This window comes from Streptomyces sp. NBC_01551 (assembly GCF_026339935.1).
Taxonomy (GTDB): domain Bacteria; phylum Actinomycetota; class Actinomycetes; order Streptomycetales; family Streptomycetaceae; genus Streptomyces.
In genome coordinates, this window is sequence record NZ_JAPEPX010000001.1 from 5,045,172 (window position 1) to 5,160,514 (window position 115,343).

Consider the following 115,343-nt stretch of genomic DNA (forward strand, 5'->3'; position numbering starts at 1 on the left):
GCGGGCGTGGCGGCCGCTGCCGAAGCCGGGGACCCGGTCGCGCTGGCCGCCTTCGACCGCGCGGGCCGCGCGCTGGCCGCCGCCATCGCGGCCACCGCGACCCTGGTCGAGACGGACATCGCCGTCATCGGCGGAGGGGTCGCGGCCTCGGGGGAGACCCTGTTCGGTCCGATCCGGGCGCACCTGGGCTCGTACGCCACGCTGTCGTTCGTGCGGGACGTCCGGGTGGTACCGGCCTCGCTCGGCACCCACGCGGGGCTGATCGGGGCGGCGGCCGCGGCCCTGAGCCTGTTGCCGGGATAGTTGGCGGGATAGAGGCCCGGCCTGGCCTCAGCCCTACGGCTTGACGGAGCGGTAGTACCGCCCGGCGCCCTCGTGCAGGTCCAGCGGGTCCGTGTAGATCGCCGTCCGGAGGTCCACCAGCTGCGCCGCGTGCACCTCGTGCCCGATGCGGTCCCGGCTCAGGATCACCGTGCGGGTGAACTGCTCCGTCAGCTTCGGGTCGGTCGCGGCCGTCGTGACCAGCAGGTTCGGCACGGCCACCGTCGCCACCGCCGAGGTGTTGCGGGCCCGGCCGTAAGCGTCCTGCGGCATCACCGCCGCCCGGTAGTACCGGGCCGGGCTGCCGCCCGCCTGAAGCCGCTCCACCAGGTCGCCCAGCTGCACGAGGCGGATGTCGAACCGCTCCGACAGCTCCCGCACGGCGTTCGTGGGAAGCCCGCCGGACCAGAAGAACGCGTCGATCCGGCCCGCCTCCAGCTCCGCGGGCATGGTGTCGATGCCGATGGACACCGGCTTGATGTCCCGCGCCGGGTTCAGCTTGGCCGCCGTGAGCAGCCGGTCCGCGATGAGCCGCACCCCGGAGCCGCTCTGGCCGACCGCGACCCGCTTGCCCTTGAGGTCCGCCGTCGACTGCACCGGCGACCCGGCGGGCACCACAAGCTGCACGTAGTCGTCGTAGAGCCGCGCGCAGCCGCGCAGCGCCTCCGCGCCCGGCTTCCCGTCGGCCCGGTACTTGGCGACCGCGTCCGCCGTCGCCACCGTGAAGTCCGCCTGCCCGGCGGCGACCCGCTGGAGGTTCTGCTGCGAGCCCTCGCTCGGCTCCAGCCGTACGTTCACCCCGGGCATGTCCGTCGCGAGTGCCTGCTGGAGCAGTTCGCCGTAGAGGTGGTAAACGCCGGTACGGACGCCCGTGCTGAGGGTGAGATCGCCCTTCAGCTCCGGCTCACCGAAGGGTTTCAGCCACCACAGCAGCGCTGCGAGGACGGCCAGCACGACGACCAGACCCCGCAGGACGCGGCGCCTGCTGATCCGGGGCAGTACGAGGTGCATGGCCGCGATCCTGCCAGCCCCCCGCCGTCCTGTCACGGCCAGCCCCACCCGGCCCCCGCCCCCAGCGCCCTGGCACGGGCTGTGGGGCCCCGCCCCGAGCGCTCCGGTCGGGGCTGCGGGGGCGCGGAGCTCGTTGGGCTTGCTGTCCCGGCGGAGATGCCCGTTTCGGTCGGCTGGCAGGGGCCTCTGGTGCCCGGGCGCGGGGGGCCGGGTCAGGGGTGCCGGCCCGCCGCATCCGCCCGGTCCGGCCCGGGGGCGGCGCCCGCGCTCCGTGTGCGGAGTCGGGTGAGCAGGGTTCGGGCGGCCGGGCCCGACGGGCCGTCCGTGCGCCAGGCCAGTGCGACCCGGGCGCTCAGGGCGGGCTCGGTGATCCGTAGCGCTCGTAGGTCCGCGCCCGCCGCGGACTCGGCGCCAGCGGGGACGACCGCGACCCCGAGCCCCCGCGCGGCCAGCCGCACCAGCACCGCGGGCGCGGCCGCCTCGAAGTCCACCCGGGGGCCGAATCCGGCCTCCGCGCACGCGCGCTCCAGGACCCCGCGCAGCCCGGTCCCGCGCGGCAGGCAGATCAGCGGGCGCCCGCTCAGCGCCGTCAGCGCAATCTCCCCGTCCAGGGACGCCCGTACGAGCGGATCGTCCGGCCGCACCGCCGCGACCAAGGGCTCGGCGAGCACGACCTGCACGGAGATCCCGGCCGGCGGCTCCCCGTCCAGCCCGATCACCGCCAGATCCAGTTCGCCCCGCCGCAGCCCGGCCAGCATCCGCTCCGAGGTGTCCTCGGCCAGCGCGATCTCCACCTCGGGGTGCGCGTCATGGAAGTCGCCGAGCACCCCGATCACGTCCAGGCCGTCCACCACCGCCCCGGCCGCCCCCGGGATCAGCCCGACGGACACCCGCCCCCGCAACAGGCCGGACACCTCCTCGGCCGTCCGCCGGATCCCCTCCACCGCCGCCAGCGCGGCCCGCGCGTACGACAGCACCGCCTCGCCCGCCTCCGTCGGCGTCACCCGCCGCCCGGACCGGTCCAGCAGCCGCAGCCCCAGCTCCCGCTCCAGCCGCCGCACCTGGGCGCTCACCCCCGGCTGCGACACGTGCAACCGGGCCCCGGCCCTGGTGAAGCCGCCCTCCTCGACCACCGTCACGAAATACCGCAGCTGGGCCAGTTCCATAATCAGAAATTCTAGATCGGAGAAGAACCCGCTCTTGGACTTATGCCCCTCGCCCCGCACACCCTGGGCCCATGACCGACATCGCCGCCGCCACCGCCGCCGAGCGCCGCGAACTGGCCGACGTACTCGACGCCCTCACCCCCGAGCAGTGGGACGCCCCGTCGCTCTGCGCGGGCTGGCGGGTGCGCGAGGTCGCCGCGCACCAGTCGATGGGCTTCCGCTGCTCCCTGCCCCGCCTCGCCGCCGAACTCGTCAGGGCCCGCGGCAGCCTGCACCGCATGACCGACCGCACCGCCCGCCGCGACGCGGCCGCCCTCACCCCGCGCGAGCTGGCCGCCCTGTTGCGGGACAACGCCGGCCACCCGTGGAAGCCCCCGGCCGGCGGCCCCACCGCGGGCCTCGCCCACGACGTCGTCCACGGCCTCGACGTCACCGTCGCCCTCGGCCACCCGCGCCGCGTCCCCGAGGACCGGCTCAGCCCCCTCCTCGCCGCCGTGAACCCGCGTGGCCTGCGGTTCTTCGGCGTGGACCTGACCGGCATCCGGCTGTGCGCCGACGACCTCGACTGGTCGTACGGCAGCGGCGTGACGGCCGGCGACCCGACGGCCGTCACCGTCCACGGACAGGCCCAGGACCTGCTGCTCGTCCTGTTCGGCCGCCGCCTCCCCGCGGGCCGGCTGCACGGGGGACCGGAGGGCTCCCGGGTACCACCTACCCTTGTTGCATGACCAGCAGCAGTGACCGGAGCCCGGCAGTGGACGTGGACGACGCGGACGTCGACGTCAAGGGAACATACGAGGTACGCACCTACGGGTGCCAGATGAACGTGCACGACTCCGAGCGACTCTCCGGTCTGCTGGAGGGCGCGGGCTACGTGCGCGCCCCCGAGGGCTCCGACGGCGACGCCGACGTCGTGGTGTTCAACACCTGCGCCGTCCGCGAGAACGCCGACAACAAGCTGTACGGGAACCTCGGCCGTCTCGCCCCGATGAAGACCAAGCGCCCCGGCATGCAGATCGCCGTCGGCGGCTGCCTCGCGCAGAAGGACCGCGACACGATCGTGAAGCGGGCCCCCTGGGTCGACGTCGTCTTCGGCACGCACAACATCGGCAAGCTGCCGGTCCTGCTGGAGCGCGCCCGTGTCCAGGAAGAGGCGCAGGTCGAGATCGCAGAGTCGCTGGAGGCGTTCCCCTCCACGCTCCCGACCCGCCGCGAGTCCGCGTACGCCGCGTGGGTGTCGATCTCCGTCGGCTGCAACAACACCTGCACCTTCTGCATCGTCCCGGCGCTGCGCGGCAAGGAGGAGGACCGCCGTCCCGGCGACATCCTCGCCGAGGTGGAGGCCCTGGTCGCCGAGGGCGTCTCCGAGATCACCCTGCTGGGCCAGAACGTGAACGCGTACGGCTCCGACCTGGGTGACCGCGAGGCGTTCTCGAAGCTGCTGCGCGCGTGCGGGCAGATCGAGGGTCTGGAGCGGGTCCGCTTCACCTCCCCGCACCCGCGCGACTTCACGGACGACGTGATCGCGGCGATGGCCGAGACCCCGAACGTGATGCCGCAGCTGCACATGCCGCTGCAGTCCGGCTCGGACCCCATCCTGCGCGCGATGCGCCGCTCGTACCGGCAGGAGCGCTTCCTCGGCATCATCGAGAAGGTCCGCGCCGCCATTCCGCACGCGGCGATCTCCACCGACATCATCGTGGGCTTCCCCGGTGAGACGGAGGAGGACTTCCAGCAGACGATGCACACGGTGCGCGAGGCGCGCTTCGCGAACGCGTTCACCTTCCAGTACTCCAAGCGTCCCGGCACGCCGGCGGCGGACATGGAGGGGCAGATCCCGAAGGAGGTCGTCCAGGACCGCTACATGCGGCTGGTCGCGCTCCAGGAGGAGATCTCCTGGGAGGAGAACAAGAAGCAGGTCGGCCGCACGCTGGAGGTCATGGTCGCGGAGGGCGAGGGCCGCAAGGACGGCGCCACCGACCGCCTCTCGGGGCGCGCCCCGGACAACCGCCTGGTCCACTTCACGAAGCCGGAGCAGGACGTCCGCCCGGGCGACGTCGTCACCGTGGACATCACCTACGCGGCTCCGCACCACCTGCTGGCGGAGGGCCCGACGCTGTCCGTGCGGCGGACGCGGGCGGGGGACGCGTGGGAGAAGCGCAACGCCGCTCCGGCGCAGCCGGCGGGCGTCATGCTGGGCATCCCCACCCTGGGCGTCCCGGCCCCCCTCCCTCCGACCACCTCGGGCTGCGCCATCCCGTCCTGACCACGCCGCTCGCCACGGGCGGAGAGCCGGGGCTGCGGGGTTGGGTCGGGTGGTGTGGGAGGCGGGCTCGGGATTTGGGTGGTGGCGGATAGGCTGCGGATCATGCTCGTAGCCGCCGCCGTCTGCCCCGCCCCGCCGCTCCTCGTACCGGAGGTCGCCGCCGGCGCCGCCCCCGAACTCGCGGACGCCCGCACCGCCTGCTCCGACGCCCTCGCCGTCCTGGCCGCCTCCCGCCCCGACCTCCTGGTCGTCGTCGGCGCCGCCGACCAGGACCACCGCGGCCCCTACCCCCAGGGCTCCCGCGGCAGCTTCCACGGCTTCGGGGTCGAGGCCGACGTACAGCTCGGGGAGGGCGAGGAGGGGCCGCGCCTGCTGCCCCCGTCCCTGGCCGTCGGCGCCTGGCTGCTCCGGCATGCCCGCTGGGGCGCCGCCCCGGTCGAGGGGCTCGGTGTCGGGGAGCCCCTCGAAGCCGAGCAGTGCATGCTGACCGGCCGCGGCCTCGCCGCCCGCGAGGAGCGCGTGGCCCTGCTCGTCATGGGCGACGGCAGCGCCTGCCGCACCGTGAAGGCCCCCGGGTACCTCGACGAGCGCGCCGCCGCGTTCGACGCCGCCGCGGCCCGCGCGCTCGCCACGGCCGACACCACCGCGCTGGCCGGCCTCGACGCCGGGCTCGCGCACGAGCTCAAGGCCGCCGGACGCGCCCCCTGGCAGGTGCTCGCGGGCGCCGCCGAGGGCGCGGGGCTCGACGGCCGCCTGCTCTACGAGGACGCCCCGTACGGCGTCGGCTACTTCGTCGCCACCTGGTCCTGAAACCCCTGGTCCTGAACCCCTGGTCCTGAAGCCCCGCGGTCCCCGGACATGCCGAAGGGGCGCGAGGGCACCCGGCCCCCGCGCCCCTTCCGGGACCGCCTAGGACGCCGCCGGCGGCGTCGGTCCGCCGGGGCTGTCCTTGTGCGCGATCTTGCCCAGGGCGTCCTTCGCCTTGCTCGTGCCGGTCTCGATGTGGCCGTGGTACTTGCCCTTGGTCTTCGAGTCCACGGCCTGGGCCACCTTGTCCAGATTTTGGCCGATCTTGCCCTCGTGCTGCTGCGCGAGGTCGCCGACCTTCTCCTTCGCCGGAGCGAGCTTGGCCTTCAGAGTGTCCAGCAGGCCCATGGGTCACCTTCCAGTGGCGGTAGCTACGTGCGGGCGCCCTCGCCGGTCTCGCTGTCCGCCGCGACCTCCGCCGACTGCTGCTTCGGGATCTCGACGGCTTCCGCCGCCGGAGCCTCCGCCGCAGCCGTCCCGGCCTCCGTCTCCTCGGACGCGGCCGTCAGGTCCTCGGCCGCGACCTCCTCGGTCGAAACCTGCTCCTTGCGGCCAAAAAACCGGCCAAAAACGCCCATGTCTACTCCCGTAACGTTACTCGTGTGAGTGAAGTTCCGCCCGGTTCGAACCTGCTTGCGCCGGTCCGCTCCGAGCCCGCTCCAGGCCCGCCCTCCGGGCGTGCGCCCGGCCGGAACCACGCAAGGGCAACGACGCCGTACCGACCCCGTCACGTAACTCGATCGGGTACATGGCGAGGCGTTTGCGAGGGGTTTGCGAGACTGGGGCGGTGAGGAATGCAGCCCCCGCCCCGCGGGTCATCGCCGTCGTCGGTCCCACCGCGGCCGGAAAGTCCGACCTGGGCGTAGCCCTGGCCCGCCATTTCGACGGCGAGGTCGTCAACGCCGACTCGATGCAGCTGTACCGGGGGATGGACATCGGCACCGCCAAGCTGACGACCGAGGAGCGCGGCGGAGTCCCGCACCACCTCCTCGACGTCTGGGACGTGACCGAGACGGCCAACGTCGCCGAGTACCAGCGGCTGGCCCGCATCGAGATCGACAAACTCCTCGCCGAGGGCCGCACGCCGGTGCTCGTCGGCGGCTCCGGGCTGTACGTCCGCGGCGCCCTCGACGCCATGGAGTTCCCCGGCACCGACCCCGAGGTCCGGGCCCGGCTGGAGGAGGAGCTCACCCTGCGCGGCTCCGGAGCCCTGCACGCCCGGCTCGCCGCCGCCGACCCCGCCGCCGGCGCGGCCATCCTGCCCAGCAACGGCCGCCGGATCGTCCGGGCCCTCGAAGTGATCGAGATCACGGGCCGCCCCTTCACCGCGAACCTGCCCGGCCACGAGTCGGTCTACAACACCGTCCAGATCGGCGTCGACGTCGGCCGGCCCGAGCTCGACGAGCGGATCGCCCGGCGCGTCGACCGGATGTGGGAGGACGGGCTGGTCGACGAGGTCCGCGCCCTGGAGGCCCGTGGCCTGCGCGACGGAATCACCGCCTCCCGCGCCCTCGGCTACCAGCAGGTGCTGTCCGCTCTCGCGGGTGAATGCACCGAGGACGAGGCCAGGGCCGAGACCGTGCGCGCCACCAAGCGCTTCGCGCGGCGCCAGGACTCCTGGTTCCGCCGCGACCCGCGCGTGCACTGGCTCAGCGGGGCCGTCGCGGACCGCGGGGAACTCCCGGGGCTCGCGCAGTCGTTGGTCGAACGAGCGGTTACAGCCTGATCACGTGATGGCATCGGGACGCCCCGTGCGCCAGTCGGCACCCCCGGAGCGTGCCATCATCAAACTTCTGAACAGCGGCGTACGAAGTCCGAGTGGGGAGGGCGCGTGGCTATGGAGGCCGGCCCTCGAGACACTGGGCGGGACGACACCCGGCGAGAAGCCGACCCGACGCGTCTCGATGGGTCCGACGAAACCGCCCAGGCGGCCGGGCAAGCCGATGTGCTCGGGCTGCCCGCCGGTCCCGTGCGGCTGAGCCCGGACGGCCCGGACGCGCCGGACTCCGCCGAGGCGGAGGCCGCGTCCGGTCCCGAGTTCGAGGTGGAGCTGCGCCCGCAGCGCCGCCTGCGCATCTGGCAGATCGCCCCCATCGTGATGCTGGCCCTGGCCGGCTCGCTGATGTTCGCGTTCCCGCTCGCGTTCGAATTCGGTGACGGCGGCGCCGTGGTCGCCATGCTGGGCTTCCTCATCAGCTCCTGCGCGGCCGGCTGGGGCATGATGGCCGCCCGCCGCGTGGGATACACCTGGCCCGGGCTGCCACCCCGGGGATCGGGACGCCGTCCCGACTGGCGCATGGCCGCGCTGTACGCGCTGGCCGCGCTGGCCGTCGTAGCACTCGCGGTGTACCGGGTGGCCCGGCTGCGGTAGGGCGGGGCCGCGCCCCGTCCGGCCCTCGGACCGCTCCGGGCTCCTGAGCTGCGGCTCGGTACCATGGGCCCGTGACGCAGACCAGCCTCTCCTTCCTCAAGGGCCACGGCACCGAGAACGACTTCGTGATCGTCCCGGACCCGGACAACGCCATCGAGCTGCCCGCGACCGCCGTCGCGAAGCTGTGCGACCGGCGGGCCGGCATCGGCGCCGACGGTGTGCTGCACGTCGTGCGGTCCGCCGCGCACCCCGAGGCACGGGCCATGGCCGGTGAGGCCGAGTGGTTCATGGACTACCGCAACAGCGACGGCTCCATCGCCGAGATGTGCGGCAACGGCGTCCGCGTCTTCGCCCGCTACCTCCAGTACGCCGGGCACGTCGAGCCCGGTGACCTCGCCATCGCCACCCGGGGCGGCGTCAAGCGCGTCCACCTCGACAAGAGCGGCGACGTGACGGTCTCCATGGGACGCGCCGAGTTCCCCGAGGGTGAGGTGACCGTCTCCGTGGGCGACCGGTCCTGGCCCGCGCGCAACGTCAACATGGGGAACCCGCACGCGGTGGCGTTCGTTGACAGCCTCGACGACGCCGGGAACCTGTTCACCGCCCCGCCGTTCAGCCCGGCGTCCGCCTACCCGGCGGGTGTCAACGTCGAATTCGTCGTCGACCGCGGCCCCCGGCACGTCGCCATGCGCGTCCACGAGCGCGGCTCCGGCGAGACCCGCTCCTGCGGCACCGGCGCCTGCGCCGTCGCCGTGGCCGCCATCCGCCGCGACGGCGCCGACCCCGCCGAGACCGGCGAACAGGTCACGTACACCGTCGACCTCCCCGGCGGCACCCTCGTCATCACCGAGCACCCCGACGGCCGGATCGACATGACCGGATCCGCCGTCATCGTCGGCTCGGGCGAGTTCGACGCGACCTGGCTCACCGAAACTGCCTTCGCCTGAAGCTTCCCTCTAATGGGTGATCCGTTTCACGCTGAGCGAGAGGTGGACTGCGCCACGTGGTGGGGTCGGTAGCATCAGGCACCGGCCCTGAGGGCTCACCCCATGCCCGCCACCGCCGGTCGAAGCCGCCGGAGGTGCCCATGAGTGCAGAGGCCACGAACCCCGAAGCACGTCCCGAAGCGCGCCCCGAGCTCCGCAGACGTGGCCGGACCAGGCTTGATCTGCGACGACTCGGACGCGCGGCCCTGCTCGGGCCGACATCCCGCGACCGGCTGCCCGACGCCATCGGGCACGTCGCGGAGGCGCATCGCGCCCATCATCCGGACGCCGATCTGTCCATCCTGCGGCGCGCTTACCTGCTCGCGGAGACCTCCCACCGCGGTCAGATGCGAAAAAGTGGTGAGCCGTACATCACACATCCGCTCGCCGTGACCCTGATCCTGGCCGAACTCGGCGCCGAGACAACGACCTTGACGGCCTCCCTCCTCCACGACACCGTCGAGGACACCGAGGTGACCCTCGAACAGGTCCGTGAGGAGTTCGGCGACGAGGTCTGCTTCATCGTCGACGGCGTCACCAAGGTCGAGAAGATCGACTACGGTGCCGCCGCCGAGCCCGAGACCTTCCGCAAGATGCTCGTCGCCACCGGCAACGACGTCCGCGTGATGTCCATCAAACTCGCCGACCGCCTCCACAACATGCGCACCCTCGGCGTGATGCGCCCCGACAAACAGGCGCGCATCGCCAAGGTCACCCGCGACGTCCTCATCCCGCTCGCCGAACGCCTCGGCGTCCAGGCCCTCAAGACCGAGCTGGAAGACCTCGTCTTCGCGATCCTGCACCCCGAGGAGTACGAGCACACCCGCGCGCTGATCGCCGCCCACGCCGGGGAGCGCGACCCGCTGCCCGCCATCGCGGAGTCCGTGCGCGTCGTCCTGCGCGAGGCCGGCATCGCCGCCGAAGTGGCCGTACGGCCCCGGCACTTCGTCTCCGTGCACCGCATCTCCCGCAAGCGCGGGGAGCTGCGCGGCTCCGACTTCGGCCGGCTGCTCATCCTGGTCGGCGAGAACGCCGACTGCTACGCCGTGCTGGGGGAGCTGCACACCTGCTTCACGCCGGTGGTCTCGGAGTTCAAGGACTTCATCGCCGTCCCGAAGTTCAACCTCTACCAGTCGCTGCACACCGCCGTCGCCACCCCCGACGGGCACGTGGCCGAGGTCATCGTCCGGACCCGGCAGATGCACCGGGTCGCGGAGGCCGGCGTCGTCGCGCTCGGCAACCCGTACGCCACCGCCGCCCCCACGCCCGCCGCGGGCTCCGCCGAAGCCTGCGCGGACCCGTACGAGGAGCGGGTCGACCCGACGCGGCCCGGCTGGCTGTCACGGCTGCTGGACTGGCAGCAGTCCGCGCCCGACCCCGACACCTTCTGGAGCGTGCTGCGCGCCGAGCTGGCCCAGGACCGGGAGATCACCGTCTTCCGCGCGGACGGCGGAACCCTGGGGTTGCCGGGTGGAGCCTGCTGTATCGACGCCGCCTACGCGCAGTACGGCGAGGCGGCCCACGGCTGTATCGGCGCCCGGGTCAACGGGCGCCTCACCTCCCTGGCCTCCCGGCTCTCCGACGGGGACACCGTGCAGCTGCTGCTCGCGCACGACGCCGCGTCCGGGCCGTCCCCCGACTGGCTGGAGCACGCGCGGACCCCGGCCGCCCGGATCGCCATCAGCAGCTGGCTCAAGGCCCACCCGGACGGCGCCGCCGCCACCACCACGGCCGCGCGGGCGCCGCTGTCGGTGGTCGGGGCCCGCGGCGGCGGCGGCAACGCGGTCGCCGACCTGCCGGACGCCACCGTGCGGCTCGCGGGCTGCTGCACCCCCGTGCCGCCGGACGCGGTCGCGGGATTCGTCGTACGGGGCGGGGCCGTCACCGTGCACCGGGTCGAGTGCGCCGCCGTCGCGCAGATGCGCTCGCTGGGCCGTACCTCCGTCGCCGTGCACTGGCGGGCCACCGCCGACTGCCGGGTCACGCTGCTTGCCGAATCGTTCGGCCGCCCGCACCTGCTGGCCGACCTGACCGAGGCGATCGCCCGCCAGGGCGTCGAGGTCGTGTCCGCGACCGTGGAACCGCCCGTCGAGCAGCGGGTCCGGCACAGCTACACGCTCCAGCTGCCCGACGCGACCGGCCTTCCGGCGCTGATGCGGGCCATGCGGGACGTGCCGGGGGTCTACGACGTGAGCCGCGCGTAAGGCGGCCCGACGGGGGGTGACGGGACCGTCGCGCGGTGGGGAGCCGCGGCGCCGGGTAAGGCCCTTCCCAGGGGCATGTCGGGCCCGCGGCCCTGCCGGAGGATCCCGTTCGGGTGGACTCGTCGCGCGTCGTGTGCGGCCGGGTGGCGGGCGCTGGTAACCCGTGGTGGATGCAGCTCACCTCCCCGCGCCTGCGCGCCGCCCTGCTCGCCGCGGCCTCCCTCACCCTCGTTGCCGCCGTGCTGCCCCCGCCACCCAAGGCCCTCGGTATCGGAGACCCGCTGTTCCCGGAGCTCGGGAACCCCGGGTACGACGTGCTCTCGTACGACCTCTCCTTCGCGTACAAGGACAACCTGAGCCCGCTCGACGCCGTCACCGTCATCGAGGCCCGCGCCGAGGAGCCGCTGGAGCGGATCAACCTGGACTTCACGAACGGGACGGTCGCGTCGGCCGAGGTCAACGGGGAGCCGGCCCGGTTCGAGAGCGTCGCGGAGGACCTCGTGCTGACGCCCGCGCGGCCGGTGGCGGCCCACGTGCCGCTGCGCATCGAGATCCACCACACCAGCGACCCGCGGGGCCGTAGCGACGGCGGCTGGGTGCCCACCGACGACGGCCTGGCCATGGCCAACCAGGCGGACGCCGCGCACCGGGTCTTCCCCTGCAACGACCACCCCGCCGACAAGGCGTACTTCACCTTCCGCATCACCGCCCCCGAGGGGCTCACGGCCGTCGCCAACGGGGTGCCGGGCGCGCTCCCGGCCCGCCGGGCGGCCGGCGCGACGACCTGGACGTACCGGACCCTGCACCCGATGGCCACCGAGCTGGCGCAGGTCTCGGTCGGCGACTCGGCGGTGGTGCACGGCACCGGCCCCCACGGGCTGCCGCTGCGCGACGTCGTGCCGTCCGCAGACCGGCAGAAGCTGGAGCGCTGGCTGAAGAAGACGCCGGGCCACATCGAGTGGATGGAGAAGCGGGTCGGCCCGTACCCCTTCGAGAACTACGGGGTGCTCATCGCCCGGGCGAAGACGGGCTTCGAGCTGGAGACGCAGACCCTCTCGCTCTTCGAGCACGGCCTGTTCTCGGACGACGGCTATCCGGAGTGGTACGTCGAGGCCGTCATGGTCCACGAGCTCGCCCACCAGTGGTTCGGCGACAGCGTCACGCCGCGGGCCTGGTCCGACCTGTGGCTGAACGAGGGGCACGCCACCTGGTACGAGGCCCTGTACGCGGACGGGCTCGGCAAGTACTCCCTGGAGCGGCGCATGCGCGAGGCGTACCAGCGCTCGGACCAGTGGCGCGCGGCCGGCGGCGCCCCGGCCGCGCCGAAGCCGGCCGGCCCGGGGGAGAAGATCGGGCTGTTCCGGCCGGCGGTCTACGACGGGGCCGCGCTGATCCTGTACGCCCTGCGGCAGGAGATCGGCGCCGAGGCCTTCGACCGGGTGGAGCGGCGCTGGGTGCGCGAGCACCGGGACGCGGTGGCGGGCACGGAGGACTTCGTACGGCTGGCCTCCCAGGAGGCGGGACGCGACCTCGGGGAGTTCCTGAAGCCGTGGCTGTACGGGAAGACGACCCCGCCGATGCCGGGGCACCCGGATTGGAGCGGGAAAAGGGTGTGACCCGCGGGGAACGGGCATGTCACCATCGACGGGCCGCACGGCATCGACGGGCCGCTCTGTACCGGCGGGCCGCACGGCCGGGGAATCTCCCGGCGATGTGACACGTTGGACGTGACAGTGTTAGGTCACTGTCACACGTGAGCGCCATGCGTGGCCGCGGCCTCATCCGATATCGACGTAAGGATCCAATGACCTCCTCTTCTTCCCCTTCCCAGGACGCGCGGGACGCACAGGACGTGCCGGACTCGCAGAGCTTCACCGAGAGCCTTCGGGCCGACGCCCTGATGGAAGAGGACGTCGCCTGGAGCCACGCGATCGACGGAGACCGGGACGGCGACCAGTTCGAGCGCTCCGAGCGCGCGGCCCTGCGCCGCGTGGCCGGCCTCTCCACCGAACTCGAAGACGTCACCGAGGTCGAGTACCGCCAGCTGCGCCTTGAGCGCGTGGTGCTCGTCGGCGTCTGGACCTCCGGCACGGTCAACGACGCGGAGAACTCCCTCGCGGAGCTCGCCGCCCTCGCCGAGACCGCCGGCGCCCTCGTCCTCGACGGTGTCATCCAGCGCCGTGACAAGCCCGACCCGGCCACCTTCATCGGCTCCGGCAAGGCGCGCGAGCTGCGCGACATCGTGCTGGAGAGCGGCGCCGACACGGTGGTCTGCGACGGTGAGCTCAGCCCCGGCCAGCTCATCGCCCTCGAAGACGTCGTCAAGGTCAAGGTGGTCGACCGGACCGCCCTGATCCTCGACATCTTCGCCCAGCACGCCAAGTCCCGAGAGGGCAAGGCGCAGGTCGCGCTCGCGCAGATGCAGTACATGCTGCCGCGACTGCGAGGCTGGGGTCAGTCGCTGTCGCGTCAGATGGGTGGCGGCGGCGGTGGCGGCATGGCCACCCGAGGCCCCGGTGAGACCAAGATCGAGACCGACCGGCGCCGGATCCGCGAGAAGATGGCGAAGATGCGCCGGGAGATCGCGGAGATGAAGACCGGCCGCGAGATCAAGCGGCAGGAACGGCGCCGCAACAAGGTGCCCTCGGTCGCCATCGCCGGCTACACCAACGCCGGGAAGTCCTCCCTCCTCAACCGCCTCACGGGCGCGGGCGTGCTGGTGGAGAACGCGCTGTTCGCCACCCTCGACCCGACCGTGCGCCGGGCCGAGACGCCGAGCGGCCGGATCTACACCCTGGCCGACACCGTCGGCTTCGTCCGGCACCTGCCCCACCACCTGGTCGAGGCGTTCCGCTCCACGATGGAGGAGGTCGGCGACTCCGACCTCATCCTGCACATCGTGGACGGCTCGCACCCGGCCCCGGAGGAGCAGCTGGCGGCGGTCCGCGAGGTCATCCGCGAGGTCGGCGCGGTCAACGTGCCCGAGATCGTGGTGATCAACAAGGCGGACGCCGCGGACCCGCTGGTCCTGCAGCGGCTGCTGCGCATCGAGCGGCACTCCATCGCCGTCTCGGCCCGCACCGGCATGGGCATCACCGAGCTGCTCGCGCTCATCGACACCGAGCTGCCGCGGCCCGAGGTCGAGGTGGAGGCCCTGGTGCCGTACACCCGCGGCTCGCTGATCGCCCGGGCGCACGCCGAGGGCGAGGTCATCTCCGAGGAGCACATCCCGGAGGGCACCCTGCTCAAGGCGCGGGTCCACCAGGAACTGGCGGCGGACCTGGCTCCGTACGTACCGGCGAAGCGGTAGCGGTAATGGTTGCCGTGGCGGTTCGGGTGCCGATCCTCCGGTAGGCAGCACGTGACATGACTGAGGGCCCTCGCGATCGCGAGGGCCCTCAGTCATCTCATGGCCGCGGGTTGACGCCCGCCCGGCCCGCTCCTACTTACTGCTTGCGGAACTTGCCGCTGACGCCCTCGAAGAGCTTCTTGGCCTCCGGGCCCAGCTTGGGGCCGGCCAGCCAGCCCGCCTTGGCGGGGCCGATCGAGGTGTTCGACACGAGCGCCGGCTTGCCGTCGCTGCCCGCCGCGATCCAGCCGCCGCCGGAGGAACCGCCGGTCATGGTGCAGCCGATGCGGTACATCACCGGGTCCGCCGCGACCAGCGAAAGCCGGCCCGGCTTGTCCGTGCACTGGTACGCCTTCTGGCCGTCGAACGGGCGCGCCGCCGGGTAGCCCGTGGCCGTCATGTTCGCGATCTTCGGCACCGCCGGAGCGTTGAACTCCACCGGGAGCGCCGAACCGACCGTCTCCTCCAGGGACTTGCCCGTGCCCTTCTCCGGGGTCACGTGCAGCATCGCGAAGTCGTACGGGGCGCCCGCGCCGCCGGTGGGACCGCCGCTCGCGATCCACTGGTCCGAGGTCTGGGCCCAGTCGCTCCACCAGACGCCGAACGGAGCCACCTGCTCGCGGGGCGCGCCCTTGAGCGAGGCCGCCGGCTTGCCGGCGTTGTTGTACGACGGGACGAAGGCGATGTTCCGGTACCAGCCGCCGGCCTTGCCCGCGTGCACGCAGTGGCCCGCCGTCCAGACCATGTTGGACTTGCCCGGGTGGGCGGGGTCCTTGACCACGGTCGCCGAGCAGACCATCGAGCCCTCGGGGCCGTCGAAGAAGACCTTGCCGGCCTCCGGGACGTTCGCGTGGTACGGGGCGGCGGCGGGCTTGGCCGACACCGGAGCCGGGGTCGGGTCCGTCACGCCCTGGTCCTTGCCGGCGTCCGGGTCGACGGACGGGGCCTTCGGCTCCTCGGCGTCGCGCATCCGGTCCGGGTCCCACAGGTCCTCGATGATCGGGTTGACGTAGTCACCCGCCTCGCGGAGCCAGTCATCCTTGTTCCAGTTCTTCCACGCACCGCCCTTCCACTTCTCCAGGTCGATGCCGTGCTCCTTGAGCTTGTCCTTGAGCTGGTCCGGGATCTTGATCCCGTCGGCCCCGGACGGAAGGCTCGCCGCCACGGTCGGCTTGGCGTCGCCGCCGGCCTCCCCGTCGCCCGGGCCGCAGGCCGCGGCGGTCAGCGCGAGCGCGGCCGCGCACAGGACCGCGGTGAACGGTCGGTTCGGTCGCATGTCGTAAGTCCCCCTGGTGGGTCGAGGCGTTGGTTGCAGTGGAGCGCAGCCCCCCACTATGCCGCTGCCGTTGGGGACGGCACAGGCCGGGGCGTGGTTCCTGACGGGCGGTGCCCGCCTGCGCCGGGAGGCACAGGGTAGGGCAAGGATCTTGGGTCCACCCGTGATCCGTGACCGTTCCCGTCGTTGGTACGTACGGGGGAAAGGGCGGGAGCGTTCATGTTCGAGACGCAATCCGGAAGAGAAACCGGCAGCGCATTCCGTGCGGGAGGTCCGACACTCGTGGCTTTGACCGAACAGGCCGCGGCCGCGGCGACCGTACCGACGCAGGGGATCAGGGGATCCGCGGCCGGCGCGGAGGGGATCCTGCGCAGGCAGGCCCAACGGGAGTCGGCCGCCCGGACGTACGCGCGCTCCCTCCCGATCGTTCCGGTACGGGCCCGGGGAATGACGATCGAGGGCGCGGACGGACGCCGCTACCTGGACTGCCTCTCGGGTGCCGGCACCCTCGCCCTCGGGCACAACCACCCGGTGGTGCTCGAAGCGATCCGGGGCGTGCTCGACTCGGGTGCCCCGCTGCACGTCCTGGACCTGGCGACCCCGGTCAAGGACGCCTTCACCAGCGAGCTGTTCGCGAACCTCCCGCCGGCGCTGGCGGCCGACGCCCGCATCCAGTTCTGCGGGCCGGCCGGGACCGACGCCGTCGAGGCCGCACTGAAGCTGGTGCGCACCGCCACCGGGCGCTCGGGGCTGCTGGCCTTCACCGGGGCGTACCACGGCATGACCGCCGGGGCGCTCGCCGCTTCCGGGGGCGCGTCCGAGGTACGGGTGACCCGGCTGCCGTATCCGCGGGACTACCGCTGCCCGTTCGGTGTCGGCGGGGCCGAGGGTGCGCGGCTCGCCGCCACCTGGACGGAGAGTCTGCTGGACGACCCCAAGGGCGGAGTGCCCTCGCCCGCCGCGATGATCGTCGAACCGGTGCAGGGTGAGGGCGGGGTCATTCCCTCGCCCGACGCGTGGCTCCGCCGGATGCGGGAGATCACCGCGGATCGGGGCATCCCGCTGATCGCGGACGAGGTGCAGAGCGGGGTCGGGCGCACCGGCGCCTTCTGGGGCGTCGACCACGCCGGGGTGGTGCCGGACGTGATGGTCCTGTCCAAGGCGATCGGTGGCAGCCTGCCGCTGGCGGTGATCGTGTACCGGGCCGAACTGGACGTGTGGGCCCCCGGCGCCCACGCCGGCACCTTCCGCGGCAACCAGCTGGCGATGGCGGCCGGCACCGCGACCCTGGCCCACGTCCGCCAGAACGGCCTCGCCGAGCGCGCGGCGACGCTGGGCGACCGGATGCTCGCGGCCCTGCGCGGGCTGATCCCGGCCCACCCGTGCGTCGGGGACGTGCGGGGCCGGGGCCTGATGATCGGCGTCGAACTCATCGACCCCGACACCGGCTCCGCCGCCCCGGCCCTCGCGGCGGCCGTCCGCCAGGAGTGCCTGGACCGCGGCCTGATCGTGGAACTCGGCGGCCGCCACTCCAGCGTCGTCCGCCTGCTGCCCCCGCTGACCGTGACGGACGACCAGGCCACCGCCGTCCTCGACCGCCTGGCCGACGCCATCCCCGCCGCCGCCGGCCGGCCCCACTGACCCCGAAGGACCCACGATGCCCGACCCCTCCCTCCACCCGAACACGCCGGAGCCTCCCCCGGCACCCACCGGCCGCCCGCCCCTCCCATCGAGCCCGTCATCCCCCCACCGCGCCCCCGCCCCAACTCCACCGCAGACCATGCCGGACTCCCACCGCGCCCCCGCCTCAACGCCGCCGCAGGCCACACCGGACTCCCACCCGGCCCCACCCCGCTGGCCGGCGCCCACCCCGACACCCCCGGTGTCGGTCGAGCCCGCCAGGCGGGACCTTCACCAGCCCCCGCCCCGCTGGCCGGCCCCCGCCGAGCCGCCGCTGCCAACCACTCCGGAGCCCCAGGCAGCGCCGTCCCGCTGGCCGGCCCCTGCCCCGACGGCTCCGCAGGCCGCCGAGCCGGGCACGCGGGAGCCTCACCAGGCGCCGTCCCGCATCGCTGACGGCCCTGCCCCGGCAGCCTTGACGGCCCCCGAGCCGGGCACGCTGGAGACCCACGCGGCGCCGGCCACCCACCCGGCGCCCTCCGAGCCCCCGCTGGCCACGCCGCCGGGGCCCCACGCAGGGCCGTCTCGCTGGCCGGCCCTCGCCCCGACCGCTCCGCAGGGCGCCGAGCCGGGCACGCGGGAGCCCCGCCAGGCGCCGCCCCGCATCGCTGACGACCCTGCCCCGGCAGCCCCGACGACCCCCGAGCCGGGCCTGCTGGAGACCCACGCGGCGCCGGCCACCCAGCCGGCTCCCGCCGCACCGCCAGAGCCCCACGCGGCGCTGACCCGCTGGCCGGCTCCCGCCGTGCGCCCGCCGGGATCAGTGGCTGCGCCGGCCCCCCTGTCCCTCCCGGGCGCGGAGACTTCGGAAGCGCGCCCCGGCCAGACGCCCCTTCCTGCGTCAGGCATGCCGGTCGCGCACGGCGCATCCACCCCGCAGCCTGGCCCGACCCTCCCGACGGCCCTCCCGACGGCCGGCACGCCGTGGTACGCAGCGGAGCGGGCTCCCGCGCCGCACGCGGACCAGGAGCCCCTCCCGGCGTCGGGAACACCGACCGCGCAAGCGGGCGAAGGGGCTACCACCCCGCAGCCTGACCGCACGCCCCTGACAACGCGCGGGACTGCCGATTCGGAGCCCGGGCCGTCGTCTCCGTCGGCATCGGGAACGCCTGAGGAGGAGCAGGGGGTTCCCATGCCGCAGCCCGGCAACCCGGTCGCCTACCCGGCGTTGGGCATGCCGGGCGGGCCGGCGGATGCCCCGCAGCCCTCGGCCCGGGGCGAGGATGCCGCTCCCGGCTCCGGGGCCGGGGATCCGCAGACGGGCACACCCGGAGCCCGGCCGGCAGCGGCCGCCCCAGCGGCGCCGTGGGGGGCTTCCGGTGCCCTGGCCGGAGGTAAGCCGGGGGCTCCGGGCGGGCGCTCCGAAGGCGGCGTCGGGTCCGTCCCGGACGTGGCGGGCGAGGTGCCCGGGCAGGAGGGCTCCGCAGGGGCTGGCCCCGTACCCGCGCCGGCTCCGTACGGCGAACCGGTGCAGTATCCGGCGGCCAGCGTGCCCCGGCAGAAGGACGGCATGGCCAGACCCCGGGTCGGCGGGTCCGGACCCGTCGGGCCCGAACCGGCCGCGCTGCCCGACCTCCTGGACCACCCCGACCCGGCCGTCGCCGCAGAGGCCGCCGCGGTGGAGAACCTGCTGCGGTGCTGGGTCCGCGAGAACGGCATCGGCCGGCCCGACGGCCCGGTCGGCACCCTGCTGCGCATCCCCCTCCCCGCATCCGGCGCGGCCCTGCTCGTCCCCGTCCGGTACTGGTCCCCGGCCGGCTGGCACCGCTTCTCCCCGCCCCGGTTCGAAGGCGCGCCCTCCCACGCCCCCGCCCTGGACGCCGTCACCCTCGCCGCCCTGATCGCCCGCGAGGGCAACCCCGCCGGCCGCGGCGGCGCCGACCTCGTCGGCCGGGTCGCCGACTCGGTGCAGCGCACCGCCGAGTTCATCGCCGACCGGCGCGAACACCCTGCCCCACCCGCGCCCGTAGCCGGGGACCTCTTCCTCACCTCCGAACAGTCGCTTCTCCTCGGACACCCGCTGCACCCCACCCCGAAGAGCCGCGAAGGCCTCTCCGAAGCGGAAGTGCGCCCCTACTCACCCGAACTCCACGGCTCCTTCCCCCTCCACTGGCTGGCGGTCGCCCCCGCCGCCCTCGCCACCGACTCCGCCTGGACCGAACGCGGACGCCTCGTCTCCGCCGCGCAACTCCTCGGCCGGCTCGCCCCCGGACTCCGGATGCCCGACGGCGCCACCCCCCTTCCCCTGCACCCCTGGCAGGCCCGCGACCTGCTGCGGCGCCCCGCCGTCACCGCCCTCCGCGACGCGGGACTCCTGACCGACCTCGGCCCGCACGGCGAGCCCTGGCACCCCACCTCCTCCGTCCGCACCGTCCACCGCCCCGGCGCACCCGCGATGCTCAAGCTCTCCCTGGGCCTGCGCATCACCAACTCCCGCCGCGAGAACCTCCGCAAGGAACTCCACCGCGGTGTCGAGGTGCACCGACTGCTCCGCACCGGCCTGGCGGAGCAGTGGCAGTCGGCCCACCCCGGCTTCGACATCGTCCGCGACCCCGCCTGGGTCGCCGTCGACGCCCCGGACGGCACCCCCGTCCAAGGACTCGACGTCCTGCTGCGCCACAACCCCTTCCGCTCCGCCGACGACGCCCTCTGCATCGCCGCGCTCACCGCACCCCGCCCCCTGCCCGGCGCTCGGACCGCCATGCGCTCCCGTCTCGCCGAGATCGTGTCCCGTCTCGCCGTCGCCACCGGGCGCTCCACCTCCGCCGTCGCCGCCGAGTGGTTCCTGCGCTACCTGGACCACGTCGTCCTGCCGGTGCTCGCGTTCGACGCGCTCGCCGGGATCGCCCTCGAAGCGCACCAGCAGAACACCCTGGTCGTCCTCGACGCTGTCGGCTGGCCCATCGGCGGCCGCTACCGCGACAACCAGGGCTACTACTTCCGCGCCTCCCGCCGCGCGGAACTGGAGCGCCGGCTCCCCGGCATCGGCAGCGTCAGCGACACCTTCGTCTCCGACGCCGTCACCGACGAACGCTTCGCGTACTACCTCGGCATCAACAACGTGCTCGGCCTCATCGGGGCCTTCGGATCCCAACGGCTCGCCGATGAGCGCGTGCTCCTCGCCGCCTTCCGCCGCTTCCTCGGCAAGGCCGCCGGCCTCGGCCCGCTCCCGGCACGGCTGCTCGACTCACCCACCCTGCGCTGCAAGGCGAATCTGCTCACCCGCCTGGGCGGCCTCGACGAACTCGTCGGTCCCGTCGACACCCAATCCGTCTACGTCACCATCGCCAACCCCCTTCACGATTGACGCGCCACCACCGATGCGGAGAAGAGCACCGATGCCCTCCACCGACGACACCGTCGAACTGCGCCTCACCGCCGAGCTGTTGCCCCGGCTCGCCGAGGCCGACCTGTTGGACTCCCCGGCCGCGTGGGGGGCCGCCACCACTCCGGTAGGAGCCTTCCGCCTCGAACCCGTACGGCTCGACCGCGACCTGGAACTCCTCACCCGCTGGATGAACGACCCCGAGGTGGCCGCCTACTGGGAACTCGCCGGGCCCGCCACCGCCACAGCCGCCCACCTGCGGGCGCAGCTCGACGGCGACGGCCGCAGCATCCCCTGCCTCGGCCTCCTCGACGGCACGCCGATGAGCTACTGGGAGATCTACCGGGCCGACCTCGACCCGCTGTCCCGCCATTACCCGGCGCGCCCCCACGACACGGGTATCCACCTGCTCATCGGAGACGGCACGAACCGCGGCCGCGGCCTGGGCACCGCACTGCTGCGCGCCGTCGCCGACCTGGTCTTCGACAACCGGCCTCGCTGCACACGCGTCATCGCCGAACCGGACATCCGCAACACCCCCTCCGTAACTGCCTTCCTGAACTCCGGTTTCCGCTCTCCCGCGGAAATCGAGCTCCCCGACAAGCGCGCCGCGCTGATGATCCGGGAACGGGCGCTGCGCAATCTCCTCTGACTGCCGCCCTGATCCCCGACCCCCTTCGCGCGTCCCGCTTCAGGCTCTCCCTTCGAAAACTCTGCGTCGCGCAGCAAAGTTCCCGATCTCCGAGGAGTCCCGTGCCGAATTTCCCCGCAGCCCCCGACTCCACAGAGCCGCCCCTGCCGCCGTCGCCGCAACACCCCTGCACCCCGCCCGAACTCAACCCCGTGACCTGGGACTCCGCCGGCCGCGCGCTCCTCGCCAAGATGCTCGGCGAATTCGCGTACGAGGAGATCGTCAGCCCCGTCCCCGCCCCGGCCGCCGCCGGTGACGCCTGGACCCTGACCCTCGACGACGGCAGCAGCCTCGGCTTCCGGGCCCGCCGCCGCTCGTACGGGAGCTGGCAGGTGGCCCCCGACACCATCACCCTCACCCCGGCGCCGCCCTCCACCGCGCACCCGACCGCCTTCGGCGACCCGTACGCCTTCCTCGTCCGCGCCCGCACCCTCCTCGGCCTCGACGGCGCGACCCTCGGCCACCTCATCCGCGAGCTCAGCGCCACCCTCACCGCCGACGCCCGCATCGCCCACACCGCGCTCACGGCCGACGTCCTCGCCGACCTCGACTACGCCGACCTCGAAGGCCACCAGACCGGGCACCCCTGGCTCGTCCTCAACAAGGGCCGCATCGGACTCTCCGCCGCCGACACCGCCGCCTGGGCTCCCGAGGCCCGCACCCGCCAGCGGCTGCCCTGGCTCGCCGCCCACACCTCACTCGCCGAGTACCGCGGCACGGCCGGCCTCGAAGACCCCGCACGCCTCTACTCCGCCGAACTCGACCCCGTCACCCGCGCCGCCTTCGACCAGGCCCTGCGCAGCCGAGGCCTCGACCCCCGCGGCTACCTCTACCTCCCCGTCCACCCCTGGCAGTGGGACGAGGTCGTGCTGCCCCTCTTCGCCCCGGCCCTCGCCTCCAGTGCGCTGGTCCCGCTGCCCGCCGATCCCGACGTACGCCTGCCCCAGCAGTCCATCCGTACCTTCCTCAACCTCACCCGCCCCGACCGGCACAGCGTCAAGCTGCCACTCTCCGTCTTCAACACGATGGTCTGGCGCGGCCTGCCCTCCGACCTCGCCCTCGCCGCCCCCGCCGTCACCGCCTGGATCCACTCCCTCCGCGACGCCGACCCCTTCCTGCGCGAGGAATGCGGGGTCGTCCTCCTCGGCGAGGTCGCCTCCGTCACCGTCCGCCACCCGGTCTACGAGCAGCTCCCCGAGGTCCCGTACCAGTACAAGGAGCTCCTCGGAGCGATCTGGCGCGAGCCCCTGGCCGGCCACCTCGCCCCCGGCGAGCGCGCCCGCACCCTCGCCTCGCTCCTCCACACCGACCCGCGCGGCCGCTCCTTCACCGCCGAACTCGTCGCCCGGTCCGGACTCACCCCCACCGTCTGGCTCCAACGGCTCTTCGCCGCCCTGCTGCCCCCGCTGCTCCGCTTCCTCTACCGCTACGGCACCGTCTTCTCCCCGCACGGCGAGAACGCGATCGTGATCTTCGACGAGCAGGACGTCCCCGTCCGCCTCGCCGTCAAGGACTTCGTGGACGACGTCAACATCAGCCGCGAGCCGCTGCCCGAGCACGCCTCCATGCCCGACGAGGTCCGAGCCGCCCTGCTCACCGAGCCGCCCGCCTACCTCACCCAGTTCATCCACTCCGGGCTCTTCATCGGCGTCTTCCGCTACCTCGCCGCCCTCTGCGAAGACCGGCTCGGCGTCCCGGAGACCGAGTTCTGGTCCCTCGTACGGGCCGAGATCATCCGCCACCAGGCGCGCTTCCCGGAGCTGAAGGACCGCTACGAGCTCTTCGACCTGCTCACCGAGCGGCTCGACCGGCTCTGCCCGAACCGGAACCGGCTCCACAAGGACGGATACCGCGACCGCCCCGACCGCCCGCACGTCGTCACCCACGGCACCGTGGCCAACCCCCTGTACCGCCCGTGATCGCTCTCCGATGCGGTCGCTGTCAGTGCGGCCCCGTAGGGTTGGCGGTGCTATGACGAAGCCCTCCCTCCCCGACCTGCTGCACGCCGCCGTCTCCGCCGTCGGCGGCACGGAGCGGCCCGGCCAGGTAGCCATGGCCGAAGCCGTCGGCGAAGCGATCGACGACAACTCCCACCGGCTGATCCAGGCCGGCACCGGCACCGGAAAGTCCCTCGGCTACCTGGTGCCGGCCCTCGCGCACGGCGAACGCGTGGTCGTGGCGACCGCGACGCTGGCCCTGCAGCGGCAGCTCGTCGAGCGCGACCTGCCGCGCACGGTGGAGGCGCTGCACCCGCAGCTGCGCCGCCGCCCGCAGTTCGCCATGCTCAAGGGCCGCTCCAACTACCTGTGCCTGCACCGGCTGCACGAGGGAGCCCCGCAGGACGAGGAGGAGGGCCTCTTCGACCAGTTCGAGGCGGCCACCCCCACCAGCAAGCTCGGCAAGGACCTGCTGCGCCTGCGCGACTGGGCGGACGAGACCGAGACCGGTGACCGGGACGACCTGACCCCGGGCGTCTCCGACAAGGCCTGGAGTCAGATCTCGGTCTCCTCCCGGGAGTGCCTGGGCGCCACGAAGTGCGCGTACGGAGCCGAGTGCTTCGCGGAGGCGGCCCGCGAGCGGGCCAAGCTCGCCGACGTCGTCGTCACCAACCACGCCCTCCTCGCCATCGACGCCATCGAGGGCGCCCCCGTGCTCCCGCAGCACGAGGTGCTGATCGTGGACGAGGCGCACGAGCTGGTCTCCCGGGTGACCGGCGTCGCCACCGGCGAGCTCACCCCCGGCCAGGTCAACCGCGCCGTGAAGCGGGCGGCCAAGCTGGTCGACGAGAAGACCGCGGACTCCCTGCAGACCGCCTCCGAGTCCTTCGAGCGGGTCATGGAGCTGGCGCTCCCGGGCCGGCTGGAGGAGGTCCCGGAGGACCTCGGCTACGCGCTGATGGCCCTGCGGGATGCCGCGCGCAACGTGATCTCGGCGATCGGGTCAACCCGCGACAAGTCCGTCCACGACGAGGACGCAGTCCGCAAGCAGGCCCTCGCCGCGGTGGAGAGCATCCACTCCGTGGCCGAGCGGATCACCAACGGCTCCGAGTACGACGTCGTCTGGTACGAGCGCCACGACCGCTTCGGCGCCACCCTCCGGGTCGCCCCGCTCTCGGTGTCCGGGCTGCTCCGGGAGAAGCTGTTCGAGGACCGCTCGGTGGTCCTCACCTCCGCCACCCTCAAGCTCGGCGGTGACTTCAACGGGGTCGCGGCCTCGCTGGGCCTGTCCCCGGAAGGGGTCGAGGGGGACGACGCACCCGTCTGGAAGGGCTTGGACGTCGGCTCCCCGTTCGACTACCCGAAGCAGGGGATCCTGTACGTCGCCAAGCACCTGGCCACGCCGGGCCGCGAGGGCACCCGCGGCGACATGATGGACGAGCTCGCCGAGCTGATCGAGGCGGCCGGCGGCCGCACCCTCGGGCTGTTCTCCTCGATGCGCGGCGCCAAGGCGGCGGCCGAGGAGCTGCGCGGCCGGCTCGACAACCCGATCCTGCTCCAAGGCGAGGAGACGCTGGGCGAGCTGATCAAGGCCTTCGCCTCGGATCCGAAGACCTGTCTGTTCGGCACGCTCTCGCTCTGGCAGGGCGTGGACGTGCCCGGCCCCAGCTGCCAGCTCGTCGTCATGGACCGGATCCCGTTCCCGCGCCCCGACGACCCGCTGATGAGCGCCCGGCAGAAGTCGGTCGAGGAGCACGGAGGCAACGGCTTCATGGCCGTCGCGGCGACCCACGCGGCGCTGCTGATGGCGCAGGGCGCGGGCCGGCTGGTACGGGCCTCCGGTGACCGGGGCGTCGTCGCGGTCCTGGACCCCCGGCTGGCCACGGCCCGGTACGGGAGCTTCCTGCGGGCCACGCTGCCGGACTTCTGGTACACCACGGACCGCAACCAGGCCCGCCGCTCGCTGGCCGCCATCGACGCCGCCGCGCAGGCGGAGGGCAAGTAGGGGGCGAGTGGCTCAGCCGTCTGTCCGGGGCATCTGTCCGGGGCAGGGGCGGGCGGAGGTACAAGACAGCTCCGGGACCGGCGCAGTAGGTCCCGGAGCTGGATGGGGGCGCGGGCTCAGACCCGGCGCAGTACCGCGACGACCTTGCCGAGGATGGTCGCCTCGTCGCCGGGGATCGGCTGGTACGCGGCGTTGTGCGGGAGAAGCCAGACGTGGCCGTCCTCGCGCTTGAATCGCTTGACCGTTGCCTCGCCGTCCAGCATCGCGGCGACGATGTCGCCGTTCTCGGCGACGGGCTGGCGACGGACCGTGACCCAGTCGCCGTCACAGATGGCGGCCTCGATCATCGAGTCGCCGACGACCTTGAGGACGAAGAGCTCGCCGTCACCGACCAGCTGGCGGGGGAGCGGGAACACGTCCTCCACCGACTCCTCGGCGAGGATCGGTCCGCCGGCCGCGATCCGGCCGACCAGGGGAACGTACGAGGCGGCGGGCTTGCCGGTGGTGTCCGTGGGCTGCGAGCTCGGCTGGTCGGAGCCGCGCACCTCGTAGGCGCGGGGGCGGTGCGGGTCGCGACGCAGGAAGCCCTTGCGCTCCAGGGCCATCAGCTGGTGCGCGACCGAGGACGTGCTCGACAGGCCGACCGCCTGACCGATCTCCCGCATCGACGGCGGGTAGCCCCGTCGCTGCACCGAGTCACGGATGACCTCGATGACCCTCCGCTGCCGGTCCGTGAGCCCCGAGCTGTCGGCGCGGATGCCTGGAGGGCGACCTGGCAGCGAGCGTGCGGGGCGTACGGGCTCCGCCTCCGGGTTCAGGCTTGCGTCATTCATGGCATGCACCGGCTCGAGTCGGCTCTGGGAGCGGTTCTGGGCAGTGATGGTGGCACTGTCTGCGGTGGTGGTCACGTCGGCCCCTCTCGAAATGTTCTCCCTAGCTGGACAACGGTAGTTGCTTTCGAAAGGTTGCGCCAAACACACGTTCGAGTGAAAAATCGCGGATCGCCCATCGTGGATATGGCGAGAGGTGTAAGGGCGATCGGTCCGCCGAACGCGGGTTCGGCCCGGGCTCCGCTGCTTACGGTACCCTTCCGGGTCGGGTCGCCACCGTGCGGGCCAGTGCCCAGTGTGGCACCGGAAGGCCGCGGATCCGGCCATCGGGCGCCGCGACACGCGGTGTGCCAGAAATCCACCACAACCCAAGATCTAGTGGTTGGATGAGCGCTGCCACCCAGAAGTTGTGGTCCTCGGTCGATCGGGGGCTACGACATCGCATATGCTTGTGGCTGCTTCACGAGTCCCCGGCAGAGCCTCGCTCCGCCGTTCAGGGACTCCGTGGGGTGATTCAGTCGTGCCAAGAGGGAGGGTGAGGGAACCATGCACTGCCCCTTCTGCAGGCACCCCGACAGCCGCGTCGTCGACAGCCGCACCACGGACGACGGCACGTCGATTCGTCGGCGCCGTCAGTGCCCCGACTGCTCCCGTCGTTTCACGACGGTGGAGACGGCCTCGCTGATGGTGATCAAGCGCAGTGGGGTCACCGAACCCTTCAGCCGTACCAAGGTCATCTCTGGCGTCCGCAAGGCGTGCCAGGGGCGGCCGGTCACCGAGGACGCCCTCGCCAAACTCGGCCAGCGGGTCGAGGAAGCGGTGCGCGCCACCGGGAGTGCCGAGCTGACCACCCACGACGTGGGTCTGGCCATACTCGGCCCGTTGCAGGAGCTCGACCTCGTCGCGTACCTGCGCTTCGCATCCGTGTACAAAGCGTTCGACACCCTTGAAGACTTCGAGACCGCCATCGCGGAACTCCGCGTGCCGCGGGCTCACCCCGAAGAGTGCGAGCAGGGGGGGACCGGTCAGGTCCCCGTGCCCGCCTCCGCCGCCGACTGACCGGACGGCCGCAGCGCAGCGCGGCCCGTCTGCTCCGCCAGGCGAAGAGACGTAGATACAGACACAGCACCGTGCCGCGGAATAACGCTGGCACTTTAGGGCGTTTTTGCCCGCATATGGGAGGCGGCATGACAGAGACGGCGAGCGGCTCGGCACGAGGTTCCCGCGCCAAGGGGACCAAGGCTGCCAAGGGCGGCCTTCGGATCGAGCGCATCCACACCACCCCGGGCGTGCACCCTTACGACGAGGTGAGCTGGGAGCGCCGTGACGTCGTCATGACCAACTGGCGCGACGGCTCGGTCAACTTCGAGCAGCGTGGCGTCGAGTTCCCCGACTTCTGGTCGGTGAACGCGGTCAACATCGTCACCAGCAAGTACTTCCGCGGCGCGGTCGGCACCCCGCAGCGCGAGACCGGTCTCAAGCAGCTGATCGACCGGATCGTGAAGACGTACACGAAGGCCGGCGAGGACTTCGACTACTTCTCCTCGCCCGCCGACGTGGAGATCTTCGAGCACGAGCTGACGTACGCCCTCCTGCACCAGATCTTCAGCTTCAACTCGCCGGTGTGGTTCAACGTCGGCACGCCCCAGCCGCAGCAGGTCTCCGCCTGCTTCATCCTGGCCGTCGACGACTCCATGGAGTCGATCCTCGACTGGTACAAGGAAGAGGGCATGATCTTCAAGGGCGGCTCCGGCGCCGGCCTGAACCTCTCCCGCATCCGCTCCTCCAAGGAGCTCCTCTCCTCCGGCGGCAACGCCTCCGGTCCGGTCTCCTTCATGCGCGGCGCCGACGCGTCCGCCGGAACGATCAAGTCGGGCGGCGCCACCCGCCGCGCGGCCAAGATGGTCGTCCTGGACGTGGACCACCCGGACGTCGAGGCCTTCATCGAGACCAAGGTGAAGGAAGAGGAGAAGATCCGCGCCCTGCGCGACGCGGGCTTCGACATGGACCTGGGCGGGGACGACATCACGTCCGTCCAGTACCAGAACGCCAACAACTCCGTCCGCGTGAACGACGAGTTCATGACGGCCGTCGAGAATGGCACCAAGTTCGGCCTGCGCGCCCGCATGACCGGCGAGGTCATCGAAGAGGTCGACGCCAAGGCGCTCTTCCGCAAGCTCGCCGAGGCCGCGTGGGCCTGCGCCGACCCGGGCATCCAGTACGACGGTGTGATCAACAACTGGCACACCTGCCCCGAGTCCGGCCGCATCACCGCGTCCAACCCGTGCAGCGAGTACATGCACCTGGACAACACGTCCTGCAACCTCGCCTCGCTGAACCTGATGAAGTTCCTCGACGACGACGGCAAGGGCAACCAGTCCTTCGACGCCGAGCGCTTCGCCAAGGTCGTCGAGCTCGTCATCACCGCGATGGACATCTCCATCTGCTTCGCGGACTTCCCGACGCAGAAGATCGGCGAGAACACCCGCGCCTTCCGCCAGCTGGGCATCGGCTACGCCAACCTCGGCGCCCTGCTGATGGCGACCGGCCACGCGTACGACTCGGACGGCGGCCGCACCCTCGCCGCGTCGATCACCTCGCTGATGACCGGTACGGCGTACAAGCGCTCCGCCGAGCTGGCCGCGATCGTCGGCCCGTACGACGGCTACGCCCGCAACGCCGAGTCGCACAAGCGCGTCATGAGGCAGCACGCCGACGCCAACGCCGTCGCGCCGCGCACCGAGGACCTGGACAACTCGATCTGGGCCGCGGCCACCGAGGCCTGGCAGGACGTTCTGCGCCTCGGCGAGAAGAACGGCTTCCGCAACTCCCAGGCCTCCGTCCTGGCCCCGACCGGCACCATCGGTCTCGCGATGTCCTGCGACACCACCGGTGTCGAGCCGGACCTGGCCCTGGTCAAGTTCAAGAAGCTCGTCGGCGGCGGCTCGATGCAGATCGTCAACGGCACCGTCCCGCAGGCCCTGCGCCGCCTGGGTTACCAGGAGGAGCAGATCGAGGCGATCGTCGCCCACATCGCCGAGCACGGCGTGGTCGTCGACGCCCCGGGCCTGAAGGCCGAGCACTACTCGGTGTTCGACTGCGCCATGGGCGAGCGCTCCATCTCCGCGATGGGCCACGTCCGCATGATGGCCGCGATCCAGCCCTGGATCTCCGGCGCGATCTCGAAGACGGTCAACATGCCGGAGACGGCGACCGTCGAGGAGATCGAGGAGATCTACTTCGAGGCGTGGAAGATGGGCGTGAAGGCGCTCGCGATCTACCGCGACAACTGCAAGGTCGGCCAGCCCCTCTCCGCGAAGAAGAAGGAAGAGGAGAAGGAGGAGGTCACCGCCAAGGCGGAGGACACCATCCGTGCGGCCGTCGAGAAGGTCATCGAGTACCGCCCGGTCCGCAAGCGCCTCCCGAAGGGCCGCCCGGGCATCACCACCTCCTTCACCGTGGGTGGCGCCGAGGGCTACATGACCGCCAACTCCTACCCGGACGACGGTCTGGGCGAGGTCTTCCTGAAGATGTCCAAGCAGGGCTCGACCCTCGCGGGCATGATGGACGCCTTCTCCATCGCCGTCTCGGTGGGCCTGCAGTACGGCGTGCCGCTGGAGACCTACGTCTCGAAGTTCACGAACATGCGCTTCGAGCCGGCCGGCATGACGGACGACCCGGACGTGCGGATGGCGCAGTCGATCGTCGACTACATCTTCCGTCGCCTGGCGCTGGACTTCCTGCCCTTCGAGACCCGCTCGGCGCTCGGCATCCACACCGCCGAGGAGCGTCAGCGCCACCTGGAGACCGGTTCGTACGAGCCGCTCGAGGAGGAGATCGACACGGAGGCCCTGAGCCAGTCGGCTCCGCTGGCCGCGGTCCCGTCCGCCCCGAAGCCGGTGGCGGTCGTCGAGGTCCCGGCCCCGAAGACGGCGCACTCGAACGCCGAACTGGTCGAGATGCAGCTCGGCGTCTCCGCCGACGCCCCGCTCTGCTTCTCCTGCGGTACGAAGATGCAGCGCGCCGGCTCCTGCTACATCTGCGAGGGCTGCGGCTCGACCAGTGGCTGCAGCTGAGGCACTGAGCCACCGAGGCGCTGGGCCACTGAGGCACTGAGCGACTGACGAAGCGGGGACCGGCGATGCGCCGGTCCCCGCTTCGGCGTTCGCTCGGGCCTCGGCGGGACCGCACAAGGCCTTGTGCCTGCGGGTGCGGCTCCGGCACGCTCGCCCGGGACGCGAACGGCACGGGTGGGGGACATGACGGACGAAAGCGGCGGATCCAAGAAGGACATCAACGCGGGGGCCCAGGCGGTCGCGGCGGTGGTGGTGGTCGGGGGCCTGATCGGGGGCGGGTGGGGACTGGGCGAAGTCTCCGAACGGAGCATGGGCGAGGACAAGCCGGCCGTCTGCTCCGTCACGAACGACGAGCTGCCGGAGCGGTACGCCTCCGGAGCGGCGCTGTGCGCGGCGCTGAACCGTCCCGATCTGCCGGCGCTCCTCGGGACACCGGAGGATCAGGCGTGGAACGCCAGGGGCAGCGGTAGGTGGATCACCCTGCTCGGCACCGATATCGCCACACCCGAGGCCGAGATCCAGCTGAAGACCTACACCGTGAACCTCTCCGCGTCCTACGACGATCCCGAGTTCGACCGCACGGTCACCGGCCTGGGCCCGACCGCGCAGCGGCAGACGGTGCTGGGGCATCCGGCGGTCCTGTACTCGGACCGGACCATCGCGATCACCTTCGACCTCAAGGGCGGCAAGGGCAGCTCCGGCCCCGGCGGCATCGCCCGCCACGTGCTGGTCGCCGCCGACACGAAGGACGGCGGCACCTCCTTCGACCTCACCATCTGGCGCGAGGACGGCAGGGCGCCCGACGACGCGGCGTTGCTCCGCATCGCCGAGCACGTGCTGCCGAACCTGCCGGGGTGGAGCGGCTAGGCCGGTGCGGGATTCGGCGTGCCGGGCGGGTGGTCGTCTCCTCCGGGCGGAAAGCGGGTTGGTGCGCAGGGCTGTCTTGGTGATCATTGCTCGCAGGGACGATCGGGCGCTCGTGGAGCGCGGGTGGGAGCGGGGGAGTCATGTGGAGCGGTGACGAGCTGGACCTGGCGGCCTATCTGGCGCGGATCGGGTACGAAGGGCCGGTCGGGGACGACGGGGAACTCAAGGCGGACCTCCCGACGTTGTACGCAGTGCACCGGGCGCACACCGCCGCCATCACCTTCGAGAGCCTGGACGTTCTGCTCGGCCGCCCCGTCGAGCTGGAGGTCAAGGCGCTTCAGGACAAGCTCGTGCACGGCCGTCGCGGCGGCTACTGCTACGAGCAGAACTCGCTGCTGGCCGCTGCCCTGGAGCGAATCGGCTTCGAGGTCTCCGGGCGCGGTGCCCGCAACCGCACCCGCGGGGACTCCCTGCTCGCGGTGACGCACGCCGTCCTCGTCGTCACCGTCGACGGGGAACCCTGGCTGTGCGATGCAGGGTTCGGTGCCATGGGACCGTGCGAGCCCGTGCCGCTGGCGCGCCCTGGCGTCGAGGTGCGCCAGGGGGAGTGGACGTACACGATCCGCGAGGAGGACGGCGGTGTCCACGCGCTGTGCCTGCTGCGCGAGGGAACCTGGCGGGACCTGTACGCGTTCTCCCCACAGCACTACAACCCCGTCGACTACGTGGTCCTGAACCACTACAGCTCCTCGCACCCCCGCTCCGCCTTCGTCGGGCAGGTGATCGTCCAGCGTCCGGGCGACGCCGTCCGGCTGGCACTCGTAGGGCGAGAGCTCACCCGTGTGTATCCCGACGGGCGGGTCGAGAGGCGGCCGGTGGCCCCGGATGAGCTGCCGTCGCTGCTCGCCCGGGAGTTCGGCCTTCGGCTGTCCGAGCGGGATGCGGGCGAACTGGTACGGCTCAACCGCGCCGAGGACTGACCGGGGCCGCGTCGGGCCCGTACGATGGCGCGGTGCTGGTCAAGTGGATTCGCTGCACGGTGACGGACCGACGCGGGTTCGAGCGCGGGCAGCGCAAATGGGCGGGGTTGCCTGGCGAGCCGGGATTCCGGGGACAGGGCGGCGGCTGGAGCCGAGGGCGACAGGGGGTGGCGCATGTATTCGCGTTCTGGGAGAGCCGTTCCTTCTACGACTCGTTCATGGCTCGCTCGCACGACCGCCTGGCCGCGTCCCAGAACGGCACCTACACCGATCTGCGGGTCACGCTCTTCGACCACCGCTTCGATGTGAAGACGGGCTTCGAGCCGCGCTTCACCGACGCCGACGTGGTCCGCGTCGCGCACACCCGGGTACGGGAGGGGCGCCTGGACCACTTCGCCCACATGCAGGAAAAGGTGTGGAACCCGGCGATGGCGGGATCGCCCGGAATGATCCGCGGCCTCTTCGGGGAGGCCCCGGGCCGGGAGTTCCTCGTCCTGTCGATGTGGCGCGCGGCGGCGGAGCACGGCAAGTACCGGCCGGAGCGGGTCGAGCGGCTCTCGCTGCGCGCCCAGACCGAGGCCGACGTGGAGGCCCTCACGGGCGACGTCGTCGACCTCGAACCCGCCTGGACGGTATGACCGTACGACGGTACGCACCGGGCCGCCCCGACCGGCGTGCCCCGGGTGTTCGCCCTGCCGGCGGCCGCATAGGGTCGTGGAATGGCACGACCACGGCGCATCGTCCTTGTCCGGCACGGGGAATCGGAGGGCAACGTCGATGACACCGTCTACGAACGGGAACCCGATCACGCCCTGCGGCTCACCAGGACCGGGCGCGAGCAGGCCGCGGAGACCGGCGTACGGCTGCGCGAGCTGTTCGGCGACGAGAGCATCAGCGCGTACGTCTCCCCGTACCGCCGGACCCTGCAGACCTTCCGGGAACTGCGCCTGGACCCGGCGCGGGTCCGGATGCGCGAGGAGCCGCGGCTGCGTGAGCAGGACTGGGGCAACTGGCAGGACCGCGACGACGTGCGGCTTCAAAAGGCGTACCGCGACGCGTACGGCCACTTCTTCTACCGGTTCGCGCAGGGGGAGTCGGGGGCGGACGTGTACGACCGGGTCGGGTCGTTCCTGGAGAGCCTCTACCGCAGTTTCGAGGCCCCGGACCATCCACAGAACGTGCTGATGGTGACGCACGGGCTGACGATGCGGCTGTTCTGCATGCGGTGGTTCCACTGGTCGGTGGCCGAGTTCGAGGCCCTCTCCAATCCGGGGAACGGCGAATACCGGGTGCTCCAGCTGGGTCCGGACGGCCGGTACCGGATGGACCGCCCGTTTGAGCGCTGGACCACACCCGAGCCTTATGACCTGGACGGCTAGAGTGACGCGGGATGACCTCTGACTCCTCTTCCGAAAGGCGCTACGCACGCGCCATGGCCAGCCTCCGAGGGCTGGCTCTGGGTGACGCCCTGGGCTCCCAGTACTTCGTCCCCGTGAACTACCCCCTGCTCAAGCGGCGCGAAGTGCCCGCCGGCGCCGACGCGTGGCAGTGGACCGACGACACCGAGATGGCCTGCTCCGTCGTGGCCGTCCTCGCCGAGCACGGGCGCGTCGACCAGGACGCCCTCGCGCTGTCCTTCGCCCACCACCACGACTTCGACCGGGGCTACGGGCCCGCCGTGAACCGGATGCTCCGTCTGGTCCGGGAGGGCGCGGACTGGCGCACGCTGGCCGCCGAGCTCTTCAACGGGCAGGGCTCGTGGGGCAACGGCGCCGCCATGCGGATCGCACCGCTGGGCGCCTGGTACGCGGACGACCCCGAGCAGGCCACCCACCAGGCGGAGATCTCCGCCTACACCACCCACCAGCACCGCGAGGCGGTGTGCGGGGCGATGGCCGTCGCCGCGGCGGCCGCGCTCGCGGCGAATCCGGCGGGCCCGCCGACCGCCGCCGACCTTCTGGACGGCGTCGTCGCCCTGGTGCCGCGCAGCGCGGTGGGCGCGGGGCTGCGGCGGGCGCGGGACATGCTGGACTACGGCGACGCCAACACGGTCGCGGCGGTGCTGGGCTGCGGGCGGCGCACCAGCGCGCACGACACCGTGCCGTTCGCCCTGTGGTCGGCGGCGCGGTCGCTCGACGACTACGAGCGGGCGTTCTGGACCACCGCGCAGGTGGGCGGGGACGTCGACACGACCTGCGCGATCGTGGGCGGGGTGCTGGGCGCGCGCGGGGACGCGGTGCTGCCGGCGGCCTGGCTTGCCCGGACCGAGGCGCTGCCCGCGTGGCTGCCGGAGGCCGCGCGCGGCTAGTGCTGTGACCGGAAAGGTTCACCGGGTCGCGGCGCCCGGCACGGCACCTCGCGGCGTTGTCGGACCGCGCGAGTACGTCCAGTACGAGCCGCGGCCCTCCGCCTTGCGATGTACCGCACCGGACGCCGCGACCCGGCAAACCTTTCCGGTCACAGCACTGGCAGGGCGTCCGGGCCGGGGTCACGCGCCCGGTTCGGTTTGTCACGGTCCTGCCACAGGGGCGCCGCCCGGCTGGCCAAAACCGCATGTCACGGGCCTACTCTGTCCGCTTCGCCGCCTCCAGTGGAACCAGTGGGGCGGCCGACAGGGGAGGGAACCCGATGTCAGAGAACGCCGAGGGGGCTGGCGCCGAACCGAGGAAGCCGGGTCCGGCGACGCCGGGCGCGGAGACAGGGCCGGGCACGGCCGCGACGCCCGCCGCAGGCGCGGCGCCCGCTCCGGCTGACGCCACGCCCGCGGCTCCGGCGTCAGCCGCCGCGCCCGCGCCTGCCGCTTCCGCTGCGCCCGCTCCGGCTGACGCCGCGCCCGCGGCTCCGGCGCCCGGGGCCGCTTCCGCTCCAGGGGCTCCGACCACTGCTGCCGCGCCTGCCGCTTCGGCGTCTGCTGCCGCTCCGGGTGTCGCGGCTCCCGGTTCCGCCACCGCGCCAACTGCTGCGGCTCCCGGTTCTGCCAGCGCGTCGGCTGCTCCTGCGGTCGGGGGCGCGGCCGCCGTTTCCGGTTCGGGCGCGGCGGCCGCTGGTCCTGCCGCGGCGGCCGGAGCCGGGGCTGTTGCTCCTGTGGTCGGAGTTGCTCCGGGGGCGGCCTCCGGTGGTGTGGGTGCTGTTCCCGGGGCAGGGGCAGGGGCAGGGGCAGGGGCAGGGGCCTGGGGCGGGCCGGCTGCGGGGGCCTTTGACGCCTCCGCCCGGCAGCGCGCGCAGGCTTCCGCGCCGGCGGCATGGGCGGTGCGGATCCGCCCCGCCGAGGCTGCGCCGATCCTGACCGCCACGCTCGTCGCCGTCATGGTCTCAGGCCTCGCCGCCGCCCTGCTGCTGGGCGACGGCATGGGCCCCGGCCTGCTGGTCGCCGTACTGCCCGCGATCGCCGCCGCGTACTTCGCCGCCCGCGCGGCAGGCCGTAAAGCCCGCCCCTGGACCACGGCGTGGGCCATCGGGTGCGTGGCCCTCCTCGCCGTACCGGCGCTGCGCGACTCCGCCTGGCCGGCCACGCTGGCGATCCTCTCCGCCGTCTCCCTCGCCTCGCTCGCCCTGCACGGCGTCCGCACCTGGCCCGGCGTGCTGTTCAGCCCGTTCGGCTTCGTCGACGCCGCCGTCACCGGCGTCGGCTGGGCCTGGACCGGCCTGCGCTCCCGTGGAGGCGGGTTCGGACGCGAGCGCTGGCTGCCCGTGGCCAAGGCGGCCGCCGTGGCCGTCGGCCTGCTCGTGGTCTTCGGCACGCTCTTCGCCTCCGCCGACGCCGCGTTCGCCGATCTGCTCGGCGATCTGACGCCCGAGGTCTCCGTCGGCGACGGCCCGGTCCGCACCCTGCTCTTCGTCCTCGGCGCCGTCCTCGCGCTCGCCGGCGCCCGCACCGCCGCGGCCCCGCTGCGCTGGGACCGGATCCAGATCACCCCCGGCAAGGCCCGCTCCCGCGTCGAATGGGCGCTTCCGCTGATCGTCTTGAACCTGCTCTTCGCCGGCTTCAACGCCGTTCAGCTGGCCGTCCTGTTCGGCGGCTACGACAAGGTCCTCAAGAGCACCGGCCTCAGCTACGCCGAATACGCCCAACAGGGTTTCTGGCAGCTGCTCTGGGCCACCCTGCTCACCCTCGCCGTGATCGCGCTCGCCCTGCGCTGGGCGCCGCGCGCCGGCGCCGGCGACCGCCGCTTCGTCCGGGCCGTCCTCGGCACCCTGTGCGTGCTGACCCTGGTCGTGGTCGCCTCCGCGCTGCGCCGGATGGACCTCTACGTGGACGCGTACGGGCTCACCCGGCTGCGGGTGTCGGTGGCCGCGATGGAACTGTGGCTCGGGCTGGTCCTCGTACTGATCATGGCCGCCGGGGTGTTCGGCGCCCGCTGGCTCCCGCGCGCGGTCGCGGGCAGCGCCGCGGCCGCCGTCCTGGCCTTCGGGCTGATGTCCCCGGACGGGATGGTGGCCGAACGGAACGTGACCCGCTTCCAACAGGACGCCAAGATCGACCTGGCCTACTTCCAGTCCCTGTCGGCGGACGCGGCCCCCGCCCTGGACCGGCTGCCCGAGCCGAGGCGCTCCTGCGCCCTGCGAGGGATCAACGACGATCTGGCCAAGGCCGGTGACGTGCCCTGGTACGCCATGAGCCTCGGCGAGTACCGGGCCCGGAAGATCCTGCGCGAGCGGCCGGTGAAGGCCTCGTACGAGGAGTGCTCGCGCCTCGGCACGTTCAGCGACCGAGTCGAGCCGTAGGCGGCGCCCCTGCGAGGGCCCGGGCGCGGGGTGCTTCCCCGTGCCCGGGCCCTCTCGTACGTCGGGCAGGGCTCAGGCCGCCGGACCGGGCTTCGCGGCGGCCCCGTTGAGGGCGTCCAGGTCGCTCGCGCGCACCCGGACCACCAGCAGCGCGGTCGCCAGGGCGAGGCCCGCCATGGCGACGGCGGCGACGAACGCGGTGGAGATGCCCTGGGTGAGTACGTAGTCGCCCCAGGGGTCGGGCAGCCGCCCGGTCTCCTTGAACGCGGCCAGCTGCCCGGTGTCGGCGTGGGCCATGAAGGCGGGCGCCTGCTTCTCGGTCTCGTCGCGCGCAGCCGTGCCGAAGACGGTGACCAGGATGGACAGCCCGAGCGAACCCCCGACCTGCTGGCTGGCGTTGAGCAGCCCCGAGGCCGCGCCCGCCTCGTGCGGCGCGACGCCCGAGACGGCGGTCAGGGTGAGGGTGACGAAGTTGAGGCCCATGCCGAAGCCGAACAGCAGCATCGGGCCGAGCACCCCGGACAGGTACGTACTGCCGGTGCCGATGAAGGTCAGCCAGGTCAGTCCGGCCCCGGTGAGGGCGGATCCGGTGACCATGAACGGCTTGGGCCCGAAGCGCGGAAGGAAGCGCTGCGAGAGCCCGACGGCGGTGACGATCGCGAGGGTCACGGGCAGGAAGCCGAGTCCGGAGCGGATCGGTGAGAAGCCCAGTACGTTCTGCACGAACTGGACGATGAAGAAGAACATGCCGAACATCGCGGCGGCGAGCCCCAGCATGATCAGGTACGCGCCGGCGCGATTGCGGTCGGCGAACATCCGCAGCGGGATGATCGGCTCGCGGGCCCTGGACTCGACGGCGACGAACAGGCCGAGCAGGACGAGCGCGGCGGCGAAGGAGCCGATGGTGAGCGGGTCCCGCCAGCCGTCCTCGGAGGCGCGGATGAACCCGTAGACGAGCGAGGCCATGCCGCCGGTGGAGGTGAACGCTCCGGCGATGTCGAAGCGGCCGGGGTGGCGCTCGGACTCGCGGACGCAGAGCGGGGCGAGGACCGTGATCAGGACGCCGATCGGCACGTTGACGAAGAGGACCCAGCGCCAGTCGAGCCACTCGGTCAGCATGCCGCCGGTCAGCAGGCCGATCGCGCCGCCGCCCGCGGAGACGCCGGCGAACACCCCGAAGGCCCGGTTCCGTTCGGGCCCTTCGGCGAAGGTGGTGGTGATCAGGGCCAGCGAGGTCGGCGAGGCGATGGCGCCGCCGACGCCCTGGAGCGCGCGGGCGGCGAGCAGCTGCCAGGGCTCCTGGGCGAATCCGCCGAGCAGCGAGGCCAGGGTGAACAGCAGGATTCCGGCCGTGAAGACGCGGCGCCGGCCGAGGATGTCGCCGGCCCGGCCGCCGAGCAGCAGCAGGCCGCCGAAGGTCAGGGTGTACGCGCTCAGCACCCAGGACAGGCCGGTGGTGGAGAAGGCGAGGGCCGTCTGGATGTGCGGGAGGGCGATGTTCACGATCGTCGCGTCGAGGACGACCATGAGCTGGCAGGCGGCGATGACGAGAAGGGCCATTCCGCTACGCCCGTCCCGCCGGGCCGTGTCAGGTATCGGGGATGTGGCGAGTCGCGAGCTTGTCACTTGTGGATCCCCCCAAAGTGAAATAGTGAACGCATCCGTTCACTGCCGTCCAACGTAGGAGCCGCGCTTAGTGAACGCAAGCGTTCACTAAGGCTGGAAATACGTGCGGGGGACGCACGTGCGGGTCGGAGGTGTGGGTCATGGTGGATCCGGGTTGGCCGATGGCGTCACCGGGGCGCAGGCGGGGCGCCGAACTCGAACGAGCGATTCTCGACGCTGCTTTGGAGCAGCTCGGCACGGTCGGCTGGAACGCGCTCACCATGGAAGGTGTCGCGGCCGGCGCCCACACGGGCAAGGCGGCGCTCTACCGGCGCTGGGCGTCGAAGTCCGACCTCGTGGCCGAGGTGTTGCGCACCCGGCTGCCCGCGATCGGCGAGATCCCCGATTCCGGATCGATCCGCGACGAGCTCCACGAGCTGTGCGTGCGGATGCGGGGCGCCATGGACACGCGGGCTGGCCAGGCCCTGCGCGCGGTGCTTCACGAATGCGACCACGCCGACGCGGACCGGTTCCGGGAGGTCATCCGGGACGGTCTGCACGAGCCCGCGCGCCGACTGATCGAGGAGCTCATCGAGCGCGGAATCAGGCGGGGTGATGTCCGGCCGGATGCGGACAGCCCGCTGGTTTCCGACGTCATTCCGGCGATGCTCATGTATCGCGCCAAGGTGTGCGGCAGCGAATGGCCGGACACCGAGATCGCGGAACTGATCGACCAGGTGATGGTGCCGCTGCTGAGGCCCGGAGGCCGGGCCTGACGCGGACCCGGACCCGGGGTGCCCATCCGCTTGCGGGCTTGCCCCGGGCCGGGGTGTGCAGGCGGCGCGCGGCGGCGTAACCTTGCTGGCGCCATGCCGTACGAAGCACCCACCCACACCGTCGAACGCTCCCTCCGTGCAACCACTGGCGCCAAGATCATCGCCGGGGTCGACGAAGTCGGGCGAGGGGCCTGGGCCGGTCCCGTCACCGTGTGCGCGGCGATCACCGGTCTACGCCGGCCGCCCGCAGGGCTGACCGACTCCAAACTGCTCACACCCAAGCGCCGTGACGCGCTCCTCGACGTCCTGGAAGCCTGGGTCACCGCGCACGCCCTGGGGCACGCCTCCCCGGAGGAGATCGACGAGCTGGGCATGACCGCCGCCCTGCGCCTCGCGGCGGTACGCGCCCTGGAGGCGCTGCCGGTGCGGCCCGACGCGGTGATCCTCGACGGCAAACACGACTACCTCGGCGCGCCCTGGCAGGTGCGCACGGTGATCAAGGGCGACCAGTCCTGCGTCGCCGTCGCCGCCGCCTCGGTGATCGCCAAGGTCCGGCGCGACCGGATGATGGCGGAGATCGGTGAACAGGGCGGCGGAATCGAGGGTTTCGCCTTCGCCGCCAACGCCGGATACCCCTCGCCCGTGCACCGGGCCGCGCTGGAGCAGCTGGGACCCACCCCGTACCACCGGCTCTCGTGGTCGTACCTCGACGCGCTGCCGCAGTGGCGGCACCTCAAGAAGGTGCGGCGCAGCGAGGAAGCGATGGAGCTGGAAAACGGAGGCCAACTCGGCTTCGATTTCTGATCGCACCCACGTGCCCCCCACCGGTACGTTTCGTACCGGTGTTTGATAGACATCAACTCATGCCTCTCACCCCCGAGGAGCCTCAGATTCACGAGAGTGCCCAGGGTCCCCGCGTCACCCCGGCCGCGAGCCGCACCGCGCAGACCCCCCGTCCCGTACCTGGTCCGCGTCCCGCCGCCGTGCCCCGGCCCGGACGCCCCGGTCCCTCCCCCCGGCCCGCCCCGCCCGCGCAGCGTGCGCCGCAGGCCACCCCCGGACCCGTTCCCGCAGCTCCCGCTGCCCCCACCGCTCCGTCCGTCTCGGCGTCGGTGCCGCAGGTCCAGCTGATCCCGGCCTCCGTCGAGGGTGCGCTGGACGCGGCAGAGGAGGCCGTGGACCTGCTGCTCGAAACCGGGCGCGCGCCCGGCGACATCCTGGTTCTGACCACCGGCGACCCGCACCCGTGGGCCGCGCACGAGCTGTCCTTCGGCGAGGAGTCCTACTGGGCTCAGCACGACGCCCGGGACGACGTCTTCTACGCGGACGCGGCGCAGATCCAGCGCGCCGCCGGCCGTCCCGTCGTGGTGTTCGCCGCCAACGGCGGATCGCCCGAGGCCGCCGCCGGCGCGCTGCCGGTCGCGCTCGCGCGGGCCGGTGCGCTCCTGATCGTGTGCGGCGACGCGCAGCAGATCAACTCCGTGCTGGGCGCGGGCGTCTGACGCCCCGTGTCCCGGCGCGGGCGAGGGGCGGGGCGGGCCGGGAGCCGGCCCCGCTGAAGTCCGAGGCCTGACCCGCCGTACGCCCGGTTCCGGGTGTGCGGCTGATCGGCCTGCCCGCTCTACGGAGCCCGTACGCCCGTGTCCCTACGCCCGCCTGCGCCCGTACGCCCGTCCGCGTACGCACGCGCGGCCGGGAACACCGTCGCGGCCCGGGGCCGTACGGGGATCCGCGCGCGGGATGCCGAGGCCCGCAGCGGCGCGGCGGTACGCAGGTCAGCGGGCGGCGGTCCGGCGCAGGGCCTCGGTCGCGCCGCCGCCGGTGCGCAGGGTCATCGGCGCGAACTCGGACGTGATCTCATCGAGGCGCTCGGGCCGCGAGTCCGAGCTGGGCCGCCGGCCGCCCCGGCCCTCGCCGAGCACCTGCCAGCCCTCGCGGGTCAGCGTGATGTACGCGCCGCAGCGCAGCCCGTGCAGGGTGCAGGCATCGCGGAGCCCCCACATCCAGGCCCCGTCCTCCTCGGTCCACCGGTCGTCGCCGTCGCGGCAGTACATCAGCACCGCCGTCCGCACCGGGGTCCGGCGCCGCAGGTCGTGCGGGATCACCCGGCGCAGCCGCGACAGCAGCGCGTTGCGGTACTCCCAGCCGTCGGCGGAGGCGGAGCGCTGCACGAAGGAGGCGCTCGCCACCAGCTCTTCCCCCGGGCCGAGGACGGCGATGACCGCGGTCGACGGCACGGGGCTGTGCCGGGAGTGCAGACCGCTGACGACCTCGCGCGGATTGCGCAGCAGGGGCACCCCGGCCGCGGTCCACTCGGCGGGTTCCAGTAGGCGGCCGTGGCGGCTGGCGCCGCCGGTGGCCGTGGTCAGGGACGTGGTCGAGGGCGGGGCGAATCCGAAGGTCACGGTCCTCCCTTCGGGTTCACGCCCGCGAAACGGGCACGGCTGGGCAGAGGGCGCGCCGCGGCGCGGCCCTGGAGGGTGCCGTCGAGCCGAACGGGAGCGCTCCAATTCTCGCGTGGCCCGTGAGGATGCGGCAACGAGCAATTGGCGCAGCCGACCGGAATTCGCCGGTATGCCGTTCATATCCTTGCCCCGTTTGGCCGCCGATGACGCATCGGGCTCCGGCCGGAGCGCGAGTACCAGGGGAAACACCGCTTCGAGCCTGCCCGCCGAAGCGGTCGTAGGGACCGGAGGGCGGCCGCCGACGGGTAATTCGACACCGGCTCGCGCGACGTCGACCGGAATCGGACCGTGCGCGAGAGTGTCCTCACGCTGGGTGAGTTCGCCCTTTGTCAGTGCCATCGGGTTGCATGGGGGCATGGACAACCTGGAGCTCCGCGCTGAAGCCGACGCCATCCTCGCCGAGCTCGTCGGCGCCCCGGAGGGCACGGCGCGGCTGCGGGAGGACCAGTGGCAGGCGGTCGCGGCCCTCGTGGAAGAGCGGCGCCGGGCGCTGGTCGTGCAGCGCACCGGCTGGGGCAAGTCGGCGGTGTACTTCGTCGCCACCGCCCTGCTGCGCCGCCGCGGTTCCGGCCCCACCGTGATCATCTCCCCGCTGCTGGCCCTGATGCGCAACCAGGTCGAGGCGGCGGCGCGCGCCGGGATCCAGGCGCGCACGATCAACTCCGCCAACCCGGAGGAGTGGGACACCATCTACGAGGAGGTCGAGCGCGGCGAGACCGACGTCCTCCTGGTCAGCCCGGAGCGCCTCAATTCCGTGGACTTCCGCGAGCAGGTGCTTCCCAAGCTCGCGGCCACGACCGGCCTGCTCGTGGTCGACGAGGCGCACTGCATCTCCGACTGGGGTCACGACTTCCGCCCCGACTACCGACGGCTGCGGGCGATGCTCGCCGAGCTCGCCCCCGGCGTGCCGGTGCTGGCCACCACCGCGACCGCCAACGCGCGGGTCACGGCCGATGTCGCCGAGCAGCTGGGCACCGGTGCGGGGGAGGCCCTGGTGCTGCGCGGCCCGCTGGAGCGGGAGAGCCTGCGGCTGGGCGTGATCCGGCTGCCGGACGCCGCGCACCGGCTGGCCTGGCTCGCCGAGCACCTCGACGAGCTCCAGGGCTCCGGGATCATCTACACCCTGACCGTCGCCGCGGCCGAGGAGGCCACGGCCTTCCTGCGCCAGCGCGGCTTCAACGTGGCCTCGTACACGGGGCGCACGGAGAACGCCGACCGGCTGCAGGCCGAGATCGACCTCCAGGAGAACCGGGTCAAGGCGCTCGTCGCGACTTCCGCCCTCGGTATGGGCTTCGACAAGCCCGACCTGGGCTTCGTGATCCACCTCGGCTCGCCGTCCTCGCCGATCGCCTACTACCAGCAGGTCGGCCGCGCCGGCCGCGGCGTCGAGCACGCCGACGTGCTGCTGCTGCCGGGCAAGGAGGACGAGGCCATCTGGCGCTACTTCGCCGACACCGCCTTCCCGCCCGAGGCCCAGGTCCGGCAGACCCTCTCGGCCCTCGCCGATGCGGGCCGACCGCTGTCCGTACCGGCCCTGGAGGCGGCGGTGGACCTCCGGCGCACCCGGCTGGAGACCATGCTCAAGGTGCTCGACGTGGACGGGGCCGTCAAGCGGGTCAAGGGCGGCTGGACCTCCACCGGCCAACAGTGGAGCTACGACTCCGAGCGGTACGCCTGGGTCGCCCGGCAGCGGGCCGCCGAACAGCAGGCCATGCGCGACTACGTGAGCACCACCGGGTGCCGGATGGAGTTCCTGCGCCGGCAGCTGGACGACGAGGGCGCGACCCCCTGCGGCCGGTGCGACAACTGCGCGGGCACCTGGGCCGATTCCGCCGTGTCGGCGGAGACGCTGACGGGGGCGGCGAAGGAGCTCGACCGCCCGGGCGTGGAGGTCGAGCCGCGCCGGATGTGGCCGACGGGAATGGCCGCGCTGGGCATCAGCCTCAAGGGGCGGATCCCGGCCGGCGAGCAGTGCTCGACCGGGCGCGCGCTGGGCCGGCTCTCCGACATCGGCTGGGGCAACCGGCTGCGCCCGCTGCTGGCCGACAATGCGCCCGACGCCCCCGTGCCCGACGACGTCCTGCGGGCGGCCGTGGCCGTCCTGGCCGACTGGGCACGCTCTCCGGGCGGCTGGGCGCCGAACGTCCCGGACGCCACGGCCCGGCCGGTGGGAGTCGTCGCCGTACCGTCGCTGACCCGCCCCCAGCTGGTCGGCTCCCTCGCCCAGGGGATCGCGACCATCGGCCGCCTCCCGTTCCTGGGCACCCTGACGTACACCGGGCCGGACGGCGTGCACGTGGCGCGCCGCAGCAACTCCGCCCAACGCCTCAGGACGCTCTCCGGTGCCTTCGCCGTCCCCGCGGACCTGGCCGAGGCCCTGGCCGGCTCACCCGGCCCCGTCCTGCTCGTGGACGACTACACCGACTCCGGCTGGACCCTGGCGGTCGCCGCCCGGCTGCTCCGCCAGGGAGGCGCCGGCCAGGTGCTTCCGCTGGTCCTCGCGGCGGCGGGCTGAGCCTCCCGGAGCCTCGACCCGGGGCGGGCAGGTCAACCGCCGTGTGCCAGTTCCCGTTCGGCGACCTGGCGGAAGCCGTGCGGCGGGCGGCCCGTGATGCGCCGCACGGTGTCGGTGGTGCGGTCCTCGGCGCCGTCGGCGATGGCGCGGTCCATGTCGGCGAGCATGGTGGCGAACTCGGGCGGCATCAGCGGGGCCAGCCGGTCGCGCAGGCCGTCGTGGGTCAGTCGGCGGTGGGCCACCGGGCGGCCGGTCACCTCCGAGAGGATGCGGGCGATGTCGTCGTGGCCGAGCGCCTCGGGCCCGGTCAGGACCAGGTCCGTGTTGGGTGCGCGGTCGTCGGTCAGGGCGTGCGCGGCGACGGCGGCGATGTCGTCGGCGTCGACGAACCCGATCCGGCCGCTCCCGGTCGCGGTCAGGATGACCCCGTCGTCGCGGATGCTGTCGGCGTGGACGTGCGTGCCGGTGAAGTTCTGCATGAACCACGAAGGCCGGAGCACCGCCCAGTGGTCGAACAGGCCGGGCAGCGCCCGGTGCACCGCCCCCACCGCCGGACCCCCTTCGGGGACGGCCGAGGAGCTGAGGAGCACCGCGCGGTGTACGCCGCCGTCGCGAGCCTGCCGGAGGAAGGGCGCCATGACGGCGACCGGGTCCGGATCGCCCACGGGCGGGACGAGGTAGAGGCGGTCGACCCCGGCGAGGGCGTCGCCGAAGGTGGCGGGCTCGTACCAGTCGAAGCGGACCGGTTCCGTACCGGGGAGCGTGGCGGAGGCGCGACGGCTGCCGGCCTTCACTCGGTGGCCCGCAGCGACCAGCCGCGCGGCGGTACGGCTTCCGGTGGTGCCGGTGGCGCCGATGACCAGGGTGGTGCCGGTGACGGTCATCGGACGCCGCTCCCGGCGAAGTCCAGGCCGGGCTCGTAGACCGCGAGGGGGTTCCAGTAGTCGCGGTAGGAGGTGAAGCGTCCGTCCTGGACGGTCACGACGGCGATGTACGTCATGTCGAAGGGGTCGCCCGTCTCGACCACCCGGCCCACGCCGCGCATCTCGACCACGATGGTGGCGGGGTCGGCGGTCCGGTGGATGCGCAGGGCGGGGAAGTCGTGCAGTTCGACGTGGTCCGGGTAGTCGCGCATGTACGCGGCGATGGCCGCCTTGCCCTCCAGGCGCCCGGGCCAGCCAGGGGGAGCGAAGGGGAACTCCATGAGACCGTGCTCGGCCCACAGGTCGACCCAGGCGGGAATGTCCTTGTCGAGCAGGAGGCGCAGGCTGTGGCGGTACAGGTCCTCGGGTGAGGTGTCGGGCGAGGTGTCTTGAGGCATGGGTGTCTCCGTCCTGTACGATACGGACCAGCGGTCCGCTTCGATTGAAGATACGGACCGCCGGTCCGGATTGCAACTGGAGGAACCGCATGACCGAGCGCAAGCCACGCAAGGACGCGGCCCGCAACAGGGAGGCCGTCCTCGCCGCCGCGGACACGCTCTTCGCCGAGTGCCGCAGCCCCGAGGAGGTGACGATGGCCGACGTCGCGACAGCGGCCGGCGTCGGCAAGGGGACGCTCTTTCGGGCCTTCGGCGATCGCGCCGGCCTGATCCGCGCGTTGTACGAGGCGCGCCTCGAACCGGTCCGGGGCGCCGTCGAAGCGGGGCCGCCGCCGCTGGGGCCCGACACCCCGCCGCTGCGGCGGGTGCCCGCGCTGCTGGATGCCGTCCTGTGCTTCAAGCTCGACCACCGCCACCTCGCGCTGGCCCTGGAGGGAACCGGGGCGGACAGCCCCTACCGGGCGGACCATTACGAGCGATGGCACAGCCTGCTCCGGGGCTTGCTGGAGCAGATTCCGGGCCTGGCCGACAGCGGTTTCACCGCCCACGCGCTGCTCGCCGCCACCCGGGCCGACCTGGTCGAGTACCTGGCGGGAGACAAGGGCGTGCCCCGCGAGGAGATGCGAGCGCAACTGGCGGGCTTCACCGCCGCGATCCTCGGCCGCAGCACGTGAAGTGCACGTGAAGGGCACGTGGGGCGCTCGTGAGGCGTGGCGGGACGCGCGTCAGGCGGTGTGTCCGGTGTGTTCGGCGTGTTCGGCATGTTCGGCGCACAGGCACCCGACGCCCCGCTCGATCCACTCCTGGCCGGCCCATTGCGGATGCCGCTCGATCAGCAGGGCGCGCACCTCGGCGACGATCTCGGGCTCGCCCATCGCGGAGTCGCGCCGCCGCCAGGTCTCGTCGCGCAACTCGCGCAGGTAGTCGCGGACGTCGCTGAGCAGCCCCGGGCCGCCGACGTCGCCGTGACCCGGTACGACCACTCGGGGACCGCCGGCGGCCAGCCGGTCCATCACCGCCATCCACCGCAGGCCGGAGACGTCCGTGTCGTGCGGCGGGAACCAGGGGAAGATGGCGAACTGCCCGGTCTCGACCAGGTCTCCGGCGAACAGCACGCCGGCGTCCGGGACCTCCACCACCTGGTCCCCCTTCGTGTGGCCCCGGCCGGTGGGCCGCAGCCGTACGGTCCGGCCGCCGAGGTCCAGGTCGTACGCGCCGTCGTAGACCACGTCCGGGGTGGGCACCCGAGCGCCGTCGAGGCGGCCGGCGACCGCCCCGCCCAGGCCCCGGAACATCTCCAGGTACCCGGGCCCCTTCGTCTTCAGGTCGTCCGCCTGGGCGCGGTTGACCAGGTACGTGGCCTCGCCGGCGAACGCCTGGGCGCCGAAGGCGTGCTCGGGGTGGAAGTGCGTCGTGGTCAGGTACATGCGGCGGCCGTTGGCCGCCTCGGACGCGAACGCGAGGACCTGCTCGGCGTTGGCGGTGCCGATGCCCGTCTCGACGACCAGCACGGCTCGCGTGCCGCCGATGATGCCGATGTTGGGTACGAGACCGACGTGTTGGTTGGGGATCACGAGCAGGTCGGCGGCGATGTCGTGGGCGCCGGAGACCCGTACGGCGGGGTCGGGGATCTGTCCGTTGGTCATGGTCCGATTGCACCGTCCGGGCCCCGCGGCCGTCCAAGACCGATCTGGTGGCGCTGATACCGCACGGGTATCGTCACCGGTCATGGAGCTGCGCACGCTGCGCTATTTCGTGGCCGTCGCCGAAGAACTCCACTTCGGCCGGGCCGCCGCCCGGCTGCACATGAGCCAGCCGCCGCTGAGCCGCGCGATCAAGCGGCTGGAGGCCGGCCTCGGAGCCGTTCTGCTGCTCCGCTCCGCCGCGGGCGTCGCGCTCACCCCGGCCGGGACGGCGCTGTTGGAGGAGGCGCGTACGCTCCTCGACCAGGCCGACCGGGTCCGCGTACGGGTGCTCGCGGCGGCCGGCGCGGCGACCCTCACCGTCGGCATTCTGGGCGACAGCACGGACCCGGGCGCCATGCGGTTGGCCGCCACCCACCGCCGCCTGCACCCGGGCGTCGAAGTCCGCGTCCGCGAGACCGGCCTCACCGATCCGACCTGCGGGCTGCGGGCCGGACTGGTCGACATCGCCCTGACCCGCGCGCCGTTCGACGAGAGCGGCCTGACGGTGCGCGAGCTGCGCGCCGATCCGGTGGGCGCGGTGCTGCGCGCCGACGATCCGCTGGCCCGCCGCGACCGCCTGGAGCTGGCCGACCTGGCCGGGCGGCGCTGGTTCCAGTTCCCGGAAGGCACCGACCCGCTCTGGCAGTCGTACTGGAACGGTGGCGAAGACCGCGAGGGTCCCGTGGTGCGTGCCGTCCAGGAGTGCCTGCAGGCCGTGCTCTGGAACGGCACGGTCGGCATGACCCCGCTCGGGCGCCACCCGCTCGGGCATCACCGGCTCGGACACCACCTGCCCGGGGAGCAGCTGGCCGTGGTACCGCTGACCGACATGCCGCCGAGTCGCGTCGTGGTGGCGTGGAACGAGGGCGACGCGAACCCCCTGCTCCGCTCGTTCGCCGGGATCGCGGCGGCCGCGTACCGCGGGTGAGCGAGGCCCGGCCACGGGTCGGGGGTCGGGCTGGTGGCGGGGGCGCACTGCCCCTTCGCCTACGGTCCTACGGTCTGGACCGCTGCGCACGGGCCGGCAGGAGTGGGCGGCCGAGGCGGACGGGTACGCCCGGGGAGTAGAGCACGCTGACGGGCGGGGCGGTCGGCGGGCTCAGCCCCGCCGACGTGAGGAGGTTCTCCTCGCAGCTGATCAGCTCGGCCCGGTGAAGCGGCCAGCGCGGGTGGTCGTTGGGCAGGTAGGCGGGCCCGCCGGGGAACGCGTTGTGCATGCCCCAGCGGGCGGTGAGGAAGTACTCCAACTCCGTCGGCTCGGCTATGCGTTCACCCGGACTCAGGGAGATGCGGCTGTGCGCGCCGCGCGGTCCGGGCCAGCGCCGGGAGCTCGCGTACGTGATGGTGGCCCCCGCGGTGCGCACACTCATCCGGGACCACAGGTACGGCAGCCGGAAGCCCAGGCGGCCGAACACCACCGGGAGCAGCCGGGCGGCGTCCATCGACCGGAAGACGACGCCGCGGCGCCCCTGTTCGTCCACCGAGTACAGGCGGACGTTGGTCTCGGGGAACGAACCGAGGTAAGGCACGCCGGGCAGCCGGAACCAGCCGACCTTGTGCATGCGGAAGGCGACGAGACCGACGTAGGTGGCACCGTCATGCGTGTCCGGGACGGTGCCGCGCGGCAGGAGCCCCGCCACGGCGCCCGGCTCCACGGCCCAGTGGATGAAGGCGAGGTCGAGCCACTGCTGCGTGAGGAGCGGCTCGCGTATCGGCTCGGGGGCGTCGGGAGTGACCGGCGTCGGCATCGGCATCGGCTTCCGGATTTCGTTCATGCCCTCATGCAACCCGATGACTCTGACACCGCGTCAAGGTCGCACGGAACCTGTGGATATTGAAACTTGGATGAGTTATCCACAGGGGTTTCCGGAACGGATCACGCACGGGACCGTCGACGCATGACGAACAACCACGAATCACGCACCCCGTCCGGCCAGGCCTCCATCAGCCCCGCCGGATCCGCCGCCGGACCGCAGATCACCCTGCGCAGCCCGGCCGAACTCGCCGACGCGCTGCCCTACATGCTCGGCTTCCATCCGACCGATTCCCTCGTCATGGTCGCCGTACACGGCGAGGGCGGGCGCTTCGGCGGCCGGCTCCGGGTCGGCATCCCGACGGCGCCCGCCGAATGGGAGGACACCGCCCGCCAGGTCGCCGACACCCTGGTCCGGGGGAGCGAACGGCGCGGCGGCAAGCCCGACGGCATCGTCGTCTTCCTCTGCCAGGACCCGCGGCGCGGTGAGAGTGCGCAGCGGGTGATGACCCGGCTGCGGCCGCTCGCCCAGCGGGTCAGGCTGGCCTGTGGCGCGCTGGACGTGCCCGTGCTGGAGGCCCTGTGCCTCTCCGACGGCCGCTACTGGTCCTACGTCTGCCCGGACGAGCACTGCTGCCCAGCCGAGGGGCATCCGCTCGTCGAGCCCGGCACCTCGGTGATGGCGGCCGCGGCCACCTTCGCCGGACTCCAGGTCAGGGGTTCCCTGAGCGAGATCGAAGGCCGGCTGACACCGCTGGGCGGGGCGCTGGCCCGCGAACAGGAGCCGGCCCTGGACCGGGCGGCCGCCGCCCTCGTCCCGAAGATCCTCGACGGGGCCACCCGGGAGGAGGTCGGCGCCGAGACCATCTCCCTCGCCCGGACCCTGATGCGGCGCCTGACCCTCGCCCCGCCCCCGGAAGGCGGACCCGGCGCCGATGAATGGGACGACGCGCTGCTCGGCCACGACGAGGCCGCGTCGATGATCCTCGGCCTTCAGGACCGCGAGATCCGGGACATCGCCGCCGAGTGGATGGAGAACGAGGAAGCCGCCCCCGCGCTGCGGCTCTGGCGGGCCCTGGCCCGGCGCTGCGTCGGGGCCTACGCAGAGCACGCTGCGGCCCCGCTGACCCTCGCCGGCTGGGTCTGCTGGTCCACCGGGGACGAGCCCACCGCCCGCATCGCCCTCGCACTGGCCCTGCGGGCCGACGCCGACTACCGCTTCGCCCAGCTGCTCCACCACGCCTGCAACGAGGGCATCGACCCCGAAGGGCTGCGGCAGTGCCTGCGGGAGGAGCGTCGGCGCCGGGAACCCCGGCGCAAGCGCCCGGCGGGCGCCACCCGCCCGCCGGGGCGACGGGCCCGCTCGGCCGGCCCGGTGCGCCCGGCCGGCACGGTCCGGCCCGAGAACCGTCGCACCTCGGGGAGCGAGCAGTGAGCCGGGGCCTGGGGAGTCGTGCGCACCGGCTCCGGACCGCCGTGAGCGCGGCCGTTCGGCGCTGGCATCACCCCCGACGCGCCCAGCCGCCGCCGCGGCCCGTGACCCGGGCGGGGTCGGGGGCGTTCAGCTGGGGGGTGGTGGGGGACCGGCCGCGCCGCCGCCCCGCGAAACCGACCGGAGCGCAGACAAGGCGACCTATGTCTCACCCCGTACCTCCCGCCCGCAGGCCCGAGCTGCCGCCCGTGCACGGCGCGGTCATCTGCGTCGCCGCGCCCAGCCTGGTCATCTCGCCCGAACACGGCCAGCTGACCGGGCGGGGGATCGAAGGGATCTACCGCGCCGGGCGCAGGCTGCTCTCCCGCTGCGTGCTGCGCGTCGGCGGCCGGGACCCGGTCGCCGTCCAGGGGCGCAGCCTCGGCGCCGACCGGGCGGCCTTCACCGCCACCGTCCGCACGGGGGCCGAGGTGGGTCCCGACCCGGACATCGGCGTGGAGCGCGTCCGGCACGCGGACGGCACCGAGCGGATCACCCTGCGCAGTTTCGCGGCCCGCCCGGTACGTCTGCCCGTGGAGGTCACGCTCGGCACCGACCTCGCCCAGCTGGCGTCGGTGGCCGCCGGGCGGGGCGGGCCCGAGCTGCCCGCCGCGGTGCATGCCGCCGGGCTGCGCTGGAGCAGCGGGGAGGCACAGGCCGTCACCGCGGCCGACCCGGCCCCCGACGACGCGCTGGCCTCGGCGGGACTGCTGCGCTGGCAGCTGGAGCTGGGCCCCGGCGAGTCCCGCACCATCGAGCTGCGGACCACGCAGAACCGGGTCACGCGCGCCCCTGCCGGGCAGGCGATCAACCCGCTGGCCGACGCCCGGGCCGAGGGCGACGACCCCAGGGCCGAACTCTGGCTCCGCACCAGCGTCGAGGACCTGCGCGCGCTGCTGCTGCGGGATCCCGATGAGCCGGGTGACGCCTTCCTGGCCGCCGGGGTGCCCTGGCGGCTCGGGCTGGCCCCGGCCGAGTCCCTGTGGGCCGCCAGAATGGCACTGCCGCTCGGCACCGGGCTCGCCGCCGCCACCCTGCGCACCCTGGCCCGGACCCAGTCCGCCGGGCCGGGCCCCGAGGGCGGGAAGATCCCGGGGCCGCTGCGCGGGGCGGGCCCGCAGCTGCCGCCGGGGTGCACCGGGACGGAGGCCACCCTCGCCTTCCCGGCCGTACTCGCCGAAGCCCGGCGCTGGGGGCTGCCCGAGGCGGAAGTGGCCCGGCTGCTCCCGGCCGCGGAGCGGTGCCTGGACTGGCTGCGCGGCGCCCTGGGGGAGGACGGCTTCCTGGCCGACCCAGACCCGGGACCGCGGCGCTGCGAGACCCAGGCCCACGCCCACCGTGCCGCGCTGCTCGGCGCCGACCTGCTAGCCGGGTGCGGCCGCCCCGGCGCCGACGCCTGGCGGGAATGGGCCGCCGCGCTGCGGGAGAGGTTCCGTGACCGGTTCTGGATCGACGGCCCGGACGGCGGGCGCCCCGCCGCCGCCCTGCATCCCGACGGGCGGCCGCTGCCCCGGCTGACCGGAGCCGCCGCGCACCTGCTGGACACCGGGCTCCTGGGCGGCGGTCGGCTCGCCCCGGGCCTCCTGGATTCGGTCCGGGCCGAACAGCTCGCCCGGCTGCTCGGGGCCCCGGCCATGGACTCGGGCTGGGGGCTGCGGAGCATGGCCTCCCGCGAGCCCGGACACAACCCCTTCGGCCACCGCTCGGGCGCCGTGCGGGCGTACGAGAGCGCCGTCGCGGTCGCGGGCCTCGCTCAGGCGGGCTTCGAGAAGGAGGCCGCCGGCCTGCTCCGGGGCTTGCTGGACGCGGCCGAGACCTTCGGATACCGGCTCCCGGAGATGTACGCGGCCGAGCAGCGCACCGCCGGCAGCGCGCCCCTGCCGCATCCGGCGGCCTGCCGTCCGGCCGCGGTCGCCGCGGCCGCCGGGGTCCACGCGCTCACCGCCCTCGCGGGAATCCGCCCCGACGCCCCGGCGGGCACGGTCACGCTGGCCCCGCTCCCCGGTGCCCCCCTCGGCGCCTTCCGGCTCTCGGGCCTGCGGGTATCCGGAGAACCCTTCGCCGTGCGGATCAGCAGGCTCGGCCTCGGCATGGTGGAGGAGGCGGCCGATGCGCTCCAACTGGGCGGCCGGTGAAAGCCCTTCGCGGTGGTCCACGCTCCTCGGTCGCGTACGGAGGACACCCGCCGGATTTCGGATCGCCGTCTTCGGGATCACCAAAGCTCTGTTTATCGTCAGGCAGACGACTATGATCGCGGCATGTCGCCCTACGACCCGTCGGCCTTTCCGCCCTTCGCCGTCACCGTCGACCTGGTCGTGCTCACCGTGCGGCGCCACGCGCTCTGCGCGCTGGTCGTCCGACGGGGTGAGCAGCCGTTCCAGGGGCGCTGGGCGCTGCCCGGCGGTTTCGTCCGCGGTGACGAGGACCTGGCCGCGGCCGCGGCCCGCGAGCTCTCCGAGGAAACCGGGCTGTGCGCCCACGACCCGGCCGACCCCGGCCTGGGCAACGGAGCGCACCTGGAACAGCTCGCCACCTACGGCGACCCGAAGCGGGACCCCCGGATGCGGGTGGTCAGCGTGGCGCACCTGGTGCTCGCCCCCGACCTGCCCGCGCCCCGGGCCGGCGGGGACGCGAACAGCGCGCGCTGGGCCCCCGTCGACGAGCTCCTGCCGGTCGGCGACCAGGCGTCCGAGGGGCTTGCCTTCGACCACGCCACGATCCTCGCCGACGGGGTGGAGCGGGCCCGCTCGAAGATCGAGTACTCCTCCCTGGCCACCGCCTTCTGCCCGCCCGAGTTCACCGTCGGCGAGCTGCGCCGGGTGTACGAGGCCGTGTGGGGCGTGGCCCTGGACCCGCGCAACTTCCACCGCAAGGTCACCGGGACCCCCGGGTTCCTGGTCCCGGCCGGGGGGACGACGACCCGTCAGGGCGGGCGTCCGGCGCAGTTGTTCCGGGCGGGCGGGGCCACCCTGCTCAACCCGCCGATGCTGCGTCCGGAAGTCTGACGCCCCGGCAGCCGAGGGAACGCCGCCGTCACCGCCTCGGAGCGGCTACGCAGAAAATCGGACATATCGCGTTATCTTGTTTGCGGTATTTACCCTGCCGCAGAGCGGTCTCACCCCCCGCGAGAGAAGCGATGCTCCAGGCCATCGGACTCACCAGCACACCCCGTCGAGAACTCCCGCCCCTCGTGGACGACCTCACCTTCGAGGCCCGCCCCGGGTGCGTGACCGCCCTGCTCGGCGAGCCGGGCTCGGGCAAGACCACCGCCCTGCGGCTCATGCTCGAACTCGAACCGGGCCGCGGCGTCACCTACTTCCGCGGTCGCCCCCTGCACCGGATCCCACACCCCGGCCGTGAGGTCGGCGTCCTGCTCGGCGACGTCCCCGGCAACCCGTCGCGGACCGTACGCAACCAGCTGCGGATGCTCTGCGCCGCCGCCGGGGTGCCGGCCTCCCGGGCCGACACCATGCTGGAGGTCGTCGGCATCGCCGGCCTGCGCGACCAGCGCCTGGGCTCCCTCTCCCTCGGCATGGAACGCCGGGTGGGGCTGGCCGCGGCGCTGCTCGCCGATCCCTGCACCCTGCTCCTCGACGAGCCCGCCGCCGGGCTCTCACCCCGCGAAGGCGCCTGGCTGCACGCGCTGCTGCGCGCTCACGCCTCCCTCGGCGGCGCGGTGCTCTTCACCACCGCCGACGCGAAGGAGGCCGCCCGCAGCGCCGACCGGGTCGTATCCATCGAGTCGGGCCGGCTCGTCGCCGACCAGGACGCCGCCGAGTTCGCCCGCACCCGGTTGCGCCCGCGCGTCGCCGTGCGCACCCCGCACGCGGCGCGACTGGCCGACGTACTGGGACGCGAGGCCCGCGCCGCCAAGCGCGCGGTGGAGATCGTCGAGGAGAGCGGCAGCCGCCTGTCGGTGTACGGCAGCAACTGCGCCGAGGTCGGCGAGGCCGCCTTCCGCAACGGCGTGCTGGTCCACCAGCTCGCCGACGAGACCGGCGACGCCGGGGCGCCGGCCGCGCCGGTGCCGCAGGCCCGCACCGAGGCGGGAGCCGCCACCGCACCTGCCACCGCGCCCGCCACCACGCCCGACGCGACGCCCCGCGAGACCCCGGCGGGCCGGCCCCGGCGGGCCCTCTCCGAGCGGCCCGCCTCCACCGTGCGCAAGGTCGGCGGCCCGCTGCGTCCGCTGCGCTACGAACTGTGCCGGGTCTTCGGCACCGCCACCCCCGTCCTGACGGCGGCCCTGGTCGTCGCCGCCTCCGCCCTCACGGCCCTGGTGCTCACCCGGACCGGTCAGACGTCGCAGAACCGGCTGCTCGCCGCCTGGCCCGAGTTGCTGCCGCTGCCGCCCGCCGCCCTCGGCGCCGGACTGCTGGGCGCCCTGGCCTTCGGTGAGGAGTACCGCTACCCCGCGCTCGCCGCCGACCGCGGCACCGTTGCGCGCCGGATGGGACTGCTCGCCGCCAAGCTCGGGGTCGCCGCCGTCCTCGCCCTGCTGCTCGGCACGCTCGCGGTGGCCGCGGACGCCGCCGTCCTGAGGCTCGTCTTCGGCAGCGGCCCGCTCAGCTCCCCGGCCGAGCGGATCTCCCCGGCCGCGAGTTGGGCCGGGCTTCTCATCGGCTGCGCCTGGGCCGGGGTCCTCGCCTCCGGTGTCTTCCGGTCGGCGGCGGCGGGCCTGGCGGCCGTGCTCGCCGTACCGGTGATGGTGGTTCCGCTGGTGCGCAAGGTGCTGGACGGGCCGTCCTCGTACCCGGCCACCGGACTCGCGGCCCGGCTGCGGGGCCTGGCCTGGGCGCAATGGCCCCCAGAGGCGGACCGGCTGGTCCACGGGGCCCTCCGGGTGATGGCCCAACCCGTGGGAACCGCTCTGGTGTTGTCGCTGATGGTCCTGTTGTGCGCCTATGGGTTCACAGGACTGCGCGGCCGCGTCCGCTGGTAAGGGACCGTTGGTGATCGTTCCGGCACCGGAGAAGGTGGCAACGGGACCGTTGAAGTCCGCATCACACGACCCGGATCGCAACTCCCCGCAAAAGGCCCGGTTCTTTACGATAAGTCGTCAATTGCGTAGGTGGCACCGATCACCCTTTCGTGTGCTTTTCACCAAAGACCTCAAGGGTGATGGAGGCGAGGCCGACAAAGGATGCGTGAGTACCCTTGCGCACACCATGATGACCACCGCCCGCCATGCCGAATCCGGCCTCGCCGGCCCGGGCGAACTCGACCGCTACCCCTACGCGGACACCCCCGGGGCCGAACGCGTCGGAGCGCCCCACTGGGACGGAGGCGACGTCGAGTTGAGCCGGGTCGGGCGCCGCGCGGCAGGCAGCCGCGGCCGCGGACTCCACGGCCAACTCGTCCAGCAGCTCGGCCAGATGATCGTTTCCGGCGACCTCGGCGCGGACCGTCCGCTGGTCCCCGAGGAGATCGGGCAGCGCTTCGAGGTTTCCCGTACGGTCGTCCGCGAATCGCTTCGGGTCCTGGAGGCCAAGGGCCTCGTCAGCGCCCGGCCCAACGTCGGCACCCGGGTCCGCCCGGTCGCCGACTGGAACCTGCTCGACCCCGACATCATCGAGTGGCGGGCCTTCGGCCCGCAGCGCGACGACCAGCGCCGCGAGCTCAACGAGCTCCGCTGGACCATCGAGCCGCTCGCCGCCCGGCTCGCCGCCGGACACGGCCGCCCGGACATCCAGCAGCGGCTCGCCGACATGGTCGAGATCATGGGCCACGCCCTCGGCCAGGGCGACTCGATCACCTTCGCGCGCGCGGACAACGAGTTCCACGCGCTGCTCATCCAGGTCGCCGGGAACCGCATGCTGGAGCACCTCTCCGGCATCGTCTCCTCGGCCCTCCAGGTCTCGGGCAGCCCCATCACCGCATGTGACCGCCCCAGCGAGACCTGCGTCGCGCACCACGCGCGGATGGTCGAGGCCCTCGCCGCGGGTGACGCCACGGGCGCCGAGAACGCCATGCGTCAGCTGCTGACGGTGCACCCGGAGGTCGAGCGCGTGGTCCCCGCCCCGCGCGAGCACTGACGGGCGAAACGCGCGGGCGCATGGGGTGGCACCAGCTGTCGCCGGGTCCCGGACACCCCCCGGACCGAGTCCGGTGGGGCACCACCCGGCGGTGGCCCGGGGCGCGGGCCCGGCGACACGAGCGTGCGGCACCGGCAGCCCCTGCCGACACGCGGGAACACGGGGCCAAAGGGCCGTTCGGATCGCGTGGTGGACCGTAGGACCGGCATGGCGGCACACGAGATGTGACTCGGGCCACGAAGATTGGGCGTAACGCTCCGCGACGTCACGCGATGACTTAGGTGGTGATGGCCGACGGAGGGAATACAGCAGCCCTTGGGGGTGCTGTGCAGCTCCCCGGCCCCTGCCCGCGCCCCCGGCCCATCCCCAGTCGGTGGTCGTCGGCTCCGGTCCAGCACCAGGCCGGGGTCGGAAGCCGTTTCCATCGTTCCGAGAGGTTGTTCGTGTCGGCCAGCACATCCCGTACGCTCCCGCCGGAGATCGCCGATTCCGAGTCTGTGATGGCGCTCATCGAGCGGGGCAAGGCCGAGGGGCAGATCGCCGGCGATGACGTGCGTCGGGCCTTCGAGGCTGACCAGATTCCTGCGACCCAGTGGAAGAATGTTCTGCGCAGCCTCAACCAGATCCTCGAGGAAGAGGGTGTGACGCTGATGGTCAGTGCCGCGGAGTCGCCCAAGCGCACCCCCCGCAAGAGCGTCGCAGCGAAGAGCCCGGCGAAGCGGACGGCCACGAAGACCGTGGCGGCGAAGACGGCGGCGGCAGCGCCGGCCTCGGCCACCTCGGTCCCGGAGGCCGACCCGGCCGAACCGGACACGGCGGCCGCCTCGGCGGAGGAGCCCGGAACCGAAGCGCCCGCCAAGAAGACGGCGGCGAAGAAGACGGCGGCAAAGAAGACCGCCGCGAAGAAGACCACCGCCAAGAAGACGGCGGCGAAGAAGACCGCGTCCAAGAAGGACGCCGACGAGGCGGGCGACGAAGAGTCCGCCGAGGACCTGCCCGCCGCGGCCAAGGCCGAGGGCGAAGAGGAAGAGGACGGCGCCGAGAGCAAGGGCTTCGTCATCTCGGACGACGAGGACGACGCCCCCGCCCAGCAGGTCGCCGTCGCCGGTGCCACCGCCGACCCGGTCAAGGACTACCTCAAGCAGATCGGCAAGGTCCCGCTCCTCAACGCCGAGCAGGAGGTCGAGCTCGCCAAGCGCATCGAGGCGGGCCTGTTCGCCGAGGACAAGCTGGCGAACTCCGACAAGCTGGCGCCCAAGCTCAAGCGCGAGCTGGAGATCATCGCCGAGGACGGCCGGCGCGCCAAGAACCACCTGCTGGAGGCCAACCTCCGCCTCGTGGTCTCGCTGGCCAAGCGCTACACCGGTCGCGGCATGCTCTTCCTGGACCTGATCCAGGAGGGCAACCTGGGCCTGATCCGCGCGGTCGAGAAGTTCGACTACACCAAGGGCTACAAGTTCTCCACGTACGCGACCTGGTGGATCCGGCAGGCGATCACGCGCGCCATGGCCGACCAGGCCCGCACCATCCGCATCCCCGTGCACATGGTCGAGGTCATCAACAAGCTCGCCCGCGTGCAGCGCCAGATGCTCCAGGACCTGGGCCGCGAGCCCACCCCGGAGGAGCTGGCCAAGGAACTCGACATGACCCCCGAGAAGGTCATCGAGGTCCAGAAGTACGGCCGCGAGCCGATCTCCCTGCACACCCCGCTCGGCGAGGACGGCGACAGCGAGTTCGGCGACCTCATCGAGGACTCCGAGGCGGTCGTCCCGGCCGACGCGGTCTCCTTCACGCTGCTCCAGGAGCAGCTGCACTCGGTCCTCGACACCCTCAGCGAGCGCGAGGCCGGCGTGGTCTCGATGCGCTTCGGCCTCACCGACGGCCAGCCCAAGACGCTCGACGAGATCGGCAAGGTCTACGGCGTCACCCGTGAGCGCATCCGGCAGATCGAGTCCAAGACCATGTCGAAGCTGCGACACCCGTCGCGCTCGCAGGTGCTGCGCGACTACCTCGACTGAGGTTCGGCCGAGGACGACCCGAGGGCTTCGGGCCGTACGCCGGTGGCCGCGCGCGGGTGCGCACGGCCACCGGGCATCCCACTCTGGGTGGAGTCATACACACTCAGAGTCAGGAGCCCACATGCGTCGTCCCTTTGCCCGTGCTCTGGCGGGCGCGCTGACCCTGGTGGCGGGTGCGGCCGCGGCACCGCTGTCCCAGGCGCCGAAGGCGGCCGCGGACAGCGTGGTCATAGGCGGGAAGCCGGTCAAGGTCGCCGACACCCCCTGGGTCGTCGCGCTCGCCAGCCGTGACCGGTTCGGAGGTACGCGGGGCGGGCAGTTCTGCGGGGGTGTCCTCGTCGCCCCGACCAAGGTGCTCACCGCCGCCCACTGCCTCGGCGACCAGGTGCTCGGCGGTCCCGTCGAATCCCTCCCCGACTTCCGGGTGATCACCGGGCGTACGGAGCTGCGCGCGACCGACGGCAGGGAGATCGCGGTGCGCGCGGCCCGGGTGAACCCGGCCTACGACCCTGGGAGCAACGCGGGGGACCTCGCCGTACTGGAGCTGGCGGAGGCCGTGCCGGCGGATCACGTACTCCCGATGGCCGCTGCCGGGCATCCCGGATACGAGGCCGGCGCCGAGGCGTCCGTGTACGGCTGGGGCGACACGAGCGGGTTCGGCGACTACGCCTACGGGCTGCGCGCCGCGAGCGTGACGGTGCTGGAGGACGAGGTCTGCCAGAGCGCCTACCCCGGGGACCGTGACGGGCGGTACCAGGCCGACTCCATGGTGTGCGCGGGCGACCGGGACGGCGGCAAGGACGCCTGCCAGGGCGACAGCGGGGGTCCGCTGGTGGCCCAGGGGCGGCTCATCGGGCTGGTGTCCTGGGGGCGGGGCTGCGGGCGCGCCGACAGCCCCGGGGTCTACACGAGGGTCGCCCCGCTGACCGACTTCGCCAGCGCGGACTTCACGAAGGCCGACTCCTTGCGCGCCGACTCGTCGGGCGCCGGCTCCGTGAGCGGCGCTGAGACGGGCTCGCGGACGGAACCCGGCCTGGACACCCTCCGCGACGCCCGCCGGGCCTCCGGGCCCGCCGCACGGCCCGGCAAGGGGTCATAGCGGGCGGCGGGCGGGACCTCGAACGTTCTCGAACATGAGGACGGGCGGCATCCCTGGGTCTCAGAGATGCCGCCCGTCGACCGGCCTGGCCGGTCCTGGCTCGTCGGATGCGAGGTGCAGGCCTGTGTCAGCGGTCCTCGGTGTCGGCGTTTACAGCCGGAGCGGACGTAAGCCGCTCGGTCTCATCCTGTATTTCCGCGGCGATCTTCTTGAGTTCCGGCTCGAACTTGCGTCCGTGGTGGGCGCAGAAGAGCAGTTCACCGCCGCTCAGCAGGACGACGCGCAGATATGCCTGGGCGCCGCAACGGTCGCATCGGTCAGCGGCCGTCAGCGGGGTCGCGGGTGTCAGAACAGTAGTCACGTCGCCTCTTCTCTAGCTCGACGAGCTGTCGTACCAGGGTCAACATCCAACCAGGCCGAAAACGTTCCCGCTCGCGGCTTTTCCTCGAAACTTCCTTCCGAAGCTGGCCGGCTGCTGCCGGTTGGCGGCGAAGGAGCCGTATTGCGTTGCTTTACGGTTTCGCGTTGTCAGTCGTTCGCTTGTAGCAGTTCCCGTCCTCCCCGGCGTGAGTGCCGGTTGTTCATGAGGACGTGCCCGAACCCTAAATGGTTCATGCGCGGAAGGGAACGTGATGTTTGCTTCACCCGCCCGGGGGATCGAACAGGCGTGCGGACCTGCACTAGGCTGATGAAGGGCGAGGGTGGCGTTGCATCGGCTCTACCAGGCCTCGGTACCCTCTGACGGGGCCCCAGCCACCCCTGCGCCCAACCGGGCCAGAAAAGAAATTCAGCGAGGAGCGAACTGCGTGACCGCCGACACGTCCGTGCCTTCCAGCGCACTGCTGACCGGAGCAGACCGGGACGGCTCCAACTACACCGCGCGGCACCTGCTCGTCCTCGAAGGCCTCGAGGCCGTCCGCAAGCGCCCCGGCATGTACATCGGCTCCACCGACAGCCGTGGCCTGATGCACTGCCTCTGGGAGATCATCGACAACTCCGTCGATGAGGCCCTGGGTGGCTACTGCGACCACATCGAGGTGATCCTCCACGAGGACTCCTCCGTGGAGGTCCGCGACAACGGCCGCGGCATCCCCGTCGACGTGGAGCCCAAGACCGGCCTGTCCGGTGTCGAGGTCGTCATGACCAAGCTGCACGCCGGCGGCAAGTTCGGCGGTGGCTCGTACGCCGCCTCCGGCGGCCTGCACGGCGTCGGCGCCTCCGTGGTCAACGCCCTCTCCGCCCGCCTCGACGTCGAGGTCGACCGCGGCAGCTCGACGCACGCCATCAGCTTCCGCCGCGGCGTCCCGGGCATGTTCACCGAGCAGGGTCCCGACAGCCCCTTCGACCCCGCCAACGGCCTGCGCAAGGTCAAGCGGATCACCAAGGGCAAGACCGGCACCCGGGTCCGCTACTGGGCCGACCGCCAGATCTTCCTCAAGGACGCCCGGCTCTCCCTGGAGACGCTCTACCAGCGCGCCCGCCAGACCGCCTTCCTCGTCCCGGGCCTGACCCTGGTCGTCCGCGACGAGCGGGCCATCGACGGCGCCGGCAAGACCGAGGAGACGTTCCGCTTCGATGGCGGCATCAGCGAGTTCTGCGAGTACCTGGCGCAGGACAAGGCCGTCTGCGACGTGCTGCGCCTGACCGGCACCGGCACCTTCAAGGAGACGGTCCCGGTCCTCGACGACCGCGGCCACATGACCCCCACCGAGGTCACCCGCGAGCTGGGCGTCGACATCGCCCTGCGCTGGGGCACGGGCTACGAGACCAACGTCAAGTCGTTCGTGAACATCATCGCCACCCCCAAGGGCGGCACCCACGTCTCCGGCTTCGAGCGCTCGGTCGCCAAGACCGTGAACGAGGTGCTGCGCTCCGCGAAGCTGCTGCGCGTCGCCGAGGACGACGTGGTCAAGGACGACGCGATGGAGGGCATGACGGCCGTCGTCACCGTCCGCCTCGCCGAGCCGCAGTTCGAGGGCCAGACCAAGGAGGTGCTCGGCACCTCGGCGGCCACCCGGATCGTCGCCGCCGTCGTCGCCAAGGAGCTCAAGGCGTTCCTGACCTCCACCAAGCGGGACGACAAGCAGCAGGCCCGCTCCGTGATGGAGAAGATCGTCGCGGCCGCCCGGACCCGTATCGCGGCCCGCCAGCACAAGGAGGCGCAGCGCCGCAAGACCGCGCTGGAGTCCTCCTCGCTGCCCGCGAAGCTGGCCGACTGCCGCAGCGACGACGTGGACCGCAGCGAGCTCTTCATCGTCGAGGGCGATTCCGCCCTCGGTACCGCCAAACTCGCTCGGAACTCGGAATTCCAGGCACTTCTGCCGATCCGCGGCAAGATTCTGAACGTCCAGAAGTCGTCGGTCTCGGACATGCTCAAGAATGCCGAGTGCGGCGCGATCATCCAGGTCATAGGAGCCGGCTCGGGCCGGACCTTCGACATCGACGCGGCCCGCTACGGGAAGATCGTCCTGCTCGTCGACGCCGATGTCGACGGCGCGCACATCCGCTGCCTGCTGCTCACGCTCTTCCAGCGCTACATGCGGCCGATGGTCGAGGCGGGCCGGGTCTTCGCGGCCGTTCCGCCGCTGCACCGGATCGAGCTGGTCCAGCCCAAGAAGGGCCAGGACAAGTACGTCTACACGTACTCGGACAACGAACTGCGCCAGACCCTGCTGGAGTACCAGCGCAAGAACATTCGCTACAAGGACTCGATCCAGCGCTACAAGGGCCTTGGCGAGATGGACGCCGACCAGCTGGCGGAGACCACCATGGATCCCCGCTTCCGCACCCTGCGGCGGATCAACATCGGCGACCTGGACTCGGCCGAGCAGGTCTTCGACCTGCTGATGGGCAACGAGGTGGCCCCGCGCAAGGAGTTCATCACCGGCTCCGCGGCGACCCTCGACCGCTCGCGCATCGACGCCTGAGGCGACGGGCGGGCGGATGCCCCCGGCACACCGGCGCTCTTCACTCCATCACCTGAAGGAGTGAAGAGCGCCGGTACATCAGTCCGGAAAGGGACCATTGCGCACATCCTTGTGGACACGCGGCCAATGCGGCGGCGGACAAGGAGAGTTCGGTGGACAAGCACGAAGGTCGTGATGCCGGAACGATCCGGCTGGACGACCCCTGGTACGACGCGCTGGCCGTCGGCTGGGGCGAGGGCGAGGACACGGCCCCGCCGCGTCCGGCCCCCGGTGGCCGCCCCGCGCCCGGCGCATCCGACATCTACCTCGAAGTGCAGCGCAGCGCCGCCTTCCAGGAGGTCCGCAGCCGATACCGCAGGTTCGTCGTCCCCGCGACCGTCGGCTTCTTCCTCTGGTACGTCGCCTACGTGATCGCCGCGACGGCGGCGCCCGGGCTGATGGCCCGGCCCGTGGTCGGGGCGGTCAACGTGGCCCTGCTGGCGGGACTCGGGCAGTTCCTCAGCACCTTCCTGCTGACCTGGGCCTACGCCCGCCACGCGCGACTGCGCCGGGACCGGGCGGCGCTGGACCTGCGCTGGACGGTGTTCGAGCAGGAGCGAGGCCAGGAGCGGGCCCGCAGCCGGGGGGTCGGCCGGTGACCACCGAACACCAGACCCTCGCGCTGATCCTGTTCAGCCTCTTCATCGCGGTCACCCTGGGCATCACCACCTGGGTCAGCCGCAACCGGCACGGCTCGGCCGAGGAGTTCTACGCGGGCGGGCGGTTGTTCTCCCCGCTGGAGAACGGTTTCGCCATCGCCGGCGACTACATGTCCGCCGCCTCCTTCCTGGGCATCTCCGGCCTGATCGCGCTGTTCGGGTACGACGGCCTGCTGTACTCGGTCGGCTTCCTCGTCGCCTGGCTCGTCGTCCTGTTCCTGGTCGCCGAACTGGTCCGCAACTGCGGCCGGTTCACGCTGGCCGACGTGGTTGCCGCGCGGATGAGCGAGCGTCCGGTGCGGATCGCGGCCGGAGCCTCTTCGGTCACCGTCTCGGTGCTCTACCTCGTCGCGCAGATGGTCGGCGCGGGAAGTCTGGTCGGCCTGCTGCTCGGAGACTCCGGCACGGCGGCGCGGACGCTGACGGTGATCGGGGTCGGCGCGCTGATGGTGGTGTACGTGTCCTTCGGCGGGATGCGGGCCACCACCTGGATCCAGATCGTGAAGGCCGTCCTGCTGATGGGCGGGGCGATCACGCTGACCGTGCTCGTACTGCTGCGCTTCCACGGGAACTTCGACCAGCTGCTGACGAGCGCCGCCGAACGCAGCGGGCACGGGACCCGGTTCCTAAGCCCCGGGCTCAAGTACGGCGGGGGCTGGACCGCCCGGGTCGACTTCATGAGCCTCGGGCTCGCGCTGGTGCTGGGCACCGCCGGGCTGCCGCACATCCTGTCGCGCTTCTACACGGTGCCCACCGCGCGGGCCGCCCGCCGGTCGGTGGTGTGGGCGATCGGGCTGATCGGCGGCTTCTACCTGATGACGATCGTGCTCGGATTCGGGGCGGCCGCGCTGGTGGGCCCGGACGCGGTCCGCGCCTCCAACGCCTCGGGGAACACGGCGGTTCCGCTGCTCGCCGCGTTCCTGGGCGGAGGCGCCGGCTCCACCGGCGGCGCGGTGTTGTTCGCCTTCGTGGCGGCCATCGCCTTCGCCACGATCCTGGCGGTCGTCGCGGGCATCACCCTGGCCTCGTCGGCCTCGGTCGCGCACGACCTGTACGCCTCGCTGAAGCGCCGGCACGCGCGCCAGCGCAGCGAGGTGACCGTGGCCAGGACCGCGGCCGTCGGTATCGGCGCGGTGGCGATCGCGCTTGGGCTGCTCGCCCAGGACCTGAACGTGGCGTTCCTGGTGGGGCTGGCCTTCGCGGTGGCGGCCTCGGCGAACCTTCCGGTGCTGCTGTACTCGCTGTTCTGGCGCGACTTCACGACCCGGGGCGCCGTCTGGTCGGTGTACGGGGGACTGGTGCCGGCCGTGTTGCTGGTGGTGCTGTCGCCGGTGGTCTCCGGCAGCCCGGAATCCCTGTTCCCGGGCGTGGACTTCCAGTACTTCCCGTTGCAGAACCCGGGGATCGTCTCGATCCCGCTGGGGTTCCTGGCGGGCTGGCTGGGGACGGTCACCTCCGCCGAGGAAGCGGACGAGCGCAAGCACGCGGAGACCGAGGTGCGGTCGCTGACGGGGGCGGGGGCCGTCTGAGCCGTCAGGTTCCGTCGGCGCGGCGGTCGGACGGGCGCCAGGAGTAGCGGTGTTCCGGCCGGCCCGTCTCGCCGTAGCGCAGGGCGAGGGTGACCCGGCCGGTGCGGTCGAGGAGCTTGAGGTAGCGCTGGGCGGTCTGGCGGCTGATGCCCGCGAGATCGGCGATCTGCTGGGTGGAGAGCGGGCCGTCGGCGGTGCGCAGCACCTGGCGGACCAGCTCGGCGGTGGTGGCGGAGTGGCCCTTGGGGAGCTCGTGGGGGGTGCCGGCCGAGGCGAGGGTGCCGAAGATGCGGTCCACCTCGGCCTGTTCGGCCTCGCCGCCGCTCTCCAGGGTGCGGCGCAGTGATGCGTACGCCTCCAGGCGGGTCCGCAGGGCGCCGAAGGTGAAGGGTTTGACCAGGTACTGGAGCGCGCCGAGCCGCATCGCGGCCTGGACGGTGGCCAGGTCACGGGCGGCGGTGACCATGATCACGTCGGTCAGGTCGCCGCGTTGGCGCAGGCGGCGCACCAGGTCCAGGCCGTTCTCGTCCGGGAGGTAATGGTCGAGGAGGATCAGGTCGACCGGGCGGGCGGAGAGCAGCTCCAGGGCCGCGGCCGCGGAGTGGGCCCGGGCCGTCACCTCGAATCCGGGAACCTTGGCCACGTACGCCGCGTTGATCAGGGCAACCCGCATGTCGTCGTCGACGACCAATACGGAGAACACCCGGCTCGGGATCGCGTCCCTCGCGCCCATGGGGTCGCCCGTGGGATCCATCGCGTTCATCGCAGGGCCTCCGGGAGTACGACGGAGAACTCCGCCCCTCCGTCCGCTGCTGCACCGGCCCAGGCGCTGCCTCCCTGCCGCTCCGCGAGCCGGCGGACGAGCGCGAGACCGAGCCCGCGCTCGCGATGGCGGCTGGGCTGCTTGGTCGACCAGCCTTCGGTGAAGATCTCCTCGCGCCGCGCGGCGGGGACGCCGGGGCCGCTGTCGCGGACGCGCAGGACCGCGGTTCGGCCCTCCGCGTGGATGTCGACCTCCACGAGGGGCGCCGCGGAGCCCGCCGCCGCGTCCAGGGCGTTGTCGACCAGGTTCCCGACGATGGTGACGAGGCCGCCGGGATCGACCAGACGGTCGGGGAGGAGGGTGGAGTCGGCTAGGCGCAGTGGCACGCCGCGCTCGGCGGCGACCGTGGTCTTGCCCACGAGGAGTGCGGCCAGCAGCGGGTCCCGGACCTTCTCGGTGACCTGCTCGGCGGTGCTGCGATGGACCCCGACCACCTCGGTGACGAACTCCGCCGCCTCCTCGTGCAGGCCCAGCTCCAGCAGGCCGAGGACGGTGTGGAGGCGGTTGGCGTGCTCGTGGTCCTGCGCGCGCAGGGCGTCGATCAGGCCCCGGGTGGAGTCGAGCTCGCGGCTCAGGTGCTCCAGCTCGGTGCGGTCACGCAGGGTGGCGACGGCGCCGCCGTCCTGCGTGGGCATCCGGTTCGCGACCAGGATCCGCGGGCCCTGCACGGTGAGCAGGTCCCGGCCCGTGACCCGGCCGGCCAGGACGTCGGTGGTCCGGCCCGTGCCGAGTACGTCGTCCAGCGGACGCCCGGCGAGGGCTTCGGCGGAGTCGGGGGCGAGGCCCAGCAGCCGGGCGGCCTCGTCGTTGACCAGGCGGATCCGGCCGCCGCGGTCGAGGGCGATCACGCCTTCGCGGATGGAGTGCAGCATGGCCTCGCGCTCCGCGAGCAGCCCCGCGATGTCGGAGAAGGCCAGGTCGCGGGTCTGGCGCTGGATCCGGCGGGAGAGCAGGTAGGCGGCGAGCGCTCCCGCCGCCAGGGCGCCGCCCGCGTAGGCGAGCAGGCCGGGGATGGCGCCGATCAGCCGGTCGCGGACGCTGTCGTAGGCGATCCCGACCGAGACGGCGCCGACGATCTCCCCGTCCGCCGCGACCAGCGGGACCTTGCCGCGGGCGGAGCGGCCGAGGGTGCCGTCGTCGATCTCCATGATCTCGCGGCCGGCCAGGGCGTCGCTGGGGTCGGTGGAGACGGGCAGTCCGATCCGGCCGGAGCTGGGGTGGGAGTGGCGGATCCCGTCCAGGTCCATGACGACCACGTACTCGGCGCCGGTGGCCCGGCGGATCCGCTCGGCCGAGGCCTGTACGGGGCTGTCCGCCGACGGCCTCCCGGCCGGAGGTCGCGAGGCCAGCAGGTCCGCGGCGAGCGACGGGTCGGCGGCCGCGCTCTGCGCGATGGCCAGGGCGCGCCGCATCGCCTGGTCGTCGAGCTGCGCGCTCAGCGGGGCCAGGAAGAGTCCCGTGGCCAGCACGACGACCCCGGCCGCGATGGCCAGCTGGGTCAGCAGGATCTGGGAGACGGCCCGTCTGGGCAGCCCGAGGCGCCGAGCGCTGAAGAGGGGGAAGCGCATGACAAGAACCGTAGGTCGGCTTCGGCGCCGGCGGTATGCCCGGGGCCTGCGGATCAGACGGCGGAGGGTGTGATTCCGCTCCCGCCGCGGGCTGCCGCCGAGGGGCGCTCGCGCAGCAGCAGGGCGGCGGTGAGTGCCACGGCGGCAGCGGTCGCGCCGTGGATGCCGTACGCCGTGGCGGCGGGTCCGCCCGCGCTCAGGACGATGACCATGTCACCCAGCGGTACGAAGGCGAGTGCCGCCATGGTCCAGCCCAGTGCCCGGCGGTGCCCGGTGACCAGCAGGACCAGGACGATCAGGCCGCTCACGATGTCCCGGACCCCCTTGACGGCGAGGAAGGCCGTCCCGTCCTGCCGGGGCCAGGTCGGGACGCCGAACTGGGAGGCGGAGGCCTGCGGGGCGATCAGGTAGCTGAAGCCGATGTAGAGGATGAAGGCGACGCCGAGGGCGGCCAGGGCGGTGGCGAGGTGCTTGACGGTCATGGCGGTCTCCTGAAGTGGTTCCGGGGGCATGGGGGGGGGTGCGGGGGCGGGGCGGGTTCGTGCGGGGCGCGGTCAGCGGCCGGTGCGGCGGATGGCGCGCACCTTGAGGGCGTAGGCCGGGCGGCCGACGGCATGCCAGATCAGGCGGGCCGGGAGCGGCAGGCCCGAGAGCATGGACCTGCGCTCGGCCCGGTCCGCCTCCTCCAGGGCCATGCCGAGGAAGAACAGCAGCTTGGCCTTGGACGCGCTCGCCGCGAAGTGCTCGCCCATCGCGGCCCACTCGTGGGTGGTCAGATGCCGGCCGACAAGCGGAAGAAGAGACTCTTCCTCCTCGTCGAGGTGCTCGACCAGGACGGCACGGTGCTCGGCCAGTACGGCGGCGAGACGGTCGCGCTCCGCCTCGGCGGCGGTGGCCTCCCAGGCGGGCAGGGCGGCATCGGCCGCCGCGAGGGTGGCGGCCACCCGCTCGTGCTGCTCTTCCATGCGCAGGACCACGTCGGCTTCGAGATCGACGCGGGCCAGCAGCGCCGGCCAGAGGTGCTCGTCTTCTCCCGTGTGGTGGTTGTGGAGGCCGAGGCGGTAGGTGCGGAAGTGCTCCGCCAGGACCCTGGCCCGTGCGGTGTCCCCGGGTGCCGTGGCGGTGACCAGATCGATCAGCAGGCGTGCCTCGCGACGGATGCCGCGGTGGATGACGACCATCTGGTGGGTGTCCGGCCGGGTGTCGGTCTGCGTCTGACGCGTTGTCGTCGTCTTCATGGGAAGAGACTCGCCCCGGGCTCATGGAAGGTTCTTGGAACTCACTTGGAAGGCCGCGGGGATGCCATGTGAGCCAATTCCGGCCGGAGTTGATCGATCGCGTCTACGTTGTACAGCGTCATGGTGCACATACGCGTACTCGGCTCCTTCGCGGCCGAACGGAACGGCGAGCCGCTGCCGCTGGGCGGCCACCGGCAGCGCTCCGTCCTGGCCCTGCTGGTGTCGGCGCGCGGCCGGGTCGTCTCGGCCGACCGGATGATCGAGGAGCTGTGGCAGGGCGCCGCGCCCGCCCGGGCGGTGGCCTCGCTCCAGGCTTATGTGTCCAACCTGCGCCGGCTCCTCGAACCGGGCCGGGCCCCGCGGGCGGCGGCGCGGCTGCTGGTGAGTTCCCCGCCCGGGTACGCGCTGCGGCTGCCCGAGGACGCGGTCGACGCGTGGCGCTTCGAGCGGCTCCTCGGGGACGCCCGCGGGCTGCTCGACCGCGAACCGGACCGTGCCCGCGGGCTGCTCCGGGAAGCGCTGGCGCTCTGGCGGGGCCCGGCTTACGCCGAGACGGCCGACGAGCCGTGGAGCCACGCCGAGATCACCCGGCTGGACGAGCTGCGGCTGGCCGCGAGGGAGCTGTACCTGGCCGCCGGGCTGCGGACCGCGGACATCGCCGAGGTCGTCTCGGAAGCCGCGCTCCTGACCCGTGACGAGCCCCTGCGCGAGGAGGGCTGGCGGCTGCACGCGCTCGCGCTGTGGGCCTCGGGACGGCAGGCCGACGCCCTGTCGGCGCTCCGCCGGGCGCGGGCGGTGCTGGCCGAGGAGGTGGGGCTGGACCCCGGGGCCGCCCTGGTCGGGCTGGAGCGGGCGATCCTGGCGCAGGACGACCGCGTGCTGCGCCGGGCGACGGCGGGACCGGGGGTTCCGGAACCGCCCGTGCCCGTACCCGTACCCGTGACTGCCGCAGCCGTGCCTGCGCCGCAGCAGCCGCAGGTTGGGCCGGTGGCCGGAGAGCCAGGCGCCGACGATGCCCTGTTCGTCGGCCGGGAGGCCGAGCTCGCCCTGCTGGAAGGCGCCGCGGACCGGGTGCGCACGGCCGGGCCGGGGATCGCCCTGGTCAGCGGTGAGGCGGGGCTCGGCAAGTCGGCCCTGCTGCACCGGTTCTGCGACCGGCTCCGCACCGCGGGCTGGCTCGTCGCCGTCGGACGCAACGCCGACGCCGAGGGCGCCCCGCCCGCGTGGGCCTGGGCCGAAGCGCTGCGCGCCGTAGCCGCCACCGCGCCGCCGGGTCCCGCGGCTGATGCCGTGGCTCCGCTGCTCTGCGACGGCCCGCCCCGGGCCGCCGCTGGCGCGGGCGAGGACACCGCCGCGGGGCGGTTCCGGATGCACCGCGCGGTCGGGCAGTGGCTCGCGGCGGCGGCGCGGCAGCAGCCCGTCTGCGTCGTGCTGGACGACCTGCACTGGGCGGACGGCGAGACGCTCGCCCTGCTGGGTGCGACGGCGGAGCTGCCACCGAGTGCGCCCCTGCTCCTGGTCGGCGCGTTCCGGCCCGACGAGGTGCCGCCCCGGCTCGCCGACGCCCTGGCCGTGCTGGCCCGCCACTCGCCGACGCGGGTGGCGCTGGGCGGACTGCCCGAGGTGGCCGTCGCCGAGGTGGTACGGGCGCTGGCCGGCCCGGAGCCGGACGCCGGGACGGTGGCCGCGCTCGCCGAACGGACCGGCGGCAACCCGTTCTACGTTCGCGAGAGCGCCCGCCTGCTGAGAAGCGAGGGGGCGCTCGTCGCCCTGTCCGAGGTGCCCGAGGGGGTGCGGGACGTGCTGCGGCGCCGTCTCGGCCGGCTTCCGGAGGCGGTGGTCTCCGTACTGCGGCTGGCGGCCGTCGCGGGCCGGGAGCCCGGTGTCGAGGTGCTGGTCGACGCGGCGGACGCGGGGGAGGACGCCGTACTCGACGCGCTGGAGGCGGGGCTCCTCGCCGGGCTGCTGGTCGAACCCGCGCCGGGGCGGGTGCGGTTCGCGCACGCGCTGGTGCGGGACACGCTGCTCGCCGACCTGAGCCGGCTGCGCGCCGCGCGGATGCACGGGCGGATCGGCGGGAGCCTGGAGCGGCTCGGCCCGGACGACGTCTCGGGGCTGGCCCACCACTTCGTGCGGGCGGCCTCCTCGGCGACGGCGGCGAAGGCCGTGGAGTACTGCGTACGGGCCGCCGCCCTCGCCGACCGGCGCTTCGCCCACGACACCGCGGCCGCACTGCTCGCTGAGGCGGTGGCCTGTTTCGAGCGCGTCCCCGCCGGGGCGGGGGCCGTGGGCGACCGGGAGGCCGAACACGTCGAGCTGCTGGGCCGTCTGGTACGGGCCCGGGTGCGGGCGGGGGCGGTCATGGCGGCCCGCGAGGCGCGGGGCGCGGCGATCGACCGGGCGGTCGCCGCGGGGCGGGAGTCCCTGCTGATCAGGGCGTTCACCGCATGGACGGAGCCCAGCCCGTGGCAGACGCGGCCGTACGGAACGGTCGACCAGCCGGTGGTGGCGCTGCTCGAACGTCTGCTGGAGCGGCCGGGTCCGGAGCCCTCCGTACGGTGCCGGCTGCTCGGGGCGTACGCGGCCGAGCTCTCGGACGCCCGGATTCCGAAGGTGCTGGCCGCCGCGCGGGAGGCGCTCGCCCTCGCCGAGGACCTCGGGGATCCTCCGCTGCGGGCGGCGGCGCTCGTGACGCTGATCCGGGAGCTGGACCCCGATCTGGAGTGGCGGGAGCGGGACGCGCTGGGACGGCGGCTGGAACGGCTGGCCGCTGCCCACGAGCTGCCGGCCCACCGCTGGTCCGGGCTGTTCACGCGGGCCACGGCGCGGGCGGCCGCGGGGGACGTTCCGGGCACGCACCGCTTCCTGGGGGAGGCCGCGGAGGTCGCCCGGAGCTACCGGATGCCCGAGGCGTCGGCGGTCTCCGACTGCGTGGCGGCGACGCTGGCCCATGTCGAGGGGCGGATGGCGCAGGCCGAGCTGCTGTACGCGCGGGCGGCCGCCGAGATGGCCAGGCAGGGCTCGCCGCATGCCCAGGGGTACTTGGCGGTCGCGGTCGCGACCCTGCGGGCGAGCGAGGGGCGCCTCGCGCAGACGCTGCCCGGGGCGCGCCGGGCGTACACGGAGTACGGTCCGGACGTGGGCGATCTGCTCGCCGTCGCGCTGGCCGCGGCGGGGGAGCACGACGAGGCCCGCTCCGTCCTGGAGCGCTGCGGGCCGCTGCGGCCGGACTACCTGTTCAGGGTGTTCGGGACGTTCCGGGCGATGACCCTGGTGGCACTCGGCGAACAGCGCGGCGCGGCGGAGCTGTACGCGGACCTGCTGCCCTACCGCGACGCCCCTCCGCCCGCCGCGGGGCTCAGCCTGGCGACCCGGCCGGTCGCCGCCACGCTCGCCGAACTGGCCGCGCTGCTGGGCCGGAGTAGCGATGCCGCGGCCCACGCGGCGGTCGCGGCACGGATCCGCGCCCAGTGGCGCGGCCGGTAGCGGCCGGCTGCCGCCGGGCCGACGGAGGCGCGGCCGTCACGGCAGGGGCTGGGGTGGGCGGGGGCCCTGGTACTGGCCGGTGGGGCGCATGCGGAGCGGGCGTTCCTGGTACTCCTCCAGGGCGTGCGCGATCCAGCCCGCCGTGCGGGACACCGCGAAGACCGTCTCGCCGGCCTCCGCCGGCATCCCGCAGGACACCGTCAGCACCGCCAGTGCCAGGTCCACGTTGGCGTGCAGCCCGGGCCGCCGGGCGGCGGTCGTGGCGACCACCTCACGGGCCGCCGCCAGGGCCGGCGCCGCCTGGGGCAGGGTCTCCAGCCGCGCGAACAGGGCCCGGGCCCTCGGGTCCTCGCCCGCGTACAGCCGGTGGCCGAGCCCCGGAACCCGGCGCCCCGCCCGCAGGTGGTCGGCGACCACGGGAGCGGCGCCGCCCCGCTCCAGGGCTTCGGCCAGCATCCGGTGCGCCAGCCGCCCGGCCGCTCCGTGCAGCGGGCCTTCGAGCGCGCCGAGCCCGGCCGAGACCGCCGCGTACGGATGGGCGCGCGCCGAGGCGGCCACCCGTACGGCCAGGGTCGAGGCGGCCAGGTCGTGGTCGATGAGCAGGGCGAGTGCCAGGTCCAGCGCGGCCAGCGCGTCCGGGTCCGGCTCGCGCGCCGTCAGGCGGGTCCACAGCTGCCGGGACAGCCGGCCGTCCCCGCGCCAGCCGGACGGGCCCACCTCGGGCAGCGCGCCGACCAGGGTCGGGATCAGGCAGCGCGCGGAGCCCAGGACGGCTTCCGCGGACAGGTCGAACCTCAGGGGGTCCGCCACGGCCGCGGCGGCGGTGGCCACGCGCAGCCGGTCGAGGGGGCCGCTGTGCTCGGGGAGCGCCGCCACGGCCCGGCGTGCCGCCGCGAGGGGTTCCGGAGGAGCGGTGAACCGGGCTCCGCGCACCAGGGTGCCCGTCCAGAGCCACTCGGCGACTTCCTCGTACGGGTGGCGCGAGGCCAGCTCGACGGCGTCCACGCCCCGGAAGTAGTACCGGTCGGGCTCGATGAGGGTGAGGGAGGTCCGTACCGCGAGCTCTCCGGCGGAACCGGCGGGGGCAGCGGCCTCGCGCCGGTTGCGCCGGGCCAGTGACTCCACCTCGGCGGCGTCGAAGCTGCTGCCCCGGCCGACGGCGTCGCGGCGGCTCGTGAGCTGGCCGCGGCTGACGTACGCGTACACGGTCGCCGGCTTCACGCCGAGCAGTTCGGCTGCCTGCCGGGTGCTGAGCCTGTCGTTCATGACGTACACCCTACATATGTTGATTCAATCAATATTGACAAGTATTGAGTCAAGCATGGATGGTCGATCCATGAATACCAGCGCCCTGCACACCAGCGTCGAAGTACCCCGCGGCCTCGCGGGAGTCGTGGTCACCGAGACTGAACTCGGTGACGTCCGTGGCCGGGAGGGCTTCTACCACTACCGCCAGTACTCGGCCGTCGAGCTCGCCGGGAGCCGCAGCTTCGAAGACGTCTGGCACCTGATGTTCCGCGGCGCCCTGCCCGCCGACGCCGCCGAGCTCGCCGCGTTCGCCGCGGAGATCGCCCCGCTGCGCCGGCTCCCCGCCGAGGTACGGGACGCCCTGCCCGCCCTCGCCCGGGCCACCGCCCTGTCCGGGCCGCTCGCCGGGCTGCGCACCGCGCTCTCCCTGCTCGGCGCCTCGGCAGGGTTCCGCCCCGTCTACGACCTCGACCCCGGGCGCCGGGCCGCCGACGCACTCGCCGCCTGCGCCGCCGTACCGACCCTGCTCACCGCCCTCCACCGGCTCGGACAGGGCCTGGAGCCGGTGGAGCCGCGCGAGGATCTCCCGTACGCCGCCAACTACCTGTACATGCTGACGGGGCAGGAGCCCGACCCGGTCAAGGCCCGCGCCGTCGAGCGGTACCTGATCTCCACCATCGACCACGGGTTCAACGCCTCGACCTTCACCGCCCGCGTCATCGCCTCCACCGGCGCCGATGTCGCGGCCTGCCTGACCGGGGCGATAGGCGCGCTCTCCGGCCCGCTGCACGGCGGCGCCCCCAGCCGGGCCCTGGACACGCTCGACGCCATCGGCACGGCGGACCGCATCGACGGGTGGATCCGCGAACGGGTCCTCGCCGGGGACCGGATCATGGGCTTCGGACACCCCGTCTACCGCACCGAGGACCCGCGTTCGCGCATGCTGCGCGACACGGCCCAGGAGTTCGGGGGCCCGCTCGTGGACTTCGCGGTCGAGGTCGAGCGGCACGTCGAGCGGATCCTCGCCGAGCTCAAGCCGGGCCGCGAACTGCACACCAACGTGGAGTTCTACGCGGGCGTGGTCATGGAGCTGTGCGGGCTGCCGCGCGAGATGTTCACCCCGACCTTCTGCGCGGCGCGCGTGGTCGGCTGGAGCGCGAACATCCTGGAGCAGGCCGCCGACTCGAAGATCATCCGACCGGCCGCCCGGTACACCGGCCCGACCCCGCCGCAGCCGGTACCCGTGCTCGGCTGACACCGGGCTGGCTACGATCGACCGGGTGAACAGCAGGCAGCCCATCCCCGTCGTCGTCCTCACCGGATTCCTCGGATCCGGCAAGACCACCGTGCTCAACCACCTCCTGGCCAACCGGGGAGGCACCCGGATCGGGGTCGTCGTCAACGACTTCGGGTCCATCGAGATCGACGCGATGTCGGTGGCCGGCCAGGTCGGTGACTCGATGGTCTCGCTCGGCGGCGGCTGCCTGTGCTGCGCGGTCGACGGCAGCGAACTGGACGCGTACCTGGAGAAGCTCGCCGCTCCCGTCCACCGCATCGACGTGATCGTCATCGAGGCGAGCGGTCTGGCCGAGCCGCAGGAGATGATCCGGATGCTCATGGCCAGCGAGAACCCGGCGATCCGCTACGGCGGCATGGTGCAGATCGTGGACGCGGCGGAGTTCGACGCCACCCGCGCCCGGCACCCCGAGACGGACCGCCATCTCGCCGTCGCGGACCTGGTGGTGCTCAACAAGACCGACCGGGTGGACGCCGCCGAACGGGCCCGGATCGAGGGCGTGCTCGGCATGCTCCGCGGCCCCGGGACCCCGGTCGTCGGGGCCGACCACGGGCGGATCGACCCGGAGCTGCTCTTCGACCGCCGGCCCTGGACCGAGACCCGCGGCCAGCTCTCCTTCGAGGACCTGCTCGCGGAGGCCGGCCACCACGCCGACGGCGACGGCGACGGCGACGCCGACGGTCCCGGTCCCGGCCACGATCACTGCGGGCACGCCCACGCGGCGTACGAGAGCACCGAGTTCGTGTCCGAGCAGGCGATGAACCCGCGCCGGTTCATCGACTTCCTCGACCGCCGCCCCGCCGGGCTCTACCGGATCAAGGGCTTCGTCCACTTCGGTGTCCCGGGGCACGAGGAGCGCTACGAGGTCCATGCCGTCGGCCGCTTCCTCCGCTTCGCCCCCGGTCCCTGGGGGCGGGGCGAGCCGCGCCTGACCCGGCTCGTCCTGATCGGCTCCGGCACGGACGGCCCCGGCCTGCTCCGCGAATTGGAGGCATGCCGCGAACCGGACCCGCGCGGTGTGAGCCCGGAGAGCATGTGGGGCATCCTGCGCTACGTGGCCAGGCCCGCTCAGCCGCCCGCCGGCGACCCGGCGGAAGCCCAGGGCTAGGGCCTGGGGTCGCCCGCCGCGGCGTCAGGCGACCTCGACCCCGTACTCGCCCAGCAGGACCTCCAGGCCGCCGCGGTAGCCCTTGCCGCCGATCACGAAGTCCCAGTCGCCGTTGGAGCGGCGCCGGAACGAGCCGAGGACCAGGGCGGTCTCGCCGGCCCGCCCGTCCGAGACGTCCAGCCGGCCGAGTTCCTCGCCACCGGCGGACAGCAGCCGGATGTGCGCGTCGGTGAACCCGGCGAGGTCGGCGTGCGGGTCGACCTCCGGGTCGATCGCGGCCACGAGGACCAGGCGGTCGGCGGGCTCGGGCAGGGCGTCGAAGGAGACCTCCAGCGCCGCCCTGTCGGGCGCCGGGTGCGTGCGGGCCCGTACCGAACCGTCCGGCGTCCGCGGGTTGTTGTAGAAGACGAAGTGCTCCTCGCTCAGCACCCGGCCGCCCTCGCAGACGAGCGCGCACACGTCCAGCGCGACGGACCCCGACCAGGACATGCCGAGCACGTTGTGGTCCGCCGGGGGAGCGGGCTCGGGCGTCCGCCGGGCGGTCGCCGCCGGGGCCGCGTCCGGGGTCGCGCGCGGGGCGGGAGCCGGAGCCGCGCTCGGGGCCGTGGGCGCGCCGCCGAGCCGGCCGCGCAGCCCGTACTGGTGGAGCAGATCGACCAGGTCCGCCCCGGGAACCAACTCCAGCGGCTTGCCGTTGGCAAAGGTGTACGACCCGGGCCCGAAGGACGCGGTGGTGACGAGCACCCCCTTGTTCGCCCCCTTGTCCTGGACCGTGCCGTACAGATCACGCACGGCCGTCGGCGGCACCGTGTTCCGGTAGCGCTTGACCTGTACGACGATCCGCCCGCCCCGGATCGGCGCCGGGTCCACCGCCTCCACGTCCACGCCGCCGTCGCCCGACCGCTGCGTGGTCACCGCCTCCATGCCCATCGCCCGGAACAGCTCGGCGACCAGGTTCTCGAAGGCGATCGGGTCCATCGCGAAGAGGTCCGGCTCGTCCTCGTCGCCCGCGTGCCCGCCGTGGCTGACGACGTCCCCGCCGACCTCGTCCGGCCGGCGTCCGGGGCGCACCGCCGTCAGCTGGTCGGGGCGCGCCGAGAGCTGCCCTCGCAGGCCCTCCACCAGGCACTCCACCGCGCTGACCTGCTCCAGCCGCAGTCCCTCGAAGGCGGACCGCTCCGCCGATACGGTGGCAAGGACGATGTGTGCCTCCCGGCCCGTCGCCGGATCGTGGTCGTCCACGAAGCCGTTGACGACCACCGAGTCAAGCGCGCCGAACTCGTCGGCGGCGTAGAGCTCGCGCACCACCAGGAGTACGCACTGCGCCAGCAGGTCCCGGTACAGCGCCCGTCGCTGCGTGACCGGGCGGACGGTCTCCTTGTCCTGGTCCGTACTCGGCAGGTACCGCACGGACTTGGCCTCGGGCACCACCCCGTAGGGGGGCAGCTCCCAGTCGAGCACCAACTGCCTCGGCGCCTGGTCGTAGGCGGCGGAAACCTGCCTCGGCAGCTCCTCGGGCCAGGCCGTGGAGGCGTACAGGGCGGCTGAGAAGTACTCCACCACAGCCTCCGCCTCGCCGGCGCGCAGCCTCCCGGCCAGCTCGCTCAGCCCGCGGTTGTGTGCGCGGATTCCCGCGAGCTGCTCAGTGGCCCACCGGTCGTACTGCTGCCGGTGCTCGGCGAGCTGCTGTTGACGCCGTGTCTCCGCGGCTTTCGCCTTTTGATGAGCCCGTGCGTGCTGGGCCTGTGCCTCGCGCTCCGCCTGAGCCCGCCGGTAGGAGCCCAGAGCCATCCCGCTGCTCTGCTGCAGGAACTGCTCGATGTGGGGCATGGCCACGGGATGTGCCAAGGACCCAGGACGGAAGGGTTCGAGCTCTTCGTCCCGCACGAGCGAGGCCATTCGGAACGCCGCTGCCCCGCAGCCCGCGACCAAGAGGTTCTGGAGGGTCGCGACCTCGGCCTCTATGCTCTCCGTGCGGCGCCGAGCCTCGTCGTCGCGACGCTGCCGGTATGCGGCCTGCTGCTCGCGCTCTCCCCGGGCCACGTCCCGGTCCCAGGCCCGCCGGCGGCGCTCCGCCTCGCGCTGCTGGATCAGCTGCGTCCGCTGCTGCCTGCGCTGAGCCTCGGCCCAGTCACCGATCATCCCGCTCGACTGACGGCTCATCAGTTTTCCCCCGCCCCCACCACAAGCACCAACGGGAAAACACTAGTCGGCATTCGGGTGGTACGTCCCCCTGGTCGCACCACCCGAACGCCCTCGTACGTCCTACAGCGCGGGCCCCGCCAGCGCCGCGACGACGGCGGGCAGCGCGGCCCCCGATCCGTCCCGCCGCGGGTCTACGGGCGGCAGCTCGGCCGGAGCGCCGTTCGCCGCGGCGGCCCGGACCGGGGCGTTGCCCGCCCAGGCCAGCACCAGGACGTCCTCACCCTTGAGGAACCGCTGGCAGCGCACGCCACCGGTGGCCCGCCCCTTGCGCGGGTACTGGTCGAACGGGGTCAGCTTCCCGGACAGCACCGAGTCGTCGAGCGTCCCGTGCGAGCCCGCCACCGTGAACACCAGCGCGTCCCGGGCCGGGTCCACCGCCGAGAAGTGGATCACCTTGGCGTTGTCGGCGAGCTTGATGCCCGCCATGCCGCCCGCCGGGCGGCCCTGCGGGCGCACCTGGCTCGCGGGGTAGCGCAGCAGCTGCGTGTCGTCCGTGATGAAGACCAGGTCCTCCTCGCCGGTCCGCAGCTCGACCGCGCCGACGATCCGGTCGCCCTCCTTGAGGGTGATGACCTCCAGCTCGTCCTTGTTCGCCGGATAGTCCGGCACGACGCGCTTGACCACGCCCTGTTCGGTGCCCAGCGCCAGGCCCTGCGAGGACTCGTCCAGCGAGGTCAGGCAGATCACCTTCTCGTCCGCCTCCAGCCCGGACAGGAACTCCGAGACGGGGGCGCCGCCGGCCAGGTTCGGCGCGGCGTGGGTGTCCGGCAGCTGCGGCAGGTCGATGACCGGGAGCCGCAGCAGCCGCCCGTACGAGGTGACCACGCCGACGTCCGCCCGGGCCGTCGCCGCGACCTGCGAGGCGATCAAGTCGTGCTTCGCGCGGGCGCCGCCCTCCTCCTCCGGCAGCGGATCGCCGTTCGCGGTGCGCGCCAGCAGACCCGTCGACGACAGCAGCACCCGGCAGGGGGTGTCCGCGACCTCCAGCGGAACCGCCGCGACCGCCGTCCCCGCCGACTCCAGCAGGACCGTACGCCGCTCGGTGCCGAACTTCTTCGCGACCGCCGCCAGTTCCGCGGAGACCAGCTTGCGCAGCTCGCTGTCGGACTCCAGGATCCCGGTCAGCTCGTCGATCTCGCCGTTCAGCCGGTCGCGCTCGGACTCCAGCTCGATCCGGTCGAAGCGGGTGAGCCGGCGCAGCGGGGTGTCCAGGATGTACTGGGTCTGGATCTCGCTCAGCGAGAAGCGCTCGATCAGCCGCTCCTTGGCCTGCGCGGAGTTGTCGCTGTCCCGGATGAGGCGGATGACCTCGTCGATGTCCAGCAGGGCCACGAGCAGGCCCTCGACCAGGTGCAGCCGGTCACGGCGCTTGGTGCGGCGGAACTCGCTGCGGCGGCGCACGACCTCGAAGCGGTGGTCTAGGTAGACCTCCAGCAGCTCCTTGAGGCCGAGCGTCAGCGGCTGTCCGTCGACCAGCGCGACGTTGTTGATGCCGAAGGACTCCTCCATCGGCGTCAGCTTGTAGAGCTGCTCCAGCACGGCCTCCGGGTGGAAGCCGTTCTTGATCTCGATGACCAGACGCAGGCCGTGCGAGCGGTCGGTGAGGTCCTTGACGTCCGCGATGCCCTGGAGCTTCTTCGAGCCGACCAGGTCCTTGATCTTCGCGATGACCTTCTCGGGGCCGACCGTGAAGGGCAGTTCGGTGACGACCAGGCCCTTGCGGCGCGCCGTCACCGTCTCGACCGCCACCGTCGCGCGGATCTTGAAGGTGCCGCGGCCGTTCTCGTAGGCGTCCTTGATCCCCGAGAGACCGACGATCCGGCCGCCCGTGGGCAGGTCCGGACCCGGCACGAAGCGCATCAGCGCCTCCAGGTCCGCCTGCGGGTACCGGATCAGGTGCCGGGCGGCCGCGATGACCTCGCCCAGGTTGTGCGGGGGCATGTTGGTGGCCATGCCGACCGCGATGCCGGAGGCGCCGTTGACCAGCAGGTTCGGGTACGCGGCGGGCAGGGCCACCGGCTCCCGCTCCTGGCCGTCGTAGTTGGCGGTGAAATCGACCGTGTCCTCGTCGATCGACTCCGTCATCAGCGACGTGGCGTCGGCCATCTTGCACTCGGTGTAACGCATGGCGGCCGGCGGGTCGTCGTTGCCGAGGGAACCGAAGTTGCCGTGGCCGTCGACCAGCGGCAGCCGCATCGAGAACGGCTGGGCCATGCGCACGAGGGCGTCGTAGATCGACGCGTCACCGTGCGGGTGCAGCTTGCCCATCACCTCGCCGACGACGCGGGCGCACTTCACGTACCCGCGGTCGGGGCGCAGGCCCATCTCGTTCATCTGGTAGACGATGCGGCGGTGCACCGGCTTCATGCCGTCCCGGGCGTCGGGCAGGGCGCGGGAGTAGATCACCGAGTACGCGTACTCGAGGAAGGAGCCCTGCATTTCGTCGACGACGTCGATGTCGAGGATCTTCTCCTCGAAATCCTCCGGCGGCGGGGTCTTCGTGCTGCGGCGGGCCATCGCTGCGCGGCTCCTTAACCAAGAAAGATGGTGTGCTGGGGGTCTGGCTGGGTCTGGCTGGTGTTGTTGACGGGGTCCGAGTCGGTTGACGCGGACCATTGTGTCCCGAGGCACCGACAACGCCGACTCCGACCCTGGGGGTCACCCCCGGACGGAGTCCCGGGGGGAACTGAGCCGGGAACTTCTACGGGCGTCGGCGCGCTTGCATACAGTGGCAGGTCTGACACAAATCTCTGCATTGCGATCGAAGGGACCACATGCCCATGGGTCACACGGCCACAGCCCAGGCCGGCTCCGGCGGCCTGACAGCGACCGAGCACCGGCTGGCCAACGGCCTGCGCGTGGTGCTCTCCGAGGACCACCTGACCCCGGTTGCCGCGGTCTGCCTCTGGTACGACGTCGGCTCGCGCCACGAAGTCAAGGGGCGAACCGGCCTGGCTCACCTCTTCGAGCACCTGATGTTCCAGGGCTCGGCGAGCGTACCGGGCAACGGGCACTTCGAGCTCGTCCAGGGTGCCGGCGGTTCGCTGAACGGCACCACGAGCTTCGAGCGCACCAACTATTTCGAGACCATGCCCGCCCACCAGCTGGAGCTCGCGCTCTGGCTGGAGGCGGACCGGATGGGCTCGCTCCTCGCCGCCCTCGACGACGAGTCGATGGAGAACCAGCGCGACGTCGTCAAGAACGAGCGCCGCCAGCGCTACGACAACGTGCCGTACGGCACGGCGTTCGAGAAGCTGACCGCCCTCGCGTACCCCGAGGGCCACCCGTACCACCACACCCCGATCGGCTCGATGGCCGACCTGGACGCGGCCTCGCTGGAAGACGCGCGCAATTTCTTCCGGACGTACTACGCGCCCAACAACGCGGTGCTGTCGGTCGTCGGCGACATCGACCCCGAGCAGACGCTGGCGTGGATCGAGAAGTACTTCGGCTCGATCCCCTCGCACGACGGCAAGCAGCCGCCCCGCGACGGCTCGCTGCCCGAGGTCATGGGGCAGCAGCTGCGCGAGGAGATCGTCGAGGAGGTCCCGGCGCGTGCGCTGATGGCCGCCTACCGGCTCCCGCACGACGGCACCCGCGAGTGCGACGCCGCCGACGTGGCGCTGACCATCCTGGGCGGCGGGGAGTCCTCGCTGCTGCACAACCGGCTGGTACGCCGCGACCAGACGGCCGTCGCCGCCGGCTTCGGCATGCTCCGCCTGGCCGGGGCGCCGTCGCTGGGCTGGCTGGACGTCAAGACCTCCAGCGGCGTCGAGATCCCCGCCATCGAGGCGGCCGTCGACGAGGAGCTCGCGCGGTTCGCCGCCGAGGGCCCGACGGCCGAGGAGATGGAGCGCGCCCAGGCGCAGCTGGAGCGGGAGTGGCTCGACCGGCTCAGCACGGTCGCCGGCCGCGCCGACGAACTGTGCCGCTTCGCGGTGCTGTTCGGCGACCCGCAGCTGGCCCTGACCGCCGTCAAGCGGGTCCTCGACGTCACCGCCGAGGAGGTCCAGGCCGTGGCCGCGGCCCGACTGCGCCCGGACAACCGCGCGGTGCTGGTGTACGAGCCGCTCCCGGCCGCGGACGCCGCCGACGCGAACACCGACGAGACCGAGCACGCCGAGAACGAGGGGGCGGAGCAGTGAGCGACACCGCAGCCGTCACGATGACCTTCCACCCGCGCCCGGAGGCCGGCGAGGCCCGTCCCTGGGCCTTCCCGGCGCCCGAGCGCGGCGCGTTGCCCAACGGGCTGACGCTGCTGCGCTGCCACCGCCCCGGGCAGCAGGTCATCGCCGTCGAGATCAACCTCGCGGCCCCGCTGGACGCCGAGCCCGAGGGCCTGGACGGCGTGGCCACCATCATGGCCCGCGCCCTGTCCGAGGGCACCGACAAGCACTCCGCCGAGGAGTTCGCGGCCGAGCTGGAGCGCTGCGGCGCCACCCTCGACGCGCACGCCGACCACCCGGGCATCCGGGTCTCGCTGGAGGTGCCGGCCTCCCGGTTGGCCAAGGCCCTCGGCCTGCTCGCCGAAGCGCTGCGCGCGCCGGCCTTCGCCGACAGCGAGGTGGACCGGCTGGTGCGCAACCGGCTCGACGAGATCCCGCACGAGCTGGCCAACCCGCAGCGCCGCGCCGCCAAGCAGCTCTCCAAGGAGCTGTTCCCGGCCGCCCTGCGGATCTCCCGCCCGCGCCAGGGCACGCAGGACACGGTCGCCCGCATCGACTCCGCGGCCGTACGCGCCTTCTACGAGGCCCACGTACGCCCCGCCACCGCCACGGCGGTGGTCGTCGGCGACCTGACCGGCATCGACCTCGACGCCGTCCTCGCGGACACCCTGGGCACCTGGACCGGCGACTTCGCCGAGCCGCTGCCGGTCCCGCCGGTCACCGCCGACGACACCGGCCGCGTGGTCATCGTGGACCGGCCCGGCGCGGTCCAGACGCAGCTGCTGATCGGCCGCATCGGCGCCGACCGGCACGACCGCCTCTGGGCGGCCCAGGTGCTCGGGACGTACTGCCTCGGCGGCACCCTGACCTCCCGTCTGGACAAGGTGCTGCGCGAGGAGAAGGGGTACACGTACGGCGTGCGCGCCTTCGGCCAGGTGCTGCGCTCCACGGCCGACGGCAAGGGCGCCTCGATGCTCGCCATCAGCGGCTCGGTGGACACCCCCAACACCGGCCCGGCGCTGGAGGACCTCTGGAAGGTGCTCCGCACCCTCGCCGAGGGCGGTCTGACCGATGCCGAACGGGACGTGGCGGTGCAGAACTTGGTGGGCGTCGCCCCGCTGAAGTTCGAGACCGCGGCCTCCGTCGCGGGCACCCTCGCCGACCAGGTCGAGCAGGAGCTGCCGGACGACTACCAGGCGCGGCTGTACGCGCAGCTCGCCGAAACCGGCACGGTGGAGGCGACTTCGGCGGTCGTGAAGGCGTTCCCGGTGGACCGGCTGGTCACGGTCCTGGTGGGCGACGCCGCGGCGATCGAGGAACCGGTGCGTGCCCTCGGGATCGGTGACGTCACGGTGGTCGGCAACTAGGCGGATCCGGACACGTTTCCGAAGGGGCTCCGGCGGCTTGTCTGCCGGAGCCCCTTATGTCTGTTTAGCGGTGAGGTTGCGTGTATGCGGTGTGGCGTACGCAACAAAAGCGCGAGTCTGTTTGGCGATTGACTGATGATCCGCCTAGCGTCAGGCGTGCTGTTCGTCAGTTGTGCCCGCCGCAATCCGCGGCACCGGACAGCGATCGCCGAGTCCCCGTCAGGCGCGAGCCTGGGGAGCCGGGGACCCACATGCGTCCCTGGGGTGAATCGGACCGCCTCGCAAGAGGGGGCCCGTAGGAGACCTTCCTGCTCCGAACCCGTCAGCTAACCCGGTAGGCGAGAGGGAAGGAAAGGATCAACCCCTTCATGGCGTTTGGCAGTCGTGCCGCCGGCAAGCACCGTGGTTCCAGCCGTCTGAGCCGCAAGACCGCCGGCTACGCCGGCATCGCAGCCCTCGCCACCACCGGTGTCGTCGGCTCCATCGCAGCCCCCGCGTTCGCCGCGGACGGCAACAGCGCCCCGTCCATGGAGGACACCGGCCTCAACGCCGTCGTCGTCGCGGACGAGCTCCCGGGCGAGATCGAGGCCCAGGCCGACTCCCAGCAGCGCGCCGCCGAGGCCGCCGCCGCCAAGGCGCAGGCCGAGGCCGACGCCAAGCAGCAGGCCGCAGAGGCCAAGCGCGTTGCCGAGGCCAAGGCGAAGGCCGAGCGCGACGCCGCCGAGCGCGCGGCCCGCGAGGAGGAGCGCAAGCGCCTCAACACCTTCGTCGCCCCGGTGGACGGCTCGTACGTCAGCACCCAGTACCACGCGGGTGGCGGCATGTGGTCCTCCGGCAGCCACACCGGCATCGACTTCCACGCGGCCTCCGGCACCTCGGTGCACGCGGTGGGCGCGGGCACCGTCGTCGAGGCCGGCTACGGCGGCGCGTACGGCAACAACGTCGTCATCAAGCACAACGACGGCACCTACACCCAGTACGGCCACATGTCCTCGCTGAGCGTCTCCGTCGGCCAGCAGGTCACCCCGGGCCAGCAGATCGGCCTGTCGGGCTCCACCGGCAACTCCAGTGGCCCGCACCTGCACTTCGAGGCCCGCACCGGCGCCCAGTACGGCTCGGACATCGACCCGGTCTCGTACCTGCGCTCGCACGGCGTCAACGTCTGACCCGTCCGACGCGCTCCGCACCGCTTCGAAGAAGACCCCGGCTCACCGAGCCGGGGTCTTCTTCGTGTGGCAAACATTTCGAATATCCGGCCGTCCTCGGAAATTATCGTGTGTTGCAATAGAGTCGCCGTACGGAAGTCGTCGGTTGATGGTCGGTAGTCGGAATTAAGCGGAGGTCCGGTCTTGCGTATTCCCGCGCACGCGGTATGCACAGCGATCCGCGACGACATCGTCTCCGGGGTCTTCGGGCCGGGCGGCAGACTGACCGAGGAGGTGCTGGCCCGGCGGTACGGAGTCTCCCGCGTCCCCGTCCGCGAGGCGCTGCGCACCCTGGAGTCCGAGGGGTTCGTCACCACCCGCAGACACGCGGGCGCCTGTGTGGCCGAGCCGACCGAGCAGGAGGCCGCGGACCTCCTGGAGGTACGGATGCTGCTGGAGCCCCTCGCGGCCGCCCGGGCCGCCCGCCGGCGCAGCGAGGCCCACCTCAAGGTGCTGCGCGGGCTGGTCAGGCTGGGTCAGGAGCGGGCCAGGAGGGGCCAGGGGGAGGATCTGCGGGCCCTGGGCGGCTGGTTCCACGAGACGCTCGCCCAGGCCTCCGGCAGCCCCGGGCTGATCGCGCTGCTGACGCAGATGCGGCACAAGATCGCCTGGATGTACTCGGTGGAGGCCCCGGCGCGCCCCGTGGACTCCTGGGCGGAGCACGGCGCGATCGTGGACGCGGTGGCCCGGGGCGACGCCGAGCGGGCGCGGACGCTGACCGCGATCCACGCGGACCGGGCGGCGGGCGCGCACCGGATCAGGGTGAGGACTTCGCAACCTGCCGTAAACATGTCGAGCGGCTCGCATTAACAATGCCCGTATACAAAGGACGGATATTCGCGGCGTCCCCGGATATCCGTGGGGTGGCTCGATTCGGGCCGGTTTTCGCTGCCCGGACTATCGGAATTCGCGGTGGCGCCCGGAATCCCCGTTTGTGCGCCTCGCTCCCGGTGTCCGAAAACGCGTGAGCCGTGGTCCCCGGTATTCCGGGGGCCACGGCTCGTTCGCGCGGACGCGAGGGTCGAACCCGAAGGGTCAGACGGTCTCCGGGAGCTCCTCGAGGCCCTCGGCGACCAGCTTCGCGAGGCGGTCCAGAGCGGCCTCCGCGCCCTCGGCGTCGGAAGCGAGGACGATCTCCTCGCCGCCCTGGGCGCCCAGGCCCAGAACCGCCAGCATGGAAGCGGCGTTGACGGGGTCGCCGCCGGCCTTCGCGATGGTCACCGGGACGCCGGAAGCGGTCGTCGCGCGGACGAAGATCGAGGCGGGACGAGCGTGCAGGCCCTCGGCCCAGCCGACGTTGACGCGGCGCTCTGCCATGGTGATGCCCTTCAGGTTCTTACGGTTGTCTAGACCAGTCTCTCACGGCACCCGGAATGCTTCGACCGACCCTCGGCCCCGATCCGCCACTGTTCGACCTTCCCCAGCTTGCACTGATTTGCCCCAGCTTGCCGTACGCGCCGCGCGGGCGCTGTCCGGCCGACCCTGGCCTTAGGGTGGCCCCCATGACGACCGAGTCGGACCCCTCGTACCCGGCCCACTGGGAAGCGGACGTCGTGCTGCGCGACGGCGGCACGGCCCGTATCCGGCCGATCACCACCGAGGACGCGGACCGGCTGGTCAGCTTCTACGAACAGGTCTCCGACGAGTCGAAGTACTACCGGTTCTTCGCCCCCTACCCCCGGCTCTCCGCCCGCGACGTGCACCGCTTCACGCACCACGACTACGTGGACCGCGTCGGCCTCGCGGCGACCATCGGCGGCGAGTTCATCGGCACCGTCCGCTACGACCGGATCGACGCCAACGGCCGTCCGGCCTCCGCGCCCGCCGACGAGGCCGAGGTCGCCTTCCTCGTCCAGGACGCCCACCAGGGCCGCGGCGTGGCCTCCGCGCTGCTCGAACACATCGGTGCGGTGGCCCGCGAGCGCGGCATCCGCCGGTTCGCCGCCGAAGTGCTGCCCGCCAACACCAAGATGATCAAAGTCTTCACGGACGTCGGCTACCAGCAGAAGCGCAGCTTCGAGGACGGCTCCGTCCACCTCACCCTCGACCTCGAACCCACCGCCGAGTCCCTCGCCGTCCAGCGCGCCCGCGAACAGCGCGCCGAGGCCCGCTCGGTGCAGCGGCTGCTCGCCCCCGGCTCCGTCGCGGTGATCGGAGCCAGCCGCTCCGGCGGCGGCGTCGGCGCGGCCGTGCTGCGCAACCTGCGCGACAGCGGCTTCCACGGGCACCTCTACGCCGTCAACGAGGCGGTCTCCGCCGATCTGCTGGACGGCGTACGGGCCTACCGCGCGGTCGCGGACATCGCGGCCCCCGTCGACCTCGCCGTGATCGCCGTCCCCGCTGACCGGGTTCCCGAGGTCGTCGCCGCGTGCGGCGAGCACGGGGTTCAGGGCCTCGTCGTCCTGTCCGCCGGATACGGGGAGAGCGGCCCGCAGGGCACGGCCCGCCAGCGCGAACTGGTGCGCCAGGTGCGGTCGTACGGCATGCGGCTGATCGGCCCCAACGCCTTCGGGGTGATCAACACGGCCCCGGACGTCGAGCTGAACGCCTCGCTGGCCCCCGCCCCGGCACCGGCCCGCGGCCGGATCGGGCTGTTCACCCAGTCCGGCGCCATCGGCATCGCGCTGCTCTCCGCGCTGGTCCGGCGCGGCGAGGGACTGTCCTCGTTCGTCTCGGCCGGCAACCGGGCGGACGTGTCGGGGAACGACATCCTCCAGTACTGGTACGAGGACCAGGCGACGGACGTCGCCCTGCTGTACCTCGAAACCCTCGGCAACCCGCGGAAGTTCAGCCGGCTCGCCCGCCGCACGGCGGCGGTGAAGCCGGTGGTGGTCGCGAAGGGCGGCCGCCACACCCCGGCCGGGCACGTGGTGCCCGGGACCCGGCTGCCGGACGGCACCGTCTCGGCCCTGCTGCGGCAGGCGGGCGTCATCCGGGTCGACACCGTCACGGAGCTGGTGGACGTCGGCCTGCTGCTGGCCGGGCAGCCGGTGCCCGCCGGGCCGCGCGTGGCGATCATCGGGAACTCGGAGTCGTTGGGCGTGCTGGCGTACGACGCCTGCCTGACCGAACGGCTGCGGCCGTCGCCCCCGCTCGACCTGACCACCGACGCCTCCCCGGAGGACTTCCGGGCCGCGCTCGGCGCCGCGCTCGCCGCCGACACCAACGACGCCGTCATCGTGACGGCCATCCCCGGCGTGAGCGGGCACGCCCTGGCGGCCGACCTCGCCGACGCGCTGCGCGAGGCGGTGGCCGCGCACCCGGGCAAGCCGGTGGCCGTCGTGCACGTGGAACTCGGCGCCCTCGCCGACGCCCTCTCCCCGGGTTCCATCCCCGTGGGCCCCGCCGCCTGGGGCGTCGCGCCGGCCCCCGCCACAGCGCCGACCCCCGCGGCGGCTCCGACCCCGCGTGAGCGGCCGCCCACCGACGCCGGGCCGGCGCAGTGCCGCATCCCCACGTACCCCGCCGCCGAGCGCGCCGTACGCGCCGTCGCCGAGGCCGTCCGCTACGGCCAGTGGCGGCGGGCCAACGCCGACCCCGGCCAGGTACCCGAGTACGAGGACATCGACGAGAGCGGGGCCGCCGCCCAGCTCGCCCGGCTGCTGAGCGGCGTGGCGGACGCCGACGTCCTGACCCTGGACGACGCCGACGCCCACACGCTCCTCGGCCGGTACGGGATCCGGGTGCTGCGCACCCTCCCCGCCCCCACCCCGGACGCCGCCGCCGAAGCGGCCCGGGCCCTCGGCTACCCGGTGGCCCTCAAGACCACCGCCCCGCACCTGCGCCACCGCGCCGACCTGGGCGGCGTACGGCTGGACCTGACCACCGAGGACGAACTCCGCCGCGCGTACGACGAGCTCACCGAGGCCCACGGCACGCCCGCCGAGCTGCTCCCCGTCGTGCAGGCCATGGTGCCCCGCGGGGTCGACACCGTCGTCCGCTCCGTCATCGACCCCGCCGCGGGCGCCGTCCTCACCTTCGGGCTCGCCGGCGTCGCCTCCGAGCTGCTCGGCGACACCGCGCACCGCCTCGTCCCGGCCGCCGACCGCGACGTGGCCGCGCTGATCCGGTCCATCCGCACCGCGCCCCTGCTGTTCGGCTGGCGCGGCAGCGACCCCGTCGACACCCCGGCCCTGGAGGAGCTGCTGCTGCGGCTCTCCCGCCTGGTCGACGACCACCCCGAGGTGGTCGGCGTCTCGCTGGAGCCCGTCGTCGTCGCCACCGAGGGGCTCTCCGTGCTGAGCGCCACCGTCCGGGTCGCCCACCCGCCCGCCCGTACCGATCTCGGTCCGCGCACCCTCCCCAGTTACTAGCGCGCGACCGGGGCCGTCCGGGGGAGGCCGGGGTGCCCCGTATGGGCCTTAGGATGGACCTCATGGCGAAATCCGGTACGACGACCCAGGGGCTGCGCGCGGCGATCGAGCGCAGCGGCTACTACCCGGCCCTCGTGGCCGAGGCCGTGGAGGCCGCGGTGGGCGGTGAGCCGATCTCGTCGTACCTGGTCCACCAGGAGACCACCTTCGACTCCAACGAGGTCCGCCGCCACGTCACCGTCCTGGTCCTCACCGGCAACCGCTTCATCGTGAGCCACACCGACGAGCAGGCCGCCGACGCCGGGTCGCCGTCCCCGTACGCGACGACCTCGACCGAGTCGGTCAAGCTCGCCAGCATCTCCTCCGTGGTGCTCAGCCGCGTCGTCGCCAACCCGGAGTCGTACACCCCCGGCACCCTGCCCCGCGAGGTCGTCCTGACCATCGGCTGGGGCGCGGTCTCCCGCATCGACCTGGAGCCGGCCGCCTGCGGCGACCCGAACTGCGACTCCGACCACGGCTACACCGGCAACTCCACCGCCGACGACCTCAGCCTGCGCGTGAGCGAGGCGGGCGACGGCCCCGAGGCCGTCCGCCAGACCCTGGTCTTCGCGCAGGCGCTCTCCGAGGCCACCGCCGCGACGTCCGCGCCCAGCGCCCGCTGATGGCGTACTCCGCGCCCGCGAACTGGGACGAACCGGAGCTCCTCGACCTCACGGGGGCACCCGTCCCCCAGTACGGCACCGGCTCGCTCGCCGATCTGCTGCCGACCCTCGTGGCGGGCCAGGGCGTCCCCGGCTTCACCGCCTCGATCGCCGAGCTGACCCCCGCCGACCGGAACTGCGTGTTCCTGGTCGACGGCATGGGCTGGGAGCAGCTCAAGGCCCACCCCGACGAGGCCCCCTACCTGGCCTCCCTGCTCGCAGGCTCGCGCGGCGGCACCGGTCTGCCGATCACCTCGGGTTTCCCCGCGACCACCGCCACCTCGCTGGCCTCCGTCGGCACCGGCCTGCCGCCCGCGCGGCACGGCCTGCCCGGCTACGCGGTGCGCAACCCGGCCTCCGGCGAGCTGATGAACCAGCTCCGCTGGCAGCCGTGGACCGCGCCGAAGCCCTGGCAGCCGTACCCGACGGTGTTCCAGCAGGCGGACGCGGCGGGGGTGCACACCGCCCAGGTGTCCGCGCCGGCCTTCCAGAGCACCCCGCTCACCAAGATCGCGCTGAGTGGCGGCACCTTCCACGGCCGGATGACCGGCGAGGAGCGGATGGACCTCGCGGCGATCCAGCTCGCCGCCGGGGAGCGCTCGCTCGTGTACACGTACTACAGCGAGCTCGACGGGGCCGGCCACCGGCACGGCGTGGACTCCGACGCCTGGCGCGGCCAGCTGATGCACGTGGACCGGCTGGTGCAGCGGCTCGTGGAGCAGCTGCCGCCGCGCACGGCGCTGTACGTGACCTCCGACCACGGCATGGTCGACGTGCCCTTCGACGAGGACTCCCGGATCGACTTCGACGAGGACTGGGAGCTGGGCGCGGGCGTGGCCCTGCTCGGCGGCGAGGGCCGGGCCCGGCACGTGTACGCGGTGCCGGGCGCGGAGGCCGACGTACTGACCGTGTGGCGGGAGGTGCTCGGGGACCGGTTCTGGGTCGCGAGCCGCGAAGAGGCCCTGGAACTGGGCTGGTTCGGGGCGCCGGGGGAGTGCGACGAGCGGGTGCTCGGTCGGATCGGGGACGTGATCGCGGCCGCGTACGCGGACGTCGCGATCACCGCGTCCCGCAACGAGCCCAACGAATCGGCGCTCGCCGGCATGCACGGCTCCCTGACGGCCGCCGAGCAGCTGGTCCCGCTGCTCGAAGTCCGCTCCTGACGCCCTTCCCCTCTCCCGCTCCTCCGCACGACCCGAAAGGTCCCGTTCTCCCCATGCCCGAATTGGTGTTTTTCTCCGGCACGATGGACTGCGGGAAGAGTACGTTGGCCCTCCAGATCGGCCACAACCGGTCGGCGCGCGGTCTCCAGGGCGTGATCTTCACCCGCGACGACCGGGCGGGCGAGGGCAAGCTCTCCTCCCGCCTGGGCCTGGTCACCGAAGCGGTGGAGGCCGGCGAGGGCCTGGACCTGTACGCGTACCTGGTCGCGCAGTTGTCGAAGGGCGGCCGGGCGGATTACGTGATCGTGGACGAGGCGCAGTTCCTGGCCCCGGAACAGATCGACCAGCTGGCCCGCATCGTCGACGACCTCGACATGGACGTCTTCGCCTTCGGCATCACGACCGACTTCCGCACGAAGCTCTTCCCCGGCTCGCAGCGCCTGATCGAGCTGGCGGACCGGATCGAGCAGCTCCAGGTCGAGGCCCTGTGCTGGTGCGGCGCCCGCGCGACCCACAACGCCCGCACGGTGGGCGGGGAGATGGTCGTGGAGGGCGCCCAGGTCGTCGTGGGCGACGTGAACCGCCCGGCGGGGGAGATCGGCTACGAGGTCCTCTGCCGCCGCCACCACCGCCGTCGTATGACGAGTGCCGCAGCGCGGGCGGGGGCGCTGTCCCCGGACGTGCTGCCAGTAAGCTCCGGCTGATTCCTGGTGTGAGGGCGGCAGCTGGTCCTGCTTCTTCGTGAATGAGCGGCTGGTCGAGGGCGGACCCTGCCGCCGCTGCTGGTGGGCGGGGACCGGAGCGGGCAAGGCGGTAGGAGCCGGCCGGATGGCGCGCGAGAGGGCCGCAGACAGCCATGCAGATCATGCCGTAGATCTGACACCAGCAGTACATCATCGCGTTGATGGCGCCGAGCAGAAGCCTCGGACTGACCGCCTGCTGATAGACGACGAGCCGGTTCCGCAGTCGGGCGCGCCGGGCGCTGCCACGGATCCTCTGCCGCGTGCCGGTGGCCACAGCGCGACCTTCTCACCGGTGTCCGGATCTCGTCCTGCCAACCACCCTACTCAGTGATCTCCAGACGCAAGTTTCACGTAGCGCTTGTGGCCTCGCCGTGTGCGGGAGTAAAACCCTTTCACCATATGACGCTGGCTCACCATCAATCCGATTAACCGGAGTTCGGTCGATGTTCGCCGACCTCTCGCTGCCGTGAGCCCGGCCATCCTTGGCGTTCGATCTGAAGGAGGCAGGCGTGAAGCTCGGTCCAGGAGATGCCCTGTTGGGAGGGCGCTACGAACTCCTGCGCCATCTCGACCCCCCGTTCGACGAAGGGAGGTTGTGGACGGCCAACGACAACTGGGAGTACGTCAAGCCGTACCTTCTGAAGACCTGGCACTTCTCCGAGGAGGGGCCGGATCAGGTTCAAAGAGCTTTCTGGGATGCAGAGCTGCGCTCCCTCTATCAGGTCAGGAGCAGCCCGGGCTCGGAACGTTCGCTGCTTCAGCTTCACAATGTGGGCATCGACCATGATCACCATTGTTTCGTCATGGTGTTCGAGACGAATGGCCACAGGACACTCGCCTCCATGCTCGCCGATCGGCGCAGTTGTCCCTGGCTCTCTGGACGCCCATCGGATCGGCAGTCGGTATGGAGGATGCTCGGCCGTCTGGCCTCAGGCTTGGAACTGCTGCACCAGCAGCAAGTCGTCCATCGCTGCGTGTCGGCGGAAACAGTATTCCTGGACCCGGACTCGGGCCCCGAGTCCGCACGGCTCGGTGGCTTCGAGTGGAGCGTCCGGCTGGGACGTCCTCCTGCGGCGGCACGGACCCGACGTGGGTGGGAGACTCCGCCCGAGTGGGCTTCCGGCCGACAGGCCTTCGGCCCCGACGCGGACTGGTTCGCCTTCGGCATGCTGGCAGCTCGGTGCATGGTGGACATCGAACACTTGGGCAGCACCGCAGATCTGGCCGAGCGCTATCTGCTTGTCCAGGATCAGCTGGGCAAGGGTCTCGGAGGGGGCAGGCGCAGACGAGACGCCCATCCGGTCCCCAACAGTAGGCTGACGCAACTCGAGCGAGACGTGATCGGCAGGCTGATCGCCGAGGAGCCGACCGAGCGACTGCGTCGCGGCGACGAGGTTCAGGCATTCATCCGGGAAGTCATCGACTCACTTGAAGAGCCGCCGGAGAGCACGGACGCCAATCAGCGTCACTTCGTCGTCGTCAACGCGGGAAACCAGCGGCTGGTGGAGGTGCTGGAAGCCCAAGGGCTGCGCAGCACACTTGGGTTGCAGCCTGGCGATGCGTTCAGTTCCAAGAACAAGGAGCACGTGACCAAGCTGCTCGGCTTCTTGTACGACGACTTCTCCGAAGGAGGCCTGCTGTCTCCCGGCCTTACGAGCGAGACGGTGGTGTTGTCGGGAAAGACCTTGCATCTTGAACTCGCCAAGCATGACGATCGCGGGAACAAGAGCTGGGAAAAGGCCTTCTGTCAGAGGGTTCTCGACTACTTCGAGGTGGATCCGCAGCGGAGCCGGGAGATTCCCGTCGGTCAACTGGCCTTCATCACCACCCAGAGGCAGCCGGGCATCCTGGCGCCGGGGGTGAGCTGGGATCTCAAGATCCCTTCATCGGACGAAGCGAGCGAGCGGCAGAAAAACCAGGAGGATCTTGCCGAATTCATCAGGCTGACCAATCAGATCGATCTCCTGATCCGTGACGCGGAGATCTTCCGTTGCCAGGTCTCGGATGTTTGGTACCGGGAAGACGGCAGTATCTCCTGGATCGAAGTGCAGGAGATGCCGAGGCATCACCTGCCCTTGGAGATGTTCAAGCCCGACGGTGGCATGGCGGCCTTTCTGCTCCGGGACATGTACAGCGGAAAGTCGGGAAGCAACGAGATCGAGCTGTGTCCTGCGGACTTCGAGGGGCTGCGGAGCGTCTCGCCGGCTGACGGTCACTGGGAGCTGGTGGACGCCTACGTCACGGACGAGACGGTGAGGCTTCGGCCCGCCGGCGCTCTGGCAGGCACTGTTGGTCTCGACGGGCACAAGGGCGGTGGCGCCGAAGGGCCCCGGTTGGGGCAGGAGTACGTGCTGCGCACCAAAGGCCTCTATCGGCAGCTCCAGTTGATTCGGCGCAGGAAGAAGGCGATCGAGAGACTGGCGGACCACACGTACCTGCTGGCGAGCCTGTCAAACCCCGGCCAGGTCTTCATGGACAGCGGGGCGCTGCCGGTCGGGCTCGACGGGCGGACCGTCGATGCCAGCAAACGCACTCAGATCGGCGCCATCCTCGGAACGCGGCCGATCTACACGGTGCAGGGCCCTCCCGGCACCGGCAAGACGCACATGGCCGCCTGGCTCCTGCGCGAGATCCTCGCCGAGGACCCGATGGCCCAGATCCTCATCACGGCCCAGGCACATTCGGCGGTGGACGTGCTGAGGGCCAAGGTCGAGAGCGAGGCGTTCAAGGGCATTCCGGAGGAGAGTCGACCGCTGTCGATCAGGTTGCGCAGGACCGTGGATCCGCGCCGGACGACCGACTCGCAGGACGAGCGGTGGTCGGTCCGGTACGTGGCTCGAGAGCTCCTGGACAGCACCATCACGAGGCTGGAATCGCTGCAAGCAGAGGAACCCTTGTCCGAGGTGTCCGCCACATGGCTGGAAGCCTGCAGGACCATGCGTCGGGAGATCGACACCCAGGACGCATCCCAAGCAAACGAGTTCAGGGAACTCGTACGGCGGAGCGCCAGCATCACCTACAGCAGCGCGAGCGACGGCGACCTGGCGGGGCTGGCCGGTGAAGTCAGCTACGACTGGTCGATCGTCGAAGAAGCCGGAAAGGCTCACGGCTTCGAATTGGCTCTGCCGCTCTACCTCGGTCACAGGTGGCTGCTGATCGGAGATCCCCAGCAGCTGCCGCCCTACCGGATGGAGGACTACCAGAAGGCGCTTTCCAACCTGGAGCGGGTCGTACAGGCCCTGCGCGACCTTGAGGGCGCCGACCGATTGATCGACCGGGAATTGCTCAACCGGTGGCGCGACAAGGCAGGCGAGGAGAAGAAGTACTTCACTGAGTACTGCAGGCGGTGGCTGACCTTCTTCGGGCAGCTGCACCGCCTGTGCACCGCCCATGAGCCCGAGGAAGGCCTGCTCACGGGGCAATACCGCATGCATCCGGACATCGGCGATCTCGTCTCGCAGACGTATTACAAGGGAAAACTGCAGCACCACACCCACGACCGGGCTCCGCACGGTCTGACCGCCCCTGCGGAACTGGAAGGCAAGGCTGTCGTCTGGCTGGATCTCCCGGCCGCCTCGGTCGACCCGCGCACGGCGGAGACGGCTCAGCCCAAGTACCGCAACGAGGCCGAAGCACACGCCCTGGAGGTCTTCCTCCGCTCGCTGAGGGGCGATCCGACGCGCCCCGTGGACCTGGCTGTCCTGTCGCCCTACGCCCAGCAGGTGGTCGTACTGGGGAAACACCTTCGCAGGCCCGAGATGCGCGCCGAGCTGCTGCGCAACGGAATCGCCCTTGCTCCCGACCCCCGGGGCGCCGACGGCGGGCACAGCGCCAGGGCCGGCGATCCGAACAAGGGAGGCGTCTTCACCGTCGACTCGTTCCAAGGCAATCAGTCGGAGATCGTGGCGGTGAGCCTGGTCCGCAACAACATGAAGCAACCGGGCCAGGGCCTGGGCTTCCTCAAGGCGACATCGCGGATGAACGTCCTCATCTCACGTGCCGAACGCCTCTTGGTACTGGTCGGCTCGTGGGACTTCTTCCGAGCCCAGGTGTCGGACGTTCCACGCGACGAGCGGCAGTACGACGAACTGCGCCACGTGGCCGTTCTGGTGGACAGGTTCGAGAAGCTGTTCGCCGAGGGCCGGGCGGTTCGGGTGGCCGCGGACCTGACCGGCCTGGATGAGCGGATTCAACAGGCCAAGGCTCAGCGCAGCGGGCACAGAAGCGAGGCACACGCGAACAAGCAGCGAGAAGGGGACCGACTGTGATCCACGTTCTGTTGCCACTGGACGTCTTCCGCGTCTCGTACGACGTGGCGGTGGGGCGTCCGTACAGCAGGCTGGAAGAGCTGCTGCTGAGGCTCATCAGCAAGGATCAGGGCGAAGAGGGCCGCACCTTCCAGGAACTCCGCCAGGCGTTCCAAGTACACGACAGGTTGCTCATCGAGGGGCTGGTGACGCTGCTCCGCGAGGGGTGGGCGGCCATGGTGCAGAGCGACCAGGAGATCCGTTACGTGGCCACCCGCGAGGGGCTGCTAACCATCTCCAGCAGTCGTCGGCCGGCCAGCCTGCGCGTCCAGCGAAGGCAGACGAGCATTGTGCGAGAACTGCTCAGCTGCCAGCTCGCCCGCCTCTCCGACCTCGAAGTGCTCCGCACGGAGGAAGTCCGCCGGAAGACCAACCGGGGATCGGTCAGTTTCGCCCTTAGGGGACGGCACCACCGCAAGACTCTCAACGGAGGGGAAACCGAGGGGCTGCTCCCGCGGAACGCGGACGAGCAGCAGTGGATCCGCCGTATCGACAGCAACGCGAAGTTGGCGCGAGGAAAGTACTACCTACCCCTCCGGGTGGATCTGGAGGAAGGAACAGTGCTGGGCCTGCCCGGCAACTGGAGCCACCTCGCCCCTCTGGCACTGGAGGAGACCGAGCAGCAGTACCAGGACCTCGCGGTCGGCTCCGACGCCCAGGAACGGTTCGACAGGATGCTCAAGGAGTGGGAGAAGGACCGCAGTCATGTCCGGCGTTCCAGCGGATCTCCCGCCCCCCGGGCGGAACTGGCCGCGATGCCCTGCGCCGAAGCGGCGCTGTCTGCGGGCGGCAGCCGCCGACTCGCCGAGCGCGCCCTGGAACGCGCCACCGGTCATGTACTGATCGTGGCCTCGCAGCTGGATGACGCTCAGGCCGCCCGTGTGACCGAGGTGGCCGCAGGTCTGCAGAGCCGCGGCGTGAGCGTCGATGTCCTGTGGTCCTGTGCCGACGCGGAGGAAGGGCTGCGCAAGCGCCTGGCCAACGCACTCGGGTCGTCACGCGGGAAGGCGACACCCGGAAAGATCTTCTTCAACAGGACGCCGACGGAGGCCATGGCGGACTTCGTACTGGCAGCCACGGATGACGGGCCGGTGGCCGTGTTGGGTGCCGGGTTGTTGTCCGGGGCGACGCAGGAACACACCCTGAGCCCTGCCGTGCTCGTCGACGACGTGCGAGGGCTGAGCACTCTGGCACTGCTCGCCTCGGGCTGGTGGCAGGAGAGCCCCGACGACAACGCGGAGCTGACGGCGAGCCGTTGGCGTCACCTGGCGGAGAAGTGGGTTGAGGAAGCAGCGCTGAGCCGAGCGGCTCCGGGTGTGGAGGAGGTCGAGGAGTCCTGGGATCTGTCGACACCGCTCCTCCCCTCGCCAGGCTCCGGTGAGGACGGGGGGAGCAGCCTCTCCCTGCTCATCGGCGCTCAGGGGGCTGCGGCCCGGGAGAGGGTCATGCAGACCGATGGCTCAGCGACGCAGCGTCTGGGGCAGCCCTGGGATCCGGTGCAGGTAGCGGCAACGGCCGGCGAATGGGTCGTCGGCGTGGCCAGGCAGTCGGTCTCGGCGCTCGCCTTCCAGCTCCGCGGCCGCCTCGCCGCCGAACTGTGGCAGCAGGCCGGCGATGAACGCGATCGAGCAGGATCAGCCGACCGCCTTCCAGGCTGACGAACGTGTGTGACGAGGGCCTCCACCTTGCCGTCGAGGCCCTCGTCGGAACCAGGTTGTAGCGTGTTCATGCCGAGAGCCTGTCAGTTCTGGCCGTCCCATCTCGGCGGCGGAGAAAGGGTGTTGGTGCGGCCTATCATGCGATGATCATTCGTCGTCATGGGGGACCACACCGTGAGTACGCGCGTACGCAGACCCGCCGCTCGACCGGGCAATGACGCCAGGAACGGCTGTGTCAGCCTCCTGCTGCTGCCCTTTCAGCTCGCGGCGCGGATCCACCGGCCCGCGCGGCCGGACCGGATCGTCGACGGCGCCATCGAGCGCGCGCAGATCGCCCGGACCGCCGTCGGCGTCATCGCCACCTGCTGGCTGGTCTACGCGTACCCGCTGCGCGAATCGGCCGGGGCCGTCCTCGGCGACAAGCTGACCGAGGTCCTCGTCAGTGCCGGCCTCCTCCTCGTCCTCGGGCCCCTCGCGCTCGTCGCGTTCGTGTGCGCCGCCCGCCGGCCCGGGCCGGCGTTCTACCGGGCCCGGCTGCGCGGGCCGCTCACCGCGCTCGGCTCGCTCTTCGGGACCGTGTTCCTGATGTGGCTCGTCCCCAACGGGTTCGGCGCCGTGCCCGGCGGCCTCGGCTCCGTGCTGAGCCTGGTGGGCGGGATCGGCTACCTCTTCCTGGTGCCGTTCGCGCTCGCCTCCGCCGTGTTCTGCGTCCACTTCACCTTCCGCACCGCCGACGTCCACGAGGTGCTGCCGCCGCTCGTCTCCCCGGTGCTGGTGTGGGCCATGGCGTTCTTCCAGCTCTTCGACACCCCGCCGGTCGCCGCACCGCTCGGGGTGCGGATCCTGTTCCTCGTCGGCCCGCCGCTGTCGGTGACGGCGCTGTCGGCCTGGGAGTTGCGGCGGCTGCGCGCGTACTACGGGATCACCCTGCGCGGGGCGCTCGGCCGCGGGTAGGGCCCGCCCGGCGGTCAGTGCGTGGTGCGGATGACGGTGAAGACCGCGCCCTCCGGGTCCGCGACCGTGGCGTGGCGGCCGCCCGGGCCCTCGTGGGGCGGCTGGACCACGGTGCCGCCGAGCAGTTCGACGCGGGCGGCCGCCTCGTCGGGGTCCGCCACCTCGAAGTACGTCATCCAGTGCGGGCCCCGGTCGTGCGGCAGCGAGCGGCCGACGCCGTGTACGGCGGCCACCGGCTCGCCCTGCAGCCGCAGGGTCAGGTAGTCGAAGTCCTCCGAGGACTCGGGGTGGGCCTTGGCCTCGTGGCCGAAGACGTGCTCGTAGAACTTCCCGACCGTGGAGGTGTCCTGGGTGACCAGCTCGTTCCACACCGGGGTGCCCGGGCGCCCGTGCAGCAGGGTGCCCATGTGGGTCTCGGCCTGCCAGATGCCGAAGATCGCGCCCAGCGGGTCCGAGCAGATCGCCATCCGGCCCGCGATGCCGGCGTCCAGCGGGCCCACCGCCACGGTGCCGCCGCAGCAGCGGACGGACTCGGCGGTGGCGTCGGCGTCGTCCGTCGCGAGGTACGTCGTCCAGGCCACCGGAAGGTGCCGGTCCGGCGGCATCTGCCCGATGCCGGCGACCTCGCGGCCGTCGAGCAGGGCCCGGACGTACGGGCCGAGCTGCCCGGGGCCGGGTTCGTACTCCCAGCCGAAGAGGTCGGTGTAGAACTCCTCGGTGGAGCCGAGGCTGTGCACCATCAGGCTCACCCAGCACGGCGTGCCGGGCGGGCGCCGCGTCGCTTCCGAAGCCTCGGTCATGTCAGGCGTCTCCTCCGTCGTAGCGCGTGTCCCGGGGTGATGCTTCCACTACGGAGGGCTCGGCGCGCCCCGACCGGCCGGGTTTTCGCGGTGCGCGGGGAGATGACCGAATCGGTGCGGCGTGTGGATGTCCGGCTTGTTACACGGGGTGCGGGGCGGGGAGGAAGATGGGCCCATGACTGCGATCCTCTCTGCTTCCGAACTGATGAGCGAACTGGCCGGCTCCCGGCCGCCGGTGCTCCTGGACATCCGCTGGCAGCTCGGCGGCCCCGACCAGCGTCCCGCGTACGAGGCGGGGCACATCCCGGGTGCGGTGTACGTCGACCTCGACCGCGAACTGGCCGGTCCGGCGGGGTCCGGAGGCCGGCACCCGCTGCCGGACCCGGAGGCGTTCGGGGCGGTGATGCGGCGCGCCGGGGTCTCGGCGGGGGCGCCGGTGGTCGTGTACGACGGCGGTCTGGGCTGGGCGGCGGCACGCGCGTGGTGGCTGTTGCGCTGGACGGGGCACGCGGAGGTGCGGGTGCTGGACGGGGGCCTGGACGCGTGGACCGCGGCGGGTGGTGCGGTGTCCGCTGACGCGGTGTCCCCGATGGAGGGCGATTTCAAGCCAACTCCGGGCGGGCTGGGGCTGCTGGACGCGGATGGCGCGGCGGCACTGGCCCGGGAGGGGGTCCTGCTGGACGCGCGGGCAGGGGAGCGGTACCGGGGCGAGGTCGAGCCGATCGACCGGGTCGGCGGGCACATTCCGGGGGCGGTGTCGGCGCCGACGTCGGAGAACGTGGGGGCGGACGGGCGGTTCCTGCCGGGTGCGGTGCTGCGGGGGCGGTTCGAGGGGCTGGGGGCTTCGGGTGACGTCCCCGTCGGGGTGTACTGCGGGTCGGGTGTCTCCGGTGCGCATGAGGTGCTCGCGCTGGAGGTGGCCGGGGTCGCGGCCGCGTTGTACGCGGGCAGCTGGTCGCAGTGGTCCTCGGACCCGGACCGGCCGGTCGCGACCGGGCCGCTGCCGCAGTAGCGCAGGCGCCACCGCCGCCACCCGTCCGGGGGTTGCCCCCGGGCGCCGCGAACGCTGCTCGGCTGGGGTGGGCGTCGGCCGGGTTGCCCCGGCGGGCACCTGGGGCTCCGCCCCAGACCCCGCGCCTCAAACGCCGGCGGGGCTGGATTTACCCCGGCGCCTCAAACGCCGGCGGGGCTGGATTTACCCCGGCGCCTCAAACGCCGGCGGGGCTGGATTTACCCCCGCGCCTCAAACGTCGGCGGGGCTGGAGTTGCCGGGGCTATTCCTGTTTTTTGCGGCGGGTGCCGAAGACGATTTCGTCCCAGCTCGGGACCGCCGCGCGGCGGCCCGGGCGGACGCCGTCGGCTTCGGCCTGGCGGTCGGTCGTGCCCGTCAGGCGGTCGCGGTGGCCCGCGACCGTACGCGGCATCAGGACGTCGGCGTACGCCGCACCGGCTCCCGCCGACGCGGCCGGGGGCTCCTCCGTCTCCGGCTCCTCGGCCGGCGCGTCGGGGCGCTCCGGAACGACCAGGTCGCCGCGGAAGCTCGGGACCGCCTCCAGCAGGCTCGTCAGGGTGTCCCGCTCCTCCTCCGGCTCCGGCGGCGGGGCGGGGCGCTCCAACTGGCGGTCGAGCGCACGGTCCAGCGGCCGGTCCCGCGGCAGTCGCGCGATCCTCGGCACGAACGGGAAGCTCGGCTCCGGCGTCGCGGGCAGGTCGTCCGACTCCCCGATCAGGGAGCGGGCCTCGTCGTCCACGGCCACGACCAGCCGGCGCGGCGGGTCGTACGTCCAGCTCGCCGAGTGCGGTTCACCCACGACCCGGTAGACCAGCAGGACTTCCCACGTGCCGTCGTCGCGGCGCCAGGAGTCCCACTGCACGGATTCCTTGTCGGCCCCGCGCAGCGTCAGCCGCTCCTGCACGGCCTCGCCGAGCTGCGGTCCGGTGTTCTCGCCGGGACGGCGCACGGGCGTCTTGCGGGCCCGCTCCGCCATGAACGCGCGCTCGGCCAGCACCGGGCCCTCGAAGCGGCGTACGCGGTCGACGGGGATGCCCGCGAGTTGAGCGACCTCCTCCGCGGAGGCACCGGCCCGTATGCGGGCCTGGATGTCGCGGGGGCGGAGGTGGCTCTCCACCTCGATCTCGATCTGGTTCAGGCGTGCTCGATCGTTGCGTACGGCGGCCCGAAGCCGCTCGTCGATCGGAAGCGTGTACTCCGTGCTGTCCGCAGCCTTGAGCACCAGTCGTGTGCCGTCATTTGAGACGGCCACGACACGCAGTTCGGGCATGGGGACCTCCCGGGTGGTGCCTGCCGACGTCACGTGCGTCGCTGCTTCCGCTAGTCGAGTGTGGCCTGCCCGGGTGCAGCCTGCCACAACCTTGCCGAGTTAAACCGGCGTGTCGGGCAAGCGCCCTTGATCGCCGTTATGGCACGGTTACCTGTTGGGCACGCACAGTGACCGAACGATTACTGTGCGCAGCAGGAACCCGTGCAACACCGCGGCATCGCCGGTCTCGAGTGCCGTTTCTCCATCGTCCGGCCCCCTCTCCCGAGTCCGGACATCCGAAAGGAAGGACGGCCCCAGGGCTCGCCACAGTACTCCATTCGGGCCACCTGGGTGGACCGCCGCGCCGCCGAACTTGTCTCCGGCGGCGGGAGTTGGGCTGCCCTGAATCGGCCCGGGAGTGGCTTGGAGCTGCGGCCGCGCCCGTTTTCGGGTGTCTTGCTTCACAGAATCCCCAGAAATGGAACTATCCGTTTCGCTCATGTGTCAGTAACTGCTGTAAGCGGTGGTGCCGGACGAGCGCAGAGGATGGGGATGGGTCGAAAGAGGACGCAGGGGACGGGAGCGACCGGGGATGCGAGCGATGCGGGCAAGAAGCTCGATCTGAGCGTGACTCAGATCGCGGGCACGTCGCTCGCGACCGTCGCGGCCGCCCTGCTCGCCTCGAAGCTGGGCGTCTACGGGACCATCCTCGGCGCCGGCGTGGTGAGCGTGGTCGCCACCGCGGGCGGGCCGGTCATCCAGCACCTGTTCCGCCGGACCGGCGACCAGCTGCGCGAGACCGCCAAGCCCCGGGCCCGGCAGGCGCCTGCGGCGGACGGGTTCGGCGAGGCCACGGTGCACGGCACCCGGGTGCGGGGATGGAAGCGCACCGCAGTGGCCTCCGGCGCTGCCTTCGCGATAGCCGTCGGGGGCCTCGGGGCGTACGAGGCGGCCGCCGGGACCTCGGTCAGCAAGGACGGCGGGACCATCTTCTCCGCCGGGACCCGCAAGGCGCCGGACGCCGAGCCCGGCGCCGAACGGGACCCCGGGCGCCGTGCCCCGCCGCCGCAGCAGCAGCAGGGCTCGGGCGGCGAGGGCGGCAAGAGTGACTCCGGCGACAAGGGCGGGGAGACCCCCGGTTCGGGGTCCGGGAGCTCCCCGGGCCCCTCGCGTTCGCCCGGCGGGCGGAGCCCGGGTCCCGGGCCGAGCCCGTCCGGGTCGGGGGAGCCGCCGACGACACCGGGTCCGAGTACCTCGGGCCCCGCTCCGACGGGCACCCCGAAGCCGACGCCGCCCGCGCCGCCCGCCCCGGCTCCGGAGGAATCCCCCTGACCCCGGCTCAGGCCCCCAGTACGCGCCGCAGGTAGTCGTTCCCGAACACCCGCTCCGGGTCCAGCCGGTCCCGCAGCTCCGTGAACTCGCCGAAACGCGGGTAGACCTGGGCGAAGTACTCCGCGTCCCGCGTGTGCACCTTGCCCCAGTGCGGACGCCCGCCGTGCGCGGTGAAGATCCGCTCGGCCGCCGTGAAGTAGGCGTGGTACGGCGTGCCCTTGTACATGTGCACCGCGATGTACGCCGTCTCGCGCCCCGACGCCGTGGACAGCGGGATGTCGTCCGCCGGGGCCGTCCGCACCTCGACCGGGAAGCTGATCCGCAGGTCCGAGCGGTCGACCAGCTGCTTGAGCTCCCGCAGTGCCTCGACGAGGCGCTCGCGCGGAAGTGCGTACTCCATCTCCACGAACCGCACCCGGCGCGGGCTGGTGAACACCTTGTACGGGATGTCCGTGTAGGTGCGCGCCGACAGCGCGCGGCTGGCGATCCGGGCGATGGAGGGGATGGCCGCCGGGACCGCGCGGCCGAGCGAGTTGACGGCCTGGAAGACGCCGTTGGACAGCAGTTCGTCCTCGACCCAGGCGCTCACCGCCCCGGGCGGGGCGGCGGGGCCCTGGCTGCGGTTGTTGCGCTTGGTGTTGCAGTTGCCGGTGTGCGGGAACCAGTAGAACTCGAAGTGCTCGTTCTCCGCGACGTGCTGGTCGAACTCGGCGGTCACCCGGTCGAAGGCCATGGGCTCCTCACGGGCGGTCAGGAAGAAGACCGGCTCCACGGCGAAGGTGATCGCGGTGACGATGCCGAGCGCCCCGATGCCGAGCCGGGCCGCCGCGAAGACCTGGGGGTTCTCCTTCTCCGAGCAGTTCAGCAGCCGGCCGTCCGCCGTGACCAGGTCAAGGCCGCGGATCTGGGCGGCGATGGAGGCCGAGTCCCGGCCGGTGCCGTGGGTTCCGGTGCTGGTGGCGCCGGAGACCGTCTGCTCCATGATGTCGCCCATGTTGGTGAGCGACAGGCCCTCCCGGGCCAGGGCCACGTTGAGGTCCTTGAGCACCGTGCCCGCCGCCACCGTGACGGTGCCGGCCTCCCGGTCGATGGCCTGGATCCCCGAGAGCGCCTGGGGGCGTACGAGCACCCCGTCGGTGGCGGCGGCCGCGGTGAAGGAGTGGCCGGTGCCGACCGCCTTCACGCGCAGCCCGCCCTCGGCGGCCCGGCGGACCGTGTCCTGAAGCTCCCCGACCGAGGTCGGGGTGACCACGCGGGCGGGTGTGGCGGTGACGTTGCCCGCCCAGTTACGCCACGCGGTCGGAGTCCCCCGACCTGACTTCCCTGCTGTCGCCGTCCCCATCGTGAGCTGGCTCCTCCCCTTGCGCCGGCCTCGTCAGCCGGCGGTATCCCGCGAACGCCACCGCCGCCGCGGCCACTCCCGCCGAGAAGGAGACGACGTACCCGGTCCGCGCGCCGGCGGCGTCGACGACCCAGCCGGTCACGGAGGACCCGAGCGCGATTCCGACCGCGAGGCCGGTGCTGATCCAGGTCATGCCCTCGGTCAGCTTCGCGTGAGGTACGTGCGCCTCGATCAGGGCCATCGTGGTGATCATCGTGGGAGCGATGGCGAGGCCCGAGACGAAGAGCGCCACGGCCAGAAACGGAAGGTTCCCGGCCAGTAGGAGGGGGATCATACTCACGGCCATCGCACTGATGCCCAGTACCCAGCGGGGTTCGGCCTTGCCCTTGAAGTGCAGCAGGCCGAAGACGATGCCCGCGAGGCAGGAGCCGAAGGCCCACACCGCGAGGAAGACGCCGCCGAGGGACTTGTTGCCGTGTTCCTCGGCGAAGGCCAGGGTGGCCACGTCCACGGAACCGAAGATCGCGCCGGTCGCGACGAAGGTCGCCACCAGTACCTGGAGGCCGGGGGAGCGCAGCGCCGAGGAGCGGTCCGTGTGCTCCTGGTGCGGATGCGGCTCGGGCTCGGTCGCGGTCAGCGCCGTCAGCCACCACACGCCCGTCACCAGGCAGACGAGGGCGACGACCGGGCCGGCCTCGGGGAACCAGCCGGCCGAGAGCGTCGCGGCGAGGGGCGGGCCGACGATGAAGCAGAGCTCGTCGAGGATGGACTCGAAGGAGTACGCCGTGTGCAGCTGGGGGGTGTCGCGGTACAGGGCCGTCCAGCGGGCCCGGACCATCGACCCGACGCTGGGCACGCAGCCGGCGATGACGGCGAAGACGAAGAGGGTCCAGCTCGGCCAGCCGCCCGCGGACGCGACCAGCAGGCCGGTCACCGAGGCGGCCGCGATCAGGGTGGCCGGGCGCAGCACCCGCCGCTGGCCGTACTGGTCGACGAGCCGGGAGACCTGGGGGCCCACGGCGGCGGCGGACAGCGCGATGGTGGCGGTGATGCCGCCCGCGAGGGCGTAGCTGCCGCCCAGCTCGGTGATCATCGTGAGGACACCGATGCCCACCATGGACAGCGGCATCCGGCCTATCAGGCCGGCGGCTGTGAACCCCTTGGTGCCAGGGGTCGCGAATATCGCGCGGTAGGGACTGGGCAAGGTGCCCTCCGTAAGGGACGTCATTGGCTCACACAGGTTACGTCTGCCGACAAGGCGCCCGCATGGGGAAGACACCGACAGGAACTTAGGGTGACCTTACCTGTCATTCGGGGCGGGGAAGGGGCCGGGTCTGTTCACCGGGCCCGGAGCCCGGGTGGCAGGATTCGAGGCATGTCAGACCAGCTCCGCGGCCCCGACGCCGACTCCGCCGCCCCCTACGACGCCCTCCTGCTGCTGTCCTTCGGCGGCCCCGAGGGACCCGACGACGTCGTGCCCTTCCTGGAGAACGTCACGCGCGGCCGCGGGATCCCGCGGGAGCGGCTCAAGGAGGTCGGGCAGCACTACTTCGGCTTCGGCGGGGTCAGCCCGATCAACGAGCAGAACCGGGAACTGCTGGCGGCGCTGCGCAAGGACTTCGCGGAGCACGGGCTGGACCTGCCCGTGTACTGGGGCAACCGGAACTGGGCCCCGTACCTGACCGACACGGTGCGGGAGATGGCCCGGGACGGCCGGCGCCGCATCGCGGTGCTCGCGACCAGCGCGTACGCCTCGTACTCGGGCTGCCGCCAGTACCGGGAGAACCTGGCCGACGCGCTGGCGACGCTGGCCGAGGAGGGCCTGGAGCCGCCGCGCGTGGACAAGCTGCGGCACTACTTCAACCACCCCGGGTTCGTGGAGCCGATGATCGAGGGGGTCCTCGACGCGCTGGCCTCGCTGCCGGAGGGCGTACACGACGGCGCGCACCTCGCGTTCACCACCCACTCGATCCCGACGGCGGCCGCCGACACCTCCGGGCCGGCGCAGGACCACACCGCGAACGGCGAGGGCGGCGCGTACGTCAAGCAGCACCTCGACGTCGCCCGGCTGATCGCGGCCGAGGTGGCCGCCCGGACCGGGCGCGAGCACCCCTGGGAGCTCGTCTACCAGTCCCGCAGCGGCGCTCCGCACATCCCGTGGCTGGAGCCGGACATCTGCGACCACCTGGAATCCCTGCACGGCGCCGGGGCGCCCGCCGTGGTCATGGTCCCCATCGGCTTCGTCTCCGACCACATGGAGGTCCTGTACGACCTCGACACGGAGGCCACGGCGAAGGCGGCGGAGCTGGGGCTGCCGGTCGCCCGGTCGGCGACGGTCGGCGCGAACCCGGTGTTCGCCGGGGCGGTACGGGAACTCGTGCTGGAGCGGGCCGCCGAGGAGCGCGGGGAGCCGGCCGAGGAGTGCTGGGTGGGCATGCTGGGCGCGAGCCACCACGTGTGCCCCGTGGGCTGCTGCCCCTCCCGGGCCCCGCGGCCGGCGGCCGCGGGCGTGGACAGTCCGTACGCGTAGGGAGTGGGACAGATCGTGATCTCCGAGGAACTGAAGGCCGAACTGCTGGCCGTGGGCCTGGAAGCCGCCCGGCGGGCGGGAGAGCTGCTGCGGGACGGGCGGCCGGCGGACCTGTCGGTGGCGGCGACCAAGTCCAGCCCCATCGACGTGGTGACCGAGATGGACATCGCGGCCGAGAAGCTGATCACCCATCTGATCGCGGAGCGGCGCCCCGAGGACGGGCTGCTCGGCGAGGAGGGCGCGGACAGCCCGGGTACGAGCGGCGTGCGGTGGGTCGTGGACCCGCTGGACGGCACCGTGAACTACCTGTACGGGCTGCCGAGCTGGGGCGTTTCCATCGCGGCCGAGTACCGCGGCGAGACGGTGGCCGGGGTGGTGGCGGCCCCGATGCGCGGGGAGACGTACCACGCGGTGCTGGGCGGCGGGGCGTGGCTGGGCGGGGCCCGGCTGGCCTGCCGGGCGGCCGCGCCGCTGGACCAGGCGCTGGTGGGCACGGGCTTCGGGTACCTCCAGGAGCGGCGGGCGCACCAGGCGGAGGTCGTGGCGCAGGTCATCCCGCTGGTACGGGACATCCGGCGGGGCGGGTCGGCGGCGCTCGACCTGTGCGACGTGGCCGCCGGACGCCTGGACGGGTACTACGAGCGCGGGCTGAACCCGTGGGACCTGGCGGCGGGCGAGCTCATCGCCCGGGAGGCCGGGGCGGTGACCGGCGGTCGGCCGGGGCGGCCCGCCTCGGGGGAGCTCGCGCTGGCCGCGACCCCGGCGGTGTTCGCCTCGCTCCAGCCGATGCTGGAGGAACTCGGCGCCTGGCACGACTGATCCGCGCATGGGGGAACCCGGCCTGGCGACCCCGGACATGGGGGAACCCCGGCCGCCCTGTCGGGCGGCCGGGGTTCCGTTCGGTCAGTGGGGTATCAGCAGGCGGACACGGGTACGCCGTGCTCGGCGGCGAGGCGCTTGAGATCCTCCAGCTCCGCCTGCTCCACATCCGCGAGGTAGTCGTCGCCCGTCTCGCGGGCCTGCCTGAGGTCCGACTGCGTGTTCCTGATGCGCTGCAGGAGACCCGCGGTGAATGCGTCCATGGGTGCGCCCCCTCTGCGTGGGTCGCGGCGGGCCAGCGCGTGGCTGTCCGCCGTCAGGGAGTGGTTGGGGTGTGCAGACGTCCTCCCCGGCACCCTGGGCGCAGAAACCTCGTGAGGCCAGGGAATCCTCACTTCCGCGCCGTGCAAGTGGACGGAGCGGCGTCTTACAGCCGGTTTACGGCCGAAACCGGCAGGATGGACGCGCAATACACGTGTGCCCTCCAGGGCTCGAAGGAAGGAAACGACGTGCGCGTACTCGTCGTCGAGGACGAGCAGCTGCTCGCCGATGCGGTGGCCACCGGACTGCGCCGGGAGGCCATGGCCGTGGACGTCGTGTACGACGGCGCCGCCGCTTTGGAGCGCGTCGGGGTGAACGACTACGACGTGGTCGTGCTCGACCGGGACCTCCCGCTCGTGCACGGTGACGACGTCTGCCGGAAGATCGTCGAGCTCGGCATGCCCACCCGCGTGCTGATGCTCACCGCCTCCGGCGATGTGAGCGACCGGGTCGAGGGGCTGGAGCTCGGCGCCGACGACTACCTGCCCAAGCCCTTCGCCTTCACCGAGCTGACCGCACGCGTGCGCGCCCTGGGGCGGCGTACGACGGTGGCGCTGCCGCCCGTACTGGAGAGGGCCGGCATCAAGCTGGACCCGAACCGGCGCGAGGTGTTCCGGGAGGGCAAGGAGGTGCAGCTGGCGCCGAAGGAGTTCGCGGTGCTGGAGGTGCTCATGCGCAGCGAGGGGACCGTGGTCTCCGCCGAGCAGCTGCTGGAGAAGGCCTGGGACGAGAACACCGACCCGTTCACCAACGTGGTGCGCGTGACGGTGATGACCCTGCGCCGCAAGCTCGGTGAGCCGCCCGTCATCGTGACGGTGCCCGGTTCGGGATACCGGATCTGAAGGCCATGGCCGCCACTCCGGCGCCACCGGCGGCGCCACCGAAACCGACCTGGGACCCCGGCCAGCCCGAGGGTCCTTTCCCTTGGCTGCGGCCGACCATCCGCATACGCCTCACGCTGCTGTACGGCGGGATGTTCCTGATCGCCGGCATCCTGCTGCTGTCGATCATCTACCTGCTGGCCGCGCAGGCCCTGCGCGAGGGCAACGCCCTGCCGTTCAAGATCGTCAGCGTCAGCGGGCAGAAGGTCGAGGTCTCCAGCCCGACCTGCTCCGGCGTGGGCACCGACCAGTCGCTCGACCAGTTCAACGCGGCCATACAGGCGTGCATCCTCGACCAGCGCAAGCACGCGTTGGACGACCTGCTCAGCCGGTCGCTGATGGCCCTGCTGGGCCTCAGCATCATCGCCTTCGCCTTCGGCTACGCGATGGCCGGCCGGGTGCTCTCGCCGCTCGGCAAGATCACCCGTACCGCCCGCCGGGTGGTCGGCTCCGATCTGACGCGGCGCATCGAGCTCGACGGCCCCGACGACGAGCTCAAGGAGCTCGCCGACACCTTCGACGAGATGCTCGACCGGCTGGAGCGGGCCTTCACGGCCCAGCAGAGATTCGTGGCCAACGCCTCGCACGAGCTGCGGACGCCGCTCGCGATCAACCGCACGCTGCTGGAGGTGCACCTCTCCGATCCCGGGGCTCCGGTGGAGCTCCAGCAGCTGGGCAAGACGCTGCTGGCCACCAACGAGCGCAGCGAGCAGCTCGTCGAGGGCCTGCTGCTGCTGGCGCGCAGCGACAACCAGATCGTCGAGCGCAAACCCGTGGACCTGGCGGAGGTCGCCTCGCGCGCCCTGGACCAGGCGCGCGGGGAGGCCGAGGCGAAGGGCGTGGAGATCCGCGGCGAGCGCGCCCCGGCCGTCGTGCAGGGCAACGGCGTGCTGCTGGAGCGGATCGCGCTCAACCTGGTGCAGAACGCCGTCCGGTACAACGTGCCGGAGGGCGGCTGGGTGGAGGTCACCACCGAGGTCCAGCACGGCCACGCGGTGCTGCTGGTGTCGAACACGGGTCCCGTGGTTCCCGCGTACGAGGTGGACAACCTGTTCGAGCCCTTCAGGCGGCTGCGTACGGAGCGAACGGGCAGCGACAAGGGTGTGGGGCTCGGCCTGTCGATCGCGCGCTCCGTGGCGCGCGCACACGGCGGCCGCATCCAGGCGACGCCCCGGGAGGGCGGTGGCCTCGTGATGCGTGTCACGTTGCCGCTCTGACCGGGCCGCCGGACTGTTCGCTGTTGGCTGAACGGTCCGATCGGCGAGACAGTGGTATCTGTGTGATCGATCACATGGCCGAGTGTTGGGTCATGTGCGTTCTGTGACCCCAGGAAGGCCGGAAAGCCCGGGAAGTCCGGGTTTCCGGCCCCCTGGATGGCGGGAAATACACGGGGTGGCGTTTGTGCAGGACGGCCCCCGGACCGTGTACGGTCCCGGTCGTCATCCCAGCCAATTGCACCTTCGGGTGTGCGGCTGGGTGTCGATTGAGTAACAGACCTTGATGTGAGGCAAAATCTCCGCCTCAGGTCGGGCACAAGTCCGGCCTCTCGCGCGTTACGTGCGCTGAGACACCGCTAAATCCCAGAGGGGGAGAGCGAACAATGGCAACGGACTACGACACCCCACGCAAGACCGACGACGACGTCGACAACGACAGCATTGAAGAGCTGAAGGCCCGGCGTAACGAGAAGTCGTCCTCAGTCGTCGACGTCGACGACTTCGACTCGGCGGAAGGAATGGAACTTCCGGGAGCGGACCTCTCCAACGAGGAGCTGGCCGTCCGGGTCCTGCCCAAGCAGGCCGATGAGTTCACCTGCATGAGCTGCTTCCTGGTGCACCACCGCAGCCAGCTGGCACGCGAGAAGAACGGTCAGCCGATCTGTCGCGACTGCGACTGAGAGGCCAGGGCCGTGACAGGCTCGACGCCCTTCCGGAAGATGCGCTTCCGGAAAACTGGTGATCCGGCGGAGACGCAGGCGGGAGCCACGGGCCCGGCAACGGGCCCTGGAGCCCCCGGCGTACCCGCCGTGCCCTCCGGCACCACAGCGGCGGTGCCGTCGGCCACAGCGGCCGGCGAGGGGTCCCGCATCACGACCGGGACCCGTCGGATGCAAGCCGTGCGGAACGGCGTGCGCAAGGGCGGCGTAGGTGTCAGGGCAGCCGCCCTGTACGTCGCCGACCGGATCATCGAGATCGCCCCGCGCGTTCCCGTTCGGGACCTCGCGACGCTGCGCGCGCAGTTCCCGGGCCTCGGTCCCGATCAGCTTGCCGACAAGCTGATCGTCGGCGCCGCCAACGCCACCTCGACCGTGGGCGCGGGGATCGGCGCGGCGGCCATGCTGCCGGTGCCGCCCGCGATGCCGGCGGAACTGGCGGCCGAGATCACCGCGGTCGCGGCGATCGAGCTCAAGCTCATCGCCGAACTCCACGAGGTGTACGGCCGGCGCCCGTCCGGCGACCTCAAGGCCCGCAGCCTCGCCTACCTCACCGCGTGGACGGAGGAGCGCGGGGTCGACCTGACCAAGCCGACGACGCTGAACGCGGCGCTCGGCGGTCAGATGAAGCGCGAACTGCGCCAGCAGATCATGAAGCGGATGTTCCGCAACCTGCCCAACCTGATGCCGTTCATGGTGGGCGCGGCCGTCGGCGCCGTCATGAACCGCCGCGACACCCGCAAGCTCGCCGAGAAGGTCCGTACCGACCTCCGCGCCCGCGCCGTGGCATGGGATGCCCTGCACCGGTTGCCGCCCCTGGAACAGCCCGTCCAGCCCCTTCCCGGGGCACTCAGGGCGGCACTCGAAGGGCCCGGGCCGGGCGCGCGCGGCTGAAGCGGCCGAAAAGGGCCGAAGAGGCGCTCCCGGGGCACTCCCTCACGGGGCACTCGCTCCCGGCGTATTCCGCCGGGTCCCGGACGAGGTCAGACGCCCTGGCCGGCCTTCGCCGCCGTCAGCGCCGCCACCAGGGCCTGCGGCTCCCGGGTCGAGAGGTACACGTACGGGGTCGGGTCCGCCGGGTCGGTGACCTCGACGCGGACCGCCGTCGCAACGTAGCTGCGCAGCAGCATGTAGGCACGCGGGTCGGCCTTGTACGTCCGCCAGGCGCGGGCCTCCTCCGCGTCCAGGACCTCCGGTTCGCCCAGCGCCGTCGCCGGGATCCGGGCGTCGCCCGCCGCCAGCACGCCGTTCACCACGCGCACGCGCGCGGAGCCGTACGAGCTCACCACGATCCCCGCCAGCGCGGTGCCGCCGATCAGGCCGACGAGCAGCGGGAGCCCGCCCAGCGGCAGCAGCATCAGCGCGCAGGCCAGGCCGGTGAGTACGGCGATGCCCCACCAGGAGCGGGGGGCGGTGAGACGTTCGTCGTGGTGCGCGGGGGAGAGCTGCATGGCGTCAAGCCTGCCACGGGGCGACCGGCGGGTAGCCGCGCGGGTAAGGTCTGCGGCTGTGAGTGGACGAAACACAGCGTTGACGCCCCCGGCGGACGCCACCGCGCCGGTACGGCACCCCGATGCCCCGGCCCCCGGTGAACTGCTCGGCGCGCACTACGAGCACTGCTTCGGCTGCGGCGCCGGCCAGCCGCACGGGCTGCACCTGGAGTCGCGGGCGGGCGAGGGCGTGCGCGTCAGCGCCGAGTTCACCGTCAAGCCCGCCCACCAGGGCGCCCCGGGCCTGGCCCACGGCGGCGTCCTGGCCACCGCGCTCGACGAGACGCTGGGCTCGCTGAACTGGCTGCTGCGCGTCATCGCGGTGACGGGTCGGCTGGAGACCGACTTCCTGCGGCCCGTCCCCGTGGACACCGTGCTGTACCTGGAGGCCGAGGTCACCGCCGTGGCCGGCCGGAAGATCTACTGCACGGCCGAGGGCCGGATCGGCGGCCCCGACGGCGTGCTCGCGATACGCGCGGACGCCCTCTTCATCGAAGTGAAGGTCGACCACTTCATCGACAACGGTCGGCCCGAGGAGATCCAGGCGGCCATGGCCGACCCGGACCAGGTCAAGCGCGCACGCGCCTTTGAGGTGAACCCCTGATGTCCCTGAGCAACCACGCCCCCGTCGACGTGCTGATCCGCCGCGTCGACCCGGAGGTCCCGATTCCGGCGTACGGCCACCCCGGCGACGCCGGCTGCGACCTGGTGACCACCGAGGCCGCCGAGCTGGAGCCCGGCGAGCGCGCCGTCCTGCCCACCGGCGTCTCGATCGCGCTGCCCGACGGGTACGCGGCCTTCGTGCACCCCCGCTCGGGCCTGGCCGCCCGCTGCGGGCTCGCGCTCGTGAATGCCCCGGGGACGGTGGATGCCGGGTACCGTGGGGAGATCAAGGTGATCGTGGTCAATCTCGACCCGCGCGAGAGCGTCAGGTTCGAGCGTTTCGACCGCATTGCCCAGCTGGTTGTCCAGCGGGTCGAGAAGGTGCGCTTCCACGAGGTGGCGGAACTTCCCGGCTCGGCCCGGGCCGAGGGGGGTTTCGGCTCCACCGGCGGTCATGCGGCCGTGGCCGGATCCGGCGCTGGTCAGCAGGGTGGGAATGGCTACGCTTCGGTCGTAACCGACCGGGAAGGACAGTGACGTGTTCGGACGTCGCAAGAAGAACGACTCCGTCAAGGACGGCGGCGCGGCCGAGCAGGTCGTCGACGGCGCGCACGCCGATGAGCGGGACGGCGCCGAGGACCTCGACGCCTCCGCCGCGCCGCGCAGGGTGAACCTGCCGCCGGCCCCGCGGCCGGACGGCCCCTGGGACGTCTCCGAGGTGCTTGGCAACCCCGAGGACGGCCGGGTGGACCTGGGCGGCATTCTCGTACCCGGTGTCGAGGGCATGGAGCTGCGTGTCGAGGTCGCGGGTGACGCGATCGTGGCCGCGACCGTGGTCCTCGGCGACAGCGCCGTGCAGCTGCAGGCCTTCGCGGCGCCCAAGAAGGAAGGCATCTGGGGCGAGGTCCGCGAGGAGATCGCCTCCGGCATCACCCAGCAGGGCGGCATCATCGACGAGGTCGAGGGCCCGCTGGGCTGGGAGCTGCGCGCGCAGGTGCCCGTGCCGCTGCCGGACGGGCAGACCGGCGCCCAGCTGGTGCGCTTCGTCGGCGTGGACGGCCCGCGCTGGTTCCTGCGCGGTGTCATCTCCGGCCAGGGCGCGGTGCGCCCCGAGTCGGCCGGTGTGCTGGAGCAGATCTTCCGGGACACCGTCGTCGTACGCGGCGAAGGCCCGATGGCCCCGCGCGACCCGATCGTCCTGAAGCTGCCGAACGACGCCCAGATGGTGCCGGACGGCGTGCAGACGACCGAGGAGCCCGAGGGTTCCCGCTTCGGCGGCGGCATGGGCCAGCTGGAGCGCGGCCCGGAGATCACCGAGGTCCGCTGACCCCGCCCGCGGGGCCTGCGCCGTACGCCCGCGTACACGCGTTTTCGGCCGGTGCGCCGTACTCCTTCGGGGGGACGACCCACCGGCCTTCGCGCGTCCGGGGCCCGGCCGCGTCAAAGCTGCGTCAGGGATGCCCGTAAAGCCGCTCACAGGTGCGTGAACGGGGCAAACGTCCCCGAGAATGAGCGCATGGGACGCGGCAAGCTTCGGATATACCTCGGCGCGGCCCCCGGAGTGGGCAAGACGTACGCGATGCTCTCCGAGGGCCACCGCCGGGTCGAGCGGGGCGCCGACTGCGTCGTCGGCTTCGTCGAGCACCACGGGCGACCGCGCACCGAGGTGATGCTGCACGGCCTGGAGCAGGTGCCGCGCAAGGCGCTGGCGTACCGGGGCGCCGAGTTCACCGAGATGGACGTGGCCGCGGTACTGGCCCGTCGGCCCGCCATCGCGCTGGTGGACGAGCTCGCGCACACCAACGTGCCGGGCTCGCGCAACGCCAAGCGCTGGCAGGACGTGGAGGAGCTGCTCCGGGCCGGCATCGACGTCGTCACCACCGTGAACATCCAGCACCTGGAGTCCCTCGGGGACGTCGTCGAGTCGATCACCGGGGTGCGCCAGCGCGAGACCGTCCCCGACGAGGTGGTCCGGCGGGCCGACCAGATCGAGCTCGTGGACATGTCCCCGCAGGCCCTGCGGCGGCGGATGGCGCACGGGAACATCTACCGCTCCGACAAGGTCGACGCGGCCCTGTCCAACTACTTCCGCCCCGGCAACCTGACCGCGCTGCGCGAGCTGGCGCTGCTGTGGGTCGCCGACCGGGCCGACGAGTACCTCCAGCAGTACCGGGGCGAGCACGGCATCCGCTCCACCTGGCAGGCCCGCGAGCGCATCGTCGTCGGGCTCACCGGCGGGCCCGAGGGGCGCACGCTCATCCGCCGCGCCTCCAGGATGGCGGCCAAGGGCTCCGGCAGCGAGATCCTGGCCGTCTACATCGCCCGCAGCGACGGGCTCACCGCGGCCTCGCCGAAGGAGCTCGCGGTCCAGCGCACCCTGGTCGAAGATCTTGGCGGAACGTTCCACCACGTCATCGGGGACGACATCCCGGACGCGCTCCTCGAATTCGCCCGCGGGGTCAACGCCACCCAGATCGTCCTCGGCTCCAGCCGCCGCAAGGCCTGGCAGTACGTCTTCGGCCCCGGTGTCGGCGCCAGCGTCGCCCGCGACTCGGGACCCGACCTCGACGTGCACATCGTCACGCACGAGCACGTCGCCAAGGGCCGGGGGCTGCCCGTGGTCCGCACGGCGGCGCGGCTCGGGCGCACGCGGATCATCGCCGGCTGGGTGGTGGGGGTGGCCTTCCCCGTCCTGCTGGCCGTGCTGCTCA

The 115,343-nt window shown here is 72.5% G+C and carries 92 protein-coding genes and 1 riboswitch (2 of these 93 cut by a window edge); of the genes, 65 read left to right on the forward strand and 27 right to left on the reverse strand.

Features of this window, described 5'->3' with window-relative positions; all coding sequences use genetic code 11:
• On the forward strand, positions 1-303 hold the 3' portion of the coding sequence (locus tag OG982_RS22920; protein ID WP_266791780.1) for an ROK family protein. Its footprint begins 627 nt before the window's first position; 303 of the gene's 930 nt are visible here — the last part of the coding sequence; its start codon lies beyond the left edge, outside the window; the stop codon is at positions 301-303.
• A 33-nt stretch (positions 304-336) separates the two neighbouring features.
• Here OG982_RS22920 and OG982_RS22925 read toward each other — a convergent pair whose 3' ends face one another.
• Positions 337-1,332, reverse strand: coding sequence for a TAXI family TRAP transporter solute-binding subunit (locus tag OG982_RS22925; RefSeq protein ID WP_266783854.1), 996 nt, complete (start codon positions 1,330-1,332; stop codon positions 337-339).
• Between the two features lie 212 nt (positions 1,333-1,544).
• On the reverse strand, positions 1,545-2,498 hold the full coding sequence (locus tag OG982_RS22930; protein WP_266783852.1) for a LysR family transcriptional regulator: 954 nt from the start codon (positions 2,496-2,498) through the stop codon (positions 1,545-1,547).
• A 71-nt stretch (positions 2,499-2,569) separates the two neighbouring features.
• On the opposite strand from OG982_RS22930, the gene OG982_RS22935 reads away from it, so the two are divergent.
• The 3 genes from OG982_RS22935 (at position 2,570) to OG982_RS22945 (ending at position 5,574) form a co-directional block, all read left to right on the forward strand.
• Positions 2,570-3,226: a maleylpyruvate isomerase family mycothiol-dependent enzyme gene (locus OG982_RS22935; protein ID WP_266783850.1), complete on the forward strand. Its 657-nt coding sequence runs from the start codon at positions 2,570-2,572 to the stop codon at positions 3,224-3,226.
• Complete coding sequence (gene miaB, locus OG982_RS22940) at positions 3,223-4,764, forward strand: tRNA (N6-isopentenyl adenosine(37)-C2)-methylthiotransferase MiaB (protein ID WP_266783848.1); 1,542 nt, start codon at positions 3,223-3,225, stop codon at positions 4,762-4,764. The genes OG982_RS22935 and miaB overlap by 4 nt, the downstream gene beginning before the upstream one ends.
• 102 nt (positions 4,765-4,866) lie before the next feature.
• Positions 4,867-5,574, forward strand: coding sequence for a class III extradiol dioxygenase subunit B-like domain-containing protein (locus OG982_RS22945; RefSeq protein WP_266783846.1), 708 nt, complete (start codon positions 4,867-4,869; stop codon positions 5,572-5,574).
• Positions 5,575-5,673: 99 nt separating this feature from the next.
• On the opposite strand, the gene OG982_RS22950 is transcribed toward OG982_RS22945, so the two are convergent.
• Positions 5,674-5,919 carry an antitoxin gene (locus OG982_RS22950; protein WP_266783845.1) on the reverse strand — a complete coding sequence of 82 codons (246 nt, stop codon included), beginning with the start codon at positions 5,917-5,919 and terminating at the stop codon, positions 5,674-5,676.
• Positions 5,920-5,942: 23 nt separating this feature from the next.
• A complete protein-coding gene (locus OG982_RS22955; protein ID WP_266783844.1) occupies positions 5,943-6,149 on the reverse strand; it encodes a hypothetical protein in 207 nt (68 codons plus the stop codon).
• A gap of 209 nt (positions 6,150-6,358) precedes the next feature.
• On the opposite strand from OG982_RS22955, the gene miaA reads away from it, so the two are divergent.
• From miaA to hflX, 6 genes are all read left to right on the forward strand, one after another.
• Complete coding sequence (gene miaA, locus OG982_RS22960; RefSeq protein ID WP_266783842.1) at positions 6,359-7,297, forward strand: tRNA (adenosine(37)-N6)-dimethylallyltransferase MiaA; 939 nt, start codon at positions 6,359-6,361, stop codon at positions 7,295-7,297.
• Between the two features lie 111 nt (positions 7,298-7,408).
• Positions 7,409-7,942: a hypothetical protein gene (locus OG982_RS22965; protein WP_266791778.1), complete on the forward strand. Its 534-nt coding sequence runs from the start codon at positions 7,409-7,411 to the stop codon at positions 7,940-7,942.
• A gap of 71 nt (positions 7,943-8,013) precedes the next feature.
• Positions 8,014-8,889, forward strand: a complete 876-nt coding sequence (gene dapF / locus OG982_RS22970) for a diaminopimelate epimerase (RefSeq protein WP_266783840.1) — start codon at positions 8,014-8,016, stop codon at positions 8,887-8,889.
• A 140-nt stretch (positions 8,890-9,029) separates the two neighbouring features.
• Positions 9,030-11,132, forward strand: a complete 2,103-nt coding sequence (locus tag OG982_RS22975) for a bifunctional (p)ppGpp synthetase/guanosine-3',5'-bis(diphosphate) 3'-pyrophosphohydrolase (RefSeq protein WP_266783838.1) — start codon at positions 9,030-9,032, stop codon at positions 11,130-11,132.
• 170 nt (positions 11,133-11,302) lie between these two features.
• Entirely contained in the window at positions 11,303-12,748 is a 1,446-nt protein-coding gene (locus OG982_RS22980; protein WP_266783836.1) for a M1 family metallopeptidase, read from the forward strand.
• Positions 12,749-12,936: 188 nt separating this feature from the next.
• Positions 12,937-14,442: a GTPase HflX gene (gene hflX, locus OG982_RS22985; protein WP_266783834.1), complete on the forward strand. Its 1,506-nt coding sequence runs from the start codon at positions 12,937-12,939 to the stop codon at positions 14,440-14,442.
• Between the two features lie 136 nt (positions 14,443-14,578).
• Here hflX and OG982_RS22990 read toward each other — a convergent pair whose 3' ends face one another.
• Positions 14,579-15,757 carry a serine protease gene (locus OG982_RS22990; RefSeq protein WP_266783832.1) on the reverse strand — a complete coding sequence of 393 codons (1,179 nt, stop codon included), beginning with the start codon at positions 15,755-15,757 and terminating at the stop codon, positions 14,579-14,581.
• A 219-nt stretch (positions 15,758-15,976) separates the two neighbouring features.
• Here OG982_RS22990 and OG982_RS22995 point away from each other — a divergent pair, with 219 nt between their 5' ends.
• The 5 genes from OG982_RS22995 to OG982_RS23015 all read left to right on the forward strand — a co-directional run bounded on the left by OG982_RS22995 (position 15,977) and on the right by OG982_RS23015 (position 25,395).
• On the forward strand, positions 15,977-17,398 hold the full coding sequence (locus OG982_RS22995; RefSeq protein ID WP_266949187.1) for a diaminobutyrate--2-oxoglutarate transaminase family protein: 1,422 nt from the start codon (positions 15,977-15,979) through the stop codon (positions 17,396-17,398).
• 1,549 nt (positions 17,399-18,947) lie between these two features.
• Positions 18,948-20,744, forward strand: a complete 1,797-nt coding sequence (locus OG982_RS23000) for an IucA/IucC family protein (protein ID WP_323139271.1) — start codon at positions 18,948-18,950, stop codon at positions 20,742-20,744.
• A 31-nt stretch (positions 20,745-20,775) separates the two neighbouring features.
• Positions 20,776-21,414 (forward strand): GNAT family N-acetyltransferase, encoded by a 639-nt coding sequence (locus tag OG982_RS23005; RefSeq protein WP_266783828.1) that lies wholly within the window; start codon positions 20,776-20,778, stop codon positions 21,412-21,414.
• A gap of 101 nt (positions 21,415-21,515) precedes the next feature.
• Positions 21,516-23,372, forward strand: a complete 1,857-nt coding sequence (locus tag OG982_RS23010) for an IucA/IucC family siderophore biosynthesis protein (RefSeq protein WP_266783826.1) — start codon at positions 21,516-21,518, stop codon at positions 23,370-23,372.
• 52 nt (positions 23,373-23,424) lie between these two features.
• Positions 23,425-25,395 carry an ATP-dependent DNA helicase gene (locus OG982_RS23015; RefSeq protein WP_266783824.1) on the forward strand — a complete coding sequence of 657 codons (1,971 nt, stop codon included), beginning with the start codon at positions 23,425-23,427 and terminating at the stop codon, positions 25,393-25,395.
• Between the two features lie 116 nt (positions 25,396-25,511).
• On the opposite strand, the gene lexA is transcribed toward OG982_RS23015, so the two are convergent.
• Positions 25,512-26,303, reverse strand: coding sequence for a transcriptional repressor LexA (gene lexA / locus OG982_RS23020; RefSeq protein ID WP_266783822.1), 792 nt, complete (start codon positions 26,301-26,303; stop codon positions 25,512-25,514).
• 468 nt (positions 26,304-26,771) lie between these two features.
• Here lexA and nrdR point away from each other — a divergent pair, with 468 nt between their 5' ends.
• The 8 genes from nrdR to OG982_RS23060 all read left to right on the forward strand — a co-directional run bounded on the left by nrdR (position 26,772) and on the right by OG982_RS23060 (position 36,873).
• Entirely contained in the window at positions 26,772-27,284 is a 513-nt protein-coding gene (gene nrdR / locus OG982_RS23025) for a transcriptional regulator NrdR (protein WP_266783820.1), read from the forward strand.
• 128 nt (positions 27,285-27,412) lie between these two features.
• Positions 27,413-30,301: a vitamin B12-dependent ribonucleotide reductase gene (locus tag OG982_RS23030; RefSeq protein ID WP_266949189.1), complete on the forward strand. Its 2,889-nt coding sequence runs from the start codon at positions 27,413-27,415 to the stop codon at positions 30,299-30,301.
• A gap of 183 nt (positions 30,302-30,484) precedes the next feature.
• Positions 30,485-31,168, forward strand: a complete 684-nt coding sequence (locus OG982_RS23035; RefSeq protein ID WP_266783816.1) for a DUF6215 domain-containing protein — start codon at positions 30,485-30,487, stop codon at positions 31,166-31,168.
• Between the two features lie 140 nt (positions 31,169-31,308).
• Positions 31,309-32,148, forward strand: coding sequence for an arylamine N-acetyltransferase (locus OG982_RS23040; protein ID WP_266783814.1), 840 nt, complete (start codon positions 31,309-31,311; stop codon positions 32,146-32,148).
• Between the two features lie 32 nt (positions 32,149-32,180).
• Positions 32,181-32,786, forward strand: a complete 606-nt coding sequence (locus tag OG982_RS23045) for a YdbC family protein (protein WP_266783812.1) — start codon at positions 32,181-32,183, stop codon at positions 32,784-32,786.
• Between the two features lie 81 nt (positions 32,787-32,867).
• A complete protein-coding gene (locus OG982_RS23050; RefSeq protein WP_266783811.1) occupies positions 32,868-33,527 on the forward strand; it encodes a histidine phosphatase family protein in 660 nt (219 codons plus the stop codon).
• 11 nt (positions 33,528-33,538) lie between these two features.
• Positions 33,539-34,456 carry an ADP-ribosylglycohydrolase family protein gene (locus OG982_RS23055; protein WP_266783809.1) on the forward strand — a complete coding sequence of 306 codons (918 nt, stop codon included), beginning with the start codon at positions 33,539-33,541 and terminating at the stop codon, positions 34,454-34,456.
• Between the two features lie 941 nt (positions 34,457-35,397).
• Complete coding sequence (locus OG982_RS23060) at positions 35,398-36,873, forward strand: DUF4173 domain-containing protein (protein WP_323139272.1); 1,476 nt, start codon at positions 35,398-35,400, stop codon at positions 36,871-36,873.
• A gap of 72 nt (positions 36,874-36,945) precedes the next feature.
• Here OG982_RS23060 and OG982_RS23065 read toward each other — a convergent pair whose 3' ends face one another.
• Positions 36,946-38,433, reverse strand: coding sequence for an MFS transporter (locus OG982_RS23065; RefSeq protein WP_266949190.1), 1,488 nt, complete (start codon positions 38,431-38,433; stop codon positions 36,946-36,948).
• A gap of 206 nt (positions 38,434-38,639) precedes the next feature.
• Between OG982_RS23065 and OG982_RS23070 the strand changes: the two genes are divergently transcribed.
• The 3 genes from OG982_RS23070 (at position 38,640) to OG982_RS23080 (ending at position 40,756) form a co-directional block, all read left to right on the forward strand.
• On the forward strand, positions 38,640-39,254 hold the full coding sequence (locus tag OG982_RS23070) for a TetR/AcrR family transcriptional regulator (RefSeq protein ID WP_266949191.1): 615 nt from the start codon (positions 38,640-38,642) through the stop codon (positions 39,252-39,254).
• A 93-nt stretch (positions 39,255-39,347) separates the two neighbouring features.
• Positions 39,348-40,058, forward strand: coding sequence for a ribonuclease HII (locus OG982_RS23075; RefSeq protein ID WP_266783801.1), 711 nt, complete (start codon positions 39,348-39,350; stop codon positions 40,056-40,058).
• 59 nt (positions 40,059-40,117) lie between these two features.
• A complete protein-coding gene (locus tag OG982_RS23080) occupies positions 40,118-40,756 on the forward strand; it encodes a hypothetical protein (protein WP_266949192.1) in 639 nt (212 codons plus the stop codon).
• 273 nt (positions 40,757-41,029) lie between these two features.
• On the opposite strand, the gene OG982_RS23085 is transcribed toward OG982_RS23080, so the two are convergent.
• Complete coding sequence (locus OG982_RS23085; protein ID WP_266783798.1) at positions 41,030-41,659, reverse strand: hypothetical protein; 630 nt, start codon at positions 41,657-41,659, stop codon at positions 41,030-41,032.
• Positions 41,660-42,074: 415 nt separating this feature from the next.
• On the opposite strand from OG982_RS23085, the gene OG982_RS23090 reads away from it, so the two are divergent.
• On the forward strand, positions 42,075-44,234 hold the full coding sequence (locus OG982_RS23090; RefSeq protein WP_266783796.1) for a RecQ family ATP-dependent DNA helicase: 2,160 nt from the start codon (positions 42,075-42,077) through the stop codon (positions 44,232-44,234).
• 32 nt (positions 44,235-44,266) lie between these two features.
• Here the strand turns inward: OG982_RS23090 and OG982_RS23095 are convergent, their stop codons facing one another.
• Together OG982_RS23095 and OG982_RS23100 are read right to left on the reverse strand one after the other, a co-directional pair.
• Positions 44,267-45,118: an NmrA family NAD(P)-binding protein gene (locus tag OG982_RS23095; RefSeq protein WP_266783794.1), complete on the reverse strand. Its 852-nt coding sequence runs from the start codon at positions 45,116-45,118 to the stop codon at positions 44,267-44,269.
• A complete protein-coding gene (locus OG982_RS23100; protein WP_266783792.1) occupies positions 45,115-45,555 on the reverse strand; it encodes a nuclear transport factor 2 family protein in 441 nt (146 codons plus the stop codon). The genes OG982_RS23095 and OG982_RS23100 overlap by 4 nt, the downstream gene beginning before the upstream one ends.
• Positions 45,556-45,644: 89 nt before the next feature.
• Here OG982_RS23100 and OG982_RS23105 point away from each other — a divergent pair, with 89 nt between their 5' ends.
• Entirely contained in the window at positions 45,645-46,229 is a 585-nt protein-coding gene (locus OG982_RS23105) for a TetR/AcrR family transcriptional regulator (RefSeq protein WP_266783790.1), read from the forward strand.
• A 51-nt stretch (positions 46,230-46,280) separates the two neighbouring features.
• On the opposite strand, the gene OG982_RS23110 is transcribed toward OG982_RS23105, so the two are convergent.
• Complete coding sequence (locus OG982_RS23110) at positions 46,281-47,201, reverse strand: MBL fold metallo-hydrolase (RefSeq protein ID WP_266783788.1); 921 nt, start codon at positions 47,199-47,201, stop codon at positions 46,281-46,283.
• Positions 47,202-47,283: 82 nt separating this feature from the next.
• Between OG982_RS23110 and OG982_RS23115 the strand changes: the two genes are divergently transcribed.
• Positions 47,284-48,168: a LysR substrate-binding domain-containing protein gene (locus OG982_RS23115; RefSeq protein ID WP_266783786.1), complete on the forward strand. Its 885-nt coding sequence runs from the start codon at positions 47,284-47,286 to the stop codon at positions 48,166-48,168.
• Positions 48,169-48,235: 67 nt separating this feature from the next.
• On the opposite strand, the gene OG982_RS23120 is transcribed toward OG982_RS23115, so the two are convergent.
• Complete coding sequence (locus OG982_RS23120) at positions 48,236-48,994, reverse strand: YqjF family protein (protein ID WP_266791776.1); 759 nt, start codon at positions 48,992-48,994, stop codon at positions 48,236-48,238.
• Positions 48,995-49,138: 144 nt separating this feature from the next.
• Here OG982_RS23120 and OG982_RS23125 point away from each other — a divergent pair, with 144 nt between their 5' ends.
• From OG982_RS23125 to OG982_RS23155, 7 genes are all read left to right on the forward strand, one after another.
• Positions 49,139-50,428, forward strand: a complete 1,290-nt coding sequence (locus OG982_RS23125) for a DUF4192 domain-containing protein (RefSeq protein WP_266949194.1) — start codon at positions 49,139-49,141, stop codon at positions 50,426-50,428.
• 200 nt (positions 50,429-50,628) lie between these two features.
• Entirely contained in the window at positions 50,629-52,599 is a 1,971-nt protein-coding gene (locus OG982_RS23130) for a glycogen debranching N-terminal domain-containing protein (protein ID WP_266783782.1), read from the forward strand.
• Positions 52,600-52,722: 123 nt separating this feature from the next.
• Entirely contained in the window at positions 52,723-53,469 is a 747-nt protein-coding gene (locus OG982_RS23135) for an NUDIX domain-containing protein (RefSeq protein WP_266783780.1), read from the forward strand.
• Positions 53,470-53,600: 131 nt separating this feature from the next.
• The gene (locus OG982_RS23140; protein ID WP_266783778.1) at positions 53,601-55,406 is read left to right on the forward strand and encodes an ABC transporter ATP-binding protein; all 1,806 of its coding nucleotides are present in this window, start codon (positions 53,601-53,603) and stop codon (positions 55,404-55,406) included.
• A 151-nt stretch (positions 55,407-55,557) separates the two neighbouring features.
• Positions 55,558-56,499: a FadR/GntR family transcriptional regulator gene (locus OG982_RS23145; RefSeq protein ID WP_323139273.1), complete on the forward strand. Its 942-nt coding sequence runs from the start codon at positions 55,558-55,560 to the stop codon at positions 56,497-56,499.
• Positions 56,500-56,936: 437 nt separating this feature from the next.
• Positions 56,937-58,517 (forward strand): RNA polymerase sigma factor, encoded by a 1,581-nt coding sequence (locus OG982_RS23150; RefSeq protein ID WP_266783774.1) that lies wholly within the window; start codon positions 56,937-56,939, stop codon positions 58,515-58,517.
• Between the two features lie 121 nt (positions 58,518-58,638).
• Positions 58,639-59,616, forward strand: a complete 978-nt coding sequence (locus OG982_RS23155; RefSeq protein WP_266783772.1) for a serine protease — start codon at positions 58,639-58,641, stop codon at positions 59,614-59,616.
• 127 nt (positions 59,617-59,743) lie between these two features.
• Here the strand turns inward: OG982_RS23155 and OG982_RS23160 are convergent, their stop codons facing one another.
• Positions 59,744-59,977, reverse strand: coding sequence for a hypothetical protein (locus OG982_RS23160; RefSeq protein WP_008743800.1), 234 nt, complete (start codon positions 59,975-59,977; stop codon positions 59,744-59,746).
• A gap of 445 nt (positions 59,978-60,422) precedes the next feature.
• Here OG982_RS23160 and OG982_RS23165 point away from each other — a divergent pair, with 445 nt between their 5' ends.
• From OG982_RS23165 to OG982_RS23175, 3 genes are all read left to right on the forward strand, one after another.
• Positions 60,423-62,543: a type IIA DNA topoisomerase subunit B gene (locus tag OG982_RS23165; protein WP_266783762.1), complete on the forward strand. Its 2,121-nt coding sequence runs from the start codon at positions 60,423-60,425 to the stop codon at positions 62,541-62,543.
• A gap of 152 nt (positions 62,544-62,695) precedes the next feature.
• A complete protein-coding gene (locus tag OG982_RS23170) occupies positions 62,696-63,181 on the forward strand; it encodes a DUF485 domain-containing protein (protein ID WP_266783760.1) in 486 nt (161 codons plus the stop codon).
• Positions 63,178-64,770, forward strand: a complete 1,593-nt coding sequence (locus OG982_RS23175) for a cation acetate symporter (RefSeq protein WP_266783758.1) — start codon at positions 63,178-63,180, stop codon at positions 64,768-64,770. Before OG982_RS23170 ends, OG982_RS23175 begins: the two co-directional genes overlap by 4 nt.
• Before the next feature lie 4 nt (positions 64,771-64,774).
• Here OG982_RS23175 and OG982_RS23180 read toward each other — a convergent pair whose 3' ends face one another.
• The 4 genes from OG982_RS23180 to OG982_RS23195 all read right to left on the reverse strand — a co-directional run bounded on the left by OG982_RS23180 (position 64,775) and on the right by OG982_RS23195 (position 68,399).
• Positions 64,775-65,524: a response regulator gene (locus OG982_RS23180; RefSeq protein WP_266791774.1), complete on the reverse strand. Its 750-nt coding sequence runs from the start codon at positions 65,522-65,524 to the stop codon at positions 64,775-64,777.
• A gap of 5 nt (positions 65,525-65,529) precedes the next feature.
• Positions 65,530-67,161: a sensor histidine kinase gene (locus OG982_RS23185; RefSeq protein ID WP_266783756.1), complete on the reverse strand. Its 1,632-nt coding sequence runs from the start codon at positions 67,159-67,161 to the stop codon at positions 65,530-65,532.
• A 53-nt stretch (positions 67,162-67,214) separates the two neighbouring features.
• A complete protein-coding gene (locus OG982_RS23190) occupies positions 67,215-67,643 on the reverse strand; it encodes a DUF4267 domain-containing protein (protein ID WP_266783754.1) in 429 nt (142 codons plus the stop codon).
• Positions 67,644-67,715: 72 nt separating this feature from the next.
• On the reverse strand, positions 67,716-68,399 hold the full coding sequence (locus tag OG982_RS23195) for a hemerythrin domain-containing protein (protein ID WP_266783752.1): 684 nt from the start codon (positions 68,397-68,399) through the stop codon (positions 67,716-67,718).
• A gap of 120 nt (positions 68,400-68,519) precedes the next feature.
• On the opposite strand from OG982_RS23195, the gene OG982_RS23200 reads away from it, so the two are divergent.
• Positions 68,520-71,885 (forward strand): BTAD domain-containing putative transcriptional regulator, encoded by a 3,366-nt coding sequence (locus OG982_RS23200; protein ID WP_266783750.1) that lies wholly within the window; start codon positions 68,520-68,522, stop codon positions 71,883-71,885.
• A gap of 36 nt (positions 71,886-71,921) precedes the next feature.
• On the opposite strand, the gene OG982_RS23205 is transcribed toward OG982_RS23200, so the two are convergent.
• Positions 71,922-73,151, reverse strand: a complete 1,230-nt coding sequence (locus OG982_RS23205) for a citrate synthase (RefSeq protein ID WP_266783748.1) — start codon at positions 73,149-73,151, stop codon at positions 71,922-71,924.
• 70 nt (positions 73,152-73,221) lie between these two features.
• Here OG982_RS23205 and OG982_RS23210 point away from each other — a divergent pair, with 70 nt between their 5' ends.
• Positions 73,222-74,388 (forward strand): citrate synthase/methylcitrate synthase, encoded by a 1,167-nt coding sequence (locus OG982_RS23210; RefSeq protein ID WP_266783746.1) that lies wholly within the window; start codon positions 73,222-73,224, stop codon positions 74,386-74,388.
• 25 nt (positions 74,389-74,413) lie between these two features.
• Positions 74,414-75,538, forward strand: coding sequence for a GTP-binding protein (locus OG982_RS23215; protein ID WP_266783744.1), 1,125 nt, complete (start codon positions 74,414-74,416; stop codon positions 75,536-75,538).
• Between the two features lie 24 nt (positions 75,539-75,562).
• On the opposite strand, the gene OG982_RS23220 is transcribed toward OG982_RS23215, so the two are convergent.
• Together OG982_RS23220 and OG982_RS23225 are read right to left on the reverse strand one after the other, a co-directional pair.
• A complete protein-coding gene (locus tag OG982_RS23220) occupies positions 75,563-77,701 on the reverse strand; it encodes a restriction endonuclease (protein ID WP_266783742.1) in 2,139 nt (712 codons plus the stop codon).
• 102 nt (positions 77,702-77,803) lie between these two features.
• Complete coding sequence (locus tag OG982_RS23225) at positions 77,804-80,260, reverse strand: DNA topoisomerase (ATP-hydrolyzing) subunit A (protein WP_266783740.1); 2,457 nt, start codon at positions 80,258-80,260, stop codon at positions 77,804-77,806.
• A gap of 263 nt (positions 80,261-80,523) precedes the next feature.
• Between OG982_RS23225 and OG982_RS23230 the strand changes: the two genes are divergently transcribed.
• The 4 genes from OG982_RS23230 to OG982_RS23245 all read left to right on the forward strand — a co-directional run bounded on the left by OG982_RS23230 (position 80,524) and on the right by OG982_RS23245 (position 85,291).
• A complete protein-coding gene (locus OG982_RS23230; RefSeq protein ID WP_266949195.1) occupies positions 80,524-81,888 on the forward strand; it encodes a pitrilysin family protein in 1,365 nt (454 codons plus the stop codon).
• A gap of 20 nt (positions 81,889-81,908) precedes the next feature.
• Complete coding sequence (locus tag OG982_RS23235) at positions 81,909-83,276, forward strand: pitrilysin family protein (RefSeq protein ID WP_266949963.1); 1,368 nt, start codon at positions 81,909-81,911, stop codon at positions 83,274-83,276.
• Positions 83,277-83,472: 196 nt separating this feature from the next.
• Positions 83,473-83,632: riboswitch (cyclic di-AMP (ydaO/yuaA leader) on the forward strand.
• 12 nt (positions 83,633-83,644) lie between these two features.
• Entirely contained in the window at positions 83,645-84,442 is a 798-nt protein-coding gene (locus OG982_RS23240) for a M23 family metallopeptidase (RefSeq protein ID WP_266783736.1), read from the forward strand.
• Positions 84,443-84,625: 183 nt separating this feature from the next.
• Entirely contained in the window at positions 84,626-85,291 is a 666-nt protein-coding gene (locus OG982_RS23245) for a GntR family transcriptional regulator (RefSeq protein WP_266783734.1), read from the forward strand.
• 225 nt (positions 85,292-85,516) lie between these two features.
• On the opposite strand, the gene OG982_RS23250 is transcribed toward OG982_RS23245, so the two are convergent.
• The gene (locus tag OG982_RS23250) at positions 85,517-85,798 is read right to left on the reverse strand and encodes an HPr family phosphocarrier protein (protein WP_266783732.1); all 282 of its coding nucleotides are present in this window, start codon (positions 85,796-85,798) and stop codon (positions 85,517-85,519) included.
• A gap of 185 nt (positions 85,799-85,983) precedes the next feature.
• Here OG982_RS23250 and OG982_RS23255 point away from each other — a divergent pair, with 185 nt between their 5' ends.
• The 7 genes from OG982_RS23255 (at position 85,984) to OG982_RS23285 (ending at position 98,320) form a co-directional block, all read left to right on the forward strand.
• Positions 85,984-88,794, forward strand: coding sequence for a bifunctional GNAT family N-acetyltransferase/acetate--CoA ligase family protein (locus OG982_RS23255; protein ID WP_266949197.1), 2,811 nt, complete (start codon positions 85,984-85,986; stop codon positions 88,792-88,794).
• A 62-nt stretch (positions 88,795-88,856) separates the two neighbouring features.
• Complete coding sequence (locus OG982_RS23260; protein WP_266783728.1) at positions 88,857-89,456, forward strand: DUF5998 family protein; 600 nt, start codon at positions 88,857-88,859, stop codon at positions 89,454-89,456.
• Positions 89,456-90,658, forward strand: coding sequence for an alkaline phosphatase family protein (locus OG982_RS23265; RefSeq protein ID WP_266783726.1), 1,203 nt, complete (start codon positions 89,456-89,458; stop codon positions 90,656-90,658). The genes OG982_RS23260 and OG982_RS23265 overlap by 1 nt, the downstream gene beginning before the upstream one ends.
• Before the next feature lie 53 nt (positions 90,659-90,711).
• The gene (locus tag OG982_RS23270) at positions 90,712-91,362 is read left to right on the forward strand and encodes a thymidine kinase (RefSeq protein WP_266949199.1); all 651 of its coding nucleotides are present in this window, start codon (positions 90,712-90,714) and stop codon (positions 91,360-91,362) included.
• Positions 91,363-91,910: 548 nt separating this feature from the next.
• Positions 91,911-95,669 (forward strand): AAA domain-containing protein, encoded by a 3,759-nt coding sequence (locus tag OG982_RS23275; RefSeq protein WP_266949201.1) that lies wholly within the window; start codon positions 91,911-91,913, stop codon positions 95,667-95,669.
• A complete protein-coding gene (locus OG982_RS23280) occupies positions 95,666-97,366 on the forward strand; it encodes a hypothetical protein (RefSeq protein WP_266949202.1) in 1,701 nt (566 codons plus the stop codon). Before OG982_RS23275 ends, OG982_RS23280 begins: the two co-directional genes overlap by 4 nt.
• 174 nt (positions 97,367-97,540) lie before the next feature.
• A complete protein-coding gene (locus OG982_RS23285) occupies positions 97,541-98,320 on the forward strand; it encodes a hypothetical protein (RefSeq protein WP_266783707.1) in 780 nt (259 codons plus the stop codon).
• A 14-nt stretch (positions 98,321-98,334) separates the two neighbouring features.
• Here OG982_RS23285 and OG982_RS23290 read toward each other — a convergent pair whose 3' ends face one another.
• Positions 98,335-99,120, reverse strand: coding sequence for a VOC family protein (locus tag OG982_RS23290; RefSeq protein WP_266949203.1), 786 nt, complete (start codon positions 99,118-99,120; stop codon positions 98,335-98,337).
• 175 nt (positions 99,121-99,295) lie between these two features.
• Between OG982_RS23290 and OG982_RS23295 the strand changes: the two genes are divergently transcribed.
• Entirely contained in the window at positions 99,296-100,132 is an 837-nt protein-coding gene (locus OG982_RS23295) for a sulfurtransferase (RefSeq protein WP_266949204.1), read from the forward strand.
• A gap of 262 nt (positions 100,133-100,394) precedes the next feature.
• Here the strand turns inward: OG982_RS23295 and sepH are convergent, their stop codons facing one another.
• Complete coding sequence (gene sepH, locus OG982_RS23300) at positions 100,395-101,402, reverse strand: septation protein SepH (RefSeq protein ID WP_266783702.1); 1,008 nt, start codon at positions 101,400-101,402, stop codon at positions 100,395-100,397.
• A gap of 606 nt (positions 101,403-102,008) precedes the next feature.
• Between sepH and OG982_RS23305 the strand changes: the two genes are divergently transcribed.
• Positions 102,009-102,713: a hypothetical protein gene (locus OG982_RS23305; protein WP_266949205.1), complete on the forward strand. Its 705-nt coding sequence runs from the start codon at positions 102,009-102,011 to the stop codon at positions 102,711-102,713.
• A gap of 7 nt (positions 102,714-102,720) precedes the next feature.
• On the opposite strand, the gene OG982_RS23310 is transcribed toward OG982_RS23305, so the two are convergent.
• On the reverse strand, positions 102,721-104,055 hold the full coding sequence (locus tag OG982_RS23310) for a D-arabinono-1,4-lactone oxidase (protein WP_266949206.1): 1,335 nt from the start codon (positions 104,053-104,055) through the stop codon (positions 102,721-102,723).
• Positions 104,000-105,259 (reverse strand): MFS transporter, encoded by a 1,260-nt coding sequence (locus OG982_RS23315; RefSeq protein WP_266949208.1) that lies wholly within the window; start codon positions 105,257-105,259, stop codon positions 104,000-104,002. Before OG982_RS23315 ends, OG982_RS23310 begins: the two co-directional genes overlap by 56 nt.
• 171 nt (positions 105,260-105,430) lie before the next feature.
• On the opposite strand from OG982_RS23315, the gene OG982_RS23320 reads away from it, so the two are divergent.
• Positions 105,431-106,585: a ferrochelatase gene (locus tag OG982_RS23320; protein ID WP_266949209.1), complete on the forward strand. Its 1,155-nt coding sequence runs from the start codon at positions 105,431-105,433 to the stop codon at positions 106,583-106,585.
• Between the two features lie 18 nt (positions 106,586-106,603).
• Positions 106,604-107,404 carry an inositol monophosphatase family protein gene (locus tag OG982_RS23325; protein WP_266949964.1) on the forward strand — a complete coding sequence of 267 codons (801 nt, stop codon included), beginning with the start codon at positions 106,604-106,606 and terminating at the stop codon, positions 107,402-107,404.
• A gap of 95 nt (positions 107,405-107,499) precedes the next feature.
• Here the strand turns inward: OG982_RS23325 and OG982_RS23330 are convergent, their stop codons facing one another.
• Positions 107,500-107,667 carry a hypothetical protein gene (locus OG982_RS23330; RefSeq protein ID WP_266783692.1) on the reverse strand — a complete coding sequence of 56 codons (168 nt, stop codon included), beginning with the start codon at positions 107,665-107,667 and terminating at the stop codon, positions 107,500-107,502.
• Between the two features lie 246 nt (positions 107,668-107,913).
• Here OG982_RS23330 and OG982_RS23335 point away from each other — a divergent pair, with 246 nt between their 5' ends.
• From OG982_RS23335 to OG982_RS23350, 4 genes are all read left to right on the forward strand, one after another.
• Positions 107,914-108,567, forward strand: a complete 654-nt coding sequence (locus OG982_RS23335) for a response regulator transcription factor (protein WP_030008767.1) — start codon at positions 107,914-107,916, stop codon at positions 108,565-108,567.
• Positions 108,568-108,572: 5 nt separating this feature from the next.
• Positions 108,573-109,823 carry a HAMP domain-containing sensor histidine kinase gene (locus OG982_RS23340; protein WP_266783690.1) on the forward strand — a complete coding sequence of 417 codons (1,251 nt, stop codon included), beginning with the start codon at positions 108,573-108,575 and terminating at the stop codon, positions 109,821-109,823.
• A gap of 383 nt (positions 109,824-110,206) precedes the next feature.
• Entirely contained in the window at positions 110,207-110,503 is a 297-nt protein-coding gene (locus tag OG982_RS23345; protein ID WP_008741351.1) for a DUF4193 domain-containing protein, read from the forward strand.
• Between the two features lie 12 nt (positions 110,504-110,515).
• Positions 110,516-111,433 (forward strand): hypothetical protein, encoded by a 918-nt coding sequence (locus OG982_RS23350; RefSeq protein ID WP_266783685.1) that lies wholly within the window; start codon positions 110,516-110,518, stop codon positions 111,431-111,433.
• 89 nt (positions 111,434-111,522) lie between these two features.
• On the opposite strand, the gene OG982_RS23355 is transcribed toward OG982_RS23350, so the two are convergent.
• On the reverse strand, positions 111,523-111,990 hold the full coding sequence (locus OG982_RS23355) for a DUF3093 domain-containing protein (RefSeq protein WP_266783683.1): 468 nt from the start codon (positions 111,988-111,990) through the stop codon (positions 111,523-111,525).
• A gap of 58 nt (positions 111,991-112,048) precedes the next feature.
• Here OG982_RS23355 and OG982_RS23360 point away from each other — a divergent pair, with 58 nt between their 5' ends.
• The 4 genes from OG982_RS23360 to OG982_RS23375 form a co-directional block, all read left to right on the forward strand.
• Positions 112,049-112,633 (forward strand): PaaI family thioesterase, encoded by a 585-nt coding sequence (locus OG982_RS23360; protein ID WP_266783681.1) that lies wholly within the window; start codon positions 112,049-112,051, stop codon positions 112,631-112,633.
• A complete protein-coding gene (dut, locus tag OG982_RS23365) occupies positions 112,633-113,169 on the forward strand; it encodes a dUTP diphosphatase (protein ID WP_266783679.1) in 537 nt (178 codons plus the stop codon). The genes OG982_RS23360 and dut overlap by 1 nt, the downstream gene beginning before the upstream one ends.
• Position 113,170: 1 nt before the next feature.
• Positions 113,171-113,959: a DUF3710 domain-containing protein gene (locus OG982_RS23370; protein ID WP_266783677.1), complete on the forward strand. Its 789-nt coding sequence runs from the start codon at positions 113,171-113,173 to the stop codon at positions 113,957-113,959.
• Between the two features lie 189 nt (positions 113,960-114,148).
• Positions 114,149-115,343: the start of a sensor histidine kinase KdpD gene (locus OG982_RS23375; RefSeq protein ID WP_266949210.1), read on the forward strand. The gene runs 1,400 nt beyond the window's last position; the window shows 1,195 of its 2,595 coding nt (coding positions 1-1,195); it begins with the start codon at positions 114,149-114,151; its stop codon lies beyond the right edge, outside the window.

Bases quoted from the DNA above. Each gene is read 5' to 3' on its own strand.
- OG982_RS23235 (WP_266949963.1), top strand. From the start codon at position 81,909: ATGACCTTCCACCCGCGCCCGGAGGCCGGCGAGGCCCGTCCCTGGGCC.
- OG982_RS22930 (WP_266783852.1), bottom strand. From the start codon at position 2,498: ATGGAACTGGCCCAGCTGCGGTATTTCGTGACGGTGGTCGAGGAGGGC.
- OG982_RS23135 (WP_266783780.1), top strand. From the start codon at position 52,723: ATGTCGCCCTACGACCCGTCGGCCTTTCCGCCCTTCGCCGTCACCGTC.
- nrdR (WP_266783820.1), top strand. From the start codon at position 26,772: ATGCACTGCCCCTTCTGCAGGCACCCCGACAGCCGCGTCGTCGACAGC.
- OG982_RS23180 (WP_266791774.1), bottom strand. From the start codon at position 65,524: ATGGATCCCACGGGCGACCCCATGGGCGCGAGGGACGCGATCCCGAGC.
- OG982_RS23210 (WP_266783746.1), top strand. From the start codon at position 73,222: ATGAATACCAGCGCCCTGCACACCAGCGTCGAAGTACCCCGCGGCCTC.
- OG982_RS23000 (WP_323139271.1), top strand. From the start codon at position 18,948: ATGGCCAGACCCCGGGTCGGCGGGTCCGGACCCGTCGGGCCCGAACCG.
- OG982_RS22935 (WP_266783850.1), top strand. From the start codon at position 2,570: ATGACCGACATCGCCGCCGCCACCGCCGCCGAGCGCCGCGAACTGGCC.
- OG982_RS23050 (WP_266783811.1), top strand. From the start codon at position 32,868: ATGGCACGACCACGGCGCATCGTCCTTGTCCGGCACGGGGAATCGGAG.
- OG982_RS23260 (WP_266783728.1), top strand. From the start codon at position 88,857: ATGGCGAAATCCGGTACGACGACCCAGGGGCTGCGCGCGGCGATCGAG.
- dut (WP_266783679.1), top strand. From the start codon at position 112,633: ATGTCCCTGAGCAACCACGCCCCCGTCGACGTGCTGATCCGCCGCGTC.
- OG982_RS23290 (WP_266949203.1), bottom strand. From the start codon at position 99,120: ATGACCGAGGCTTCGGAAGCGACGCGGCGCCCGCCCGGCACGCCGTGC.
- OG982_RS23130 (WP_266783782.1), top strand. From the start codon at position 50,629: ATGTCTCACCCCGTACCTCCCGCCCGCAGGCCCGAGCTGCCGCCCGTG.
- OG982_RS22945 (WP_266783846.1), top strand. From the start codon at position 4,867: ATGCTCGTAGCCGCCGCCGTCTGCCCCGCCCCGCCGCTCCTCGTACCG.
- OG982_RS23035 (WP_266783816.1), top strand. From the start codon at position 30,485: ATGACGGACGAAAGCGGCGGATCCAAGAAGGACATCAACGCGGGGGCC.
- OG982_RS23205 (WP_266783748.1), bottom strand. From the start codon at position 73,151: ATGAACGACAGGCTCAGCACCCGGCAGGCAGCCGAACTGCTCGGCGTG.
- OG982_RS23095 (WP_266783794.1), bottom strand. From the start codon at position 45,118: ATGACCGTCACCGGCACCACCCTGGTCATCGGCGCCACCGGCACCACC.
- OG982_RS23200 (WP_266783750.1), top strand. From the start codon at position 68,520: ATGGTGCACATACGCGTACTCGGCTCCTTCGCGGCCGAACGGAACGGC.
- sepH (WP_266783702.1), bottom strand. From the start codon at position 101,402: ATGCCCGAACTGCGTGTCGTGGCCGTCTCAAATGACGGCACACGACTG.
- OG982_RS23330 (WP_266783692.1), bottom strand. From the start codon at position 107,667: ATGGACGCATTCACCGCGGGTCTCCTGCAGCGCATCAGGAACACGCAG.
- OG982_RS23120 (WP_266791776.1), bottom strand. From the start codon at position 48,994: ATGCCGATGCCGACGCCGGTCACTCCCGACGCCCCCGAGCCGATACGC.
- OG982_RS22965 (WP_266791778.1), top strand. From the start codon at position 7,409: ATGGAGGCCGGCCCTCGAGACACTGGGCGGGACGACACCCGGCGAGAA.
- OG982_RS23230 (WP_266949195.1), top strand. From the start codon at position 80,524: ATGGGTCACACGGCCACAGCCCAGGCCGGCTCCGGCGGCCTGACAGCG.
- OG982_RS23190 (WP_266783754.1), bottom strand. From the start codon at position 67,643: ATGACCGTCAAGCACCTCGCCACCGCCCTGGCCGCCCTCGGCGTCGCC.
- OG982_RS23295 (WP_266949204.1), top strand. From the start codon at position 99,296: ATGACTGCGATCCTCTCTGCTTCCGAACTGATGAGCGAACTGGCCGGC.
- OG982_RS23105 (WP_266783790.1), top strand. From the start codon at position 45,645: ATGACCGAGCGCAAGCCACGCAAGGACGCGGCCCGCAACAGGGAGGCC.
- OG982_RS23125 (WP_266949194.1), top strand. From the start codon at position 49,139: ATGACGAACAACCACGAATCACGCACCCCGTCCGGCCAGGCCTCCATC.
- OG982_RS22990 (WP_266783832.1), bottom strand. From the start codon at position 15,757: ATGCGACCGAACCGACCGTTCACCGCGGTCCTGTGCGCGGCCGCGCTC.
- OG982_RS23185 (WP_266783756.1), bottom strand. From the start codon at position 67,161: ATGCGCTTCCCCCTCTTCAGCGCTCGGCGCCTCGGGCTGCCCAGACGG.
- OG982_RS22995 (WP_266949187.1), top strand. From the start codon at position 15,977: ATGTTCGAGACGCAATCCGGAAGAGAAACCGGCAGCGCATTCCGTGCG.
- OG982_RS23225 (WP_266783740.1), bottom strand. From the start codon at position 80,260: ATGGCCCGCCGCAGCACGAAGACCCCGCCGCCGGAGGATTTCGAGGAG.
- OG982_RS22975 (WP_266783838.1), top strand. From the start codon at position 9,030: ATGAGTGCAGAGGCCACGAACCCCGAAGCACGTCCCGAAGCGCGCCCC.
- OG982_RS23080 (WP_266949192.1), top strand. From the start codon at position 40,118: ATGCCTCTCACCCCCGAGGAGCCTCAGATTCACGAGAGTGCCCAGGGT.
- miaB (WP_266783848.1), top strand. From the start codon at position 3,223: ATGACCAGCAGCAGTGACCGGAGCCCGGCAGTGGACGTGGACGACGCG.
- OG982_RS23015 (WP_266783824.1), top strand. From the start codon at position 23,425: ATGACGAAGCCCTCCCTCCCCGACCTGCTGCACGCCGCCGTCTCCGCC.
- OG982_RS23075 (WP_266783801.1), top strand. From the start codon at position 39,348: ATGCCGTACGAAGCACCCACCCACACCGTCGAACGCTCCCTCCGTGCA.
- OG982_RS23255 (WP_266949197.1), top strand. From the start codon at position 85,984: ATGACGACCGAGTCGGACCCCTCGTACCCGGCCCACTGGGAAGCGGAC.
- OG982_RS23240 (WP_266783736.1), top strand. From the start codon at position 83,645: ATGGCGTTTGGCAGTCGTGCCGCCGGCAAGCACCGTGGTTCCAGCCGT.
- OG982_RS23355 (WP_266783683.1), bottom strand. From the start codon at position 111,990: ATGCAGCTCTCCCCCGCGCACCACGACGAACGTCTCACCGCCCCCCGC.
- OG982_RS23320 (WP_266949209.1), top strand. From the start codon at position 105,431: ATGTCAGACCAGCTCCGCGGCCCCGACGCCGACTCCGCCGCCCCCTAC.
- OG982_RS23310 (WP_266949206.1), bottom strand. From the start codon at position 104,055: ATGGGGACGGCGACAGCAGGGAAGTCAGGTCGGGGGACTCCGACCGCG.
- OG982_RS23040 (WP_266783814.1), top strand. From the start codon at position 31,309: ATGTGGAGCGGTGACGAGCTGGACCTGGCGGCCTATCTGGCGCGGATC.
- OG982_RS23140 (WP_266783778.1), top strand. From the start codon at position 53,601: ATGCTCCAGGCCATCGGACTCACCAGCACACCCCGTCGAGAACTCCCG.
- OG982_RS23250 (WP_266783732.1), bottom strand. From the start codon at position 85,798: ATGGCAGAGCGCCGCGTCAACGTCGGCTGGGCCGAGGGCCTGCACGCT.
- OG982_RS23195 (WP_266783752.1), bottom strand. From the start codon at position 68,399: ATGAAGACGACGACAACGCGTCAGACGCAGACCGACACCCGGCCGGAC.
- OG982_RS23270 (WP_266949199.1), top strand. From the start codon at position 90,712: ATGCCCGAATTGGTGTTTTTCTCCGGCACGATGGACTGCGGGAAGAGT.
- OG982_RS23115 (WP_266783786.1), top strand. From the start codon at position 47,284: ATGGAGCTGCGCACGCTGCGCTATTTCGTGGCCGTCGCCGAAGAACTC.
- OG982_RS23055 (WP_266783809.1), top strand. From the start codon at position 33,539: ATGACCTCTGACTCCTCTTCCGAAAGGCGCTACGCACGCGCCATGGCC.
- OG982_RS23340 (WP_266783690.1), top strand. From the start codon at position 108,573: ATGGCCGCCACTCCGGCGCCACCGGCGGCGCCACCGAAACCGACCTGG.
- OG982_RS23070 (WP_266949191.1), top strand. From the start codon at position 38,640: ATGGTGGATCCGGGTTGGCCGATGGCGTCACCGGGGCGCAGGCGGGGC.
- OG982_RS22950 (WP_266783845.1), bottom strand. From the start codon at position 5,919: ATGGGCCTGCTGGACACTCTGAAGGCCAAGCTCGCTCCGGCGAAGGAG.
- OG982_RS23265 (WP_266783726.1), top strand. From the start codon at position 89,456: ATGGCGTACTCCGCGCCCGCGAACTGGGACGAACCGGAGCTCCTCGAC.
- OG982_RS22980 (WP_266783836.1), top strand. From the start codon at position 11,303: ATGCAGCTCACCTCCCCGCGCCTGCGCGCCGCCCTGCTCGCCGCGGCC.
- OG982_RS23005 (WP_266783828.1), top strand. From the start codon at position 20,776: ATGCCCTCCACCGACGACACCGTCGAACTGCGCCTCACCGCCGAGCTG.
- hflX (WP_266783834.1), top strand. From the start codon at position 12,937: ATGACCTCCTCTTCTTCCCCTTCCCAGGACGCGCGGGACGCACAGGAC.
- OG982_RS23110 (WP_266783788.1), bottom strand. From the start codon at position 47,201: ATGACCAACGGACAGATCCCCGACCCCGCCGTACGGGTCTCCGGCGCC.
- OG982_RS23090 (WP_266783796.1), top strand. From the start codon at position 42,075: ATGGACAACCTGGAGCTCCGCGCTGAAGCCGACGCCATCCTCGCCGAG.
- OG982_RS23220 (WP_266783742.1), bottom strand. From the start codon at position 77,701: ATGAGCCGTCAGTCGAGCGGGATGATCGGTGACTGGGCCGAGGCTCAG.
- OG982_RS23030 (WP_266949189.1), top strand. From the start codon at position 27,413: ATGACAGAGACGGCGAGCGGCTCGGCACGAGGTTCCCGCGCCAAGGGG.
- OG982_RS23100 (WP_266783792.1), bottom strand. From the start codon at position 45,555: ATGCCTCAAGACACCTCGCCCGACACCTCACCCGAGGACCTGTACCGC.
- OG982_RS23065 (WP_266949190.1), bottom strand. From the start codon at position 38,433: ATGGCCCTTCTCGTCATCGCCGCCTGCCAGCTCATGGTCGTCCTCGAC.
- OG982_RS23155 (WP_266783772.1), top strand. From the start codon at position 58,639: ATGCGTCGTCCCTTTGCCCGTGCTCTGGCGGGCGCGCTGACCCTGGTG.
- OG982_RS22955 (WP_266783844.1), bottom strand. From the start codon at position 6,149: ATGGGCGTTTTTGGCCGGTTTTTTGGCCGCAAGGAGCAGGTTTCGACC.
- OG982_RS22925 (WP_266783854.1), bottom strand. From the start codon at position 1,332: ATGCACCTCGTACTGCCCCGGATCAGCAGGCGCCGCGTCCTGCGGGGT.
- OG982_RS23345 (WP_008741351.1), top strand. From the start codon at position 110,207: ATGGCAACGGACTACGACACCCCACGCAAGACCGACGACGACGTCGAC.